Origin of the sequence: Arboricoccus pini (assembly GCF_900187945.1) — a bacterium.
Taxonomy (GTDB): Bacteria; Pseudomonadota; Alphaproteobacteria; order Geminicoccales; family Geminicoccaceae; genus Arboricoccus; species Arboricoccus pini.
Window position 1 is genome coordinate 115343 of the sequence record NZ_FYEH01000004.1, and the last position, 113347, is coordinate 228689.

Sequence of the window (113347 nt, forward strand, 5' to 3'; positions counted from 1 at the left end):
CCCGCAACATCTCCCCCAGTTCGCCAAGGAACTTTCCGAGTTGCACCGTGCCGACATCGTCATGCTCGTAGAGATTGCGATGCACGAGCGCCATCGCCTTGATGCGCAACTGCGCGTCCAGCATCGCTTCGCTGGCAGCCGGCGTCACCTGAGCACGCGCGCGGAGATTGAGAAGACTGGTGACGATCTGGAGATTGTTCTTCACCCGATGGTGGATCTCCTTGAGCAGCGCATCCTTCTGCCGCAGTGAGGTTTCGAGCTCTGTCTCGCGACGCTGCACGCGTTCGGCCATGCGTGCCAGCGTGGCACCCAACTCGCGCAGCTCGGTCGGCGCATGCCGCAGTGAGACCGGCATGTTCAGCTGGCCGCGACTATAGGCGCGCGCGGTGATGGCCAGCGCGCGAATATGTCGATTGATGAGGAGATCGGTCACGACCCAGATCGCAACGATCGCCAGCATGAGCGTCGAGGTTGGCGCAAAGATGCCGATGACGAGGTCGCTCTCCAGCCAAGACCAACGCGGACTGGGCAGACCGACCACGACATACATGCGCCCACCCAACACCGGCTCGGCGACAAAGAGCCGCCTTGGCTGATCCTCCATCTGCAGCGAACTCGGCCGGCCGGGCTCCTTTAGCAGCGTTGCTAGAGCGCCTTGCTGCAACTTGTCGGGATTGGCCGCCGCCAACCCCGACAGCAGATTGCCGCCGGAATCGAGAAGATAGAGCAGCGCGCCATCCGGCAGGTCCAGGGCCGGTAGCGCAGCGTTGAAATGATCGGCGGGCACCGCCCCGAGAACGGCACCTGACCGCCCCTGACGCAGTCCTACCGCCAGCTTGACTGCCTTCCCCCCTGGTAGCAGCGCGTCGTCCTCGAGTTTACCAACGACGAAGGTGGCGCCCTGTTCCAGCGCCCCGAGATAGGCATGGGCACCAGGGTCGCGCGTCAAAAGTTCCGCATTGCTGGAGCAACGCACGCGCCCCGCTCCATCGACGATGACGAGCCAGGAAAAATCCTCAAGACCCGTCAAGCCGTGCGCTATCTGGTCACTGCAGGCCAGCGAATCACCGATGTCCAGGCCAGGAGCTGCCGCAACGCGCTCCAACGTTGCTCGCTGACGGTCGAGAATGGCGGCATCGGCGGTAGCGATTGCCCTGGCACTGCGTTGCAGCGTCGCCTTGATACCGGCCGACTGGTCCAGATAGGCCTGAACGGCCTTGATCACGGCATAGGTCGCGGGTGCGACCAGGACGAGCCCCATGAGCAGCGCCATGCGCGCCTTTAGACTATTGATCCGCTCATAGAAATCGGCCAGTCGTCGCGCCGTGGCCGACACGGATCTATGACTTTCCCTGGAGACTCGCGGTCGTCAGCGCCTGCGCGATCGTCACATTCAGCGTGACGTCATCGAAGGGTTTGGTGATGAGGAAGGCGGGCTCGGGCCTCTCGCCCGTCAGCAACCGCTCGGGATAGGCGGTCACGAAAATGACCGGCAACGTAACCTCACTCAGGATCTCCTGGACCGCTTCCAGTCCAGAGCTGTCATCGGCCAGCTGAATGTCGGCAAGGACCAGGCCCGGATTGCCGCTCCGCGCCATCTCGACCGCCTCCTTGTGGGTCGTGGCGATACCAACGACGGTGTGGCCGCTTTGGCTGACCGTGGAGGAGATATCGAGCGCAATCACGGGCTCGTCCTCGATGATCAAGATACGCGTCGCCGGTTGGCGGCGAAGCGATTCCTTGGCTTCCCCCAGGATCAGGCCCGCATCCTCCAGCGACAGATCGACGATTTGGGCGGCATCCCCGAGGCTGAAGCCCTCCAACGTCGTCAAGAGGAGAAGATGTCGACCCAACGGCAAGAGGCCGCTCAGCCTGGAATCCAGAACCGCGTGTCCCTCGGTCCGGTACGTGGTCTGGCTGTTCGATGGCGCGCAAGCTAATTTGAGCGTCGCATTCAACGCCCGAAACAACGCGACCTTGACGCCCAGGCGTTCGATCGGTTCACGTTCATTCAGCAGCCGTTGCAGCGCCTCCTTGACCTGGTCGTCGGCGATCGCCTGGCTGCCCAGCACGGCACGGGCGAACCGCCTCATGAACGGCACCTCGCTTGCGATCTCCCGTGTCACGTCATGCATCGAGGACATGTTTGCTCCAGCCTGGCCACCCGCGCCAACTCCCGATTTGGAAGCTAGTCTTTTTGCCCGTCCTTCTTCGCCGGCTCGCGCTCGCGAAAACCTTCGATCAGCCTGGCGATCTCGTCCGGCACGGCCTCGTTCAGGACCGGATCATAAAGCCCGTGCAATTGCTTGCCCAACCAGCGTTCAAAAGCGGGGTCGGCCTTCTTATTGCTCTGGCCGCTTGGCTCTGGCACTGGCTTTGGCCCTTTCGCATGTCGGTTCGACGTCATTCGACCAGCAGGTCCATTCTGGATCGAGCAGCTTCCACCAACGAACGGGACATGTGATCAAAGGTTCGATCCGTGCGGCAATTTAAACCGCAGCGTGGCATCACGCTTCGTCCGAGCGACCGGACGCAGCGCCCTTTGAACCTGAGGAACGGTCTCAAGAGCCGGGCTGCCGCAAGCCGCGCGCGGCAGCCTGCGCCACCTCGTCCATGACGCGCGCCACCGCCGGTACGCGCGCCGCCCAATGCAGACAGCCATGCGTCAGCCCGCGCCAACGCCTATAGTCGACATCGCCCCCGGCCTCGATAAGGCGGACAGCCAACGCCACGCTATCGTCGGCTAAGGGGTCGCAAGTGGCGGCACCGACCAAGAGCGGCGGCAGGCCGGTGAAATCCGCATCTCCTTCCAGAGGGGCGAGAAAGGGATCGTCTGAGCCGGTCGAGCCGGCATAAAGGCCCCAAAACCACCGCATAGCCGCAACCGAGAGGCCATAGGCGTCGCTGCCATAGCGTTGATACGAAGCGGTTTCGAAGTGACGACCATAGGCCCCGTAGAGGAGGCCCAGCCAGTCGACATTGCGTTGCCCTTGGGCGCGCAGTCGCAATGACGCGGCAAGCGCCAGGGTGGCGCCAGCGGAATCGCCTGCCACGCCCAGGGCGCCCGGCGCGAATTGCCTTCCCTCACCGCGCAGCCAGTCGATCGTCGTCAACACGTCGTCGAGGGCAGCTGGATAGGGGTGTTCGGGTGCCAGCCGATAGTCGAGGCTGACGAGCCGGAAGCCGCCGGCGGCGGCTAGGCGGCGGCAGATGCCGTCATGCGATTCGATCGACCCCAGGACCCAGCCGCCACCATGCAGATAGAGCAGCGTACCCGTGGCGGCGGCGTCCTTCGCATAGAGGCGCAGCCGGAGCGGCGCTCCGTCGGTCGGCACCAGATGGTCCTCGACCAGCGGCAGTGCGGGGGCAGTGGCGTTCCAAGGTGCGTTGCGCTCCAAGGTCAGCTTTCGCGCCAGCACGGGATCGTCCGAGGCGCCCACCCGCCGTTCGGCCAGAATCGACCGGATCGCCGGATCGACCTCCGCCATGGAATCTTCAAGATCTGGATCGATCATGGGCAACGGGCTCAGTCCCAGGCGCCGGACGCGATCCGTTCGGCGTGATTGATTACGAGCGAAATGTGGGTCTCGTCGGGAAGGACGAGATGACGCGCATCCGGCAAATGCCGGCGCCACCAAGCCCCCTGTCCCGCCCCGACGACATTGTCGGCACCGCCCTCGAGAATCAAGGTCGGCGCGGCAATCTTCGCAAGGTCGAAATCCCAGGCCGTGGTCAAGGTCGCTATGTCGATGACGAGGCCGGCAGTGCCGTTGCGCGTGCCTTCGCGGTAGGAGGCGAACAGCCGTTCGGCAACCTTGTCTGGGTCGGCGGCGCGGATCGGCCCGAGGTCGCGGCGAATGGCCATGCGACCAAGTCGCTGATCGAGGCCGCTCCGGCGTACGCGCCGAAGAAGATGGGGCATGAAAACGCGCAAGAGGCGGAGATGGCGGCGCGCGCGCAAGATCAGCCCTGCCCGGCCGTCGCCGATGGCGCTGGGATCGGCTAGCGCGCAGACCAGCGAGAGATGCGCCACGCGATCACCGAGGACGGCAGCAGCGGCAGCGGCGAAAGGGCCGCCGGCGGAGACGCCCACCAAGCGGCAGGCGGTGATGCCAAGGCGGTCTAGCGCCAAGGCGATGCGCTCGCCAAAATCGGTGAGACTTAAAGGATCGGCCGCCGCCGTGGACCCGCCATAGCCAATACGGTCGAAGGCCACAATATTGCCGAGCGGCCGCATCGCGGCCCGTGGTTCCAGTCTGGAGCCCATAAAGCCGTGCAGGTAGACCGTCGGCAACTGCTCTCTGGTGCCGTACTCCGCCGCCAGCAACTGGCCTTTTGGGCCGAGATCGATCTGGTGCTGGGCGAAGTCGTCGCCCGAACGCATCGTCCGCAGCATTATATCCATGAGCAGGCTCTCCTTGTCACGACGACAAGGACTGGCCTCGATACCTAGCCGAGACGATTGAAGGTTTGAAGATCCGGCGGGTTCTAGAAAGCTGGCAGATTGCCCGCATCGTTGGTGTTCGACGCATCTGCGGTGGTGTCGTCCGAACTCGGCTCGTCGACGCGCTCGATCCGCACACGGGCCACACCCGATCGCGTCATGCCGAGGTCGCGGGCGGCGGCACGCGAGAGATCGATGACCCGGCCGGGAACGAAGGGCCCTCGATCATTGATGAGAACAGTTACCGAGCGACCGTTCTGTAGGTTGGTCACCATCACGGTGGACCCTAGCGGCAACCGCCGATGGGCCGCTGTCAGCGCGTTCTGGTCGAAGGAATCACCACTTGCCGTCTGTCGACCATGGAGCCCGGGGCCATACCAGGAGGCCTTACCTACCTGTGAAAAGCCGTCATTATCCGCGTTTCTGTCACCACTTGCGGTTTCCGCAAAAGAGGGCGTGATCAAGATACCGGACAAGACCGCAACCATACTCATAGTCGCGATCGGGTTCATTGGCGTTCCTCAAATCATTCTTGCTGCCTGCGATAAACACGATCTCAGTCGAATGGGCCACCCCCTTTTTGCAGATCATGTTTTTACCAAGCCCACATGACACGTCTTTTACGAAGCCTGCATGCTGGATTCGCAATGCCTGGAGATAAGAAATTCTACTTGGATATTTACTTCAGTATTCTTGTTTTTATCTTTTCAACCAAGGTCAGCTTAGTCATATGCCGGCGCTGGGCCGAGAGAGCCGGCAAGCTGTGGCGGGCCGCATTTGGGCGAATTTTTAATTCGTGGCGCGCATGGATTTTCACCACATGGTGGATAATATTCACGTTTTATCTCGCCTTGCGCTAGTCGAACCGCTGGCCGGGGGGTCGTCCGGCGGCTCGGCCCCCAGGTCTGGACTAGGCGACTTTGTCGATGTTCCAAAAATGCGGTGCTGTACCCGGCAGCACGCCGCTCAGCCGCTGATGGATCGCCATCGGCAATTTGTACTGGCCGAGATAGGCGTGCGTGCCCAACTCCTGCAGGGCATAGAGTTGGATGGCGCGCGCTTGTTCCTGCTCAGCCGCAAGATCGGGCGCCTCGACGAAACGCCGCTTCATCTCCTCAAGCCGCGGATCATCGAACCAGCCGTCATAGCCGGTCTCGCCCGTGGCATTCAGCGTGGCCGTGCTGATGGGATCGAGGGCGTCGACCGAATTGGCCGTACCGAGGAAGATCGACCATCCTCCGGCGGTGGGTGCTGCCTTGGAATGGCGGCGATCGAGATAGGCCTGCCAGCCGAGGGGGACCATCTGTACCTTGAAGCCGCCGCGCTCGAGGAGTTGCCGTGCCACCGGCGCCAACTGGCTGAGGACGGGTTGGTCCAGGGGGTGGAGCAGGACGATAGGCGCTCCGGCATAGCCGACCTCGCGCAAAAGGCGCTTGCACCGCTCGAAATCCGATTTCAACAGCGACACACCGCCTTCCGGGGTGGCAAGAGGCGTGTCACAGACGAACATGGCCGGGCAGGACTCGTAATAGAGCGGATCGCCGATAGCGCTCTTAAGAAAATCCTCCTGATTGAGGCATGCGATCGCCGCTTGGCGCAGGCGGGGATCGGCAAAGGGCGGCCATAGCGGATTGAAGCGCAGGAAAAGCTGGTTGCCTAAGGCATTTTGCTCGAGCAGCACCGTCTCGGCATCATCCTTGAGAACGTCGAGCTGGTCGATTGGCGGCTGCTCGATCATGTCGAGCTCGCCCGCCAGGAGCGCATTGACGGCCGATTGCGGGTCGGCGGCAAAAACGCACTCCACCCGATCCAGATGGACGACCTTGCCACCCGCCTCCCATGAGGGCGCCTCGGGGCGCGGCGAATAGCCGGCAAAGCGGTCATAGACGGCGATGGTGCCTGGCTTCCAGCGGGCGGCATCGAAGGTGAAGGGGCCGGAACCCACCTGCTCGGCCACGGCCTGGTCGGGCGGCGTTTCCGCCAGCCGCTCGGGCATGATGAAAAGCACGCGCGTCGAGGGACCGCCCAAGGCGTGAAGCACCAGGCCGAAGCGCCGCTCGAGAACGATCTCGAAGCTGACACTGTCCAGGACCGTCATGCGACGGACCGCGCGCAGCAGCATCTGCCCCAGGGTATCGCGAGCAGCCCAGCGCCTGATCGAGGCCACGGCATCGGCGGCGGTGACGGGCCGATCGTCGTGGAACAGCAGCCCCTCGCGCAGGGTGAAGCGATAGACGAGCCCGTCCTCACTGACTTCGTAACGCTCCACCATCTGCGGCTGAATATGGCCGTCGGCATCCATGGCAAAGAGCGTGTCGTAGATCATGTAGGCATGGTTGCGCGTGGCATAGCTGCCGCTCTGCACGGGATCGAGCGAGCGCAACTCGTTCAGCATGGCGGCACGCAGGACTTTGCGCTTGCGGGCCTGTGCCGGACGAAACCCGAAAAGGGCGCCGCCCAGAAGGCTGGCACCGGTCGCTTGCAGGGCCAGGCGGCGCGAAATCATCGACGCTCCATCTGCCGGGCCGCTTGCGGCCCTTGGACTACGTCAGTTCAGGAAACCAAAAGTCGCAGGCGTGGTCCAATGACCCAGAGCCGGCAAATGGTCCAGGGACCATGGGCTGGCAAGATGCCTTCAATATGGTGCGGTCGAGAAGACTCGAACTTCCACGCCCTTGCGGGCGCCAGCCCCTCAAGCTGGTGCGTCTACCAATTCCGCCACGACCGCACGCGACTGAAACCGCGTGGTTCCACGCGAGGGCCGTGAGGTAGCAAAAGCCTTGCTGACTTGCAAGCGGCTGCCAGACGTGATCTTCAAATGCGCATCATGTGCGCTGAACGCTCCTTACCGGCCGACGCGGCCTCGGCCACCAATCTGGCGGATTGGGAGGTGGCCCAAGCACCCGTCCCCTATCCTCAGGCCCTGGCCCGTATGGAGGCGCATGCCGACGCCATTCGCGCCGGCACCGCCTCGGATCTCGTCTGGCTGCTTGAGCACGAGCCGGTCTACACGGCCGGGACGAGTGCTGATCCCAGGGAGTTGATCGGTCGGCCCGACATTCCCGTCTTCGAAGCAGGACGCGGCGGCCGTTACACCTATCACGGGCCCGGCCAGCGGGTTGCCTATCTGATCCTCGACCTCAAACCCTATGGCAGCGACCTTAGGCGGCATGTGTGGCGGCTGGAAGAAATGGTGATCCGCACACTGGCCGAGTTCGATATCAAGGCGGAGCGACGCCAAGGCAGGATCGGCGTGTGGGTCGAGACGCAAGAAGGCGAGATGAAGATTGCCGCCATCGGCGTGCGCGTGCGCCGCTGGGTCGCCTTTCACGGACTCTCCTTGAATGTCGATCCGGCGCTGGCGGACTTCGCCGGCATCGTGCCCTGCGGCATTGCCGAGTTCGGTGTCACCTCCATGGCGGCCCTTGGCAGGCCCGCCCCCATGACCGCCGTCGACGCTGCGCTGCTTCGTCATTTCAAGGCGGTGTTCGGCCAGGATCGGCAAGCTGGCAACGTTGCCGCCCTCTCGCTATGAGCAAAGGCCAGGGTTTGCATGATCGAGGAGGCGCGCCATGGACGAGGAAGACATGCCGAGCAAGACGGCGGTGGGGCCGGGCTTGCCACGCCCGCTGAACGGGCTGTCAGTTGAGGAGCTCGAGAAATACCTGACCACGCTGAAGCAGGAAATCGGCCGCGTCGACGTCGAGATAGCCCGGCGGCGCGATGTGCGCGGCGCCGCCGAGGCGCTCTTCAAGCGACCTGGCTAGCGCGCGCGGCTTGAAGGGTTAGCGAAAAAGCCATGCGCTTTTGCTCCTCCTGCGGCCAGCCCGTGGCCAAGATGATCCCCAAGGGTGACGAACGCGAGCGCTTCGTCTGCCTCGGCTGCGCGACCATCCACTACGTCAATCCCAAGATCGTCGTAGGCGCGCTTTGCGTCCATGAGGACCGTATTCTTCTCTGTCGCCGGGCGATCGAGCCGCGCGTCGGTTTTTGGACCCTGCCAGCCGGCTTCATGGAGTTGGGTGAGACGGCCGAGGAAGGGGCCGTGCGCGAGGCCATGGAAGAGGCCAATGCGAAGATCGCCATCGATGGTCTGCTTGCCATCTACAGTATCAAGCGCATCGATCAGGTGCAGATCTTCTATCACGCCCGCCTGCTCGATCCGGCGGTCAGTCCAGGCGTCGAGAGCCAGGCCGTCATGCTGGTGGGCTTTGATGCCATTCCTTGGGACGAATTGGCCTTTCCCTCGGTCGAATGGGCGCTCAGACGCGCGATCGAGCTACGCCAGCAAGCACGTGCCGGCTGATGCCGGGCAGGCGCTCCCCGCGCCCGCATCCCTTGATGAAGACCGAATGCTGTGAGGAAGGATTGACAAGCCTCGGGTGGGCCCTCATCAAGCCTACACCATGAAGGATGGTGTAGGGATGACGTTGGTGCGGAGCGACATGCGACGACGACGCGGGATGTACCGTCCAGCGCTTCTTCGCTGGCGTCTCGCCGGCTCTTCCTTCGCCTAGCACCGCGATCTTAAACGGGCATGGGCGAGGAAGGCGACGACGCCTCAGGTCTCGCCCCTCCTGGTAGCCCGCCATGTATGACCTCACCCTCGAACGGCCCGAAGACGCACTCGCGATCGAGGACATCCTAGACCGCGCCTTCGGTCCCGACCGGCAAAAAAAGGTCTCCTATCGCTATCGCGTCGGCGTGGCGCCGATTGCTGCCTATTGCATGGTCGCCCGCGACCAGGATCGGATCGTGGCCACCATCCGTTACTGGCCGATCCGTCTCAGCCGCCGCAAGGCATTGCTGCTCGGGCCCGTGGCCGTCGACCCGGCCCTGCAATCGCAGGGCATCGGCCGCGCCCTAATCCACGCGACGCTGGCGCGCGTGCGCGCCGCCGGCCCCTGCCTCGTCTTCCTGGTGGGCGATCCGGCCTATTACGGGCAGTTCGGTTTCAACGTCGTGCCGCCCCGGATCGTCATGCCGGACGAGGATCCCGGCCGACTCCAATGCCTGAGCCTGCGCGGCGCCAGCCTACCCGACCATGGCGCCCGCCTCTACCGCGATGCCCTGCCCCTCAGCGCCACACCCAGCCTCGAGGGCAGCCCGCCGATCGAGCCAGGGCAGGACGAGCGGCAGGACAGCCATGAGATTCTTGTAGCGCAGCATCGATTCGGGCATCTCGCGCAGGCGGGCAGCTAGCGCGGCACAGGCTCCGGTCACCGTCGAGATCTCGTCGAGGCTGCAAACATAAGTATGCACGCCGAAAGCGACGAAGTGGCTCTCCGGCAGGCGGCGCAGGGTCTGCTTTTCGACCCTAAGGTGCAAGGAGGTGCCCAGCGTCGCCGCTTCCAGCTCCATCTCCTTCCTGCGCGTATCGGGCTGAAAGAGCGTAGGATCGTCCGTGAAGGACCAGTTAGCCCGCCAGACGGGTCGCTCGGGCGTCACGCTCGCAAAGAAGCGATCGACCGGGTTGCTCAGCCGTTCGGCATAGCCGGGCACGGGCTGGTGGATCGCGCGCATCGGCTGGAGGAACTTCTCGCGCAGACGCCAACGCATGGGAAAGCAGAGAAAGGCCGACTCCAGCACGTAGCTGCCCTCGGCATTTTTGGAGAGGAGGATGAAATCCTCCTGGACCAGCAGGCCGGCCGTAACGAGCGGCGCCGGCGCGTCCTTGCGCACCTCCTCACCCGTGCGCCGTACGCGCAGGCCGGTCGGGATGGCCTCAAACTGCGCCTCGTGATAGCGGCCTAAATGATCGATGAGGAGGGAGAGGAGTTCCCGCGCGGCCAGGTCGGCCTTGGGGTCATGGACAAAGACGGCCTCGGGCCTCGCTCCCAGCAGGTCGCGCTTGAGCTCGATCTCGTGATCGTAATGCCGGTCGATGTCGATCCATTCGCTAGGCTCCAGCTTGTTCAGGCCCATCGCCAACTGCCAGGGTCGGTCCATGAAGACCAGGGGAAAGCTCGGGCGGGTCATGCGCGGCAAGGTCCTCTTAAGGCATCGACCGACCTCCTACACGCAGAAATCGGGCCAACCAGCAAGCGCACAAGGAGCGCAATCCTGGCGAGGTCGCACGCTTTCGCCCTCCTTCCAGTTGCGCCGTCGCGACAGCTGGCCTAGATGGACCCCGTCCGGGGCGTAGCTCAGCTTGGTAGAGCGCCAGCTTTGGGAGCTGGATGTCGCGAGTTCGAATCCCGCCGCCCCGACCATGCCTACGCTTCGTTCCTTGCCGCGCATCAAGCGCAAGCGTGTCCGCGTTCGAATGTCACAATCGACTGATATATAACCTCAGCGTTTGCCCGTGATCCTACGCAGCCAAGGCATTCTCCGATAGAGAACATGCCATGGTCGTCGTTGACAGGAATGGAGAATCGATGCGGAGAGGACCGAGTGGGATCGATCGGCCGCAGCGATGGCAGACGCTCCGGGGGCGGACCACCCGCACTGCATTGGCGATCGCCATCCCGCTCATGATGAGCCTGAGCGCCCAAGCCCAGGTCTTCATGCCCTCCGCCGGCGATACGAGCCCGGTGAATGGTCGCCTCAGCGATCGACGCAACATGCCGGCACCGCAGCTCCCGACAGGCACCGGACCGATGGTTGAGACCATTCGCGGCGCCCTGGGCGGCAATGTCCAGGACCTGCCTGACGTGCCGCTCAGTGCCCTCAGCATCATGCGGGTACAGCCCTTTCCCGATCGGCCGGTGCCCAAGCTCTTCTGGTATTTCAGCGACGGACTTGAACTCGTCGTCTTCAAGCAGGACAAGCCGGCACCGCTCGTCTTCGTCATCGCCGGTACCGGCTCATCGGGCGAATCGCCGACCGTTCAGATTCTCGGGCGCCTCCTCTACGCGCAGGGCATGAATGTCGTCATCATTCCCTCGCCCAGCCATCCACAATTCGTCGTCACGGCATCGCGAACCTTCGTGCCCGGCGTCATGCAGACGGATGCGGCGGATCTTTTGCGCGTCATGCAGATGGCCAGGGCGCAATTGTCACATGAGATCCAGATTACCAACTACAAATTGGTCGGCTTCAGCCTGGGTGCCATGCATGCGGCATTCGTTGGCGAGCTCGACAGCCGCGAGCACGCCTTCAACTTTAGCAATGTCGTCCTGATCAATCCGCCGGACCGACTCGATCATTCGATCACGCTCATCGATTCCATGCTCCAACGCTACACGGAGCGGGACCCGGCGGCGGTGGATCGGTTCATCCGGACGGTCTTTGCGGGCTTTGCCCAGGTCTATGCCCAATCGCCGACGAGCGACCTCTCGCCCGAGGTTCTCTTCGGCACGTTCGCGCTCTTCCAGAACCGCTTCGATCTCCTCGAGATGCTGATCGGACTCTCCTTTCGTATCTCGGTCGCCAATCTTGCCTTCACCTCGGACGTGATGACTCACAGCGGCGTGTTCATTCCAGCCGATGCGCGGCCGGGCATCGCCAATTCGCTCACAGACGTCTTCAAGGTTGGCCTCGATCACACGCTGCGGGACTATGTGGAAGGGCTGGCACTGCCCTATCTGGCCCGGCATCCGGAACTGGTAGCGCCGGCACCGCCTGGACACACGCTTTTGGAACAAGCCTCTCTCGCGACGATCGGTCCTTATCTGCACCAGACGCCTACCATCGCTGCGATCACGAATCAGGACGATATCATTTTGGCTCCTGGAGACCTCAAGGAGATGAAATCGATCCTCGGCGACCGGCTGACAGTGCTGTCGAGTGGCGGGCACGGCGGCAGTATCGGCCGACCGGACTTCGACGCGGCCTTCAATCGGATGATCGGCCAGTGAGTGCCGCAAGCTTGGGCAAGCGGGCCCTGCCCAAGGGCTGGACCCCACCGGATGCAACCATCGCTCGGCGCGGCCTGCGCTCCTTGGTCCTCCTTCTCGCCCTGGCGATGAGCGCTTGTGCAGCCGTGCCCGCCGAGGATTTGGGCACGCCGCCGCCCAAGGAGGTTTTGGATACGCGCACCAACAGGATCTATCCGATCGAGGTACCCGACCCGCTCGAGGGCTATAATCGCAGCATGTATGCCTTTAATGCGCTGGCGGACAAATACGTGCTCCTGCCAGTGGTGCATGGCTATGAATATATATTGCCCACCTTCGTGCAGGACCGCGTCTCGAATTTCTTCTTGAACCTCGGCGAGATCCGCAACGCCACGAACGGCCTATTGCAGGCCAGACCGGAAATCGCCAGCCTCGCCGTCATACGCTTCGCCGTCAATTCGACCTTTGGCCTCCTGGGCACGTTCGATGTTGCCGGGGCGCTGGGTGCGCAACGCCAGGTGGAGGATTTCGGCCAGACGCTCGGCCGCTGGGGCGTGGCCCCCGGTCCCTTCCTGGTGCTGCCTATTTTTGGTCCCTCGACGGTGCGCGACACGACGGGCCTTGCCACCGACTCGCTCACCACCTTCTATCTGCCGCCCGGGAAGGAAATCACGGACTGGGTCTATTTCAATCCAGGTGTCTACGTGCTGCGTGCGGTCGACGAACGCCATCAAAACTCGTTTCGCTACTATTCCACCGGATCGCCGTTCGAGTATGACCTCGTGCGGTTTCTCTACATGAAGAAGCGGGATCTCGAGATCCAGAAATGAGGATGCGGTCATTCTCACGTCGCCGTGCCATTCAAGGCGTGGCTTCTGGCGGGCTGTTGCTCGGACTCACGGCCTGCGGCAGCCTCTCGCCCACGCGACTTTGGCAACGCGGCTACGCGTTGCAGGCGACACCGGTCTTGCGGGGCAGCATCGCCCCCGTTGGCTGGAATCTTTTGATCATCATGCCGAATGCCATTCCGCCTTTGGATGGCCAGGCGATCCTGAGCGCTGAGGACGGCATGCCGCCCTCAGCGATGGGCGATAGCAAATGGCGCCAGTCACCCACGCTCATGGTGCGCGACGGCCTGCGCGATGCCTTCCTGCAGTCTGGTGCCATCCAGCATGTCGGCATCGAGGGCGACGGCGCGCCCGCCAGCCTTGCCCTGCAGTCCAACATCGCGGCCTTCCAGCTCGAAGAGCCCTCGGGCGAACCGCCGCGCGTCCGCGTGGCTCTGGATCTTGTCCTGATCCGCTCCAGCGATGGCAAAAAGCTGGGCTTCAGCTCCGTCGCCGGTCAGGCAAAGCCTGACGATCTTCGCCCCGCCTCCGTCGTCAAAGCCTTCGACGAAGCCGCGGGCAATGCTTTTCGCGAGGCCGTCAACTGGACCCTTCGCACCGGCGAGCGCCAGCCGGTCGAGTAGGCTCAAGCAGCCCAAAGCGCGGTAGCCGCTGGGAACTCCGGCTCAAGCAGCGCCAAGCACTGCCTGCCAGCCGCCAGCTTTGTCTAGCGGCCCTGGCCTGGGACCGACCCAGGGTCGTGCCTCAGACCACGTCGCTCCATGGACGACTGAGCTGGAGAGCGCATGTGATGAGACCCACATGGCTGTAGGTCTGGGGTAGATTACCCCACATTTCACCGGTCTTGACGTCGATGTGCTCGCTCATCAGGCCAAGACTGTTGGCATGGCCCTGCATGGTCTTGAAGAGCTCACGGGCCTCATCCCGGCGCCCGACCCGATGCAATGCCTCAATGTACCAGAAGGAACAGACGATGAAGGCATGCTCGGGCTCGCCGAAATCGTCGGCCTCGCGATAGCGAAAGACATAGGGACCGTTCACCAAGCGCTGCTCGATCGCCGCGAGGGTGGACAAAAAGCGCGGATCTTTTGCCTGGATGAAGCCGGTGGCAGGCATCAAGAGGAGGGCGGCGTCGAGATCGGTCCCCTCAAAGCTGGAAACAAAGCTTTGCATGGACTCGTTCCACGCACGCCTCAGGATGACCGCCTTGATCGCGGCCGCTGAGTCGGACCAGTAGGTGGCACGCTCCGTCTCGCCGAGTTGGCGGGCAATCCGTGCCAGCCGGTCGCAGGCGGCCCAGCACATCATGCTGGAGTGCGTATGGATGCGCGCATTCTGGCGCAGTTCCCAAAGGCCCGCATCCGGCTTGTCGTACAACTCCCGGGCCATCTCGCCCAGGCGTTCGAGGGCCTGGAAGGCGTCGATGCCAGCCGGTTCGGCCACGCGGTGATCGAAGAATGTCTGGGCGACAGCCAGGATAACCGAGCCGTAGCCATCATGCTGGTGGTGCTCGAAGGCCTGGTTGCCGACGCGAACCGGTTGGTTGCCTCGGTAGCCCCGGAGCGTCTCGACTTCGCGCTCCAAAAGAACGGGCTCGAGGCCGATCCCGTAGACCGGCTGGAGAAAGCCGGTGGCGCTCTCAGCCACGATGTCTCGAAGATAGACCAGATACTGGCCCATGGTCTCGATTGTGCCCAGGCCGTTCAGGGCGCGAACGACGAAGAGCGCGTCCCTGACCCAGCAATAGCGGTAGTCCCAGTTGCGGCCTTCGCCCGGCGCTTCCGGCAGGGAGGTCGTGTGCGCGGCGACGATGGCACCCGTTTCTTCGAAGCTGCAGAGTTTAAGCGTGATCGCCGAGCGGATAACCTCCTCCTGCCAGTCGGCGGGTAGATGGAGATGGCCGATCAGGCGGTGCCAGTAGCCGATCGTCTTTTCGAGGAATTCGTTGGCGATCTCGGCGATCGGCCGGTTCAGCCCCTCGTCCGGGCCAAGGATGAAATGCATCGGCCGATGCAGGCGAAAGAGGCTCTCCGCCATGACGTAGCTGACCGGCGCGCAGGTCGTGAGCCGGGCGGTGAACATGTCGCCCTGGTAGCGGATATGGTGCGTGCCACGGGTCCGTACGGGCTGGATGGCGCCATAGCCGAAGCGGGGACGGAGGCGGACGCGGATGCGCGGGCTGTCCTTGATCGGACGGATTATGCGGATGAGCATGGCCGGCCGGTGCGTGCGACCGAATTGCTCGAAGCGTGGCGCGAAATCGGTGATCTCCAGCCCCCTGCCCGCCGCATCGTAGACTTGCGTGACGAGGACCGCCGTCTTGGCGATATAGTGCCGCTCGCAACGGACGGCGTTTTCCATCTCGATGGCGAAGAAACCGTCCTCGACATCGGCACCGTCGTCGAGCAACCGGTCGAAGATGGGATCGCTATCCAGGCGCGGCATGCAGGACCAGACGATCCTGCCCCAGTCGTCGATGAGCGCGCCTATCTGGCAGTTGCCGATGAGACCGAGATCGAGGTTGGCGGACGGTGCTTCAGGCATGTCCGGCCTCGAGCTCGGCTCGCGCCGCCTCGGCCCAGGCGAGCATACCGGGCAAGGCCATCATCATATCGCGATAGGCTTCAGCTGGGGGACTGAGCACCACGCCATAGGTCGTGAAGCGGGAGACCACAGGCGCCCACATCGCATCGGCGGCCGAGAAGCGTCCAAAGAGAAAGGGACCGTCGCCCGCGTAACGTGCGCGGCAATCCGTCCAGATCGCATCGATGCGCGCAACATTGGGAGCCACCGCCGCCAGCGTCTCTGCATCAGGCTGGATGCGCTCGGCAAACGCCATCGGCATCAGCTTGCGAAGGGTGCCAAAGCCGCTGTGCATCTCGGCCGATATCGAGCGTGCATGGGCCCGCGCCATGCGCGCCTCGGGCCACGCCCTCTGATCGAGCTCGGCTATGAACTCGGCGATGCTGAGCGAATCCCAGACCGGTTGGCCATCGACATGCAAGACCGGGACCCAGCCGGAGGGCGAACGCGGCGCGATCATCGCGGCCGTGTCCGGCCGACGCAGGGGAATGAGCGTTTCCTTGAAGGGAATGTGCAGCTCGCGCAGCAACAGCCAGGGGCGCAGCGACCATGAGGACCAGTTCTTCGAACCGATCACCAATTCCAACTCAGGCATGAAATCCTTCCATAAAACTGGCGTCGCGACCTCTAATCGGCCCAGAGTTCGCGAAATTCATCCAGCACCGCGCCATAGACACCGCGCTTGAAGGGCACGGTCAGCGCGACCAGTTGCTCGGGATCCACCCAGCGATGCGCGGCGAATTCGGGATGCGTGCCAGCGAGGTCGATGTCGGCCTCGCTGCCCTCGAAGCGATAGGCGATCCAAAGTTGGGTCTGGCCCTTGTAGCGGCCCTTCCACATGCGCGCGGCGAGATCGGCCGGCAGGTCGTAGGATCGCCAGACGCGGCTTTTCTTCAAGAGCCGCGCTTTGTTCGTGCCGATTTCCTCGAACATCTCCCGCAGCCCCGCCTGATCTGGCGTCTCGCCAGGATCGATGCCCCCTTGCGGCAGTTGCCAAGCCTCCTGGCGTAGGTCGGCGCGGCGACCGACGAAGACTCGATCGGCCTGATCGAGCAGGAAGATTCCAACGCAGGGCCGGTAGCCGGCCCGCGGCTCGCTGGTCTCGACGCAGCCTGACCTCGCCATGCCCGTCGACTCAGGCGCAGGCGGTCTGGCATTCATTATTGCGCCCGGGCGGCCGCGCTGCCGGTCGCCCGCCCCTCATACATTGAGATACCGCGCAAAATATCGATCGCCCGCGCCAGCTGGTAGTCCTCGCTGTCGAGCGGATTGCCGGCTGTGTCGCCGCTTGGCGATTTTTGCGCATCGGGCGAAGGCTTGTCGGTATTGACGAGGGCGCCCCTGAGATCGGCCTCGTGCCGGCCGCCGGTGTCGTCCTTCAAGGAGACCGACGCCTCGTGTACCTCGATATCGGGCGTGATGCCCTTGCCCTGGATCGAGGTCCCGGCCGGCGTGTAGTAGCGCGCCGTCGTCAACCGGATGGCGCCTTGGCCCGGGATCGGCATGATCGTCTGCACGCTGCCCTTACCGAAGGACTGCGTGCCCATGATGATCGCGCGCCGATGATCCTGAAGCGCGCCGGCGACGATTTCCGAGGCACTGGCCGAGCCGCCATTGATGAGAACCACCATCGGCATTCCGTTCAGAATGTCGCCAGGCTTGGCGCTGAAGCGCTGGATGCTGTCGGGCCGCCGGCCGCGTGTCGAGACGATCTCGCCCTTGTCGATGAAGGTGTCGGCCACCGAGACGGCCTGATCCAAAAGACCGCCCGGATCGTTGCGCAGGTCGAGGACGAGCCCGCGCATGTTGGGCCCGAGCTGCTTTTTCATCTCTTCGATCTTGTCGACCATGTTGGAGGTCGACTGCTCGGTGAACTGGGTGAGCCGGAGATAGGCGACGTCGCCCTCGACCTTGGCGCGCACCGGCGAGACCTTGATGACCGCACGGTTCAAGCTGACATTGATCGGGTCGTCATGGCCCTGACGGACCAGCGTCAATTGGATTTTGCTGTCGATCGGACCACGCATCTTCTCGACGGCATCATTGAGCGTCAGGCCCATCACCGCTTCGTTGTCGATCTGCGTGATGATGTCGCCCGCCTGGATGCCCGCCTTCGAAGCCGGCGTATCGTCGATCGGCGAGACCACCTTGACGAGACCGTTATCCATCGTGACCTCGATGCCGAGGCCGCCGAACTCTCCCTTGGTCTGCACCTGCATGTCGCGATACTGGTCGGCATTCAGGTAGCTCGAATGCGGGTCGAGCGAGGTCAGCATGCCGTTGATCGCTGACTCGATCAGCTTCTGGTCGGAGACGGGCTCGACATATTCCGAGCGCACGCGCTCGAACACGTCCCCAAACAGCTTCAGGTTGCGAAACGTATCCGCCGGCGATGAGGGCTGCTCGGCACCCACGAGCACGTGTGGGGCCAGAGCCATGCCGGCCACCACACCTACCAACGCGACGCCGGAGAGCTTCATCCAGGATCTAGCCATCAACAACCGACCTCGCCCTTAAGATCCAAATCTCTGTCCCGCCCCTCCCAGGAGACGGGTCAGGTCGACGCTATCTGCCAACAGGCGCCGCGCCTAGCCACCAGCCCCGTTTTTCGACAAACGCTGGCCGTATCGGCCGGATTGACCATCGAATTCCTCGCCAACCTAGACGATAGGGCGCCCGGGGCCGGTCGATCAAGTCAGATCATGCATGGCGCAGCAGCGATTGGCCACCCATGGCGGCGGGCTGCGGCTGACCCAAAAGTGCCAGGAGCGTCGGCGCCACGTCGGCCAGCCTGCCATCGCCAAGGCTGCTCCCTTTCGGCCCGCCAAGAAGCATGCAGGGCACCGGATTCAGGGTATGCGCCGTATGCGGCTCACCCGTCTCTGGATCGACCATCATCTCGCAATTGCCATGATCGGCCGTGATGATCGCCGCCCCGCCCATGCTGGCCACGGCCTCCGCCACCCGCCCGAGACAGCCATCGACCGTCTCGACCGCCTCGATCGCGGCCGGGAGGCTGCCCGTGTGACCCACCATGTCGGGATTGGCGAAATTGATCAGGATGAAATCAAACCGGCCACTTCGAACCGCCTCGACGAATTTGTCGCAGAGCGTCGTTGCCGACATGGAGGGCTGCAGGTCGTAGGTCGCCACCTTGGGTGACGGCACCATGATCCGCTCCTCGCGCGCATAGGGCTCCTCGCGACCGCCATTGAAGAAGAAGGTGACGTGGGGATATTTCTCCGTCTCCGCCATGCGAAGCTGCGCCAGACCCGCTTTGGCGATCACCTCGCCCATGAGGTCGTCCATGGATTGCGGCGGAAAGAGGGTGATCAGCAACCTGTCGAGACCCGCCGAATAGCTGGTCATGCCGGCCGCCACGGCGAGCTTGGGGGCGCGGCCGCGATCAAAGCCGTCGAACGCCGGATCGACCAGGGCATCCAGGATTTCCCGGATGCGGTCGGCGCGGAAATTGAGGGAGAGCAGCGCATCCCCCGGCGCCATGCCGCCATAACCCTCGATCACCTGCGGCAGCACGAACTCGTCGCCCTTGTCGTTCGCATAGGCGGCCGAGAGCGCCGCCTCGAAGGAGGCCACACGCGGCCCCGCAGCATGCGCGATCGCCTCGTAGGCCAGGGCGACGCGCTCCCAGCGATGATCGCGGTCCATGGCATAATAGCGCCCTGAAATGGTGGCTGGCACGATACCGGGATCGCCCTTCAGGCCCGCCATGATCGCCGCCACATGGGCTTGGCCCGAACGGGGGGCCGTGTCGCGCCCGTCAGTGAAAATATGGAGGGCCACCTCGAGTCCGGCCTTACGCAGCAAATGCGCCACGCTGACCAGGTGATCTTGATGCCCATGCACGCCACCCGGGGATGCCAGTCCGACAAGATGCACCCGCCCGCTGCCGCTTTGTGCCTTGCCGACGAACTCACGGAAAGGCTGGCTCGCGGCCAAGGAGCCATCTTTCAAGGCAGCGCCGATGCGGGGCAGGTCCTGCATCACGACCCGGCCGGCGCCAAGATTCATATGACCGACCTCGGAATTGCCGAACTGTTCCTCGGGCAGACCGACATTCGGACCGTCGGTGCGCAGAAAGCTGTGCGGCAGGCTGGCCCAGAGGCGATCGAAATTCGGCGTGCGCGCCTGACGAACGGCATTGTTCGCCTCTTCCTCGCGCCAGCCCCAGCCATCCAGGACGCACAGGACCACAGGCCTGCCACTCAAACCCTCACTCATCGCCTATCCTCTTCGATGCGATCGCAGCCGGGATTGCCTCCCGGCGAAATTAAGGCTGCCTAGACTCCGGGCAGCATGCGACGCAGCACGCCGTCCCTCAGCAGATAATGATGCACCAGCGCCGCCAGCGCGTGCACGCCCGCCAGCACGATGATCGTCCAGGCCACATAATTGTGCAGCATGCCGAACGTGCTGCGATAGGCGGATGGATCCGTCAGGATCTGCGGCACGTCGAAAATCTTGAAAAAGGTGAACTCCTCCACCTGCGCCCAACGGAAAGCCCAGCCCAGGACCAACTGCAAGACAAGGAGCACGTAGAAAAGATGATGCAGCCCGCGTGCTGCCCGGTCGATCACCCCCCTGCCGGTCAGCGGCAGCCGGCGGCCGGCCGTGGCCTTCCACAACAACCTGAAGACGAGGACGGCCGTCAGCAGGATGCCGAAGGAAACGTGAAATACCTGGAGCTGATGGCGCAGCCACGTCCCGCGCGGCAGGAAACCCCAGACCTCCGCCATCACGAAAAGTAGGACGACGAGCAGCGCTGTCAGCCAATGCAGGCCGATCGTCACGCCATCGTACCGTTCTACCAGCCGTGTCTCGCCAGCTCCAACCCGCTCTGCCATGCTCAGTATTCCTCCAGCGGCTCACGCGGCAAAGCCGCTGGACAAGGTGAAAGGGACAAGGCCGCCCTGGCGTCAAGCGCTATGCCGCCCTGCCTTCCATGCGCGAGGATCATCGCTCCATGCGCCAGGATCATCACTCCTCGCGCCAGGGTCACCGCCACCCCATGGCCGGGGCCACATGGGTCAAGATCGCCTCGATGACGTGAATATTGTAGTCGACGCCCAATTGGTTCGGCACCGTCAGCAGCAAGGTGTCCGCCTCGGCGATCGCCTCATCCTGCCGCAGCTGCTCGACCAGGCGCTCAGGCTCGGCGGCATAGCTCCGGCCGAAGATCGCCCGCGTCTTCTCGTCGATGAAGCCCACATGGTCGTCATCCGACCCGCTTTGGCCGAAATAAGCGCGGTCTCGATCATCCATCAGGGCGAAGATGCTCCGGCTCACCGAGACACGCGGCACGCGCGCATGCCCGGCCTCCTTCCAGGCCAGGCGATAGGCTCGGATCTGGGCTGCCTGCTGAACATGAAAGGGCTCGCCGGTCTCGTCGTCCTTCAAGGTTGAACTCTGCAGGTTCATGCCGGCCTTGGCCGCCCATACCGCCGTCGCGTTCGAGCCGGCACCCCACCAGATCCGCTCGCGCAACCCTTCTGAATGAGGCTCGACCCGCAAGAGACCCGGTGGGTTGGGGAACATCGGTCGCGGATTCGGCCGGGCAAACCCCTCTCCGCGCAAGACCTCGAGAAACGCTTCCGCATGCCGCCGACCCATCTCGGCGTCGCTTTGCCCCTCCGCCGGCCGATAGCCGAAATAACTCCATCCATCGATCACCTGCTCGGGCGAGCCTCGGCTGATGCCCAGTTGCAAGCGACCGCCCGAAATCAGATCCGCCGCCCCTGCATCCTCAGCCATGTAGAGCGGATTCTCATAGCGCATGTCGATCACGGCGGTGCCGATCTCGATCCGCTTGGTTCGCGCCCCCACCGCCGCCAGCAGCGGAAACGGCGCGGCCAGCTGCCGGGCGAAATGATGCACGCGAAAATAAGCCCCGTCCGCCCCCAGCGCTTCGGCCGCCACGGCGAGCTCGATCGACTGCATAAGCGCATCGCCAGCCGAACGCGTCCGCGACTGCGGCGACGGCGTCCAATGGCCAAATGACAAAAACCCGATCTTTTTCACGCCCATCCTGCCCGTCCCAAAACCAACCGACCGCCCATGGCGACAAGAGACACTACGCGCCCGATGGGAATGGCACAAAGGCAAGGGCGTGAGGAGGAAGCCTTCGGCGACCAGGAGGCACCGCCTCCTGGACCTGGGGGCGATGGGTGGGTCGGACAGCGGGCGGCGCATGAGAGCTATTGTATAAGGACTATATTCCCTGTACAGTGGGCCCCATGGACTGGACCGATCGCCTCGCCCCCAAGCCGCCACGGCGCCGCTACCCCTTCTGGGCCAGGCGCGACCGCAGGCGCACGGCCCAGGCCATGGCGGCCGGACGCAGTGCCGAGGAGATGGCGCTCGTCAATCGCGTGCCCGTCATGGAAGTCGAGAAGCTGCTCCGGGATGAGGAATTCCAGGAGCTGCTTCGGCATTACAGCGCGGTGGCATCGCTCCCTTATGAGGAGCGCATCGCCCGGCTGGCGCCCCTGGCGCTCTCCATCCTGGAGATGGGGCTGGAGACGGGCGACATGCGGGTCGCCATGTTCGTCCTCCATGAGCAGCACCGGGGCCGCGATCCGGCCCGGAGCATGGCCGAGCGCTTCGTCGCCCGGGCCGAGGCCGCCGCGCGGGAGACGCAGCCCAGGCCCGAGCGTCGCCTACCCGTACCGCCGGCCGAGCCGCGCCAGCCGCCGGGCGACTGGAGCCATTGCGCGGCGATACCCGAGCACCAGGAGGAGGCGGAAGCGCTGGCCCTGGCCGATCTGCGCCGGGTGGCGCGGGACAACCGGGCTGAGCTGAACCGGCTGGCGGACAAGCTGGCGTCCGAGGCCGAGCGGATGGGTACAGGTCTCGGGCCGAACGCCTTGCCCTCGCTTCGCCTTGAGGCGGTGGCACGAGGTGTGGCGCGGTACTGGCACGAGCGGCCGGCGGAGAGCATGCAGGCGGCGATACGCTTGCAGGGTGCGAGGAAGATCGGCCGCTACGGGACCGGCCCGCCCTCGTGATGGTGGCCGCCTGAAACCCGGACCTCACCCGCACTGGCAACCCCGCCCCACCCCGGGTCCAGGGGGCGGTGCCCCCTGGCCGCCGGAGGCATCCCTGCTGTCTCGCAGCGAGACGGCGATCATCAGATCGCCGGGGGCAGCCGGAGGCTTTGCATCTCCTCGGGCGAGACGGTCCATCGACTGGCACTGTGGTCATGTCGGTCGCGCATTGGCCGGCATGGATCGGCGTTGCCAAATGGAGCCGAAGGTGCGCCGAGACATCGCCTGGAACGGGCTCTACGTCCACCTCACGTCCGACTAGGGCCGCTATTTCAACGACATCGCACGTCTGCTGCTCTGACGGGGGCGCCGCCCCGCCCCGAGCGCATGGCTAGCCGAACAAAGCCGAGGCGTTGATGACGGTCATGATGACGCCGAAGGCAAGGGGGATGCCGACGACGAGCCAGCGAAGGGCGAGGTTCATGGGTCAGCTCCGGCCAAAGGCGACATTGCTCGGGTTGAGGGGGCGGCCCTCGTCGTCCAGGGGGGCCTGATCGTCGTGATGGTGGTGCGACGCCACTGGCCGGACGAGCAGGTTGCAGACGAAGCCGACGGCGAGCAGGCCCGCCATGATATACATGGTGAAGGTGTAGGCATCGGCCTTGGCCACGCCCGAGGCCAGCTGGTAGTCGCGGATATAGTTGACGAGGACGGGTCCGAGGATGCCCGCGACCGACCAGGCGGTCAAAAGGCGGCCATGGATGGCACCCACGTGCATGGTGCCGAACATGTCTTTCAGATAGGCCGGGATGGTGGAGAAGCCGCCGCCATACATTGAAAGGATGACGGCGTAGCAGCAGACGAAGAGGACGATGTTGCCGGTATGTCCGGTCCAGGGCACCAGGGCGTAGAGGACGATGCCCAGGAGGAAATAGATGGCGTAGGTGGTCTTGCGACCGAGATAGTCCGAGGCCGAGGACCAGAAGAATCGGCCCGCCATGTTGAAGAGGCTGAGGAGGCCGACGAAGCCGGCGGCCGCGGATGCGGTGATGACGCCCGGGAACATTTCCTGGCTCATGGCCGAGGCTTGGCCAAGGACGCCGATGCCGGCTGTGACATTCAGGCAAAGGACACCCCAGAGCAGCCAGAATTGCGGGGTGCGAATGGCCGTGTCGGCGTGGACATGGGCCTTGGTGATCATGGCCGTGGCCTTGACCGGTGGGGTCCAGCCTTCGGGCTTCCAGTCAGTGGCGGGCACGCGGATGGTGACGACGCCAAAGAGCATGAGGGCGAAATAGAGGATGCCCATGACGACGAAAGTCTGTGCGACGCCGACGTCGGTCGGGCTGGCGAAGTAGCGCATCAGCCAGACGGCGAGCGGCGAGCCGATCATGGCACCGCCGCCAAAGCCCATGATGGCCAGGCCTGTCGCCATGCCCGGGCGGTCCGGGAACCATTTCATGAGCGTGGAGACGGGCGAGATATAGCCAAGGCCCAGGCCGATGCCGCCCAGGGCGCCATAGCCCAGATAGACGAGCCAGAGGGAATGAATGGAGATGCCGTAGGCGCCGACGAAGAAGCCGCCGGCAAAGCAGCAGGCGGCCGCCAGCATGGAGCGGCGTGGACCGCCCTCCTCGACCCACCGGCCGAAAATGGCGGCCGAGAGGCCGAGAAAGGCGATGGCGATGGAAAAAATCCAGCCAATGTCGGTAAGCTTCCAGTCGTCGGGTGTCGACTGGGTGATACCCAGGAGCCTGGTCATCGGCAGGTTGAAGACGCTGAACGCGTAGACCTGACCGATGCAGAGGTGAATTGCCAACGCCGCCGGCGGCACGAGCCAGCGATTGTAGCCGGGCGGTGCCACGATGCGCTCGCGCGAGAGGAGTCCTGCCATGGATCGCGTAGCCTCCGGTGTCCTTATTCTCCCCTCTTTTATTGTGGTGGGGAAGGAAAAGGCAACGCGCGATGGCGGCCTTGGCCTAGCGAGCGGCGCGTTCCGCCGGATAGAGGGCGCGAAAGCGCGCGAGGCGCGGCTGGTAGCGCTCGCCGGCCGCAGGGTCGGGCTCGAAGCGCCGGCCGACGGCCGGCCGCTTGCAGACGGTCTCGACGGTCCCCGCGCCGGCCGCCAGCATGGCGAGGCGGGCGGCACCGAAGGCAGCACCCTTTTCCGCCCCTTCCGCCAGATCGAGTGGCAAGGCGAGAATGTCGGCCAGCATCTGCGCCCAAAAAGCGCTTCTGGCGCCCCCGCCCACCAGCATACAGCTGGAAAGGCCGGCCCCGGCATCGTTCAAGACGGAAAGCCCGTCGGCGAAGCCGAAGGCCACGCCCTCGAGCACGGCATAACCGATGGCCGGGGCGCCCTGCCCGGCCCTGAGACCGGCCAGCATGCCGGTGGCCAGCGCGTCGTTGTGCGGCGTGCGCTCGCCCGAGAGGTAGGGCAGGAATATCGGGGCCGTTGCCCTGGCCGCCGGGTCGGCAGCGAAGGCCTCGATATCGGCCAGATAGCCGCCCACGTCCTCCCCGCGACCGACGAGATCGGCTGCCCAGGAGAGCGAGGAGGCGGCCGAGAGCATGACGGCCATGGCGTGCCAGCGCTCGGGCACGGCATGGCAAAAGGCATGGAGGGTGCGCTCGGGCGCTGCCGCCAGCCGGTCGGTGACGGCAAACAGCACGCCGGAGGTACCCAGCGAAAGAAAGCCCTCCCCGGCGTCGACAGCGCCGATGCCGACGGCCGAGGCCGCATTGTCGCCGCCCCCGCCGGCCACGGCCACGCGTCGGCCGGCAAGGCCGAACTCGGCTGCCAGATCGGCCTTGAGCGGCGCCGAATCGGCACTCCCCTCGACCAGATCCGGCATATGCTCGAGCCCGAGGCCGCAGGCTTCGATCAGGACGGGATCCCAGGCGCGCCTGGCCACATCCAGCCAGAGCGTACCGGCGGCATCCGACATGTCGCTGACGAAATGGCCGGTCAGGCGCCAGCGGACATAATCCTTGGGCAGGAGCACCTTGGCAATGGAGCGGAAGATCTCGGGCTCGTGATGGCGCACCCAGAGGAGCTTGGGGGCCGTGAAGCCCGGCATGGCAATGTTAGCGGCGCGGCGCGTGAGGTCCGGCACTGTCGCCATGAGTTCCTGGCACTCAGCAGCCGAGCGGCCATCGTTCCAGAGAATGGCCGGACGCAGCACACGGCCGGACGCGTCGAGGAGCACGGCACCGTGCATCTGGCCCGAGAGGCCGATGCCGCTGAGCTTTGCGAAAGCCTCGGGCGCCTGGCGACGGATCACCTGAAGGACCTGAAGGGTCGCCTGCCACCAGGCCTCGGGGTCCTGCTCGGACCAGCCCGGCTGCGGCCGCTGCAGGGTCAAGGGCACCGTGGCTTCCGCCAGCTCGTCCTGACGTTCGCCCAAAAGAACCGCCTTGATCGAGGAGGTTCCGATGTCGATGCCGATATAACTCATGCGTATTGCCTCCAAGCCGCTGCATGGTTTTGGCCAAGGAAAGGCCGGACGCAAGGCCCCCACCGGATTTGGCGGCCGTATTTGGAGAAGATCTTGCATGGTGCGGCACTCCCGCCGACCATGAGGCGGACGGGTTTTTCGGGAGATCCATCGCATGGTCTATCGTGCCAGCATCGACGGGACGAGCTGGAGCTTCGCCGACCTCAAGGAGCTCATGGCCAAAGCATCGCCCCAGCGCTCGGGCGACGAGCTTGCCGGCATTGCCGCCAACTCGGCAATGGAACGCGTGGCGGCGCAATGTGCCCTGGCTGACCTCCCGCTCGCCCGCTTCCTCGAGGAGGCCCTGATCCCCTACGAGAAAGACGAGGTCACGCGTCTGATCCAGGACAGTCACGACAAGACAGCGTTTGCACCCATCAGCCACCTCACGGTGGGCGGCTTTCGCGAGTGGCTGCTCTCGGCCAAGGCCACGCCAGCAGCGCTCACGGCCCTGGCGCCGGGCCTGACGCCCGAGATGGTGGCTGCCACCTCGAAGATCATGCGGTTGCAGGACCTGATCGCCGTCGGTGCCAAGACCAGGGTGGTTACGGCCTTTCGCGACACGCTGGGCCTTGAGGGCCGGCTGGCCAGCCGGCTGCAGCCCAATCATCCGACCGACGATTCGCGCGGCATCGCCGCCAGTACGATCGACGGACTCCTCATGGGCACCGGCGATGCCGTGATCGGCGTCAATCCGGTGACCGACGCGACCGAGGATTATGTGCGGATTTGCCATCTCCTGGACGATATCCGCACGCGGCTGGACATCCCCACCCAGACCTGCGTGCTGGGCCATGTGACAACGGCGATCCAGGCGATCGAGCGGGGTGCGCCCGTCGATCTCGTCTTCCAGTCGGTCGCAGGATCGGAAAAGGCCAATGAAGGCTTTGGCATCACGCTCGGGCTCCTGGAAGAGGCGCGGGCAGCGGCCCTGGCCCTCAAGCGCGGTACGGTCGGCCAGAACGTCATGTATTTCGAAACCGGCCAGGGCAGTGCCTTGTCCGCCGACGCGCATTGGGGCGTCGACCAGGTGACGATGGAGGCCAGGGCCCACGCGGTGGCCAGGCGCTTTTCACCCCTTATCGTCAACACTGTCGTGGGCTTCATCGGCCCGGAATATCTCTATAACGGCAAGCAGATCATCCGGGCCGGCCTCGAGGATCATTTCTGCGGCAAGCTCCTGGGCGTGCCCATGGGGGTGGATGTCTGCTACACGAACCATGCCGATGCCGACCAGGACGACATGGACGCGCTCCTCACCCTCCTGGTCACGGCGGGCGTCACCTTCGTCATCGCCGTGCCCGGTGCCGACGACATCATGCTGAACTATCAAAGCCTCGCCCATCACGACATGCTCTATATCCGCGAGGTGACCGGCAGGCGCGCGGCCCCCGAGTTCGAGGCCTGGCTCGATCGCGTGGGGCTCACCGACGAGCAGCGCCGCCTGCGCCCGGCGCCGGATCCCGTCCTGTTCGCGCCGGCCCTAGCCTATCTGGGCGAGGCCGCATGAGCGAGAAGAACGAGGTCCCCACGCTGATTCCGCCGCTTGAGGGTCTTGCCCGCCTGAGGCAGTTCACGGCTGCCCGCATCGGTCTCGGCCGGGCGGGCATCGGGTTGCCGACAGCAGCCCATCTGCGCTTTGCCGCCGATCATGCGCGTGCCAAGGATGCCGTTTATTCAAGCCTCGACACGAAACCCCTGGCCGGCGGCCTGAAACGGCTGGGCCTCAAAGTGGGGTTCGTACGCAGTGCCGCCCGCGACCGCGACGAATATCTAAGGCGCCCCGATCTCGGCCGGCGGCTCGACGAGGAAGCAAGCCTGGCCAATCTGCCGCCCTCGGACGTGGTCCTCGTCGTCGCCGACGGGCTCTCGGCAGCGGCGGTCGATGCCAATCTTCTGCCGCTGGCCGATGTGCTGGTGCCCCAGCTTCGCGCGCGCGGCATCGAGATCGAGACGGCCGTCTTCGTCGAGCAGGGCCGCGTCGCCGCCGGCGATCCGATCGGCCAGGCCCTCAAGGCGCGGCTGGTCATCCTCCTGATCGGCGAGCGCCCCGGCCTCTCCTCAGCCGATTCAATGGGCTGCTACATGACCTTCGCGCCCAAGCCCGGCACGCCGGACTCGCGCCGCAACTGCATCTCCAACATCCGCCTAGGCGGCCTCCTGCCGCGCCTGGCCGCCGACCAGATCGCCTGGCTGGCGGCCGAGGCCCTGCGTCGGGAGGTCAGCGGCACGTCGCTCAAGGCGGACCCGACGCGCGCTATCGAGGGTAAGAGCGGATGAGGCGCAGACCGGCGTCACCGGCGAAAGACCCGATCGAAGATGGTGCCCACATGCTTGGTATGGACGCCCATGTCGAAGAGGGCCTCGAGACGCGCCTGATTCAGCTTCGCCGTCACGTCCGGATCGGCCTTCAGGAGCTCGAGCAGCGGCTGACCCTCGTGCCAGGCGCGCATCGCGTTCTTCTGTACGAGCTCATAGGCCTTCTGGCGCGGCATGTCGGCCTCGATCAGGGCCAGGAGCACGCGCTGCGAGAAGACCAGCCCGAAAGTCGCATCCAGATTTTGCCGCATGCGCTCGGGATAGACGACGAGCTTGTCCATCATCGAGGTCAGTCGAAAGAGCGCGAAATCCACGAGGATGCATGCATCGGGCAGCATCACCCGCTCGACCGAGCTGTGCGAGATGTCGCGCTCGTGCCAGAGCGCCACGTTCTCCAGGGCAGGAACGACCGCCGCCCGGATGATGCGGGCCAGGCCTGTCAGGTTCTCCGAGAGGACCGGGTTGCGCTTATGCGGCATGGCCGAGCTGCCCTTCTGGCCCGGCGAGAAATATTCCTCGACCTCGCGCACCTCGGTGCGCTGGAGATGCCGGATCTCGGTCGCCAGCCGCTCGATCGAGCTGGCGATGACGCCAAGCGTGCTCGTGAACATCGCATGCCGGTCGCGCGGGATGACCTGGGTCGAGACCGGCTCGGGTGTCAGGCCGAATCGGGCCGCCACCATCTCCTCGACGCGCGGGTCGATATTGGCGAAGGTGCCGACCGCGCCCGAGACGGCGCAGGTGGCGATCTCGGCCCGGGCAAGCCGCAGCCTTTGCAAGTTGCGGGCGAACTCGGCGTGATAGCCCGCGAGCTTCAGCCCGAACGTGACCGGCTCGGCATGGATGCCGTGGCTGCGGCCGATCGTCAGCGTCTCCTTATGCTCGAGAGCACGGCGCTCAAGGACCGTGAGCAGCTTCTCGAGGTCCGCCAGCATGAGATCCGACGCACGCGCGAGCTGGATCGCCAGCGTCGTGTCCAAAAGGTCCGAGGACGTCATGCCCACATGGAGATGGCGCGCCTCGATGCCGCAGATCTCCTCCACATGGGTAAGGAAGGCGATGACGTCGTGTTTGGTAACGAGCTCGATCTCCTCCACGCGCGCCGGGTTCAAGAGTTTCTCGCGCTCGGCATCAGCACGGCGGCGCAGCGTCGCAACCTCGTCCTTCGGCAGCTGGCCAAGGTCCGCCATCGCCTCGGCGACCGCGAGCTCGACATCGAGGAAGATGCCAAGCTTGCTCCTGCCATCGAAGATCGCCGTCATTTCGGGGCGACTATAGCGGCTGATCATCGGTGGAACTCCTCAAGGACGTGGCATGCCGGCCTTCGCCGCCGGCGGCGCCCTACCTATCGCGGGAGATGCGCGCAGGCCAGCCCGATCGCGCAAAGTGGCAAAAGGCGAACTTCCGCGCCTCTTGCAAGTTGATGAGCAGAGACCCGGTCGTGATCCTCAAATCGCGACCTTTCCATGCTAAGCAGGACGACCATCTCTCAGCCATCGGCACGAGGTAGAGCGCATGCACATGACGCCCACGACCGAGGAAGCCGTCTTGAAGGCCAAGACCGTCGTCGACGATCTCATCGCCGAGCGCGCTCCACGCCTGTCACAAACGCGGCTGGGCCGCCTTCTCCTGACCCGGTTCCTGCACCCTCTTCTCGACTATCCCAAGGCCGTGGAAGCTCTGGCCGCCGTGCAACACAAAGGAGGGCACGCCATCTTCGCCCATGCGGCGGAGATGCTGCGCCAGCGCCTCGTGGTCAGCGGCCTTGAGCATCTCCCGGCCAGCGGCCCCGTCATCATCGTCTCGAATCACCCGACCGGGCTGGCCGACGGCATCGCGCTCCGCAAGGCCCTGGGCGATGTACGGCCGGATCTCTGGTTTCTCGCCAATGCCGACGCACTCAGGCTAAATCCCCGGCTGGATGAGATCATAGTCCCGGTTGAATGGGTGCGTGACAAGCGCAGCCACGCCAAGACGCGCGCCATGCTGGCGGCCACGGCGCAGGTCATCCGACGCGACCAGGCCCTCATCATCTTCCCCTCGGGCCGCCTCAGCTACATGACCTGGCGCGGCCTGACAGAACGACCCTGGCAGCCCACCGTCATTGCCCTGGCCCGCAAGTTCGGCGTCCCGATCGTCCCTGTCCGCATGCTGGCCCGCAATTCCGCGATCTTCTATCTCTTCTCGCAGATCAGCACCGAGTTGCGCGACATCACCCTTTTCCACGAGCTCCTCAACAAGCGCGACCGGCTGTTCCAGATCGAGCTTGCCCCGGCGATCCGCCCGGAGGAGCTGCCGCGCGATCCCCTCCAGGCGGCTCGCCGCCTGCAGCGCTACGTGGAGAGCGGCATGCGCGACCGCTCGATCCTAGAGGCGCGGCCCGCGCCGGGCGAGCGCCTGGGCATGGCCGCGGCGCGGAGCCTGCCGACCTTCTGACGATGCCATTCTCCGGCAAGGCTGCGCTGCAAGGAGGCAGATTGCGGCGGGAGGCCGTGCGGGCCTAAGACGTCCTACGCCTCGCAGCCCTGGACCTCTCAACGTGCCACCATCGAATCGTCCCAGCACGCCGCATTTCAGTTCCGGCCCGACCGCCAAGCTGCCCGGCTGGTCGCTCGACATGCTCAAGCACGCCCTGCTCGGCCGCTCGCATCGCTCGAGCGAGGGCCGGGCAAAGCTGCAGGCGGTGATCGAGCATAGCCGGGAGATCCTGCAGATCCCGGCGGATTATCGCATCGCCATCATGCCGGGCTCCGATACCGGCGCTTTCGAGGCGGCGATGTGGTCGCTGCTCGGCCCCCGCGGCGTCGATGTCCTGGTCCACGATGCCTTCGGCCAGGGCTGGCTCGCCGACATACGCGATCACCTGAAGCTGGCCGATGTCCGGGCTCACGAGGCACCCTGGGGCCGCCTGCCCGATCTTGGCGCCGTCGATCCCGAGCGCGACATCGTCTTTTGCTGGAACGGCACCACCTCGGGCGTGCGCATTCCCGACGGCGATTGGATCGCGCCGGATCGCGCCGGGCTGACATTCTGCGACGCGACCTCGGCGGTCTTCGCCATGCCGCTCCCCTGGGACAGGCTGGATGTGGTGACTTGGTCCTGGCAAAAAGTGCTGGGCGGCGAGGCGCAGCATGGCATGCTGGCTCTCAGCCCCCGTGCGGCCGCCCGCCTCGAGAGCTATACGCCGCCCTGGCCCTTGCCCAAGATTTTCCGCCTGACGGCCAAGGGCAAGCTGAACGAAGCCATTTTCAAGGGCGACACGATCAACACGCCTTCCATGCTGGCGGTGGAAGACGCCCTGGTCGGGCTCGAATGGGCGGCCGGCATGGGTGGTGTTAGCGGCATTGCCGCCCGCGCGGAACTCAATCTCGACACGGTCGAGGAATGGGTGGCAAGGACTCCTTGGGTCGATTTCCTCGCCCACGACCCCGCCTTCCGCTCGCCGACCTCGGTCTGCCTGGAGATTATCGATCCCGCCTTCAGGCAACACGCCCCGGCGACACAGGAAGCCTGTATCGCCATCCTCGTCCGCCTGCTAGCGGAAGCCGAGGTGGCCTTCGATATCAAGAGCTATCGTGGAGCACCCTTGGGCCTGCGTCTCTGGTGTGGGGCAACCATCGACCATGCCGACATCGTGGCCCTCCTGCCCTGGCTGGACTGGGCGTTCGCGGAGGCGATGCGTACGGTGAGCGAGGCCGAGGAGCCCTAGGCGGGCTTGGCCCTGCCCTTGGCGGTGTCACTGGGCCTGCCTTCGCCGCGCGGGTCGCGGCCGGTCTTGCCATAAGACTCCTGGTAGGGCTGCTCACGCGGCTGTTGCTGGTCCTTTTGACCGGTCGCGTGCGTCTTCGGCTCTTTTTCCGGGTCGGTCGGCTGGATGGGACGCTCGGTTGTCATCGCGCTTGTTCCTTTACTCTCGAAAGAATCAAACGCCCCGCCTGGCATCCCGTTCCGCGCTCAGGCCGCCAGCGCCATCCGGCCCTCCTCCACCGCATGGCAGGCGACCAGCCGCCCATCCTGCCGGATCAGTTCGGGACGCTCCTGGCGGCAGCGATCATTGGCCAGAGGGCAGCGCGGGTGGAAGGCGCAGCCGGCGGGCGGATTGAGCGGCGATGGCAATTCGCCGGGAATGCGCAGGCGCGCCCGGCGATGCGCCGGATCGGCCACGGGACTACTGGCCAGCAAGGCCCGGGTATAAGGATGCAAAGGCTGGCGATAGATCGCCTCGCGCGGTCCATGCTCGACGGCGCGGCCGAGATACATGACCAGCACCTCCTCCGCCAGATGCCGGACGACCGAGAGGTTATGCGAGATGAAGAGATAAGCAAGGTTGAACTCGCGCTGCAGCTCGACCAGGAGGTTGAGAACCTGCGCCTGAATCGAGAGATCGAGGGCCGAGACCGGCTCGTCCAGGACGATGATGCGGGGCCGCAGCATCAAGGCGCGGGCGATGGCGATGCGCTGGCGCTGCCCGCCCGAGAACATATGCGGATAGCGCAAGGCATGCTCGGGGCGCAGCCCGACCCGCGCCATCATCGAGAGCGCCGCCGCCCGCCGCTCGGCAGCCGTCATCGCGGTATTGATGACAAGCGGTTCTTCCAGGATCGAGCGGATCTTGGCGCGCGGGTTCAGCGATGCGTAGGGATTTTGGAAGACGATCTGCACTTTCTGGCGCAGCTGCCGCTTCTCGGCCCGGTCGGCAGCGACGGGATCGCTGCCCTCGATGAGCAGTCTGCCGCCGGTCGGGCGCTCGATCATGGTCAGGATGCGGGCGAGCGTGCTCTTGCCGCAGCCGGACTCGCCCACGACCGCCAGCGTGCGTCCGGGCGCCAGGTCAAAGCTGACGCCGCGCAACGCCTGCAGGCCGAACCCGGCGCGCATCAGGCCGCCGCCCACGAGATAGGATTGTGCAAGATCGCGGGCAGAGAGGATCGGGGCATCGCTCATGCCGCCACCTCGTCGGCACGCGGCACGGGCCGCCCCGCATGCAGCGGGAAATGGCAGCGGACCCGCTGGGGTGTCGGGTCGTGCGGGTCGGCCGCGAAAGCCGGCACGACCCTATCGCAGACCGGCTGGCGAAAGCGGCAGCGCGGGGCGAAGAGGCAGCCATCCGGCCGATCGGCCACGCCAGGTACCAGGCCCGGTATGGTCGGCAGGAGATCGCCCCGCGCCCGCTCCGGCAAGGCTTCCAGCAGAGCCGAGGTATAAGGATGGCGCGGATCGGCGAAGAGAGCCTCGACCTCGCGGCCCTCCATCTGCTGGCCGGCATATTGCACGATGACGCGCGAGGCGGTCTCGGCCACGACTCCCATGTCGTGGGTGATGAGCACGAGGCTCATGCCCTGCTCGGCCTGCAAGGCCGCCAGGAGATCGAGGATCTGCGCCTGGATGGTGACATCCAGTGCCGTCGTCGGCTCATCGGCGATGAGGAGCTTCGGCCGGCAGGCGATCGCCATGGCGATCATGACCCTTTGGCTCATACCGCCTGAGAGCTGATGCGGATAGGCGTCAAGGCGCGCCTCGGGCGACGGGATGCCGACATCGCGCAAGAGCTCGATGGCACGGGCGCGAAGAGCGCGGCGCGAGCCGCCCTCATGCACCTTCATGCCCTCGATGAGCTGCCAGCCCACCTTGAAGCAGGGATTGAGCGAGGTCATGGGGTCCTGGAAGATCATGGCCATCTCACGGCCGATCAGCCTCCGGCGACGCCGGCCGGAGAGAAGGCGCAGATCCTGGCCCATAAAGGAGAGCCGATCGGCGGTGATCCTGGCCTGCCACGGCAGAAGCCCCATGAGGGCCAGCATGGCCACACTCTTGCCCGAGCCCGATTCGCCGACGATGCCGACGATCTCGCCCGGCCGCACGGCAAGATCGAAGCCGTCGACGGCGCGAAGGGTGCCGGCTGCCGTCGCGAACTGCACCGAAAGATTGACGATCTCCAAAAGCGGCTCGGTCATCTCAGCTCCGCTTCAGCTTGGGGTCGAGCGCGTCACGCAGGCCATCCCCCAGAAGGTTGAAGGCCAAGACGGTCAGGAGAATGGCAAGGCCGGGAAAGGTCACGACCCACCAGGCGCGCAGCACGAACTCGCGCGAATCGGCCAGCATTGTCCCCCATTCCGAGGCGGGCGGCTGGGCGCCCAGGCCGAGGAAGCCGAGGGCTGCCGTGTTCAAGATGGCATCGGAGAAGCCGAGGCTCGCCTGGACGATCAAGGGGGCGGCACAATTGGGCAGGATGACCATGAACATCAGCCGGAGATGGCCGGCGCCGACCACCTGGCTGGCGACCACATAGTCGCGCCGGATCTCGGCAAGGACGGCTGCCCTGGTCAGCCGCGTGTAGCCGGGCAGGCTGACCAAAGCCACGGCGATCATGGCGTTGATGAGGCCCGGACCCAGGATCGCCACGACGACGATCGCCAAAAGCAGGGCTGGAATGGACATGAGGATATCCATGAGACGCAGGATGATCGTCTCGACGATACCGCCCGCATAGCCGGCCAGCAGGCCGAGCACCACGCCCAGGCAAAGCGAGAGCGAAACCACGATCGAGCCGATCAGCAGCGAGTAGCGGGCACCGAAGACGAGGCGCGAGAGAATATCGCGGCCGACCGCGTCGGTGCCCAGCAAGAAGCTCCCCGAGCCGCCCGCCTGCCAGACCGGTGGGCTCAAGATATGGTCGCGGAATTGCTCGGCCGGATCGTGGGGCGCGACGAACCCCGCCAAAATCGAGCCCAGGAAAAGGAGGGCGATCAGGACGAGGCCGGCCACCGCACCGCCATTGGCGCTGAAATAATGCCAGAACTCGGCAAGCGGCCCGGGGGGGCGGCCCTTGCCGGCCAGGGTATCGTCGGGCAACTCGGCTGCGGCCATGGGTCAGCCTCCGTGGCGGATGCGCGGATTGACCAGGCCGTAGAGGAGGTCGATCGCGAGATTGACGAGCATGACGGTGACGGCGATCAAAAGGAGGCCGCCTTGCACCGCCGGATAATCGCGCCGGCCGATGGCCTCGATCAGCCATTTGCCGATTCCGGGCCAGGCGAAGATAGTCTCCGTCAGGATGGCACCCGAGAAGAGCGTGCCCAGTTGCAGCCCGATCACCGTGATGACGGGAATGAGCGCGTTGCGGAGCGCGTGCAGGCCGACGACGCGCAGCGGCGAGAGGCCCTTGGCGCGCGCCGTCCGGACATAGTCCTCGCTCAGCACCTCGAGCATGGCCGAGCGCGTCTGCCGGGCGATGATTGCCATGGGGATGGTGGCGAGAGCGATGGCCGGCAGGGCCAGATGTGAGAGGGCCGAGAGGAAGGCGTCCACCGGCTCGTCAGAAAGCAGACTGTCGATCAGCATGAAGCCGGTCGGCTGGTCGAAATAATAAAGGAGGTCGATCCGGCCGGAGACGGGCGTCCAGCCGAGCATGCCGGAAAAGACGATGATCAGGAGCAGCGCCCACCAGAAGATCGGCATCGAATAACCCGTGAGCGAGGCCCCCATGACCAGATGGTCGAGGGGTGTTCCCCGCTTGACGGCCGCCAGGATGCCGGCTGGCAGACCGACCAGGATCGCCAGGAGCATGGCCGCGAGCGACAATTCGACGGTGGCCGGAAAGAGCGAGAGGAACTCGGTCAGGACCGGCTGTTTCGTTACCACCGACTGGCCGAGATTGCCGCTCAGCACATGACCGAGAAAGATGCCATATTGCACGACGAGGGGGCGATCGAGCCCATATTGCGTCATGAGCATCGCATGGCGCGCGGGGTCGACGCCGCGCTCGCCCGCCATCATTTCAATGGGATCGCCCGGCACGAGGCGGATCAGGATGAAGGCCACGAAGGTGACGCCAAGGAACGTCGGAACAAGAATGGCAAGGCGCCGGACGATGAAGCTTAGCATGAAAGACCCACTTGAAGCCCTGACCGGCGATCCGCTCATGCGCCGGCCGATCGGCAAGATCAAACTCTTTCCATACTTGATCTGTTCCGCAAGACGAAAGATCGGCACGCTCTGCCTGGCGGCACTCACGCTCGCAGCCTGCGCCGGCAGCCCGGACGTCTTGCTGGGACCGGGGGCCGATGCGCAGGCCGGCGGACGGGCCCTCCTGACGGCCGCCGCCAACGGCCCGGTGCCGATGCTCGTCGACCGCATGCCAGCTACCGACGATGCCGTCCTGACCGAGGACGAACTGGCCGGCTGGGCAGCCGACGGCGTCCGGAACTGGACGCGCGTCACCTTCAAGCCGTCGAGCAATGCCAGCGGCGGGACGCGTCTCGTCCTGCGCTTCACCGAGCTCGAAGCCTTCTCGCCGAACGATGCGTGCCGCGAGCCGGGCGGCGCATCTGTCGGCCATGAGCGCCGGCCACCCAGGCTTTGGGCCTATCTTTGCGAGGGGGACCAAGCCCTTTCCAGCACGACCGGCACCGCTGCCGGCAGCGACGCGCAATCGCTGCATCGCGTCGTGCTTGCCGTCACGCGACGGCTTGTGCCGGGCGACGATTATGGCCGCGGCCCTCCCGGCATCGGCATGTTCGGTGGCGTCGGCTTCGGTGCCGGCAGTGGCGGCTGGAGCGGGAGCGGCGTCGGCATCGGACTGGGTTTTTGAGCTGGATGTGAAGTGGCTCCAGGCAAGGGGGCCGGATTGGCTCTTCTGCGCAGCGGTTGGCGGCAACAGAATGGGTTTTGTCCTCTTTGCCTGGATGAATATCATGAGCGAGACCGCCTTTCCGATCAGCGATCGCAATCGCCTGAAGCGAGCCCATGAGCGCGGCAGCTATGATCACGCCACCGTCTTTGCGATCCTCGATTCACAGATGCTCTGCCACGTCGCCTACGTGATCGACGGCCAGCCCTACTGCACACCCACCCTTTTCTGGCGCGAGGGCCAGACCCTCTACTGGCATGGCTCCTCGGCCAGCCGCATGCTGCGTCATCTAAGGGTCGGCACGCCCACCTGCCTCACCGTGGCGCAATTGGACGGCCTCGTCCTGGCCCGCTCGGGCTTCAACCATTCGGCGAACTACCGCTCGGCGATGTGCTTTGGCACCGCCCGGCTGGTCGAGGACATGGCTTTGAAAGAGCATGCCCTCCTGGCCGTGGTCGACCGCTTCTATCCCAACCGCTCGGCCGCCCTTCGCGCGATGACGGCGCAGGAGATCAAGGCCACCAGCGTTATCGCCATGCCGATCGAGCAGGCCTCGGCCAAGGTCCGCGCCAAGAATGTCGGCGACGACGAGGTCGACGGCCAGCATCCGGTGTGGGCGGGTGTCCTGCCGGTCTCGACCATCGTCGGTGCCGAACAGCCGAGCCCCGCCCTCCTGGCCGGGCTGGAGCGTCCGACCAATCTCGATGCCTACGCGCCGGGACGTCGGCTGGACGAGGTGCTGATCGAGATGCAGGCCGCCTACGAGGACGCGCATTAGCCCGACGGGCGGCCTGACGGTGGGGGGCTTAACCCTCCACCTTTCGCCTCACTCGATGTCGACGCCGTAGAAGAGGTGCTTGCCGAACGGATCGACCTTGTAGTTCTTGACCCGGTTGGAGATCGGATCGTTCGTCACGGCGTTGGCGATCGGAACCCAGGGGGCCTCCTTCTGGAAGACTTGCTGGGCTGCCTTATAAAGCTTCACGCGCTCCGTCTGATCGGTGATCGACTTTGCCTTCTTGATGTCACCGTCGAAATCCTGGTCGCACCAGCGCGACCGATTGGTGGAACCGACGGCGTCGCAGCCAAGCAGCACGCCCAGGAAATTGTCCGGATCGGCGATGTCGGCCGTCCAGCCCATCATGAAGGTCTGCGGCTCGCCCGCCTGCGTGCGCTTGAGATATTCGCCCCACTCATAGGAGACGATCCTGGCATCGACGCCAACGGCCTTCCAGTCGGCCTGAACGAGTTCGGCCATGCGCTTGGCGTTGGGATTATAGGGCCTGGAGACCGGCATGGCCCAGAGATCCGTCTCCAGGTTCGTGACCCCTGCCTCCTTGAGGAGGGCCTTGGCCTTCTCGGGATCGTAGGGATAGCCCTGCAGGCTGTCGTCATAGCCCCAAAGCGTCGGCGGCAGCGGCCCGTTGGCGGCAGCGCCGGCACCTTGGTAGACCGCATCGATGATGGCCTTCTTGTTGATGGCGAGACTGAGTGCCTGGCGCACCCGCACATCGCCGAACGGCTTCTTCTCGGTATTAAAGCCGATATAGCCGATATTGAGGCCCGCCTGGCTCATGAGCGTGACCGACTTGTCCGCCTTGATGGCGTCAAGATCGGCCGGATTGGGATAGCTCATGACCTGGCACTCATTGGCCTTGAGCTTTTGCCAGCGCACCGAGGCATCGGGCGTGATGGCGAAGATCAGATTGTCGAGCGCCGCCTTGCCGCCCCAGTAATCGGGATTGGCGCGATAGCGGATCACCGCATCCTTCTGGTAGGCGACCAGTTGGAACGGCCCGGTACCGACCGGGTCCTGGTCGACCTTGTCGGGCGTGCCGGCCTTTTGCATCTGGTCGGCATATTCCTTGGAGAGAATGGACATGAAGTCCATCGATGTGATCGGCAGGAAGGTCGCATCAGCACTCTTAAGGGTGAAGCGCACGGTCATGTCGTCGACCTTCTCGACCTTGTCCAGGATCGAGGAAAGGCCGCTGCCCTCGTAATATTCGTAAGAGCCGCCGCCCACCATGTGATAGGGGCTGTTCTTGTCCGCCATCCGCTCGACGGAGAAGACGACGTCGTCGGCGTTGAAGCCGCGCGTGGGCTTGAAGGTCTTGGTCGTGTGGAACTTCACGCCCGGGCGAAGATGGAAGGTATAAACCTTGCCATCCGCCGACACATCGACGCCAGTCGCCAGCGAGGGCTCGATCTCGGTCGTGCCGCGAACCGCGTTGAAGAGTCGGTCATAGAGCGGCTGCGAGCTGGCATCGAAGGTCGTGCCCGCTGTGAACATCTGCGGATTGAAGCCCTCGGGGCTGCCTTCGGAGCAATAGACCAGCGTCTTGGCCGCCATGGCTGGGGTGACCAGACCGGCCCCCAGCATCAGGCAGGACGCCATGAGCGCCCTGTTCAGATGATGTCGATATCGCCTCATCGCACGCGCTCCTTTTGATTTCTTCCCGGCCCCCGGGGCCGCCTCCCTGACCATGGGGCTCAAGCAAGAGCCTGCGTCCAGTAAAACCTGCCGCCAAAGGGCCGCCTCAAGGCAGATGCGATTTCGCCATCATCATGTGGCAACCTTTGACCTGGTCGACCGTCTGCGTCACCCGCAGATCGCCCGCCAGCGAGCAGAGCATGTAGGCCTCCTCGGGCGAGAGCTTCGATCGCTTTGTGATCTCCTTGACCATCCGGCGCACGGCATCGGCGGCGGCATCGTCCAGATCCTCGTTCAGGCCGATGCTGATCAGATGCGTCTCGTTCTCAGCAAAGGGTGCATCGAAGCTCAGATCCTTGCGCACGGTGAGCCTGAAGGTGCCCGAGAGCGCCGTCTCCAGAGCGGTGATGCAGACCTCGCCATCGCCCTGCACGCCATGCCCGTCGCCGGCCATGAAGTTAGCGCCCTCGACGAAAACCGGCAGATAGAGGGTCGTGCCGGGCCTCAACTCCTTGTTGTCCATGTTGCCGCCAAAGGCGCGCGGCTGGGTCGTCGCCACCCTGCCCCAGTGCTTGGGTGGCGAGGTGGCAATGATGCCAAAGAAGGGATCGAGCTTCAGCTCCTTGCCCCAGGGCAGCGAGCAAAAGCCGCGCTGCCGGTCGATGTGAGGACGAATCGTCATGGGCGTGTCAAACTCGGGCAGCGTGCCCAGGAGCGGAATGATCGAGGTAAAACCCCAGTCGATGAGGAATTGATGGTCCAGGATGTCGACCTGCAGGACATCGCCCGGCATGGCCCCCTCGACCGCGACCGGCCCGGTCACGAAATGGGCACCCCGCTCGTTCTTGAGCTCGTCCAACGCCCGGCGATGCAAAGGATGAATAAGCGCGGGATCAGAGGGGAGACATTCCTCACCGCCTGCCGGCCAGCTCGACACCGTGACCGTGTCGCCCGACTTCACCTTCAAGACGGGCTCGAGGGTGGCGTCGAAATAGCCCCACACCATCATTTCGGGCTCGGGCGGAACGACGTGATGCGTACTCAATGCAATCTCCAAAAACACGGGGCCGCCTGAAGGCGGCCATATCAGGAATTCGCGAGCAAGCTTCATGCCTCTTGACGCCGGCCGGCCATGACTGCCAGTGGTGAGTGAGCATTCACTCACTCTTGGCGTCGCGTCACCTCTCGCGCTCGGCACCGAAATCCATGGTCTCGATGTCCCGTTCTTCACCCACCCCCATCAAGGACAAAGTCGTCGCGGCGGCCCTCGATCTCTTCGCCGCCCGGGGTGTCGCCGCCGTTTCGGTCAAGGACATCGCTGCCCGCTCGGGGGCGAGCGAAGGCGCCCTCTATCGCCATTGGGGCTCCAAGGAGGCGATGGCGCAAGCGCTCTTCAATGAGGGTTTCACCGGCCTTGCCTCGGGCATGCGGCAGATCATGCACGAGGAAAGACGGCTGCGACCGCGGCTGACCAGGATCGTCACCTATTTCTGCCGACGCTTCGACGAGACCCGGCCGCTCATGGCGTTCCTGCTACTGCGCCACCACGAAGAGATGGCCAAGGCACTCCGTCCCAGCGACGATACGCCGATCCGCGTGCTCGAGGATCTGGTGGCCGATGCCGTTGCCGCGGGCGAACTGCCGCCCATTCTTCCATCGCTCGGGGCGGCCTTGGTACTGGGCCTGACCATCCAGCCGGCTACCTTCATGATCTATGGCCGACGGCTGGATGGCAGTTTCACGGCACTGGCCCCGGCACTAGCCCACGGTGCGCTGGCTGCACTCAAGGCCGCCGCCGGCACAACAAACGACCAAACGGACCGGATCACCGATGACGCCAGAACCTGAACCCCAGGGCTCGCCGTTCCGGCTTCTCACCAAGCGCCGCTTTTGGCCCCTGTTCGGCGCCATGTTCCTGGGCGGCCTGAACGACAACCTCTTTCGCGCGGCGATCGTGCTCTACGTCGTTCAAAGCGTCAGCCCAAACCAGGGTGCCACGATCGGCCTGATCGCCGGCGCGCTCCTCGTCATCCCCTATTTCCTTTTCTCCTCGACGGCCGGCGTCATTACCGACAAGTTCGAGAAAGCGCGCGTGCTGCGCTGGACCAAGGCGGCCGAGGTCGGCATTGCCTGCCTTGGCGCCATTGCCTGTTTCTCCGGCAGCATCACCTTCATGATGATCGTGATGTTCTTCCTGGGCACGCAGATGGCTTTCTTCGCGCCCGCCAAATATGCTTGGCTGCCCGAACGCCTGCGGGAGGACGAGCTCGTTGCCGGCAATACGCTGGTGGAGGCCGGCACCTTCCTTGCGACCCTGATCGGCACCGCCGTGGGCGGGCTCGCGGTGGCCGGCGGCGGCCTGATGCTGGCAGCGGGGCTGGCCGTCATTTGCGCGGCCTTGGGCTTCCTTTGCACATTCGGACTCGAGGAGGGTCGGGCCGCCGACCCCGATCTCAAACTCAGCCCCAATCCGATCCCCGGCACGATCGACCTCTTCCATCACGCGCGCTCGCGCAAGAGCACATGGCGGGCGATCTTGATGCTGAGCTGGTTCTGGGCAGCGGGCGGCATCTGCCTCTCCAACCTGCCGGCCTGGGTCAAGGACGACCTGCATGGCAGCGAGGCGGCGACGACCTTCCTGCTCACGCTCTTTGCAGCCGGCGTCGGCCTCGGCTCCTTCATGGCCAACCGGATCGTCAAGGGCCGGGTCTCGCTCTGGCCCGTCCCGGCGGCCACGATAGGCTTCGCGCTGACGACGATTCTCCTTTATGGTTCGCTGATCTTCCTGGCCGCCGACACGCGGCAGATGGGCGTGGCCGACTTTCTCCAGCACCCCTCCCTCCTGGCGCTTTGCATCGGCTTCCTTCTGGTGGCGATCATGGGCGGCCTCCTGGCGGTGCCGCTCTACGCCTTCATCCAGCACTCGGCTGGCGCCGACGAGCGGGCGCGCATCATCGCCGCCAACAATGTCGTGACCGCCGCGATCATGACGGCGGCAGCCCTCGCCTGCGCCGGCATGACCGGCCTCGGCCTGCCCGTCCGCGAACTCTTCCTCGTCCTGGCGGTGGCAAACACGATCTATGCCATCATCGTCGTCCGCCTTCTGCCCGCCGAGGCGCTGCAAGGCGCGTTGCGCAGCATCTTCAAGACCTGGCTGCGGGTCGAGATCCGCGGCATGGAGCATATCGAGGCGGCAGGCCCCCGCGTGGTCATCGCGCCCAACCATGTGAGCCTCGCCGACGGTGTCCTCCTTGCCGCCTATCTTGAGGGGCGCCCGGCCATCGCCATCGACGTCCAGCAGGCAGCGCTCTGGTATATCCGCCCGTTCGCCAAGCTGGCCAACCTCTATCCGATCGACCATGCGCGGCCGCTGGCGGCCAAGGCGCTGGTCCAACGAATCGCCAGTGGCGAGCGGGCGTTGATCTTCCCCGAGGGAGCGATCAGCCGCACCGGTGCCCTGATGAAGGTCTATCCGGGCACAGCCTGGGTGGTCGACAAGGCGGCGGCCGTGGTCGTCCCAGCCAGGATCGAGGGTCCCGAGCGCTCCTTTCTTTCCTATCTCAAGAACGGCCAGGTGCGCCGCTCCCTCGCACCCAAGACGATCATCACCTTCTTTCCGGCACAGCGACTCGAGATCGACCCGGAGCTCAAGGGCCGCCGCCGGCGGATCGCCTCGTCAACCGCAATGGCCGACCTCATGGCCAGGACACAGTTCGAGCACGAATATCGGCCGCAAACGATCCCGGCCGCGATCGTCGAGAGTGCCCGGCGGGTCGGCTGGCGGCGGCTGGCGATCGAGGACCCGCTCGGCACGCGGCTCACTTACGGGCGGCTGATGGCAGGCCTGCACGCGGTGGGCGCGGAGCTGGCCCTGGAGACACGACCGGGCGAGCGCGTGGGGGTCATGCTGCCGAGTCTCGCACCGACAGCGCTCACCATCCTCGGCCTCATGCTGCATGGCCGCACCCCCGCCATGATCAATTTCTCGGCGGGGACCAAGGCATTGCGCGCGGCGATCGACGCCGCCCAGATCCGCCTCATGGTGACGAGCGACGCCTTCGTCACCCAGGCCAAGCTCGAGCCCCTCGTCGACGCCGCCAGGGAGGCGGGCGTGCGCATCCTTACGCTGGAATCGCTGCGCCCGCGCATCGGCGCCATGGCGAAGCTGAAGGCGATGCTGCGCTCGCGCCGCGTTCCGGCGGGCGACCCCTTTGGCGAGGCGGTCATTCTCTTCACCTCCGGTTCCGAGGGCCTGCCCAAGGGGGTGGCACTCAGCCACATGAACCTCCTGGCCAATGCCGTCCAGGTACGGGCGGTGATGGACCTGGACATGCGCGATTCGGCCCTGAACGCGCTGCCTTTGTTCCACAGCTTCGGCCTGACGGGCGGATTGATTTTACCGCTCACGATCGGCATCCGCACGATCCTTTATCCGAGCCCCCTTCATTATCGTGTCGTCCCGGAGATGGCTTATAATTTCGAGCCCACTTTCATGTTCGGTACCGACACGTTCCTGAACGGCTATGCGCGGATGGCCGACGCTTACGATTTCCGCTCCGTCCGGGCGATCTTCGCCGGGGCCGAACCGCTCAGGGAGACGACGCGCCATATTTATGCCGAGCGGTTCGGCGTGCGCATCCTCGAGGGCTACGGAGCCACCGAGACCGCACCCGTGATCGCGATCAACACGCCAAAGCAGGTCAAACCCGGCACGGTCGGCCGCCTCCTGCCCGGCCTGTCGGCCCGGCTGGAACCGGTCGAGGGCCTGGAGGGCGGCCGCCTGCTGCTCAAGGGTCCCAACGTCATGCTGGGCTATCTGCGGGCCGGCAAAGGCGGCGTCATCGAGCCCACCGAGGAGGGCTGGTTCGACACAGGCGATGTCGTGATCTTCGACGAGAACGGATTTCTTTCGATCAAGGGGCGGGTGAAGCGCTTTGCCAAGATCGGCGGCGAGATGGTCTCGCTCTCGGCAGTCGAAGAGTTGGCGGAGCGCGTCTGGCCGGGTGGCCGGCACGCGGCCGTGGCCCTGCCGGATGCCCGCAAGGGCGAGCGTGTCGTTCTGGCCAGCGAAGGCGCCGCCGGGGGCCGCGACAGTCTCCTCCGCGCGGCGCGCGAGATGGGCGTGCCCGAGATCATGACGCCTGCCGAGGTCGTCGAGTTGAAGGCGCTGCCGCTGCTGGGTTCGGGCAAGATCGACTATGTGGCGCTCAAGGCAGATCTTCTGCAGCAGCGCGAGGCCGCCTGAGGCCGGCATCTCGGGACTGCCGCCGCTGCAAGGAGCATGCTAAGGGACCGAGCCGACTTGGGTCACGTACCCCAACCAGATCCTAGCAGGAGACGCTACGTCCATGTTCACGAGGTTGTTGCCGAGCGCCGCCCTTTGCCTGGCCCTCGCCGTTACGCCTGCCCTGGCAGAGGAGACACCGACCGCCCCGCCGGCACAGAGCGGTGCTGGCGGCAAGGTGACGATCGAGCTCAACAAGCTCGAGCCGGTCGACCAAGCCTGCCGCATCTATCTCCTCTTACGCAACGACACGGACGTCGACTTCACGGCTCTGCAACTGGAACTCGTCAGCTTCGGCGCCGATGGCGTGATCAACCAGCGCGTTGCCGTCGACCTGGCACCGCTCCAGCCGAAGAAAACGCTGGTCAAGCTCTTCGACGTGCAAAGCACCGCCTGCGACAGCGTCACCCGGCTCTTGCTCAACGACACGCTGCGCTGCGAGGGTAGCCAGGGCGGCGCAGCCCCGGCGGAGATCAAAGAGTGCCTAGCCTTCCTGGCCCCCTCCTCCAAGGGCAAGGTTGAATTCTGGAAGTAGGGTGCGACGCGGCGTCAGGGCTTGTCGAGGATGATAGTGGCATCCACCGAGACCTCGACCGTTTCGAGCCCTGCCTCGGCCACGGGCTTGGCGCGGGCGGTATCGGCCGCCATCGCCATGAGCCGCGGCATTGGCCTCGGGCCGCCATTGGCCCCCGATACGGAGATGGCCTCGATATTGACGACGCGACACCCCAGGGCGGCAGCGACCCGCTCGGCCCGCGTCCGCAGCTTCTTGATCGCCTCATCCGTCAGCTCGTCGACCAGCGCATCGCGCGCCTTGTCGCTTAAGACATAGTCGAGCCTACTCAACAGCACGCCATCGCCCTGCAACTCACCCAAAAGCCCTAAAAGGGCCGTGCTGTCGCCGCTCTTGAGGTCCAGATCCTGCTGTGCCACCCAGGCGCGCGGCCGGCCGTCGTTGGTGAAATCCTGCGCCACACGATAGCCGCTGGTCGAGACGGTGACCCCGGCCACGCCCTTGGCCTTGCCGACCAGGCCGTCCATCAGCCGATTGACGGCCATCTGCGCCTTGCCGGCAGCCGAGCCCTCCGAGCGCGCTGTGACTGCCGCCTCGATGGTGTCCTGCTCGACGTCCCGCCTTGCCGTCTCGCGCAGCGCCAGTCTGGTGCGCGGTGATGCATCATCCGCCGACTGGGCGGCGACGCCGCCGGCCGTGACGAACGACAAGACGAACAGCGTTGCCAGTACCGTGCCTAGCTTTGTCTTCATCGATCCAGCTCCGCAAATGGGGGCAAAGGGGTGGCTTTGGTGCGACATCCACCGGCGAATGACAAGGGATGCCCCCCGCCAGCCGCCGCAGCGTCGATGCGGCACATGTACAAACGCTGTGCACATGACGATTTGAAGATGGGCGTCGTGACCGCAAGCTTAATCGGTCCTGCCCTTTTCCATTGCTAAGGAAGAATGACATGGCCGAACCCTCGCCAGAATCAGGTCGCCACCGCATTGTCGTGGTGGGGGGCGGTGCCGGCGGCCTGGAGCTGGTGACTCGTCTGGGCAACACGCTGGGCAAGCGCAAACGCGCGGACATTACCCTGGTCGAGTCCTCGAGATCGCATGTCTGGAAGCCGTTGCTCCACGAAATCGCCGCTGGCACGATGAACATCGACCGTCACGACATCAACTATCTGGCCCAGGCGGCGGCCCACCATTTCCGCTTCCGCTACGGTGCCATGGTAGGCCTCGATCGGAACGCCAGGGAGGTTCTCCTGGGCGAAGTGCGCGACGAAGAAGGCCGCCAGGTTTCCCCCGCCCAGCGCGTTCCCTACGACACGCTGATCATCGCGATCGGCAGCCGTACCAACGATTTCGGCACCAAGGGCGCCGCCGAATACGCCTATGTCTTGGATACGCCGGGCGAAGCCGCGCGCTTCAACCGTCGCCTGATCAATGCCTTCCTCCTGGCGCAGACCCAGGAAGGACCCGTGCGCCGAGGCCAGCTCCATGTAGCCATCATCGGTGCCGGTGCCACCGGCACCGAACTCTCGGCCGAGCTGCATCACACCGCACTGCAACTCGTGGCCTATGGGCTCGACCGCATCAGCGTCGAGCGCGACCTTCAGATCACCCTGATCGAGGCAGCCCCCCGCATTCTGCCGCCCCTGCCAGAGCGCATTGCCGCCGAGACCCACAAACTGTTGACGGAATTGAGTGTCGATGTGCGCACCAACGCCCGCGTCGTCGAGGTCCGAGCCGATGGCGTGATGCTGGCCGATGGCGGCTTTGTGCCGGCCGAGCTCACGGTGTGGGCAGCGGGCGTCAAGGGGCCGGACATCCTGCGTAACCTGGGCGGCCTCGAAGTCAGCCGAAACGGCCAGCTGGTCGCCGGACTGACCCTACAGACGACGCGCGATCCGGACATCTTCGCTATGGGCGATTGCGCCTATGTGCCTTATCCGGGCCATGATGGCCCGGTTCCTCCCCGCGCCCAGGCCGCCCACCAGCAGGCCTCGTTCATGCTCAAGCAGATCAGGCGCCGCCTGGCCGGCCAGCCGCTTCTCGAGTTCCGCTATCGCGATTTCGGCTCTCTGGTCTCGCTGGGCGAATATTCGACGGTCGGCAATCTGATGGGGTTCGTCGCCGGCCGCAGCATGTTCATCGAGGGCATGTTCGCGCGGCTCATGTATCTCTCGCTCTATAAGATGCACGAGATCGCCCTACACGGTTATTGGCGCGTCATCCTGGACTCACTCTCGCGCGCCTTGAGCAAGCGTACCGGCCCGACCGTCAAGCTGCATTGACGGGCAAACCTCTCAGGCCATGTACTGCCCGCCATTGGCCGTGAGCGTGGCGCCGGTGATGAAGCCAGCATCGGCGCTGGCCAGGAAAAGGACGCAGCGCGCGACCTCCTCGGGCTCGCCTAGCCGCCCGACCGGGATCTGCGGGAGAACCTTGTCCCGCAACGTCTCGATGGGAACGGCGCGAACCATCTCGGTCGCGATGTAGCCTGGGCAGATCGTGTTGCAGGTGATCCCCAGCGCCGCTCCCTCGTGGGCGACGGCCTTGGTGAAGCCCAGGGCCGCAGCCTTGGCCGCCGCGTAATTCGCCTGGCCGAACTGGCCCTTTTGGCCATTGATCGAGGAGATGTTGATGATGCGGCCAAAGCGCCGCGCACGCATCCCCTCGATGACGTTGCGCGTCATGTTGAAGAGCGAGTCCAGATTAGTCGCCATCACCTCGCGCCACTGCTCGAGGCTCATCTTGTGCAGCGTCGAATCGCGCGTGATGCCGGCATTGTTGACCAGCACGTCGATCGGCCCAAGCTCGGCCGTGACGTTCTTGATCCCGTCCCGGCAGGCGTCAAAGTCGGCGACATTCCATTGAAACACGCTGATACCCGTGCTCCGGCTGAATTCAGCAGCGGCCGCCTCGTTGCCGGCATAATTGGCGGCCACCTTGTAGCCGGCCGCGGCCAGCGCCTTCGACACGGCCGCACCGATTCCTCGCGTGCCTCCCGTTACCAAAGCCACCTGGCTCATCACTGTCTCTCCCTGCTTATCATTTTTGGCAGGCTTTGCTCGTCACCACCATCAGCGGCGCCGCCCCCCGAGCAAGAACGCGATGCCGTCTAAAGCCCTTCAGCAGTAAGTGCCAAGCCACCAACCGGCAGCCGCTCCGGCCAATCCGATCGGAGCGTGCTCGTCGATACATGAACCCCATGATCCACCGACAAAAAGCAAGCAAAGATGCGGCCTCGTACCGGAAATCATCTTTCAACACGTGGCTTATGTCGTATGGGAAATTAAACGGTTGCACGAGTGCTTTGTTGACAGCAGACGGTATCGCTAAGAACTGCGCCTTATGGGCGAAAAACATGGAGTTCGCCATGCGACGGCGACATTTGGCGGCGGGGCTCGCCTCTGCGAGCGCCTTGGCGGCCCTGCATTTTAAGCAGGCAAGAGCCGAGGTCAGCACGATCTTGAACGTGTCCTACGATGTCGGCCGCGAACTCTTCACCGCGATCGACATCGCCTTCGTCAAGGCATGGAAGACTAAGACCGGGCAGGACATCAAGGTCGACCAGAGTTATGGCGGCACGAGCAAACAGGCGCGCGCCATCCTCGAGGGTCTGCAGGCGGACGTCGTCACCTTCAATCAGGTGACGGACATCCAAATTTTGCACGATCGGGGCCAACTCATCCCGGCCAACTGGCAAAGTCGGCTGCCCTATAATTCCTCGCCCTTCTACTCACTGCCGGCTTTCCTCGTTCGCAAGGGCAACCCCAAGGCCATCAAGGATTGGGACGATCTCACGCGCGACGACGTGCAGCCCGTCTTTCCCAATCCCAAGACGTCGGGCAATGCGCGCTACACCTACCTTGCTGCCTTTGCCTATGGCCTCGAGCATAATGGCGGCGACGAGACCAAGGCCGAGGCGTTCGTTGCCAAGCTGCTGGGCAACGTGCCAGTGTTCGACACAGGTGGCCGCGGCTCGACCACGACCTTCGTCGAGCGAGAGATCGGCGACGTGCTCGTCACCTTCGAGGCCGAAATGCACGGCGTCGCGCGCGAATATGGCGATGCCGGGTTCGAGATCGTCCTTCCATCAATGAGCATAGAGGCCGATTTCCCGGTAACCCTGGTCGACAGGGTCGTCGACGCGCGCGGCTCGCGCGACGTTTCAAGCGCCTATCTCGAATTCCTCTATCAGCCGGAAGCGCAGGAAATCATCGCCGGCTTTGGCAACCGCGTGCGGGACGATGAAGTCGCCAAGGCCCACGCAGGCGATTTCCCGGCCGTGCGCCTCGTTACCGTTGAACAGGTCTTCGGCGGCTGGGGCCGGGCAGAGTCCGAGCACTTCGCCGATGGCGGCCTTTTCGACCGGGCGTTCAGCCCAGGCAGGCAACGATAAGCCCTCGGCCTGAAGATCGATGTCCAACCGTTCCCCCTACCGGGCTTCAGACTCACGCTGGACTGCACGCTTGCTTATCTGGGCCTGATCGTGCTGCTCCCCCTGCTGGCCTTGGCCCTCAAGGCGACCAGCCTCTCCTGGGCCGCCTACTGGACGATCATATCGAGCCCGCGCGCCTTGTCTTCCTATCGCGTGACCCTGACGGGTGCCCTGATCGCCACGGTCTGGAACGCCATATACGGTCTCCTCATGGCCTGGGTCCTGGTCCGCTATGCGTTCTCCGGCCGTCGGCTACTGGACGCGCTCATGGACCTGCCGATGGCACTGCCGACGGCGGTCGCCGGCATTGCGCTGACCACGCTTTTTGCACCCAAAGGTTGGTTCGGACATCTCCTGAGCCCGCTCGGCATCAAGGTTGCCTACACGCAGCTGGGCATCGGCATCGCCATGGCTTTCACGAGCGCTCCCTTCGTCGTCCGCACCGTGCAACCCGTCCTGGAGGAGATCGAACCCGAAATCGAGGAGGCGGCACGCACGCTGGGCGCTGGCTCGCTCACCATTCTTTGGCGCATCCTCTGGCCGGCCATCTTCCCGGCGTTTCTGGCTGGCTGCGCCCTCTCTTTCGCCCGCAGCCTGGGCGAATTCGGCGCCGTCATCTTTATCGCCGGCAACCTGCCCCTCAAGACCGAGATCACGGCGCTGCTCACCCTCATCCGGCTGGAGGAGTTCGATTATCCGGCCGCCACCGCCATCGCTTCCGTTCTTCTGATCGCGGCCTTCCTCATGCTGGCCCTCACCAATGCCGTACAGCTCTATAGTCTGCGGCACGGAGAGCACAGCCGATGAGGCCGGATATGCCCGGCCGGCCGGCCCGGGTCGGCGACGGACCCGTCGCCAGGCGAGTGCTTATCGGGCTTGCCTGCCTGCTCACCCTGGCCTTCCTCGTGGCCCCCATCGCCCTGATCTTCACGCAGGCGCTGGCGGCAGGCCCCGAAGGGTACCTCCGGGCGATCACGGATGGCGACACACTTCATGCGATCGTCCTCACCTTGACCACCGCTGCCATCGTCGTGCTAATCAATATGCTCTTCGGGCTGGCGGCCGCCTGGGCGCTCAGCCGCTTTCGCGGCCCGGCCCTGCTCCTGGTCGTCATCGAATTGCCCTACTCGATCTCGCCCATTGTGGGCGGCGTCATGTATCTCTTGCTCTACGGCAATCAGGGCCTCTTCGGCCCTTGGCTGGCGGCGCACGATATCCGGCTCATGTTCACACCGGCCGCCATCATCCTGGTAACCTTGTTCATCACGAGCCCCTTCGTCGCGCGCGAGCTTTTGCCCTTGATGCAGGCGCAGGGCATCGATGAGGAAGAGGCAGCCCTAAGCCTCGGCGCCGGCTTCTGGCGGACGATGACCGACGTGACACTGCCCAACGTCAAATGGGCGCTCCTCTATGGCGCCATCCTCTGCACCGCGCGCTCGATCGGCGAGTTCGGCGGCGTCTCGGTCGTCTCGGGCAATGTGCGCGGCCAGACCAACACGCTCCCGCTGCAGATCGAGTTGCTCTACAACGATTACAACGCGACGGGTGCCTTCGCCGCCGCAACGACGTTGACCTTGCTGGCGCTCGCGACGATCGGCGCCAAGATGCTCCTGGAGCGCCGCCGCACCGCCTGAACCCGGCACGCGGACGGTCGATGCGCTAGGCGACGGCCCGGATATCAGCCAAGCGCCGCCGCTGGCTGCCATCCGCCGTGACGTTGTCTGGATCGAGCCAAGCCTCGAAGGCGGGCTTGACCGTGCACCAATCCTGATCGGTCATCGCATACCAAGCGGTATCGCGGTTGCGCCCCTTGATGATCATGTGCTGGCGAAACGTGCCCTCATAGATAAAGCCGAGCCGCTCGGCCGCACGACGGGAGGGCGCGTTCAGATCGTTGCACTTCCACTCGAAGCGCCGATAGCCGAGTTGGTCGAAGACGTAAGCTGCGAGGAGAAAGACGGCCTCGGTTCCGGCCGGACGCCGCTGCAGGCTGCGACCATACCAGATATTGCCGATCTCTATGACGCCGTTGGCCGTATCGATGCGCATCAGGCTGAGATACCCCTTGGCCTCGCCTGTCATCTTGTCGATGACGGCGAAAAACTGCGCGTCCTTGGCCGCTGCCTGAAGCGCCACCACCGCCGAAAAGGCCTGGGCCTCGGTGAACGGGCCCGGGCCCAGATAGCTCCAGTCGTCAGGGGCCGCCAGGGCATCGGCCGTCATCGTCGCCGCGTGCTCTGACCGAAGCGGCTCGAGCCGGACGAAGCGGCCCTCCAAGGTCACGGGCTCCGGCCAAGCGCGCGGCGTCCAGCCCTCGACGATCGGCCCGACGGGCGGCGTACTCATGCGAAAAGATCTCCAAACCACGATGAAGACGCGGCCGCCCGCGCGGGCGGCCGCGTCTTTGCCAAGGGACGTCATCCGACAAGGGTGGACGCCCGAGAAAAGGACGTCACCCGAAAAGAAGTGGCACCCGGAAAAAAAGACGCCGCCCGGTAAGGGGCGGCCGTCTGGAAGATGCGTTGCCGCCCTGCGGGCGGCGCAGCTGGCAGCGTTCAGTTCTTGGCCTTGTCGACCAGGGCCGCCTTGCTGATCCAAGGCATCATCGCCCGCAGCTTCTCACCCACTGCCTCGATCGGATGGGCAGCGTTCTTGGCCCGGATGGCCTTGAAGCTGGCCTGGCCCGCTTTGTTCTCCAGCACCCAGTCGCGCGCGAAGCGGCCCTCCTGAATGTCGGCCAACACCCGCTTCATCTCGGCCTTGGTCTCGGCCGTGACGATGCGCGGCCCCGTCATGTAGTCGCCATACTCGGCCGTGTTGCTGATCGAGTAGCGCATATTGGCAAGGCCGCCCTCATAGATGAGGTCGACGATGAGCTTCACTTCGTGCAGGCACTCGAAATAGGCCATCTCGGGCGCGTAGCCCGCCTCGACCAGCGTCTCGAAACCCGCCTCGATAAGAGCCGCGAGGCCACCGCAAAGGACGGTCTGCTCGCCAAAGAGATCCGTCTCGGTCTCTTCCTTGAAGCTGGTCTCGATGATACCGGCCCGGCCGCCGCCGATCGCCGCGCCATAGGAGAGGCCCAGGTCGTGTGCGCTGCCCGAGGCATCCTGGTGGATCGCCAAGAGGCACGGCACGCCGCCGCCCTTCACATACTCACCGCGGACGAGGTGACCCGGCCCCTTGGGGGCGATCATCAAGACGTCGAGATCGGCACGCGGCTCGATGAGCTTGAAATGGATGTTCAGGCCATGCGCGAACATGAGGGCCGCCCCCTCCTTCATGTTCTCGTGCAGCTCGTCCTTGTAGAGATCCGCCTGCAGCTCGTCCGGCGTCAGCACCATGACGACGTCGGCCCATCTGGCCGCCTCGGCGACGGTCATTGCCTTCAGCCCTGCCGCTTCCACCTTGGCGCGCGTCTTCGACTGAGGGCGAAGGGCCACGGCTACCTCGGCAACACCGCTGTCCTTCAGATTATTGGAGTGACCAAAGCCCTGACTGCCATAACCGATCACGGCAACCTTCTTACCCTTGATCAGGTTGAGGTCGGCATCGTTGTCGTAATAGACGCGCATGGAGATAGATCCCTGAAACTTAAGCGGCCGCGCCGCGGCCCGGTGGTCTTAAAGGTGATCGCCGCCTTTCTCAAGTCGCTGCCGAGTGAAGGCCCTGCCCAGTTTTGAACGGACAGGCCAGAGCGATAATCTTCCTGTCTCGGCGGCGGTTTGCCGAAACAGCTCTGCAGCGCGGGCCCATTGATGTCGCCAATTTTTGATACACCTCGGCAAAATATCTCCTTATAGTTGAGTTACATTAACTTATTGGCGATAATCATGCGTGCATTGCTGGCTGAGGATGACCCCGTATCGGCGCGCCTCATCAGAGCCTCGATCGAGCCAAGCAATTTCCTGGTCGAGACCGCCACCTCCGCCGAGGATGCCTTGGACCTTGCCAAGGTCTACGATTTCGACATTGCCATCATCGATCTGAAGCTCCCCGATTCCGACGGCAATGAGCTTGTCCGCCGCATGCGCGCGGCGGGCATCACGGTGCCCGTCCTCATCTGCACGGCGCATGACGACAAGCAGGAAATGGTCCGGGCGCTCATCTGCGGGGCGGATGACTACATCACCAAGCCCTTCGACAAGAACGAGCTGACAGCCCGCCTGCAGGCAATCGTCCGCCGCTCCAAGGGCCACGCCGAATCGGTCATCCGCACCGGGCGCATGACGATCGATCTTTCGGCGCGCACCGTCCATATCGACGGCAAGCTCCTGCCCGTGAGCCCCAAGGAATACAGCATTCTGGAGCTCCTCTCGCTGCGCAAGGGCCGCACGCTGACCAAGGACATGTTCCTTGATCACCTCTATGGCGGCATGGACGAGCCGGAGCAGAAGATCGTCGACGTCTTCATCTGCAAGTTACGCAAAAAGATCATCAAGCTGACGGGCGACGAGAGCGGCATCCAAACCGTCTGGGGCCATGGCTACATGCTGAAGGATTCCGAGCACGGCCTCAACGAGGACGCGGCGGAGCCCTACTTCACGAGCCCCGAGGACGAGTTGGAAGCTGCCCGAACGCCTGAAATGGAACGGCACAATCTAAGCGAACTTGACGCCCTGCTCATCAAGCTCTTGGGCTGACGCCCCCAAGCACCGCCCGAGCGCGGCGGCCAGAACTCAGGCGATGGTGCCGCCTGTGTCCCTGGACGGTGCTACGGCGGTGGCCGGCGGTACGTCATCCTGACCGATATATTCGGAGGTCAGGACCGCAAGGCCACGCGCCATCGCCACGACGCCGGCCCGGCTCACCTCGACCGGGCGGACGAGATCGATGAAGGCATCGACCTCATCCGAGGTGCCGGTCATCTCGAAGATGAACGAGCCCGGCTGGCTGTCGACGAGGCGCGCGCGCATGACATCGGCGATACGCGAGGCCTGGATGAGATGCTCGCGTTCCCCCGCCACCTTGACCAGCGCCAGCTCGCGCTCGACATGCGGTCCCTGGACGGTGAGATCCTGGACCTGATGCACGGGCACGAGCTTGTCGAGCAGCGCCTTGATCTGCTCGATCACCAGCTCCGTGCCGGTCGTGACGATGTTGATGCGCGAGAAACGGCGGCCGGCATCCACCTCCGCCACGGTGAGGCTATCGATATTGTAACCCCGGCCCGAGAACAGGCCGATGACCCGCGCCAGGACTCCGGGTTCATTGTCGACCAATGCGGCGATGGTATGCCGACGGCTGGGCTCGTCGCCGGGCCCGTTACTGAAGAGCGCATTGCCCATGGAGAGAACTCGCAGATTTAAGGATGGAGACAAGGACGCACCTAGGCAGCCTTGAGACCGTCAGCTCTAGCTGCCGGTCTTCGCAGCGTCCGATGGAGACCGCCTGTAGGGCGGCCCCTCCTATGTCATACGAGCGCCATGCCGGCTTCCGAGATCGCCTCGTGATCCTGGCCCTCGTCGGGTGCCAACCGGATCTCGTTATGCGCGGCCCCGCCCGGGATCATCGGGTAGACGTTCTCCGTCCTGTCGACGACGACATCGCAGATGACCGGCTTCTTGATCCGAATCATCTCCTCGATCAGCCCGTCAACTTCATCCGCCTTTTCTGCCCGGAGCCCGACGGCGCCGAACGCCTCGGCCAGCTTCACGAAATCCGGCAGGCTCTCATGGTAGCTCTGCGAATGGCGCTGCCCATGGAAGAAATCCTGCCACTGGCGGACCATGCCCATGTAACTATTGTTCAAGATGAACGACTTCACCGGCAGCCCGAACTGCATGCAGGTCGACATTTCCTGCATGTTCATGACCCAAGACGCATCGCCCGCGATATCGACGACCAGCGCGTCCGGATGGGCCACCTGCACGCCCATGGCGGAAGGAAAGCCGTAGCCCATCGTGCCGAGGCCACCCGAGGTCATCCAGTGATACGGCTCGTCGAAGCCGAAATGCTGCGCAGCCCACATCTGATGCTGGCCGACCTCGGTCGTGATGAACACCTCACGATCGCGCGTCAGTTCAAAAAGGCGACGAATGGCATATTGCGGCTTGATCACCTGGCCGCGCTGGAAGAAGCGCAAGGACTGCTTCTGGCGCCACGCATCGATCTGCTGCCACCAGCTTTCCACCGGCCGCTCGACCGGCTTCTTGGCCGGCGCCCTACGGCGCCATGCGGCAAGCAAGGCCTCCAGGGCCGGCTCCGCGTCCGCCACGATCGGCAGATCGACGGCGATATTCTTGTTGATCGACGATGGATCGACGTCGATGTGGACCTTGCGCGAATTGGGCGAGAACGCGTCCGTGCGGCCGGTCACGCGATCATCAAAGCGCGCGCCGATGGCCACCATGACGTCGGCGCCGTGCATGGCCATGTTGGCCTCGTAGGTCCCGTGCATGCCGAGCATGCCCAGGAACTGCGGGTCGGACGAGGGATAAGCACCCAGCCCCATCAGTGTCAGCGTGATCGGGAAACCCGTCTCGTGCACCAACTCCTTCAGGAGCGCGCAGGCACGGGGACCGGCATTGATGACGCCGCCGCCCACATAGAAGATGGGCCGCCGGGCCTGGGCCAGAAGCTCGGCTGCATGCTCGATGCGCGCCAAGTCGGGTTCGCGCCTCGGGTTGTAGCTGCGGTGCTTGACCTGGTCGCGCGCCGTATAGGGCGCCGGGCGCATCTGAATGTCCTTGGGCAAGTCGATCACGACCGGTCCCGGCCGCCCCGAGCGGGCGACGTGGAACGCCTCGTGCATGACCCGCGCCAGGTCGTTTGGGTCCTTGACCAGGTAGTTGTGCTTCGTGCACGGCCGGGTGATGCCAACCGTATCGGCTTCCTGGAAGGCGTCATTGCCGATCATGTGCGTCACGACCTGGCCGGTCAGGACGACCAGGGGCACGCTGTCCATGAGCGCGTCGGTCAGGCCGGTCACCGTGTTGGTGGCACCGGGGCCCGAAGTGACGAGCACGCACCCGACCTTGCCGGTCGAACGCGCATAGCCCTCGGCCGCGTGGACGGCCGCCTGTTCGTGACGGACGAGGATGTGCTTAATTCGCGGCTCGCGATAAAGCGCATCGTAAATCGGTAGTACCGCCCCCCCCGGGTAGCCGAAAATTACCTCCACACCCTGCTCCACCAGCGCCTTCAGTACGACCTGCGAACCGGTCATCGGCTCGGGGTCATGCGCGTGGGAGACGGACGGGGCGGTCATGATAAGCTCCGATCAGATCGAGCCCTATGGCTCATTAAGGGGCACAAAAACCCCATGCCTGCCTGCAAAACCGGCATGCATGGGGTCGCGCAAGGTAGTTCCAGCGCTGCTTAGGGTCAATCAAACAATAATACAGAGTGGCGGACCCCAAACTGTGTCAGTCAACGGGTCGATAATCACCCTCGATGATGGGTCCATCCATAGCCTCCATGTAGCGGCGCACGATCCGCATGTTGCGTGTCGAGGCCTTGAAGGCGAAATCGAAGAGATCGCCCACTACAGGTACCGCGCCTACCGCAAAATCGAGCCCGACATTGCCCAACATGCGGGCGAGCGCCGTCTTGGGCATGCCGAGATTGTGCGCCTCGACGATGATCCAAAGGGAGAGGATCGAGCCCAGCGCGTCGCCGATGCCGGGCACCAAGCCCAACATACCATCGAGCCCGATCCGAAAGGAGGTGCCCGGTACGCGCACGGCGTTATCCAAGAGGTAGGCGAGCTTCTCCATCCGCCGCCTTGCGGCCTCGCGTCCGGCTGCCCCGCGCTCCCGGCGCCGGCCGGCGCCGGCAAAGCTGGCATTGAAGGAACCACCAAAATCCTGTGCGACCATGTCAGATACATCCACGCTTCGTTGTTGGAATGAAGGGCCTTTAGGGTTCGGTTCAGTGCGAAGCCGTCACGGCTGGCTCGTCCCTGGTCTTGACAAGACTCCAGACGATACCGCCCGCCAGGATCGCCAAGGTGACCGCGAGCGAAATCAAGGGCGGCACATGGCCGACGAAGCCCGTCGCGATGATCTTGCCGCCGATAAAGAGCAGCACCAGCGCCAGGGCCGGCTTCAGGTAGCGGAAACGGTGGATCGCCGCCGCCAGCGCGAAATAGAGCGCGCGCAGGCCCAAGATCGCGAAGATGTTGCTCGTGAAGACGACGAACGGATCCTGTGTGATGGCGAAGATCGCCGGCACCGAATCGACCGCGAAGACAACGTCCGCCAACTCGACCAGCACCAGCGCCACCAAAAGCGGCGTCATGTGCGTGACCATCTTGCCCCGGCGCGGCAGGCGGGTGAGGAAGTGATGCCCGTCCACCTTGTCCGTCACCGGAAAACGCCGCCTGAGGAACTTCAAGATGGGGTTGTTCTCGATGGCGGGCTCGCTGTCCTTCGTTAGCAGCATCTTGCCGCCGGTGAAGATCAAGAAGGCCGCGAACACGTAGAGGATCCAGGCGAAATTCGCGACCAGCGCCGCGCCGGCGAAGATCATGATGCCGCGCATGACGATGGCCCCCAGGATACCCCAGAAGAGCACGCGGTGCTGGTATTCGCGCGGCACCCCGAGATGCGAGAAGATGAGGGCGATCACGAAGACATTATCGAGCGAGAGCGACTTCTCGATGAAATAGCCCGTGAAATAGGCGACCCCCGTCTCACTGCCCAGGCTCCAGAGCACCCAACTGCCATAGAGAAGTGCGATAGCGATGTAGAAGCCGCTCATGATCACGCTCTCGCGGATCTCGATCGGCCGATCCTTGCGGTGGAGGACGCCCAGATCGAGAGCCAGCAAGGCAGCGACGACACCCATGAAGGCAACCCACATCCAAAGCGGCTTGCCCATGGCGTCGAAAAACAGAAACTCAGGTAAATTGATGACGGCAATCGCGTCCACCGGCCCCTCCATGCGGTTATCGGACGTTCATCCAGATGCCGACATCACAAGCAGTTCTGCTTGCCAGAGGGGCCCGGTCACCGGATTGCCTCAGAGATAGGTATCAAGGCAGGGTGTTCAAGGGCGGCTTGCCAGCACCTCTCGGATCATGGCCTCGATGACGGTCCCGACCGATGGATCATCGGCGATGGCTGCCAGCGGCTGGATCCCGGTCAGTTGATGACGCAGGAAGGTCCGCTGGCGCTTGGCATATTGGCGGATCTGCGCCGCGATCGGCTCCAGCACGGAAGGGAGCCTTGCCTGGCCGCGCACCACTGCCAGAAGTTCGCGCGCCCCATGGACCTTGGCGATCGGCAGCCGATCGAAATCGCCAAGGCGCGCTTGGAGCCGGCTGACTTCATCGAGCGCACCGGCCTCGATCATCGCCTCGAGCCTGGTCATGATCCGCTGCGCCAACCGCTCGCCCGGCGGCACAAGGGCCAGACCGACGATGCAGGAGGGCAGCGGCTGACGCGCAATCGGACCTGCCTGCCATTCGGCCAGCGAACGGCCGGTTTCCAGCACGACCTCGAGTGCCCGTAGGATGCGCTGCCGATCGCTTTGCCGCAGCCGTGCCGCCATCACCGGATCGATCGCCGCCAACCGCGCATGCAGCTCCAAGGTAGTAGCGGCAGCCGTCTCCCTCGCCAGCTCCGCGCGTCGCGCCGCGGGTATCGCCGGCATCGCGACGATACCCTCAAAGAGCGCTTTGAGGTAAAGGCCCGTGCCGCCGCAAAGGACGAGCGGACGCTCATCCCTTGCTGCGAGGAACGGAGCCACAAGGTCGAGCCATCGGCCGGCCGAAGGCTGCGATGTCGCCTCGAGCACGCCATAGAGCCGGTGCGGAACCATCGCCTCGTCCGCCGCTGTGGGCCGTGCCGTCAAAATGGGCAGGTCGGCAAAAAGCTGCTGGCTGTCGACATTGACGATGATCCCGTCGATCGCCCTCGCCACCTCCATGGCCAAAGCCGACTTGCCGCTGGCGGTCGTGCCCCCTATCACGACCAGCGCGCGTGGCGCCATGATCCTTCCCATCGCTGAGTTGCCCGATGTCTCATATCCTCTGCCTCATCCAGGCCCGGCCGCAAGGGGCGGTCGCGAATGCCCTCTCCCTTGAACGCATCGCAGCGCTGGAATCGCTTACGGGCAGCCACCCGCGCTGGCTGTCGCCCGGTGAAGCCGTCGAGTTCGCCACGACCCGGGCACCCCAACATGTCTTGGCGGGTGCGCGAGAGCTGTTCACAGGAGCGCCCGTCGACATCGCCATCGTGCCCGCAGCCGAACGCCGCAAACGCCTTTTCCTGTCCGACATGGACAGCACCATGATCACCGTTGAATGCATCGACGAATTGGCCGATCGGCTGAAGATCAAGGGCGAGGTCGCCGCCATAACGCGACGCGCCATGAATGGCGAAATCGAGTTTAGGCGTGCGCTCGAGGAGCGCGTGGCCCTGCTCTCGGGGCTCGCCGAGGCCGTGATCGACGAGGTCTGCCTCAACCGCGTCAGGCCCATGGCCGGTGCTGCGGACTTGCTGGCAACGCTGCGCCGGGACGGTGTACGCACTGTCCTGGTCTCGGGCGGGTTCAAGCCCTTCACCCGCTATGTGGCAGAACTTCTGGGTTTCGACGATGACGACGCCAACGAACTCGAGATCGTCGATGGCCGTTTGACGGGACGGCTGGTGCCACCCATCCGCGATGCCGCGTCCAAGCTGGCGCGGCTGAAAGCAGAGTCGAAGGCGGCGGGTCTGCAGCCCCTGCAAACGATGGCTGTCGGCGATGGCGCCAACGATCTACCCATGGTCGAGGCTGCGGGTCTGGGCGTCATTTTCATGGGCCACTCCCGAGTCCGCGAGGCGGCCCTTGCGGCCGGTCGCGTCGTCATCGATCATGGCGATCTGACGGCCCTTTTGTTCCTCCAGGGCTATTGCCGCGAGGCGTTCGCTTCGCCCGCCTGAGAGAGCCTTCTCCCTGCTTGCGGCGGGCGCACCGCACGTCCAATCTCGACGTGCAACCGGCACCTAAGCTGGACAACAGGGACAGGCAGATGAAAAGAACGTTATTGCTGGCGCTCGCCGCGACGAGTGCCCTGGCCGTGGCGGCGTCCGCGCAGGAATCCACGAGCAGCCGGACCCTCGAGAAACTCGAAGGTTTCAAGTCCGCCGGCACCGCAGAGCCGCCTCCGGTGGCTCAGACAGGCCGGAGAGCCGACGCGATCGCCCGCAATCTGACAAAGATCAAACTGCCCGCAGGCTTCAAGATCTCCCTTTTTGCTATCGTCCCCGACGCCCGGCAGATGGCGATCGGCCCGAGTGCCGGGGTCATCTTCGTCGGCACCCGCAAGACCAAGGTCTATGTCGTCACCGACCGCGACAAGGATCGCGTGGCCGACGAGGTAAAGGAATTCGTACCGGGCATCGCCTTCAAGGTACCAAACGGCGTCTGCTTCTCGAAGGACGGCATTCTTTACATCGCCGAGCAAAACCGCATCTTGGGCTTCCCGGCCGCCGAATTCTTTTACGAGAATCCCGATGTCGCAGCGGCCGTGGTCGTCAAGCAGGGCGACCTGATCCCCGTCGATGAGGAGAGCTTCAACCACACGGCCCGCTATTGTCGGATCGGCCCCGACAACAAGCTCTATGTGACGCTGGGCGAGCCCTTCAACGTGCCAACCAAGGACAAGATCGACCTTTACAACAAAGTTGGCATGGCCGGGATCGTGCGGATGGACCAGACCGGCGCCAATCGCGAGATCTTTGCCAGCGGCGTGCGCAATTCAGTCGGCCTGGACTTCAGCCCTGTCGACCGGACCCTCTGGTTCACCGACAATCAGGTGGACGGCATGGGCGACGACCAACCTCCCGGCGAACTCAATCACGCGATCAGTCCCGGCCAGAATTTCGGCTTCCCCTGGTTCGGCGGCGGCACGGTGCGCACGGTGGAATACAAGGACGAGACGCCGCCGCGAGGCGTGGTCCCGCCCGTTGTCGAACTGCCGCCCCATGCAGCCGACCTCGGCATGACCTTTTATACCGCCCGGATGTTCCCGGCCAAATATCGAGGCGGCATCTTCACAGCCGAGCATGGCTCCTGGAACCGCTCGAGGCCCGTCGGTGCGCGAATCATGTTCATCCCGGTCAGGGCGGACGGCACTGCCGGCCCGGCCGAGCCCTTCGCCGAGGGCTGGCTCAGCCCCGATAATGAATATTTCGGTCGACCTGTCGACGTGGCCGTCATGCAGGATGGCTCGATGCTGGTCTCCGACGATTCGGTCGGGGCCATCTACCGGATCGACTACAGCGACGAGTAAACGCAATCATCTGGCCGTGCCCCCGGGCACGGTCGTGACCTGCCCGCAAGGAGGCAATCGCCTTGATCAAGCAGAAGCATGCTTTGGCGGCGGTTTTACTTCTATCCAGCCTCATTCCCTCGATGACGCATCCAGTTCAGGCCGAAACCGGCGACCGGGCGGCAGGACGACGAAAGGCTACGAGTTGCCAGGGCTGCCACGGCCTGGACGGCAAGAGCCAGGTGCCCGAGGCCCCCAACCTGGCGGGCCAAGTAGAGAATTACCTCGTCAAAGCCCTGAGCGAGTTCCGCGACGGAACCCGCAAGAATGATGCGATGTCCATCGTCGCCCCGTCCTTGAGCGACAAGGACATCGCCGATCTTGCGGCCTATTACAGCTCGATCGAGATCGACATCATCCCGGCTGAGCAATAGGCCATTCAGCCGCAAAAGCACCCTTAGCTGCGAAAGCGCAGAGCGACAAAACGCAGATCACCCTGCCGATCGACCAGGAGAAGAGCAGCATGCTTGCCCTCTTCCTTGGCGGCCTTGACGCGCCGGTCGAGATCGGCGCCATCGGACACTTCTTCCTGACCGACCTCGATGATGAGATCGCCGGGCTTTAGTCCTTCGCCCGCAGCCGGCCCATTATCCACTACCTCGGTAACGACCAGACCATGCGCGCTATCGGCGATCTTGAACTTCGCCTTGAGCGCGTCGGTGAGTTCGCTGACGGTCAATCCGAGATCTTCGATCGCCGACTGGGCCGATGGCGCGTCCGGCGACTGGGGCTGCGAGCCCAGATCGGCCACTTGGTCGTCATCGGGCAACTGGCCCAGCTTCACCTTGACTGTCTGCTGCGCGCCCTTATGCCAGATCAGGACATCGGCATCGCTGCCGACCGCCGTCTCGGCGACGAGGCGAGGCAGGCTACGCATCCGCGTGACGCGCTTGTGGTCGAACTCGAGGACGACGTCGCCCGCCTCTATGCCTGCCTGCTCGGCCGGCCCGCCCGGCGTCACGCTGGCGACGAGAGCGCCGTCGGCCACAGGCAAGCCCATGCCGTCCGCGATTTCCTTGGTGACGGATTGGATGCGTACGCCCAGCCATCCCCTGGCCACCCGTCCTGTTTCCATCAGGCTGGCGATGACCGGCCGGGCCAGGTTGGAGGGAATGGCAAAGCCGATGCCGACACTGCCACCCGAGGGCGAGAAGATGGCGGTGTTCACGCCGAACACCTTACCATCCAGCGTGAAGCTGGGCCCACCAGAATTACCCCGGTTGATCGCCGCGTCGACCTGGATGAAATCATCATAGGCACCAGCCCGGATGTCGCGTCCACGCGCCGAGATGATGCCTGCCGTCGTGCTGGCGCCCAGACCGAAGGGATTGCCGATCGCAATCATCCAGTCGCCGATTCGCACCTGATCGCTATCGGCCCACTCCACTGCCGGAAAGGGCTTGTCGCCCTCGATCTTGAGCAGCGCCAGATCCGTCTTCGTGTCATGTCCGATCAGTTTTGCCGTATATTCGCTGTCGTCGCTGAACGTGACCTTGATCTCATCCGCATCGGCGATGACGTGATTATTGGTGACGATATAGCCGCGCGGATCGATCACGAAGCCCGAGCCCATCGAAGCCATTCGCCGGGGCGCGTCCTGCTGCGGCCGGCGATCGAAGAAATCCTTGAAGAAGTCCTCAAACGGCGACCCGGGCGGGACCTGCGGCATCGGCATGCTCTCTTCCGGACCAGCGCCTTCTGCACCCGAGCGCATGCTCGAAATGGCGACAACCGAGGGGGCGACCTTGGTCACTAGATCGGCGAACCCGGCATTGGGGCCCGTCTGCGCTTGCGCCAGGACCGGGTTGTAGGCAGCGATGCTCGCCATCGTCGCTGGCACGAGCATGGTAGCCAAAGCCAGAGCGCGCAGCCGCCGGCCGTTGGCCCCGACGTACGATGTCGACGAACCGTCCTTCATGTCCTGGCTTCCTCATCCCATCAGCCATCATCTTCCGACGCCAGCAAGGATGCTGCAAGTGACGAGCAAACCGGCACCGCTAGCGGTGCCGCACCAACCAGACAAGGCCTACGCCGGCTACAGCGACTGCCAAGCCGGTTCCTCGGATGATCGGCGTATCCAGGGCGAGGATCGCCCGGCTCGCTCGACGCATGGCGTTCGGAAACAGGGACCAGAGGGCACCCTCGATCACCAGCACGAGCCCCATACCGACCAGGAAATCTCCCAGACCCCCACCGACCATCCTCTGCACATCACATTCCAGCTAGCCATGGACGCCCCGCGGTCGCCCCCGAGCCGAAGCCCGGGTCCTGCTGTCCTTGCCTCATCAAGGCTGCCTCGCCGGGACACCCGCCTGCGCGTTGGCACCAGCCGCGCCCTTGCCCGACGGTAAGGCCGTCGGATCGTCGAAATAACGGAAGAACTGGTTGTCCGGGGTCAGAATTATGTTGGTGGAACCGTCCGACAAGGCGGCACGATAAGCCTGCATCGAGCGATAGAACTCGAAGAAGCCGCTGTCCTTGGCATAGGCGTCGGCAAAGATCCGCACTGCCTCGGCATCACCTTCGCCACGCGTGATTGCAGCCGTTTTCTCCGCTTCCGCAATGATGACGCGCCTTTCACGATCGGCACGGCTCTTGATTCGCTGGCCCAGTTCCGCACCCTGCGCGCGTAGCTCGCGTGCCTCACGCTCACGCTCCGTCTGCATGCGGCTAAAGACGGCCTCGCTGTTCTCCTCGGGCAGATCCGCACGCTTGATGCGAACGTCCACGACCTCGACGCCAAATCGTTCGAGAGCGCGGTTGGCCTCACTCTTGATCCGATTCATGATCGCCGTCCGATCGTTCGAGAGCAACTGCGTCAAAGAGGTCTCGCCCAGCACGCTGCGGAGCGTGGAGAAGGTGATGGGCTCCAGCCGCGTCCGAAAATCGACCTCGTCGCCGGAAGCTTGGCGAAAGAGTAGCGGATTGACGATGCGATAGCGGGCAAAGGCGCTAACGACGATCCGTTTCTGATCGCCGAGCACGAGCTCGATCTGCGGCGCATCGAAATCGAGGACACGCTTGTCGTAATAAGTGACCTGCTGGATGAAGGGCAGCTTCACGTGGAGGCCGGCTTGTCGCACGACACCATTCTCAATCGGCTCGCCAAACTGGAGAACCAGCGCCTGGCGCCGCTCGTCGACCGTGTAGAGCGCTCCCCAGGCCAGGAGTACCAGGATGATGACAAGGCTGACGACGATGACCAAGGCGCGGTTCATGGCGTGTCTCCGGCCGCGCCGGGGTCGTCTAGCGTGGCGGCCCCATTCGAATCGCTGGAGGGAGCTGGGACGCGCGGCTGACCACGCTGATCCAGTCCGGGCAGTGGCAAGTAGGGAACGACGCCTTTGGCGATCTGCTTGTCGTCGAGGATCGTCTTGTTGGCGTGCGAAAGAACGTCTTCCATCGTCTCGAGATAGATCCGCTGCGCCGTGATCGCCGGCGCCTTACTGTATTCGGCCAGCACCGATTCGAAGCGCTGGGCCTCGCCGGTGGCGCGCGCCACCGCCTCCTGCCGGTAGGCCTGCGATTCCTGCAGGACGCGCTCGGCATCGCCTCGCGCGCGCGGGATCACATCGTTGGCATAGGCCTCGGCCTCGTTCTGAGCGCGCTCCCGGTCGGCTTGCGCCCGCTGCACGTCGCGGAAGGCGTCGATGACTTCCTGGGGCGGGTCGGCCTTGAGCAACTGGACCTCGTCAACCGCAATGCCCGCGCCATAATCGTTCATAAGCGACTGGAGCTGCTCGCGCGCGCGCTGCTCGATCGCGCGGCGCCCCTCCGTGGTCGCCTGGACGATCGGCGTCTGGCCGATGATCTCCCGCATCACGCTCTCGGCTGCTGCCTTAACCGTGCTGGCCGGATCACGAATGTTGAAGAGGTAATGGGCAGCATCGGAGATGCGCCAGAGGACGACGAAGTTGATGTCGATGATGTTCTCATCGCCTGTCAGCATCAGCGCCTCATCGCTCAGGTCCTGGCTGGAGCTGCGACCCGCAACCGGCTGCATGCCCTGCCTGAAGCCGATCTCGACGCGATTGACACGCGTGACCTGGGGCGTCTCGACGCTCTCGAAAGGCGCCGGCCAATGATAGTTCAGGCCCGGCGTGGCGATGCGGTTCTCCTTGCCAAAGCGCAGGACGATGCCCTGCTCCTCGGGCTCGACGCGATAGACCCCCGAGAGCAAATAGACGATGACGAGCACGCCGCCCACGAGGAGCAGGCCCCGCTTCGACTTCAGACCGCCACCGCTACCGCTACCGCCGGGCAGGAACTGGCGCATCTTGTCCCGGCTGCGGCGCAGCAATTCTTCCAGGTCGGGCGGCTGGCCGCCTTCATTATTGCCATTCGGTCGGTTGCCCCACGGGCCCTGCCCGCCTTGCCAGCCGCCACCACCTTGACTGTTCCAGGGCATCCCTGCTTCCGTGCTCCTCTGTTTAAATGTCTATTAAATCGTGCTTCGGCCGTCGATTCGGCCGCCGACGCGCGCCTGAACCAACGATTGGACAGAGAGTTCACGCGATTTCCTTGAACGGATTATCGCAGACGCCGTCACCGCCGCATCGACCTATCCAGCCGCCCGTCTTGCGCCTGATCCTCCCTGCAGCCCCCCTTATACTCACCAGCGCGCCCGTTGCAGGTAAGGCCGCCGGACTCGCTCCTTGCCACCGCCCACTCCAATCCTTCGACAACGCCGCACGGTCGGCGAGCGCCCTTGTGCGTAGCACTTAAGGTTATGCACGACTACATTGCGGAAGATTTTCAGGAGCCGCAATTATGTCCGATCCCCTGCACGATGCCGTGTTGTCGGCGCTCAAGAGCGTCCCCCACCCCCGCCTCGGCGACGATGTCGTCTCGCTGGGCCTAATATCCGGCGTCGTCGTGAAAGGCGGGAACGTCGGCTTTGCGATCGAGGTGGACCCGCGCGAGGCACCGGCCCTGGAACCGCTCCGCCGAGCCTGCGAAGCGGCGGTCAAGGCGCTACCGGGCGTCACCTCCTGCACGGCTGTCCTGACCGCCGAGCGCCCGGCCGGCAGCGCACCCGCAGCACAGCACAGCCATGCCGCGCCGAGTCAGCCCTCACCCGGCCAGCCCGCCAGCCCAGGGGCTCCGCTTGGCCTGGATGTGAAGGCGATCATCGCGGTAGCTTCCGGCAAGGGGGGCGTCGGCAAGTCGACGACCGCCATCAACCTGGCGATGGCGCTAGCTGCCGGCGGCAGGCGCGTGGGGCTGCTCGACGCCGATATTTACGGGCCATCCATCCCGCGCATGAGCGGTATGAGCGGCCGCCCCTCGACACCGGACGGCAAGCGCCTGCGTCCGATGCAGGCGCACGGCGTCAACATCATGTCGATGGGTTTCCTCGTCGACGAGGAAACGCCGATGATCTGGCGCGGTCCCATGGTGCAAAGCGCCCTGCAGCAGATGCTGGGCGACGTCGACTGGGGTCCCCTCGACGTCCTCGTCGTCGACCTACCGCCCGGCACAGGCGATGCCCAGCTGACGATGGCGCAGCGCGTCCCCCTGGCCGGAGCGGTCATCGTCTCGACGCCGCAGGACATCGCCCTCCTCGATGCGCGCAAGGCCATCAACATGTTCAGGAAGGTCAATGTACCGATCCTGGGCGTGGTCGAGAACATGAGCTATTTCTGCTGCCCGAATTGCGGCCACCGCACCGAGATCTTCGCCCATGGCGGCGCGCGCGCCTGCGCCAAGCGGTACGAGGTTCCATTCCTGGGCGAGATCCCCCTCGATCCCGTCATCCGCGAGACCTCGGACGGCGGTACGCCCATCGTCGTCAGTCAGCCCGGCAGCCCGCAGGCACTCGCCTATCTCGAGATCGGCCAGCGCGTGATCGAGGGCCTGGCTCTGGCTCCCACGCGCGCCGCTCCCACCATCAGCTACGATTAGCGCTCGATATGGCGGCAAGCCGGTCTCCCGCCGCCAAGCCTTTTGGGCGGCTTCGAGGCTGGAGCTGTGGGGATCGCGGCTCGGCGGCTCAGGAGCGTTGTTCGTAATGGGGCTTCGCTTGTGCAGCGACGTCATCGTCGCAGGCGGGGCTATTCCAAGCGCGCAACATTTTTACCACGCATTTTCGCGCTCGATTCCAACGCAACTATAATCTGTGACACAGCGAAGCGCCGTATGAGACGCTACCTTGCGGACTTGATCCTCGCACGCAGGGAGGTAAGGCATGTACGTTGCGATCGGCGTGACCATGGCCGGCATCTGGCTGCTCACCGTTGCCGCCCTAATCATCATCGACGGATAGGGATGAAGGGGCGTTCCGGCCCCTGGCGTTGGCGTCCTGATCCGATGTGAGACAACATGGAGGCAATGCGGGAATAAACCTTCTGACCGAGCCCATGGCCGCGTTATTGTGCGATGCAGCATCGCCTCAAGGTTGTCGTCATGGCCGCGAAATTCTCATCCTCCCCGCCGGTTCGCAGCTCGGTCGCCATACTGCCCGCCGCCATGGCAATCCGCTTGCTGGGGCCGGCCGACGAAGAAGCCTACGAAGCCCATCTCCGTCGGCTGTCGACGCATGACCGTTCCTTGCGCTTTTGCGGTGGCGACATTCCAGCGACGTCTCCCCTGCGCCGAGATACGGCCTGCCTCCTGATCGGCGCCTTCGTCGAGGAAACGCTGCGAGCAGTGGCAGAACTCCATCTCATTCCGGCCGCTTCCCGGCCCACTGGCGAGGCGGCATTCTCCGTCGAAGGCGGCCTTCAAGGCCGCGGCATCGGCCGGATGCTGTTCACGCGCACCCTCGAGCGGGCACGCGATCTCCGCCTTAGCCGCGTCGTGCTCATTTGCGAGGCTCGCAACGCGCCGATGATTCATCTGGCGCAGGAATTCGGCGCGCGCACATCCTACGAGGATGGCGAGGTTACCGGGACGATCGAGTTGCCAGCTCAGCCCGCTAGTGAGAACATCTTGAGAAACGTGGTGATGTCGATAGCACATCCCCGGCTGGCGCTGGCGGTATAGCCAGCTACTGGCAGGTGCCCGGCATTTCGCCTAGATTGCGGCGCTCACGCCACGAACAGCCAATCCGAGAGTTCTCATGTCGATAGCGCCTGCGGTTCTTGCCGCGAGCAAGGCCTGGCCCGTCACCGAAGCCTTGAAGGTTCAGGCACGGTTCGACAAGCGGCCTACGGCCAAAGGCTATGCGCTCTTCGAGACGGGCTATGGTCCCTCCGGCCTGCCGCATATCGGAACGTTTGGCGAAGTGTTCAGAACCAGCCTCGTTCGCCAAGCGTTCCAGCGCCTGACGGGCATGCCGACGCGACTGATCGCCTTTTCCGATGACATGGACGGCCTACGCAAAGTTCCGGACAACATCCCTAACCAGGCGATGGTCACCGGCTTTCTGGGCAAGCCACTCACGGCCATTCCCGATCCGTTCGGCACGCATGCGAGCTATGGCGCCCACATGAACGCACGGCTGCAGGCCTTCCTTGACGCCTTCGGCTTTGAGTATAGCTTCCAGAGTGGCACGGACGCCTACAAGTCCGGAGAGTTCAACGCCACCCTGCTCAAGGTGCTGGAGCGCCACGACGCCATCCGCGACGTCGTGTTGCCGACGCTCGGGCCGGAGCGCCGTGCGACCTACAGCCCGATCCTGCCCATCTCGCCCAAGACCGGCCGCGTGCTCCAGGTGCCGATCGAGGAGTGCCGCCCCGCCAGCGGCACGGTGGTCTTTCGGGACGAGGACGGCACGCTGACCGAGGTTCCGGTCACCGACGGGCACTGCAAGATGCAGTGGAAGTGCGACTGGGCGATGCGCTGGGCGGCCCTCGATGTCGACTATGAAATGTCGGGCAAGGATCTGATCGATTCGGTCAAGCTGTCATCCAAGATCACCCGCATCCTGGATGGCAATCCGCCCGAGGGTTTCAACTACGAATTATTCCTGGACGAACAGGGACAGAAAATCAGCAAGTCGAAGGGCAATGGGCTAACCATCGACGAATGGCTGCGCTATGGCACACGCGAGAGCCTTTCGCTCTTCATGTACAAGGATCCCAAGGCCGCCAAGCGGCTTTATTTCGACGTCATTCCCCGACACGTCGATGAATATGAGCAGCAGCTAGATGCGCTCACGCGCCAGGACGAGAAGCAGGCGCTCTCCAATCCAGCCTTTTGGATCCATGACGGCAATGTGCCCGACGACCGGCTGCCGACCGGCCTCTCCTTCGCCATGCTCTTGAACCTCGCCAGCGTCGTCAACGCCGATAATGGCGCCATTCTCTGGGGTTTCATCAGCCGATACGCGCCGGGCGTCGATCCCTCGACCAGCCCGAAGCTGGCCAAGCTCGTCGACGGTGCCGTCAATTATTACCAGGACTTCGTCAAGCCGGCGAAGCACTATCGGTCACCCAGCGAGCAGGAGCGCCTGGCCCTGCAGGAATTCGCGTCCTGGCTGGCGAAAGCACCTGGCGATTGCCCGGCGGAAACTCTGCAAAACGAGCTTTACGAGACCGGTAAGCGGCACGGCTTCGACAATCTGCGCGATTGGTTCAAGGCCCTCTACGAGGTGCTTTTGGGCCAAAGCGAGGGACCGCGTTTCGGCTCGTTCATCAGCGTCTATGGCATTCCCGAATCGCGCGCTTTGTTCGAAGCGGCGCTGGCCGGGAGGCTCTTGCCCTGAGCCGGAGCGGCCAAAGCGGACAAGGTCGCGGACTGCAACGCGACGGCTTGGCGCGACGTCGCTCCGGCAGCGGCCTGCCGGTCGACTCCCGGGCGCCCGCCTCCTCGGCACGACAGGTGGCCGCGGACGTGCTGGATCTCGTCCTCGATCAGCAGGCGGCAGCAGACGAGGCGTTCGACGCCCACCCGACGACGGCCAGGCTCGAGCGGCGCGACCGCGCCTTCGCCCGCCTGCTCATCTTGACCGTCTTGCGGCGACTGGGCGAAATCGACGCCGCCTTCCGCCCGCATCTGCGCTTCGCCCCCAAAGAGCGCCAGGCCATCCAGATCCTGCGACTGGGCACGGCACAGCTTTTGTTCCTGAAAACGCCGCCCCACGCGGCCGTCAACGAATCGATTCGCCTCGCCGGCAAGAGGCTTGCGCATCTCGTGCCGATGCTGAATGCCGTCCTTCGCAAGGTGGCAGCCGGCGGTCCGCCCGCCCGGAGCGAGGCGGAGGCCGCCCTCCTCGATACGCCCCCCTGGCTCTTAGAGAGCTGGAACGCCGCCTACGGGCCGGCGACGGCAGAAGCCATCGCTGCGGCTCATCTGCGCGAGGCCCCTTTGGACATCGCCGTCAGGAGCGAACCCGCGCACTGGGCGGAACTTCTCGACGGTACGATCATGCCGGGCGGCGTGATCCGCCGGCCCCACGGGGCGATCGAAGAACTGCCGGGCTTTGCAGACGGCGCCTGGTGGGTCCAGGATCTGGCAGCCAATCTCCCGGCCCGGCTCCTGGGAGACGTCAAAGGCCATGCCGTCCTCGACATTGGTGCGGCACCCGGCGGCAAGACCATGCAGCTTGCGGCCGAAGGGGCCGGTGTTACCGCGCTCGATATCTCGAACGACCGGCTGGCCCGCTTGCAGGCCAACCTCGCGCGCACGAAGCTGGAGGCCGAGATCGTCGCGGGGGACGCGCTCACATGGCGCCCGCCCCATCCCTTTCCCTTCATTCTTTTAGACGCCCCCTGCTCGGCCACCGGCACTATTCGCCGTCACCCGGACGCCATGCGCAACCGGAAACCCGACGACATTAAGCGCCAGGTCGAGAGCCAGCGGCGGATGCTCGATGCGGCGGCGGAGATGCTGGCACCAGGCGGCCGTCTCGTCTTCGCCGTGTGCTCGCTGCAAATCGAAGAGGGCGAAGCGCAGGTCCAGCCCTTTCTGGGTCGCCAAAATGGGCGCATGCGTCTCGACCCAGTTAGCCCTGAGGAGTTGCCGGGGCTCGAGATGGCGGTGAACGCCGATGGCTGCGTGCGCACCTTGCCCTCGCATCTCGATGCGGCCGGCGGGCTCGACGGATTTTTCATCGCCCGCTTTCGTCGCTCATCACATTAATCGTTCAGCTTTAGTTGGAAATGTCGATGTCTCGCAGACCAGTCCGCCGGGCACTGCTTTCAGTCTCCGACAAAGAGGGAATCTTGGCCTTCGCCCAGGCCCTGCACGCTAGAGGAGTAGAGCTCGTCTCGACGGGCGGGACAGCGAAAACGCTGGCCGGCGCCGGACTTCCCGTCCGCGAGGTGGCCGCCCTCACGGGCTTTCCCGAGATGATGGACGGGCGCGTGAAGACGCTGCATCCGATGATCCATGGGGGCCTTCTGGCCAGGCGCGACGATGCCGACCATCAGGCCGCCATGGAGGCGCATGCGATAGCCCCCATCGACCTTTTGGTCGTCAATCTCTACCCCTTCGAGGCGACGGTCGCGCGCGGTGCCGACTTCGAGGAGACGATCGAGAATATCGACATTGGCGGCCCCGCCATGTTGCGCTCGGCAGCGAAGAACCATGAGGGGGTAGCTGTTATCGTCGACCCCGACGATTATGCCCTCGTCCTAGCGGAGATCACCGAGGGCGGCACCACCGCTGAGACGCGCCGCCTACTGGCGGCCAAATGCTTTGCCCGGACAGCAGCCTACGATGCTGCCATCGCCTCCTGGTTCGCCCGCGAGCTGAAGCAGCCCTTTCCGGCACGGATGACGATCGCCGGCACCCGCCGCCAAGCGCTCCGCTACGGCGAGAACCCGCACCAGGCAGCGGCGTTCTATGTCACCGAGCCCGGCCGGCCTGGCCTGCCGACAGCAACCCAATTGCAGGGCAAGGATCTGTCCTACAATAATCTGGCCGATACAGACGCCGCCTTCGAGCTCGTCTGTGATTTCGATGAGCCGGCTGTCGCTATCATCAAGCACGCCAATCCCTGCGGCGTCGCGATCGCCGAAGATCCAGCCATGGCCTGGAAGAAGGCGCTGGCCTCCGACCCGGTCAGCGCTTTTGGCGGCATTGTGGCGATCAACCGCGAAATCAGCGCTGCCTTGGCGCAAGAGCTAACCGCGCTCTTCCTCGAAGTCGTGATCGCCCCCTCGGTCGCGGCGGCGGCGCTCCCTATCCTGGCGACGAAGAAGAATTTGCGAGTGCTGACGACAGGCGGCCTGCTGCCCAAAGACCGCAACACGCTCACCTATCGCTCGCTCGGTGGCGGCTTTCTGGCCCAGGAGGGTGACTTCGGGGAGGTTGCCGAGACCGATCGCAAATGCGTGACGCAGCGTCCGCCCTCGACCGACGAGATGCGCGACCTCGCCTTTGCCTGGAAGGTCGTCAAGCACGTCAAGTCGAATGCGATCGTCCTGGCACGTGACGGTGCCACTGTCGGCATCGGCATGGGGCAGACGAACCGGGTCGATTCGGTCTGGATTGCCGCCAAGCGCATGGCGGAAGGCCCGGGTGCGGGCCCCTGTGTCGTCGCCTCCGACGCTTTTTTCCCCTTTGCCGACGGGCTGAATGCCGCTGTTGCCGCCGGTGCCACCGCCGCCATTCAGCCTGGGGGCTCGGTGCGAGACAGCGAGGTAATCGAGGCGGCCAACGAAAAGGGCGTGGCCATGCTCTTCACCGGCATGCGACACTTCCGGCACTAGGCGGAGGGGCGCAACGACGCCTGCCCGGAGCGGCCTTGCCAGCGATCAGTGAGCAAAGATCCGCTGACGCGAGAGCCGCTCCTCGGCTGTCTGGCGAGCCTGCTCGATGGCGAGTTCGCGGCTACGCCCCGAGGAACGGGCAATGGTGGTCCCGACCCGCTGCGCCTCGATCGCGCACTCCCAATGATCCTGTACTTGGTAGGACGTGATCACGACGGGCCAGAAGGCCAGTTCGGCCTCGGTCCTCCGCCATGTACGACGGTCAATCTGTGTTAGCATCCCTAGGTCCTCCGATTCGTTCTATCGTCGACGATCCAAGTGACCGGCATCACGAGCAACGAATGTCCCCGCGTCGTGAGCGCCCTAAAGCTTAACGCAAAACTCGCCCGGCGCAGCTATTTTTCCTGTGGCGAAGTGTCCACCTTCAATCGTCGGTTCGCGCAACCGGGGGGATCTCCTTGGCATAAAGGCGAAGGTCGAACTCAAGATCGACCGCCTTGTCCGGTGTCAGATCGTGATGACCGGCGAGTAGCTTGCGCCCGGCCATGTGATCACCTGCCTGATTGATCGATTCGATGCCAAGAAGACGGCCATTGCCAAAGCAGAAGACAGAGAATTTGCGTCCCGCCGGATCCCCGCGGACCACGGCGCTGTCGTGACCGCCGGTGAGGCCGACGATCTGCAGCTTAAGGTCGCCCTGGTCGCTCCAGAACCAAGGTATACCCGCGTAGGGTGTCGGCCTGCCCATGAGCCGGGCCGCGACGTTGCGCGCCTGATCGACGGCGTTTTGCACCGATTCCAATCGTGTCGGTCCGGCGGCGAAGAAGCTCGGATAGAGACAGCAATCGCCGATCGCCGAGACATGGGGATCTTCGGTGCGCAGGAATTGGTTGACGACGATGCCATTCTCGCAGGCAAGGCCGGCCTCGGCCGCGAGTTCCTGGTTTGGCAGAACGCCGATGCCGACCAGGACCAGATCGGCTGCCAGTTGCTGGCCATCCTGGGTCACGACATGCGTAACCTGTCCCCCCACGCCGTCGAAATGCGAGATACCCGTACCCAAGACGAACCGCGTGCCCCACGCCTCGTGGGCGTCGACGAAATATTGCGAGGTGATGGGTGACAGAGCGCGGCCGAGTGGACGCGTCGTCGCCTCGACGACCGTGACGTCGATGCCGGCCGCCCGCGCCACTGCGGCGAATTCCAGGCCAATGAAGCCCGCGCCAATCACGACAGCCCGGCTTATGCCGGCCATGCTTCCCTTCAGCGACTGGGCGTCGGCCAGGGTTCGCAGGTAGAAGATGCCGTCCAGATCATGGCCGGGGACGTGGAGGGTCCTGTTGCGCGCACCCGTCGCCAGCACCAGCTCGTCATAGACCAGGGATTGGCCGTCATTGAGGACGACACGGCGGGCGGCGCGGTCAATCGCCGTTGCGCGCCTGCCCTCGATCAGCTCGATTTTCTTGTCGGCATAATAGGCGGGCGGCCGGAGACGCAACGCCTCCTCCACTGTCTTGCCCGTCAGGTAGGCCTTGGACAGCGGCGGCCGCTGGTAGGGAAATCCCGGCTCGTCGCCGATGAGGAGAAGACGGCCGTCAAACCCTTCGTCGCGCAGGGAAGCCGCCATCTGGTAGCCCCCCTGCCCCGAGCCGATGATGATGATCGTTCGCTTATCGACTGCGTCCGCCATGTAGCCGCTTGTGCCCCGGAAAAATTGAATGCCGGCGGTTCTAGATTGTTTTCTGACGCGTCGAAAGCTGCAGCCTGCGGGCGCCTCCCGCGGGCGCGGCGATCACCAGCAGGTATAACCGCCATCGGCGGCGATGATCGAGCCCGTCAGGAGGCTCGAGGCGTCGGACGCCAGGAAGAGGACAGTCGAGGCGATCTCATGCGGCTGACCCATACGGCCCATCGGGGTCATATCGAGCCAAGTCTTAAGCATCTCCTGGTTCTGGGCGCCAAACAGGGTGAGCGGCGTCTCGATATAGGTGGGGGCAACCGAATTCACGCGAACGCCGCGCGCACCCCACTCGCAGGCCAGCGACTTGGTCAGATGATGCACGGCTGCCTTGGAGGCATTGTAGAAGGATTGCGGCTGCGGCTTGTTAACGATGAAGCCGGACATGGAACCGATATTGACGACCGAACCCTTGCCAGCCGCCAGCATCAGCTTGCCGAACTCGCGGCAACAATAGAAGACGCCGTCCACGTTGACGCGAAAATGCTTGGCCCAGTGCTCGTCACTGGTGTCCTCGGCCTTGACGTCGGAAAAGGCGATGCCGGCATTGTTGACGAGGATCGACGCACCGCCATGGTCGGCCGCCACTTTCGCGGCCAGGTCCGCAACGGCTTTCGAGTCAGTGACATCGAGCTCTGCGCCATAGGCGTCGACACCGAGCGCCTTCAATTCGGCGACGGCCTTCTCAACGCGATCGGCCAGCAATTCCGCCACAACGACCTTGGCACCCGCCTCGCCCAGCGCCTGTGCGCAGGCAAAGCCGATCCCCTGGCCACCGCCGGTCACCACGGCAGTCCGGCCCTTCAGGTTGAACATCTCGAGATACATGGACATCGTCCTGCAAGTTGAAGCTCTAAGCTATTTCACCGCGCCAAAGGTCAGGCCACGGACGAGCTGACGCTGTGAGAGCCAGCCGATAATGAGAATGGGCGCGATCGCCATTGTCGAGGCGGCCGACAATTTAGCCCAGAACAGACCCTGCGGCGCAGAGAACGATGCGATAAAGGCCGGCAGCGGTGCTGCGTTGGAGGCCGAAAGATTGAGGCTCCAAAAGGCCTCGTTCCAGGAAAGGATGATGGACAGGAGCCCGGTCGAGGCAATGCCCGGCATGACGAGCGGCAGGAGGACCACGCTGATCACCTGCCAGGTCGAGGCGCCATCGATACGGCTAGCCTCAATGATGTCCTTGGGCACCTCCTTGAAGAAGGTATAGAGCATCCAGACCGCGATCGGCAGGTTCATCAGCGTGTAGAGCACGATCAGGATCGTGCGCGTGTCGAGGAGGCCAATCTGCTTGCCGATCAGATAGATCGGCACGAGGACGCCCACCGGCGGCAGCATCTTGGTCGAGAGCATCCAAAGCAGCGTACCCCGCGTGCGCGGACCGGGATAGAAGGCCATCGCAAAGGCGCAAGGCACGGCCAGCGCCAGGCATAAGATCGTCGAGCCCAGCGAGATGACGACGCTGTTCATGACGAACTTCAGATAGTCCGCTTGCGCATTGACGGCAGCATAGTTCTCGAGAGTCGGCGTGTAGACGAACAGCGGTGGAGTGGCGATCGCATCCACCTCCGTCTTGAAGCTGGCCATCACCATCCAGATGATCGGAAAAAACATCAGCAGGGCGACGATCCAGGCGACGGCCCCGATCGCAAGCTGCTTGCCGATAGGCGTGGCAGGACCTGTTTGAGCGGCCATCAGTCAAGATTCCTTGCAACCGTACGAACGAGGAAGGCAGCCACGATATTCGCCAGGATGATAGCGATGACGCCTGCCGCCGATGCACCCCCGACATTGAAGGCGAGGAGTGCGCGCTGATAGATCAGGAAGGCTAGGTTAGTCGTCGCCAGGCCGGGCCCGCCTGAGGTCGTCACGTAGATCTCGGCGAAGACGCTCAAAAGAAAGATCGTCTCGATCATGATGACGACGCTGGTGGCGCGCTTCAAATGCGGGACGATGATGTAGAAGAAGACGGCAAACGGTCCCGCCCCGTCCAGCTTGGCGGCCTCAAGTTGCTCCTCGTCCAGCGACTGCATGGCGGTAAGCAGGATGAGGAAGGCAAAGGGTAACCACTGCCAACTGACGATGATGATCACAGAGGTCAGCGGCAGGGAGCCGAACCAGTCGATAGCCTGCAGTCCGACGCTGCGCATCAAGAAAGCAAACAGCCCGTTGACCGGATTCATCAACAGATTCTTCCAGATCAACGCCGCCACTGTTGGCATGACGAAGAAGGGCGAGATCACGAGGACGCGGGCAACACCGCGCCCCGGAAATTGGGCATTGAAGAGAACGGCAAACAGCGTGCCCAGAACGACAGTGACGATCAGCACCGACGCGACAAGAGCCACTGTCGTCCAAAGTGCGGTATAGAGGGCCGGATCGCGCAGGAGATAAACGTAATTGCTAAAACCCGCGAAGCCCTTGATCATGGGGTTGAGCAAATTGTAGCGCTGGAAGCTGAACCAGAGCGTCAAGGCCAGCGGCACGACCATCCAGATCAGCAGCAGGCCTACCGAGGGCGCGATCATCGGGAACGTCCAGATGCCGCCGCCGACACCACGATCGGGTGCGGCCGTTCCCCCAGCTTTCTTGTTCATTTTAATCCCATCGCGCGAGAATGACCGTTCGATTGGCCGTTACCTCGGCCCATCGCCGCAGTTGGCGGCAGAAGCGCTGAACGAGAAGCTTCTGCCGCCTCAAACCTCGATTCCGGCCCGACTAGAGGTAGCCGGCCTGCTGCATCGTCGACAGCGCGGTCGCCTGCGACTGCTGTAAGGCAGCGTCGATCGACATCTGTCCTGTCAGAGCTCCCGCCACATTCTGACCGACCTGAGTGCCCAGCGCCTGGAACTCCGGAATCGCCACATACTGGATGCCTGTGTACGGGACAGGATCCTTGGTCGGATGCTTGAGGTCAGCAGAGATGATTGCCTGCTGGACGATCGGCGCGAAGGGGGCCGCCTTCATGTAGTCGGCAATAGCATAGGTGGACTTACGCGTGCCGGGCGGCAGAGTAGGCCAGCCGTCCGTCTTTCCGACGAGCTGGACGTAATCCTTGCTGGTCGCCCAGGCCAGAAACTGCTTGGCCACGGCAGCCTTGGTCGAACTCTTGGGAATTGCAAGGTTCCAGGACCAGAACCAGGCCGTACCCGTATCGACGCTGCCTTTGGGCGCTGCGGCGAACGCCGTCTTATCGGCGACCTTACTGTTGGACGCGTCGAAGATATAGCCGGCACCAGAAGTGGCATCGACCCACATAGCGCACTTGCCGCTGGCAAACAGTGCCTGGTTCTCATTGAACCCGTTAGAGCTGGCGCCGGGCGGCCCATATTTGGTCAGGAGATTGACGTAGAGCGTCAAGGCCTCCTTCCAGGCTGGCTGATCCAGCTGTGGCTGCCAGCTCTCATCGAACCAGCGGCCACCGGAAGCGTTCACCAGCGTGTCAAAGAACGCCATGTTCTCGCCCCAGCCCGGCTTGCCACGCAGGCAGATGCCGTATTGCTCCTTGCTCTTGTCGGTGAGCTTGGCCGCAAAGCTCTCGATGTCCTTGTAGGTCGGTTTCTCGGGCATGGTCAGCCCTGCAGCCTTGAACAGGTCCTTACGGTAGTAGGTGAAGGAGCTCTCCGCATAAAACGGCACGGCGTACATCTTGCCCTCGACGGAGACGGCATCCTTCACCGAAGGAAAGAGGTCGTCATAGTCATAGGCATCACCCAGATCGTCGACTTCCGTGAGCCAGCCCTGCTTGCCCCAGATGGGGGCCTCGTAAGAACCGATCGTCAGCACGTCGAACTGGCCGCCATTCGTCGCGATGTCCGTAGTGACGCGCTGGCGCAGCACGTTCTCTTCGAGGACGACCCAGTTGATTTTGTTGCCGGTGGCCTTTTCCCAGTTGGGCGCGAGACGCTGCATCGCCACCATCTGCGAGTTGTTGACGGTAGCGATGGTGATAGTCTCAGCACTGGCTGCATTGAGATTGGCCGCCGCCGCGATGGCAAGGGCGCCTAGCCCCACAAAGGACGCGAGGCTTCGTCTGCGCATGTGCCAAACTCCCTGTCTTGGTGGCGGCGCCGCACGCCTGCCTGTTATGAGCGTATGCCCTGATGGTGGGCATATGATCGGTAGTGGAAACCTGTGTCAAGATAGCACAGCCTAGCCGGATGTGATTACGCTTCCGTCAAGAGCGCGGCTGCCGTCAATTCATCAGTGATCAGAGCATTGACCAGCCGCCCTCTCAAGGCACCCCTGATAGCTGGCACCTTCTCGATGCCGCCGGCCATTCCCATGATCGTGCGCCCGGGCAGCGGGTCCGGCCCCAGTGCCGTCATACGCTCGCTGACGCCGTTCTCGATCAGGACGCCCTGTGCGTCGAAGGGCCAGCTGGCGAGTTCTCCCACAGCACCGGCAGTCAAAAGCTGGTGCAATTCGGCTTCGACGAGGAATCCGTCCTTGTGGAGAGGCGCGCCCCAACCCACCGTGCCGATGCCCAGGACAAAAAGCCCGGCCGTCTGAGCCAGTTGACGCAAACGCTGAAAAGGCCGCTGATCCTGAAGCAGGATGCGCTCCTCCACCGTGCTGGCCACAACCGGCAAGGGCATGGGAAAGCACTCGCCGCCGGTAAGATCCGCAAAACGCAGGACGACCTCGAAGGGGCTCGCCCGCCCATCGCGCGACATCGTTCCGCAGAGCGAGAAGATCCGGTGCTGGGTCGCCTCAACGGGCGACGTCTCGGCTGCAACAGCCCTCAGGGTTCGGCCGGTGGAAAAGCCAATCGTCGCGCCACGCGGGCGGGCGAACCAACGCTCTAAATAAGTAGCCCCCGCAATGGCGATGCCGCGCACCGGATTGATCCCGGCCGCACTGCAAGGCACCACCTCGCACTCGACGAGCCCATAGCGATCGATCAGCCGTGCTGCCTGCTCGAGGCAACTGGCGATTGGGTGGTCGATGCGAAACTTGATCAGCTTTTCGCTCACCGCCCGCGACACGAGGCGCTGGACGACCTGACGCGAGACGCCGAGCTCGGCCGCGATCTCATCCTGGGTCCGCCCACCGACATAATAAAGCCAGGCCGCCCGCGCCGATTGTTCGAGTCTGAGCGCCTGTTGCCTCTGCCGCCCGGTCTCCGCGTCCAGGCCCAGCGCCATGCTATTATCCCTGATCTGCATATTCGCTCATACAACGGGCATATGCTCGTTCTTTAGCTGGGCAAAATCAAGTCAGTTCTGCAAAAGGCGCCGCAGGACGGCATCCAGCATCGCCCGTCCACTTGCGGTGGCCACCAGCCGATCGCCCGTGAGTCGAACAAACCCACCATCGACAAGCATGCGCAGAGCGGCCGGATCGAGGCGAGGTCCCTCCAGGCCGCGCAGCCTTTCCAGTCGGGTCAACGAAACTCCTTCGCTTAGCCTAAGGCCCATCATCAGACATTCGACCACCTGCTCGCCGTCCGTCACGATCGTGGTCTCCACCAGCGCGTGGCCGTCACGTTCGACGTTACGCAGCCACCGTTCGGGTAGCCGCTCCGTGCGCGTCGCGACCCGCCTGCCATCAGCCAGCGTCAGCCGACCGTGAGCACCTGGACCAATCCCCGCATAGTCGCCATAGCGCCAATAAACGAGATTATGCCGGCTCTCGCCGCCCGGCCGGGCATGGTTCGAAATCTCGTAGGCCGGCATTCCGGCCTCCTCCATGAGGCTCTGCGTCAAGGTGTAGAAGTCGGCCTGGAGCTCGTCGTCCGGCATGACCAGTTCGCCACGAGCAGCAAGGCTGGCAAATCGCGTCCCTTGCTCAATGGTCAACTGGTAGAGCGAGAGATGATCACCGGCCAGGGCCAGCGCCTGCCGAAGCTCGCGCTCCCAAGCATCCAGGCTTTGCCCGGGTCGGCCATAGATCAGGTCGAACGAGAACCGCGGAAAGATCCTGCGCGCCAAATCGAGGGCAGCCAGCGCCTCGCCGGCGCTATGTTCGCGACCGAGAAACCGCAGCGCCTCGCCGTCGAGTGCCTGCACACCCAGCGAGAGGCGGTTGACCCCCGCCTGCCGGTAGCGCTCGAACCGGCCAGCCTCGACCGAGGTTGGATTGGCCTCAAGCGTTATCTCAATGTCGCGCTCGAAGCAAAAGCGACGCGAGGCACGCGCGATGACCGCCTCGACCGTCGCCGGCGACATGAGCGAGGGCGTGCCGCCGCCAAAGAAAATCGAGCGCAAAGGGCGACTGCCCGTCATGGATGCCATGTGATCGAGTTCGACCAAGAGCCCTCGCCTCCAGGTCTCCTGGTCGACCGAGCCCCGGACATGGCTGTTAAAATCGCAATAGGGGCACTTGGCCTTGCAGAATGGCCAATGCACATAAAGCGCAAAGCCCGGGTCCGGCCAGATCGCCCCCACCGCCGGAACGGGGCCGGTCCTCTTCCCCCGAGCGCCTTGCAGCCCCGTGGCACCTGGCTCAATTATCGCCAAAGACGTCCTCATCCCTTATAAGAAGCCGATCCGACTGGGAACACCCGCCCGCCCGGCCCGTTGAAGCAGACGGCTTGAAAAGGCTCCTCAACGTCCAAATCGAGAGACCCGATGCGCCTCCTGATCGCGATCGTCCTGCCCTTCCTGCTGTTCTTCACGATCGGCCGGCCAATCGCCGGCCTGATCTGCCTCATCCTGCAGTTCACGCTGATCGGCTGGATCCCCGCAGCCATCTGGGCGGTCTATGCCCTCTCCGAATGGAGCACCGACCGCAAGATCGCCCGCAGCCGCGGCTATTGAGGCCCGCTGGCCAGACCATGCCTCAGATCACGTTCCGGACCGTCATCAAGCTGCTTATCTGGTCGCTTATCGTGGGTGCCATCCTGTCCTGGCTCAATGTCAGCCCGCTCGGCATCGTCAATGCCTTTATAGCGTCGATCCGTGACGTCGCGCGCGATTTTCAGGTCCATGCCTGGAACTTCGGATCCTATATTCTCCTTGGCGCCGTCATTGTCGTGCCACTTTGGGCGTTAAGTTATATTGTTCGCGCCACCAAGCGCTAGGATCTATTCCAACGCCCGGTCGACCAGCTGATTCAGCCAATTCGCACCTCGGCGCGCCAGATCGAGCGGACCCGTCTTGCTCGCGGGCGCCGTAGCCACGGGTGGCTCGCGGACGCTTGGCGCCGACGCGGGGGCCGGGGTGGCACTCATGATCGAGCGCCAGATCCGGGCCGGCATGCCGCCGCCGGTAACGCCGCGCATAGGCGTATTGTCGTCGTTGCCGACCCAGACCCCCAGCACATAGTCGCCGCTCCAGCCGACGAACCAAGCATCTCGGCTGTTTTGCGTGGTCCCCGTCTTGCCGGCGACGATTCGCCCGGGCATGGCAACCGCACGTCCGGTGCCGTCCTCGACAACGCCTTGCATCATCGACCGCATGGCTTCGGCGGGACCGGGCTCAATCACGCGCCGGGGAGCCGGCTCGTTGCGATAAAGAACCTTTCCCCGGTCATCGGTGACACGCCGGACAGCATAGATCGCATTGGTGATGCCGCCCGTGGCGAAGGGCAGATAGGCGCCAGTCAGCTCAATGAGCGTCGTCTCCGATGTCCCCAGCGCTATGGAAGGCACTGATTGGATCGCCGAGGCGATGCCCAACCTGTGCGCGACCTCCACCACCTTGTCCGGGCCGACCTCACGAATCACGCGCGCGGCCGGCACGTTCAACGACTCGGCAAACGCCTTTGCAAGCGTCACCTCGCCCCGATAATGGTTGTCGTAGTTCTGCGGCGTCCAGTTGCCGATCTTGATCGGGCCGTCGAGCACGATGGTCGACGGAGTGAATCCCGCCTCCATCGCCGCCAGGTAAAGAAACGGTTTGAAGGCGGACCCCGGCTGTCGCCGGGCGGCCACCGCTCTATTGAAGCCGTCGCCACGGGTGCCTTCCCCACCCACCATGGCGACCACCGCGCCATCGTCGCGCAAAAGGACGGCGGCACCCTGGTTGACGTCGAGTTTCGGACCGTCACTGGCAAGGGCCTGGCGCACCGCGCGATCGGCGCTCTTCTGGAGCTTGGGATCGAGAGTCGTGGCAATCTTAATGTCGTGCGTGGGCTTGCCCATATAGGCGATCAGCCCGTCGAGGACCCAGGCAACAAAGGCGCTGCCGAGATCATCGCTGCCTTCGGTCGAAAGCCTGGCCGGCCTGGCCCGCGCCGCCAGCATCTGATCCTCGGTAATGTAACCCACCGCGACCATACGCCCGAGAACGGTATCGGCCCGATCGCGGGCACCTTGCAGGTCATTGGTCGGTGCCAGTGCCGATGGCGCTTTCAGAAGGCCTGCGATCATGGCCGCCTCGGCAAGGTTCAAGGCGCTGGCGGGCTTGGCAAAATAGCGCCTAGACGCCGCCTCGACCCCATAGGCACCAGCGCCGAGGTAAACCTTGTTCAGATAGAGGGCCAGGATGTCCTTTTTGCTGAGCCTCGCCTCCAACCAGATGGCCAGCGTGGCTTCCTCGAGCTTTCGCTTCAAGCTTCGCTCGGGCGTCAGGAACAATATTTTGGCCAGTTGCTGGGTGATGGTGCTGCCACCCTCGCTCACCGAGCCACTCGTCATATTGGTTACGAAGGCGCGGGCGATGCCGATCGGATCGATACCGAAATGCTGCCAGAACCGACTATCCTCCGTCGCGACGACGGCTTTCACGAGCAGTGGCGAGATCTCGTCCAGCGGCACGAAGCGCCGGCCACCGGTGACGCGCTGGGCGATCGGCGTATCATCCGCCGCCAGGATCGTGATAACCGGCTCGTCCCTGACCGCCATGAGCGCGTCGGTGTCGGGCAGCGAAGGGGCGTAGATGGCAAAGGTCACAACCCAGACGATCATGGCCACGACCATGAGCGTCGGCACGGCAGCCATCAACCGCCAGACCAATGAACGTCGGCGGCGTTTGGGGGTATCTGGCCTTGCCGGTGTTCGGGGCGGCACGCGTGGACGCATGAAGAGCGAAACTTTCTCATTGGCCGGGGACGACCTGGAAAACGCGCGTCAACCCGGCCCCGGCGGACACGCCGCAGCAAACAATCTAGCGTCAATGACGAGCGGCGTCATGCGCTCTGCCTCGATGGTACGACTTCAAACTGGGATCGTGGCAGATGCGCGTCGTTGAACCTGCCAGAGATGCGCCACCCGGCATCATCCTGGCAGGAGGCCAGAGCCGGCGTATGGGTGACGGCGACAAATTTCTCAGGTCGCTCAGGGGGCAGCCAATCCTTCGCTGGGTCATCGATGCCGTGAGGCCACAGACCAGTGCGCTCGTCTTGAACGCCAATGGCGACTTGACGAGGCTGACGTCCTTCGGCTTGCCGATCATGGCGGACGACCCGCCAGGCCAACTCGGTCCCCTTGCCGGCATCGCTACGGGCCTGCGGTGGGCGGCGGCGCGGGACGATTATCTGGCCGTCTTCGCGGCCGACACACCTTTCCCGCCGGACGATCTCGTCCACCGGCTCGCCACTGCCCTTCAGGCCGAGGACGCCCAAATCGCGGTCCCCGTCAGTCTGGGGCGCCAGCATGGCGTCTTCGGCCTCTGGCGGACATCGCTTCGCAACGAGCTCGAGCGCGCGGTCATCGAGGATGGATGTCGCAAGGTCGGCCATTTTCTCGCCGCCCATCGCGTCGCCCTCGTCCCGTTCGAGGCAGAGCCCTTCGACCCGTTCTTCAACATCAATCGGCGCGAGGACCTCCTGCACGCCGAAGACCTGGCGGCCCATTTTCAATCCAGTTGATCGAGGACGGCGCAGAGCCGCTCCATGGCCATCGCCATCCGCTCGGTCCGAATGGCGAAGCAAAGACGCAGATGCGCCTGGTTGCCTTCCCCGAACGTATAGCCGGGTGCCAGGCCCACCTTCGCCTCGGCAAGGATGCGGGTCGCCAGGGCCAAACTGTCGGTAACCCCCTCGATGCGTGGAAAGGCGTAGAACGCCCCTTCTGGCCGCAGCAGCTCGACGCGCGGATGCGCGCCCAGCGTCTGGAAGACGAGATCCCGGTTGATTCGGCAGCGGTCGATGAAGGACTGGAGAAACGGTTCACCCTGCTCAAGAGCGGCGATCGCTCCATACTGGACGAAGGCCGGCGCACTGGTCGTATTGACCTCGGCCAGCACAGCGATTGGCTCCGCCAGATGTCGCGGCGCCACCATCCAGCCGATCCGCCAGCCGGTCATCGCCCAGGCCTTGGAGAACCCATTCAGGATGAAGACCGGCTCGTCAGGTTCGGCCAGGGTCAAGAATGAAGGTGCAGCCACGGCACCGCTGAAGACGTTGCGGTGATAGACCTCATCCGAGATCAGCCCAAGCCCGTGCTTGCGGCAGAGGTCGAGCAATGCTCTGCCCTCTTCCTCACTCATGATCCAGCCGGTAGGATTTGAGGGCGTGTTGACGTAGATCGCCCGGGTGCGCGGCGTGATCGCGCGGACCACCCGATCGAGATCGAGCGACCAGCGCTCCGGCCCCTCCTCCAGTCGGACATCGACCGGATGGCCGCCCATAATCTGTACGCAAGTGCGAATGTTCGGCCAGTAGGGCGAAACCAGGATGACCTCGTCGCCCGGCCTGACGAGGCACTGGCAGGTGATCATGACCGAGGTCATCGTGGCCCCAGGTACGCTGATGCGGTCAGGATCGAGCGACAGGCCATAGACCCGGCGATGATAGGCCAGAAGTGCCTCGCGCAAGGGCAACTGCCCACGCGCATAAGAATAGAATGTCTTGCCGCCGTCCATGGCAGCGCTCGCCGCCTGGCGGATGAAGTCTGGCGTGACGATGTCGCTCTCGCCGAACCAGAGCGGAATTACCTCCGGATCCTCGAGCGCCGTCGTCGCAATCTTGTTGATGCCCGAAAAACCTAGCGATTCGATATCGGGACGGATGACGGACGGCACGATGTCTTCACCTCAAGGCGAGCGGGGACCTGGATCAGCGGGCTGGCCGCGCGATCAAGAGGCGTACCCTATCCCCCAACTCTTGGCGTTCCACAAGGGCACAGCCCAGGCGGGGCAGAAGCAGCTCGATGTCGTCAGGCGCTCGTTCATCCGTGACGTCGACCTGCAGGGATGCTCCCGGCCGCAGGCGAACGAGATGCTTGCGGGTCAGGAGGACAGGCATCGGGCAAATCAGGCCGCGCAGGTCCAAGCATGCCTGATCCTGCGTCGATGCACCCTCTTCCAACCGCTTCTCCATGCTGTAGGTTGTTGTGAGCGAGTCCAAACCCTCAACCGCCAAAAAGCAAGTGCATGACAGGCCAGCCACCGGAGCGCGTCTTCGGCATCGTCGGCTTTAAGAACAACGGCAAGACGGTGCTTACCTGTCGCCTCATCGACCATCTGAAAGCTCAAGGCTATCGGATCTCGACCATCAAGCATGCGCACCACGATGCCGATATCGATCAGCCGGGTCGCGATTCCTGGCGTCATCGGGAATCGGGTGCAACCGAAGTGCTGCTCTCGACCAGCCAGCGCTGGATGCATGTGCATGAACTTCGCCAGGAGGCGGAGCCCGCGCTTGCGGACCATCTGGCGCGCATGACACCTGTCGACCTGGTCCTCGTCGAAGGCTTCAAGCGCGATTCGCACGCCAAGATCGAGGTTCACCGGGCGGAACGCGACACGCCCCTTATCGCTCATGAAGATCCTACCGTCGTCGCACTCGCAACTGATCAAGAGGCCATCGCCCTCGATCGCCCGGTCTTTCATCTGGACGATATCGCGGGCATTGCCGCGTTCATGCTTGACCACCTAGGCATAGCCAGGCGAGCTTCTTCTTGAGTACATCCGCCATTACCGAGCCGGACTGCTTTGCCTTCGGCGCAAACGACTTGTCGCTCAAGGTCGCTCTGCAGCAGCTCGAGGCTGGTATCGGGCGCGTCGTTTCAAACGAACGATTGCCGCTCGCGGCCTGTCTGGGCCGCGCTCTGGCTGAACCCTTGACGGCCCATCTCGACATCCCTGGCGTCGATAGTTCGGCGATGGACGGATACGCTTTCGCCTCGGCCAGCCTTGTCCCCGGCGAGCAGACCAGCCTACGCCTTAGAGAGGGCCGCGCCGCGGCTGGGCATCCGTTCTCGGGCACGATCGCGGCCGGGGAAGCGCTCAAGATCCTTACCGGCGCACCGATGCCGACCGGCACCGACACGGTCGTGATGTGGGAACAGGCAACGCTGGTCGAGGGCCGCCTCGTCGTTCCTCCAGGCATCACGCATGGCCAGAATCGTCGTCGGCGCGGTGAGGACATGGGAGCGGGCCAGATCGTTCTCGGGGCCGGCCAATGCCTGGGCCCGCAGCATCTGGGCGTCGCTGCCCGACTGGGCCATGCCGAGCTCAACGTCTATCGCCGACTGCGCGTGGCCCTGGCCTCGTCCGGGGACGAACTCGCGGAACCAGGCGCACGCCTGCCTCCGGGCGGAGTCTTCGATGCCAACCGGGTCATACTGAAGGCGGCCCTGGCATCCCTGCCCGTCAAAACCACCGATCTAGGCATCCTGCCGGACGATCCAGCGATCGTCCGCGATGTCCTAATCGAAGCCGCCGCCCGTCATGACCTGATCGTGACATCCGGCGGTGCTTCACGCGGCGACGAGGACCATCTAGTCCGTACCGTGCGCACGCATGGAATGCTTCATTTCTGGGAAGTCCGCATGAAGCCAGGCCGCCCCCTGGCGATGGGCAGGTTGCGGCAATCGTTGTTCATCGGCCTGCCGGGCAATCCGGTCGCCAGCCTCTCGGCATTCCTCCTCTTCGCGCGGCCGGTCATCCTGGCCCTGGCCGGCGCCACGTGGCCGCCCACGCCCTTCCGCCTTCGGCCAGCCGGCTTCACATTGCAACGGACGCGGCGGGATCGCAGTGAGATCCTGCGCGCCCGTCTGGAACCCGGACCGGCCGGGCGCGCCGTGCTCGTCGAGCGGCAGGCATCGCACATCCTGACGTCCCTGGTCGAAGCTGAAGGGCTGATCCTCCTTGAGGAGGGTAGCGGCGATATTGACGAGGGCCAGGGCGTGCCGTTTGCCAGCCTTCGCGATCTTGGCCTCGCTCAATAGAGAGCTTGGCGATAGCGCTGCAACATCTCACTCTGCGTCTCGACCTGCTCCAGACCCTCGATCTGATCCTTGAGCATCTGTCCCATGCTTGGCAGCATCGAGCGCTGGATGCGCGACTCCCAAAGGTCCGAGCGCATGAGGGCCTTGGCGCAATGCAGAAAGACTTCACGTACGCTGATATGGAGGACGGTTCGTGGCAGCCTGCCTCGGTCACCATAGCGTTCGAGGAGATCCGGGTCCGTTCGGATCTCCGCCCGGCCATTGACCCGCAAGCCTTCATCGACGCCGGGAATCAGGAAGAGAAGCCCAGCCTCGGGATTGGCCAGAATATTTAAGAGGCTGTCCAGGCGATTATTCCCCGGCCAGTCCGGCAGGAGAAGAAGCTGGTCGTCGAGGATTTGCACGAAACCAGGAGGGCCGCCGCGCGGCGTGACATCCACCCTTCCCTCGGCATCGCTCGTTGCTAGCAGGCAGAAAGGCGAAAGCCCGACGAAGTGGCGTGAATGGCGCTCGAATCCGCTCAACTGCTTCTTCAGGGCGCGCGAGCCGGGCTGGCCATAGAGCGCACGCAGCTGGGCCGCATCGGTGATGACAGACACCCGTTCAACTTTCTCTTGGCGCGTCGAGCAGACGGTGGAGATGCACGACCACGTAGCGCACATGTGCCTGATCGACCGTCGCCTGCGCTTTCGCCCGCCAGGCCTTCAAAGCCTCATCATAGTTCGGATAGATCCCGACAATGTCGAGGGCCTTCGTATCGACGAACTCCAGCGTTTCCGGGCTCTTCAGCTCACCGCCAAATACCAGATGCAATAGCTGCTTGCTCATCGATTTCCTCATCAACGCAGATTTGTTTGATAACGCGCGCAGGTTAGAACAATTCGGCCGGAGCGGCGACCATCGGGGAAGCGACCATCGTCAGCACCAGCCGCATGGCAGAAAAGAAAAGGCCGGCACTTTCGTGCCGGCCCTCGCCTTTATGCCAATTTCAAAAAGATCGCGCTCTACTGCACGACCTCGCCGTGGATCGTCGAATCGAGCCCTTCGCGCTCCACCTCTTCGTCGACCCGCAGACCGAAGATCATGCGCACGACCATGAGGATCACGAAGCTCGCCACGGCGCACCAGCCAACCGTCCAGAGCACGCCCTTGACCTGAATGAGAACCTGGCCAGCGTTGCCGTCGATCAGCCCCCGCGCCGCATCGCCGCCTACCGAGCCGACGGCAAAGACGCCGGTCAGAATGGCACCCAGGATGCCCCCGACGCCATGCACGCCGAAGACGTCCAAGCTGTCATCGTAGCCAAGCAGGTTCTTGAGCCAAGTCGCGGAGATGAAGCAGACGATACCGGCGGCGATGCCAATGAAGAGGGCACCGTTCGGCAGGACGAAGCCGGCAGCCGGCGTAATCGCGACAAGGCCGGCCACGGCACCCGAGCAGGCGCCAAGCAGGCTGGGCTTGCCGCGCGTGATCCACTCCGAGAGCATCCAGAAGATAGCGGCGGAGGCGGCGGCGATATGCGTCGTCAGCATGGCCATGCCCGCTCGCGGATCGGCGGCGGCAGCCGAGCCCGCGTTGAAGCCGAACCAGCCGACCCAGAGGAGCGCTGTGCCGATCAACGTGAGGACAAGATTGTGGGGCGGCATATGCTCGGTGCCGTAGCCGCGACGCTTGCCGACGACCAGGCAAAAGATAAGACCAGCAATACCCGCATTGATGTGCACGACCGTGCCGCCGGCATAGTCCAGCACGCCCTCATTATAGAGGAAGCCGCTGGGCGCCCAAACCCAGTGCGCGATCGGCGCGTAGACGATCAACGACCAGAGGATCATGAAGATCAGCATCGGTCCGAACTTCGTCCGATCGACGAAGGCGCCGATAATGAGGGCTGGCGTGATGGCAAAGAACGTGCCCTGGAACATCACGAAGACGCTCTCCGGGATGACCCCGGAAATCTCATGCAGTCCAACGCCCGCCAGCATGACCTTGCTGAGGTCGCCCACATAGGCGCTGCCGGTTGTGAAGGCCAGGCTGTAGCCGGCGATCATCCAGACGATCGACATCAATGCTGTGACGGCAAAGACCTGCATCAGCACGGACAGGACGTTCTTCTTGCGCACCATGCCGGCATAAAACAGCGCCAAGCCGGGGATCGACATCATCAGCACGAGCAGCGAGGAAGTGAGCATCCAGGCCGTGCTGCCCGCATCGATCGCCGGCGGCGGAGCTGCCGCGGTGGCATCTTGTGCGAGCACCGGATCGATCCCTGCAAGCAGCAGCAATCCCCCCAGTGTCCAAAGTCCAATTCTCAACATTGCGGTTCCTTTTCCTCCCGCTCGAAATGCCCTGCACGCAAGACGTCGTTCGTCCAATCGCCATCCTTCCTTTGCCGACGGCTGCAAGATGTTCGACGGCGACGACGCGCCCGGCACCCAGAAAGATGACAGGATGCCTAGGCCGAGCAACGGATCGGTGTCCAAGGATCAAGAATCGTGCCGTGACCGTTGCATTTCTACCCGGCGGCATGGAGGTCTAACGTTAAGGTCTGGACAGCGCCCGTAGACTGTTCGAGCCCTAAACCGAAAGGCAGACGCAGAACGCCTGCACGCGCGCGACCGACCGCCAGACCATGCCATTATGCTCAATCCGAAGACAACATGAGCATTTATTGGGCATATTCAGGAAATTGAGGCCGAGGCCTATATTTCCTATAAAATCACTTATGATTATTATAATGGGGAAAGTATTTGTTGCTTTTATGCAATCATTTTATGTCGACTCTTGCCGCACAGGGATCAGGGTGAAGTCGAGCGAGCAGAAATTCCCAGCTTATGCTATCTAGTTTCGTGTTGGGGCAACCAACGATCGGCCTGACTGGGCAAGAAGCGGCCACCTCGGGTTTATTAGATCGGCCGCTGACGGGAACGCTATCGTGGTCGGGCGCGTGCTTATTTATCTTTGCATCGTATTTGTGGGCCTATTGTTGTTACTCCAACGGCCTGTTCCTATGGCGATAGCACCCAATAAGGGTAACGATATCAGTCGGTATTGATTGCCTTTAATCGGCTAGCTGGCAGGTCATTCCAGGAGTGACGGAGCTTTGGATCCCGCAACTTGGCAAGATCTACCGGCACCCATAAAGGCCGACTGAGGGCAAACTCCAGATCGCCCGCAACGATGCCGACATCAATCAAGATCGCCTCGTTCAGTGCCGCGAGTTCACGCCGATGTCGATGCTCAATCACAAGCCCGCAAAATCGTAGCCAGAGGCGCTGCATTAAGCCGGCCCGCGAGGGAGCCGGCTGGCCAGGGGCCGTCTGTCGAAGATTGATGATCGTTGCCATGACGCTTTCTCCTGGTGTCATAAGCGACGATGGACGCTTGCCATCCATCAATCCAACGAGTAATTTAGATTTGTTTCATCAAATATTGTGATGGGTTATGGCTGAACGCACCCTCGATCCCGACCTACTGCGCAGCTTCGTCGCGATCGCGGAGACAGGGAGCTTTACCGACGCGGCAGCACGCGTGTTGCGCACGCAATCGGCTGTCAGCATGCAGATGAAGCGTCTGGAGGAAACGCTAGGACGAGCCTTTTTCGTGAAGGTCGGGCGCAATGTCGAGCTCTCACTTGATGGGGAAATGCTCCTGCCGCAGGCGCGGCGCCTACTGCAAGCGCATGCCGACCTAGTTGCTCTCTTCGATGCTGACCGTCTCGGCGGCTCGGTAAAGATCGGCGCACCAGACGATTACGTGACAACCTTTCTGCCCGGTATCCTGACACGGTTCGCTCAAACGCACCCTATGGTTGAGGTGGAAATGATTTGCGAATCGAGCGATCGGTTGGTCACCTTGTTTGACAAAGGCGACATCGATCTTGCCTTGACCACAACGCACTCGATCGTTCCCACCGCCCGGGAAGTACATCGCGAGTCTGTGGTCTGGGTTGCGATGCCCGGTCATTCACCTGCCACGGCCCGCCCTTTGCCACTCGCCTTGTTTCACCGTGGCTGCTGTTTTCGCGCTGCCGCCCTGGCAGCCCTGGCCGAGGCGTCGATCACAGCACGAATCGCTTATACGAGCATCAGCCTTGCCGGCGTCGTTGCCGCCATTGAGACGGGGTCGGCGATCGGCGTCATGATGCGCTCAACCGTACCGTCGCGTCTACGCATCCTAACCGAAGCCGACGGGCTGCCGCGCCTGCCGGAGTTTGGCATCGCGCTTTTGAAGCACGAGAGACGCGGTCCGGCCGTCGAGGCGATGGAGCGCCATATCGCCGCCTCCTTCGGCCCTCACCTTCTGCGGCTGGCGAGCTAGCCTTTACCGGCCATCGTGAAGCCGCGGTTCGAGAGCTTAAGTGCGCGCAAATCGAGTTGCTGCGTCTTCTTGAAATCGGCCTGGGTTTGGTCGGAGAACTTCTGCACCGCTGCGTCGTCGCCAGCGCGCCGGATCTGATTAAACGCGCTTATCCGCATGAGGGCGTCGTAGATAATATTCTCGGCCTTGATCTGGCGATCACGCGCGGTGGCCTTCTTGAGCGAAGGGTCCTGCGCCAGGCTGTTGCGGATCTGCCCACGCACAGCCTGTGCCGCTTGCGCCGAAGGAGCGTCGGACTTATTGGCGATCATCCACATCAAGATCATGTGCGCCGTTGCGACGTCGCTCAGATCGTTGATCGAGAAACCATAGGCCTTAAGGTCATCGGCAAAGCGCTCTTCGGCGCTGCGCTGTTGCAGCTGCTGGCGCACCTCTTCGGCACCCTGCGGATTTTGCGCCTTGATCTTCGCCAGGAACTGCTCCTGGATATCCTGGGACAGCTTCTTGTCATAAGTGACGGCGATGCCACCACCACCTTTTACCGGAGCAGGTGCCTTGGCCGTCTTGGCCGGCGCCTTCTTGCTCGGCTGGGGGGCGGGTTGAGATTTTGGGGGCGCCGTATGCGGCACCGTAACGCCTGGGATGCCGCCACCTTGCGCCCCATTCTGGAAGATGTCCGTCTGGATGCTCTTGCTCTGTGCCCAGGCCGGTCCCGCGCCTACGCTCAAGATCGCCGCGAGCGCTATGCCGCAGCCAAGCTTGCTACCCATTCTTCTCTTCATCGTCATCCATCGCCAAGACGGCTCATATATAAGGGAGACCTATAGCACAATCTGTCACGGGTCAGGTCGTCGGCTGATCAAAATGGCGGGCGATGAGGTGCCTGAGGAGTGGTGGTTCGTCGCCTTTGTGATAGTGACGCACCCTAGCCTCGATAGCCTCGTCGGCTGCGGTCGCACGTCGCGCCTGCCGTCGATAATCGAGCCAACTGCGAACATCAAAAGCCTCGATCCAATGCTCAGCGTCGGCAACGTCCTGAAACACCTGCCAATGCCTGGCGCCGTTGCGTTTGCGCAGATGCCCAACCTCCTCCATTGACCTCGCGAAAGCGCGGGCATCCTGGACAGACACCCGATACTCGACGAGGACCAGGACCGGCCCCTCGTCCTGGCGAAAGGCAAAGGCCGTCGCCGGATCCTGCCGTCTCGTCGCAGCGGGTCGCAGGTCGGGTGCCGGGCCGGTCGGCAGATGGAAGACAAAGCCCAGAAAGCCGGTCGCCAGCATGCAGCCGCCCGCGGCTAGCAAAGCGGTCTGCAGGCTCGTCACCACGGCAAGTTCGCCCCAAAGCCACGAACCCAGCGCCATAGCGACGAACTGCGTCATCTGATAAAAAGAAAAAATGCGCGCTTGAACCCAGAAGGCCGAGATCGTCTGGATCGAAATGTTGAGACTGGTGAACGAGCCGAGCCAGCCGATGCCGCCCAGCGCCAGCGCGAAGACCATGACGATCTTATAGGGTACCAGGGCGAGAATCAGCAGTTGCAGGGCGAAAATCACCGCTAGGCAACGTACCAGCAGATCGGCACCTAGCTTCTGGCGCAGGGTATGGATGAAGAAGGCACTGCCCATTGCGCCCGCGCCGAAGCCGCCGAGCAAGAGGCCATACGTGACGGGGCCGCCACCCGCGAGGTCGCGGGCGACAAGCGGCAAAAGCGCTATTGGAGCCGTAGCGGCGAAGGCAAAGGCGGCACTGCGGATGACCGTCGACTGGATCGGTCGGGTTTCCAGTGCATAGCGAAGGCCGGTGATGATGGCACTGGCCACATGCTCGCGCGGCAGATCGTCCTTGAGCTTGGGCCGCCGCCAGAACAGCAACACCGCAATCAGGCCTATATAGGAAACGGCGTTGACGAGGAAAGCGGCCTGCGCCCCTGCGGTCGCAACGAGAATGCCGCCAATGCCCGGTGCAGCCGACCGAGCAAAGTTATAGGCAATGCTGCTTAGCGTCACGGCGGCCGGCAGATCCTCCGGCGGAACCAACTCGCGCATGACGGACTGAGACGCCGGCCCCTGTAAGGCCGCACCAAGACCGAGCGCGAAGGTCAATCCCAACAGAGCCCAAGGCGTTATCAAGCCCATAAACGTCATGAGCGAGAGGAGCGTCGAGACGGCGAACATCCAGAGCTGAGCGATCAGCAGGACGACACGCCGATCCCACAGATCGGCCGCAGCTCCCGCTAAGAGCGAGAGAACCACGATCGGCAATTGTTCGGCGGTTTGCACGAGTGCCACCATGTCGGCGGTGCCGGCAAGTGACGTCATCAACCAAGCCGCTGCAGTCCCCTGGATGAGCCAGCCAAAATTGGACAGCATGGTTGCGCTCCACAGAGCGCGAAACATGCCGATACGCAGGGGGGCGGTTAGCCCACCGGAATTTGGGGGCCGTTGTGGGCGGGTGAGCATTCGTCGGGATTACGACGACGCCCCGCCACCTACAAGGACAACGCCGCGCTTTTAATCGATGAGTGGCGGGAACTCTTCAGCAAACGCTATGATTGCGGGAGCCTAAGCGCTCAACCGACGTCTTAGCGTTTGTCAGCCTCGCCGACGCTGGACCGGAACGGTCGCCAGCACGGAGCGACGCGCTGGCCATTCGCCATATTTACGCTCAAATTCCCTGGTCATCCAGCGAGCATAAGCAAGCCCGATCACTCCCATGGCCAGTACGACCGTCGGCACTCCGTAACCAAACCATGGATCCATGTTCATTCCTCGCTTTCCAGTCGGCCCAGGACCAGCTGTCCCATTATATGTAAGGCGATTGCCGCGAGAAGCCAGAGCATTGTGAAGCGATCGACGTGAATCTCATGCATCTGGCTAAGGGGAACGAACAAGCCCGCCGCAAACATGGCCACCGCCCCATTATTTAGCAGCGCCGAAAGGAGCTTCAAGCGTTCGTTGATACGCCGTGCCGCACGCCGGCGCCGGACTCCCAGCACTACCTCGTCTTCCTCGCGAGAAGCCATTCGTGGCGCAGGCTCGCCCTAGGACCGTTGACCCATTGCCGACGATGCACCAACCGCTGTTAGCTCGATCAGCGTCTCCAGCCGGGCCGTGCGCCGCTCGAGAGCAAGATAGCGTTCCTCGGTTCGCCGCAGGCGTGCCAGCAGCGAATCAAGGCTGGGCCGCGCCTCCCGCTCACCGCCCTCGCGTTGCCCGCCATCTGTCGCCGCGCGCACGATGGCGGAAGCGTCGGTCTGGTCGAGCTTCTCCAGTTGATCTTCGAGCCGAATCACATAGAGAATGGCGCGTCGCAGATAATCCGCAATCGGCACCCCTTCCCGCCGCGCGCTCTCCTCCAGCGATACTTTTTCCTCTCGGCTCAGCAGGATCTCGACCGAAACGAACTCGGATTCAGCCATGGCGATCGCTCCGATGCGAGTGAAAAGCTTGGCCCGGCATCAAGATGCCAATCGATGCAGGTTGATTGGGGGAAGATCCTTGAGCGGCCCTACCGCCGCCACGGTTGTCGAGCTGCCGGAAAACAGACGCTGGCCCACACGCCGGATCGCCGCCTCGTCCACAGCGTCCACGAGGGCGATCAATTCGGCCGCGTCCTTGCGTCGCCCGAAGCTCAGCAACTGGCGGGCCGTATCATCGGTGACGTTGTAAGCACCCTCCAAGGCCATCAGCAGGCTGGCCTTGAGCTGGGCTCGCGCCCGCGCGATCTCCCCGGCACGCGGGTCGGCGATAAACTTGGCAGCTTCCGCTTCGACTACTTGAAACAACTCCGGCACCGCGCCCGGATCCGTGCCCGCATAGACGCCGAAAATTCCAGTATCTTCATAGGCTGCCGCAAATGAGAAAACGGAATAGCAAAGACCGCGATTCTCACGAACTTCCTGAAAGAGACGCGAGGACATGCCGCCGCCCAGGGCTGCTGAGAAGACCTGAAGGGCAAAATAGTCAGGATCGTCGTGGCCGAATGCCTCGACGCCCACAACGACATGCGCCTGCTCGAGATCCTTGCGGGGCTCCAGCTTGATCCCGCCCACGTAAGTAGCGCGCGGCGGGCGCACCGCGGTGGCGGACTTTGCCGGCAGATCGGTGAAGAGCTTCGCACCTAGATCGACGAGAGCTTCATGATCGACCTTGCCACCAGCCGCCAAGATCATGCGGGAGGGGCTATAATGGGCGCGCATATAGCCAAGCACGGTGTCCCGCGTCATGCCACCGACGATTTCCTCCGGGCCCAGGATCGACCGGCCGAGCGGCTGATCGGGATAGGCTGCCTCCTGGAAAACGTCGAAGACCCAGTCATCGGGCGTATCCCGTGCCTGCCCGATCTCCTGCAGGATCACCTCCCGTTCTTTCTCGAGCTCGCCTTCATCCAAGGTCGAGTTCTGCAGAATATCCGAGATCAGGTCAGCGGCGAGTGGCACATCAGAGCCGAGGATACGCGCATAGAAGGCCGTATGCTCACGCGAGGTGTAGGCATTAACCGAGCCCCCCACATCCTCTATCTCCTCGGCCAGACCGCGCGCGCTACGTCTCCGCGTGCCTTTGAAGGCCATGTGTTCGAGGAGATGCGCCACGCCGTTGACGTTGGCTTCCTCGTAACGCGCGCCGACATCGACCCATACGCCCAGGCAGGTCGTCTCAAGGTTGGGCATGGATTCGCTCGCCACGCGCATGCCGTTATCGAGTTCCGTCAGCTTGAACATGCTGCTCATGAAATCGAAAATCTTTCGGTGATGAGCGTCTCGACCTCGCGCAGGTCGTTGCCCGCCGTGACCGTACTCTCGGGAAGATCCATCAAGTGAGCGTATCGCGGCGGTAATGCCGGGTGGATCCCTGATGCCGTGGCGACCGCGTCCGGGAACTTGGCCGGATGGGCTGTCGATAAGCTGATCATCGGCACGCCTTTGGGCGGCATGTGCAGCTCAGCGACGTGGAGTGCGACGGCCGTGTGCGGATCGACGAGCTCGCCTGTGCGCTCATGCGTGTTGGCAATCATAGCCGCCGTAGCCCGCTCGCTGGCGCTGCCGCCCTTCATAAAGGTGGAAACGCGCTCGAGGCTGCCATGGTCGACCTCGAATTCGCCGCTTTGGGCAAAGCTTGCCATGCGTCGCCGCACGCCGCCTGCATCATTCCCTTCGAGGTCAAGCAGCAAGCGTTCGAAGTTGCTGGCCACCTGAATATCCATCGAGGGACTCATCGTTGGCACGACGCCATCCTTCGCATAGACCCCGCCTTCGAAAAAGCGCGCCAGGATGTCGTTGGCGTTCGTTGCAACTGTCAGCTGTTCGATCGGCAGGCCCATCTGCCTCGCGGCCCACCCCGCATAGACATTGCCGAAATTCCCGGTCGGCACGCAAAACGCCGAAGGGCGATCGGGCGCCCCCAATCGCAACGCAGCCCAGAAATAATAGACGCTCTGTGCCGCGATGCGGGCCCAGTTGATCGAATTCACAGCCGACATGTTGATCCGCGTGCGGAACGGCTGATCCGCAAACATCGCCTTCACGAGGTCCTGACAATCGTCGAACGTCCCGGCAAGCGCGATGTTTAGAACATTATCCGCCAGGATCGTCGTCATCTGCCGGCGCTGGACCGGCGAGATTCGCCCCTCCGGATGCAACATCGCCACCCTGACCTGCGATTTGCCGGCAAAGGCCTGGACGGCGGCGGCACCGGTATCACCCGACGTCGCGCCAACGATGGTGATCGTCTCGCCGCGCCGCGTGAGCACCCGATCAAACATTTCCGCCAGCAATTGCATGGCGAAGTCCTTGAAGGCCAGGGTCGGCCCGTGGAACAGTTCAAGCAGCCAGAGATCGGTATCCAGCTGTTTTAACGGCGCCACTGCCGGATGATCGAATCTCCCATAAACAGCCGAGGCCATCTCCAGAAGGTCGGCACGCGTAAAGCAGCCCTCGGTGAAGGGGGCCAGCACCTCGGCCGCCAGTTCGGGATAGGTCATCGCCCGCATCCGCCGAAGGTCGGCGGCTGAAAAGCGTGGCCACGCAGCGGGAACGAACAATCCGCCATCCTCGGCCAGGCCGGCAAGGAGCACGCTCTCGAAATCGCGACCGTCGATCCCGCCGCGCGTGCTCTTGTATCCTGTCATCGAAAAACTCGCGTCAATTCAAGTAGCGTCCGCGGAGGTGCGACAGGAAGGCATCCGCCGTCAAGGGCGCACCTGTCGCCTGCTCGACAAGACAGCCTATTGGTAACCTGGAGCCTTGGCTGTGCACCTTCTCCCGCAACCAGCCGACTAAGGGGCCAAACTCCCCTGCCGACAGCTTGTCGTCCAGGGACGGAATAGCTGCCTGGGCGGTGGTAAAGAGCTGCGCTGCCAAAAGCGCGCCCAGCGTATAACAGGGGAAATAACCGAACGCTCCAGACGGCCAGTGAATGTCCTGGAGGCAGCCGCGCGCATGATCCGGGGGCACAATGCCCAAAAGCTCCTTCATGCCCTCATTCCAGGCGCCAGGCAGATCTGCCACTCGAAGGTCGCCATTCACCATGGCGCGCTCGAGACGATGTCGCAGGACGATATGGAGCGGATAGGTGATCTCGTCGGCATCGACGCGGATATAGCCAGGCTCCACATACCGATAGATCAGCCGCAAATTCTCGGGCGTAAGGGCTGGCTGCTGCCCGAACGCGGCCTCGAGCCTCGGCGCCAGATAGGCGATGAAGCCCGGCGATTTGCAAGCCTGCATCTCGATCAACAAGCTCTGGCTTTCATGTACCGCCATGCCTCGGGCGCTGCCCACCGGCTGAGCCCGGTAGGCGGCCGGCAGATTGCGCTCGTAGAGCGCATGACCTGTCTCATGCAGGATGCCCATGACCGCTGAGACCAGTTCATCCTCGCGGTATCGCGTCGTAATGCGGATATCGTCGGGTGTACCGCCGCAGAAGGGGTGCTGGCTTTCATCCAGGCGGCCATGGGAAAAATCGAAGCCCAAGGTCTCCATAAGTTGCCTGCCCAACGCCTTTTGCGCCGTCGTCGGGAAAGGTCCGACAGGTGTCAGAGGCCGCCCCTGCCGCCCGCGAACCTCCCCAAGGATATCGGGCAGCGCCGCGCGCAACTGGGTGAACAAGGGCTCGATCGCCGCGTCGCGCAGATCGGGCTGAAAACCATCCAGGAGAGCATCGTAGACTGGCAGATCCAGCGCCTGGCCAATCTGCCGGCCCGATTCCGCCGTCAGCTTTACGATCTCCTCGAGCTTGGGCCGAAGGAGCTCGAAATCCGACTTGGCCCTGGCTTCCCGCCATGCCATCTCGGTGATGGTCTCGGCACGCGTCATCGCCTCGACAAGCTTGGGGTCGAGTGCCCGGGCCCGCTCATATCGACGCTTGGCCTCACGAATATTGGCCCTGGCCCAATCATCCAGATCGCCCTCGCCAGCCGCCCCCTCGATCGCCTCGCCGGTAGCCGTGTCAACCAGTATCTCGTGGGCCAGGCCGCTCAGAGCCGCCATTTGCTCGCCGCGTTCATCAACGGCGCCCGATGGCATGATGACCTGCGCATCCCAGGAGAGGATGGCAGCCACGCCCTCTATGTCATGGATGCGCTTAAAGCGTGTTTCGAGCGCCGCGTAGTGCTTCCCCACTCAGGTTCCCCAAGCTGCGAGCTAGATGGTCGACATCAAGATTGTCAGCCGCAAAGACGCTTCGCCATAGCAGCAATGTGACCACCGCGAAAATGATCGTCCCCACGATCTCGTGCAGGAGCGCTATCGCGATCGGATCGAGCAGAAAGATCAGGACGGCGCCGATCAATATCTGCAGGACTGCAAGGCCGAAGGCGAGGCTGCCTAGATGAGTGACAGACGCATCGGCGTTTCGTGTAGCCATGAACAAGACCAGGATGGCGATCGCCGTGATCGCCGCCAGGACACGGTGGGCCATGTGCAGGAATACCAGCCAATCGCTCAGGTCCGGCAACAATCCTTCACCACCGCAAAACGGCCAGCTTGTACAGGCGAGCGATGCACCACTCTTCGCGACCATGGCCGCCGACATCATCGCCACCAGCACAGTGATCCAGCTCAACGCCGCTATCTGGGGGGTATGGATAGCTGCCCCGATAAGATGCGCCGGCTTTCGCGACCGCTCGAAAAGCCAGAAAATGACGGTCAGGAGCAAGAGGGCGTTGCCAAGATGAATGGCGACCGACCAGGGGCTGTTCTGATCAAGCACGGTCACCCCGCCCAGGGCTGCCTGAATGACGAGAAGCAGAATCATCAAGCCCGCTGCGCGGCCGGCATGGGCAATCTTGCGGCGCTGGGTGACGGCAAGAACCGCCACCACCAGCAGCAAAGGCCCAAGGAACGTGCCGGCGATCAGGCGGTGAGTCCATTCCAGCATGACCTGCCAGTAGAAATAGCCCGTCGGCGGTAGTGAGGCAAAATCTCCGGGTGTCAGCACCATATGGCCATAACAGGTTGGCCAGTCGGGGCATGAAAGTCCTGAATTCGTCCTACGAACGACCGCGCCCAGCACGATCAGTGCCATGGTCAGGAGGCCAGCTATTCCCGACGTCCAACGAAGTGCCTTCAACTCAACTGGCTCCTCTCTTGAAGCCCATCATGGTGTAAATCACAACCAATCCCACGGCTAATCCGTACCATGTAAGCGCGTAGCCCAGATGGTTGTTGGGATAATCGATCGACAAGGATCGGGGCTGGGGCCGATTGGCGATACCCATCGGCTTGCCATCGACCGCCAGGGCCGAGCGCTGATCCACATCGACGATCACAGGCAGCAGACTCAATCCCGTGACGTCGCTCATGGCAGGAATATGCCAGTCGAACCAGCGCCGCTTGATCAAATCCGGTGAGGGCGTCAGGTAACCCGGTCGAATATCGCCCACGAATCGGGCGACACCATCGAGCGCTACCTGTCCTGCAGGCACGAAGGGCACGATGCTGGCGGGAGGCAGGTCCGTTTCGGCAAGCCAACCGAGGTCAACGAGAATAACCCGCCCGTCATCCAACAGCATGGGCACGACGAGATCACCGCCGACCAATTCGCCACGCGTGCTGACCTGGAAGCCGAAGGCGTTGCCGACGATAAAGCGGCCCGACACGGAGACGCGGCGGAAATCGAGATCCCGCCAGTTCGGGTCTTCATCGGCCAATGCCGGGAGCGGCACCGGCTGGCCCTCGATCCCCTCCTCCGCACGCGCAATAAGATCTTCTTTCCAGTGCAGACGCTCGACCTGCCAGGTCCCCAGAGCGACCAGGGCACACAGCATCACGGCGGTCACGCAGGTCAGCGGATAGCCCGGCCGAAATCCGAATCCGCGCCCGCCACCCTTACGATCGGGAATCGAATTCATGCCGGCGATATCTGTACTGCAAGGCCAAAAGAAACCCCTTAAACGGGCGAATGAGTCCAATCGAAAGGAAGGCCGCCAGCGGCAGCCAAACCAGCATGTGCAGCCAGATCGGCCAGCTGTACTTCACCTCCACGATCAACGCCGGGATAAGGACGGCGAACCCGGCGATGAGGACAATGAACGCGACCGGTCCATCGCCGCTATCGTGGCCGCCCATGATTTGGCCGCAAGGCTCGCACCGCTCCCGGACGACGATGAAATGCTTGAAGATGTTGCCACAACCGCAAGCCGGGCATCGCCCGAGAAAAGCCGTCGCGGACAGCGGCACTTTCGTGCCGTTGTCGGATGACATCTCGCTCAGGGTCCAGTCACCGACCAGGACACCGAGCCACCCCAGACATAGATGCAAACGAAAAGGAAAAGCCAGACAACGTCGACGAAATGCCAGTACCAAGCCGCGGCCTCAAAGCCGACATGCTTCTGCGGACTGAAGGCCAGCGCGTACGCACGGAACATGCAAACGAGGAGAAACACGGTGCCAACAAAGACATGGAAGCCGTGAAAACCCGTCGCAATATAGAATGTCGAACCGAACGTGCCGGCCTGGGGCGTCAGGCCTTCGTGCAAGGCATGTGAATATTCATAGAGCTGGAAACATGTGAAGATCGCACCGAGCACGCAGGTAATGAGCAGCGCCTTGAAGGCGACCCTGTTATGGCCTTCCTTGACCGCATGATGGGCCCAAGTGACGGTCACGCCGGAGAGCAGCAGGATCAACGTATTGAGGAGCGGGATCTGCCAGGGGCTCAGCGGCTCCACGCCCGCCGGCGGCCAAGCCGCTGTCGCAGCCGTCGGCGGCTCGAGAGCGCTGTGAAAAAAGGCCCAGAAAAAGGCGAAGAAGAGGAGCACCTCGGAAGTGATGAAGAGCGCCATGCCCAGCCGCAGGCCGCGATTGACGACGGGTTTATGATCGCCTGCAGCGCTTTCCCGCAGCACGTCCCGCCACCAGCCAAACATGGTAAAGAGCACGCCTAGAAGGCCGATCACCGCAAGGTAAGGCCCGACCGCACCCTTGTGCATCCACAAGGCGGCCCCTAGCAGCATCGCACCTGCCGACAGGCTACCCACAAACGGCCAGGGACTGGGCTTGAGCAGGTGATAGTCATGATGCGGAACGTCATGCCCCGCATTGGCACCGGTCAGTACTTCAGCGCTCCCTGCCATGATCGTCAGCCTCCTTGGCTCTTTGCCGTCGTCACGCTCGGCGCATGAGCGCCCATCTCGTCGAGCTTCGCCTGCGCCCGCTGCTGCTGCAGCTTTTTCGTCGCCGCGGCGTCAATATAGAAGGTGTAGGACAAGGTGATGTCACGAATGTCGCTAGCATCGGGATCGTCCAGCATCGCCGGGTCGACGAAGAACGACACAGGCATTTGTACATCCTGCCCCGGTTCGAGGGTCTGCTCACTAAAGCAAAAGCATTGAATCTTGGAAAAATAGAGCCCTGCCTTGTCGGGCGCGACATTATAGACCGCCTGCCCAACGATTGGTTGATCGCTCATATTCTTGGCCTCGTAAAAGGCCAGCTTCTCCTCGCCCAGCGCTACCGTCACGCGACGCTGGACCGGTCGGAAGCGCCAAGGCAGATCAGGCTGCACCGATGCATCGAACGAGACCGCAACGGTATGGTTGGCAGCAGCCGAACCCGGGGCGGCCTTCGCTACCTGCGTTGTGCCTCCATATCCCGTCACCCGACAGAACATGCTGTAGAGCGTCGGCGAATAGGCGGTCAGCGCGGTCATGCCGGCGACAATCCCAACCCCGACGAGCGCCACGCGCCGGTTCTTGCGAGCGACCTCGCCCTGCCGCCTAGATGTCTGGCTCAATGTACGTTGCCCGTCAGTTTGACGATCGTAAGCAGGTAGAAGAGTAGGCAGAGGACCGCCAGCCCCAGGCCGACGGCAAGATTCTTATTTCGCCGCCGCCTTTTAAATTCGTCCTGATCGATGCTCATAGCAACGGCCATGAAAGGCCTCCAAGTGCCCGATCGGCCACCATCGCCGCGAACAGTAGGAATAAGTAGAGAATGGAGAAGCGAAACATGCGCATGGCGATAACATCGCTGTCCCGACGCCAGAGACGCCAAGCGTAGCCGACGAAAGTGGCTCCTAGCAGCGTTGCGCAAGCACCATAGATCAAACCAAGATCGCCTGATCCAACCGGCACAAGACTGACGGCAACGACGATCAACGTATAGACCAAGATATGGTTCAGCGTGGTCGGTCGACCGGCTACCACCGGCAGCATCGGCACGCCGACCTTGCCATAATCTCCGGTCCGATAGAGCGCCAGGGCCCAGAAATGAGCTGGCGTCCAGAGGAAGATGATAAGAAACATCAAGATCGGCAGGAGCGAGACGTCACCCGTCACCGCGGCCCAGCCCACCATTGGCGGGAATGCGCCGGCAGCACCGCCAACGACGATATTCTGCGGTGTCCGCCTCTTCAGCCACATCGTGTAGACGAAAACATAAAAGCCGATGGTCAGCGCCAGCAGTCCTGCGGCGATCCAGTTGACGCCGGTACCCATGACCATCACCGAAAGCACCGCCAGGACGACGCCCGTCTGTAGCGCGTTCTCCGGACTGATCCGGCCTTGAGCCGTCGGCCGCTTGGCAGTACGCGCCATCCGGCGGTCAATATCGACGTCGAACCAGTTGTTTATCGCAGCCGAGGCGCCGGCACCGGCGGCGATGCACAAAATGGCCGTGAAGCCGATCAGCGGATGAATATGGCCGGGTGCCAGATACAGCCCCACCCAACTCGTAAAGACGACGAGTTGCATGACATTGGGCTTCAAGAGCGTGAAAAAATCCTGAAGAGACGACGTCGGTTCCAGGATGCCGCCCTGCGGGTTAGGAGCGAAATCGCGCGGCGCCTGATCAGCCGGGATCGTGTGTTGTCCGATGTTGATCAAGATTCCACCATCACACTGCCAAAAAGTCCTATCCCGGCGAAAGGCGGAGGCGGGTACCGCAGGGCCCATCTCCGCCGAAACTCTGTCGACGTCAGTCAGCGCTGCCGTCGCATGGCCGCTATCAGCGTATCTGCGGCAACTCGTTGAAAGTATGGAACGGCGGCGGTGAACTCACCGACCATTCCAGCGTCGTCGCCCCCTCGCCCCAATAATTCGCCGACGCCTTCTCGCCGGTCACAAAGGTCCGGTAGAGCACATAGATAAAGAAGATAGCACTGGCCGCCGAGATGAAGGCGCCAATCGAGCTTATCATATTCCAACCAGCGAACGCGTCGGGATAGTCGGGAATACGCCTCGGCATGCCCGCAAGGCCGAGAAAATGCTGGGGGAAGAAGGTCACGTTGACGCCCACGAAGGTGAGCCAGAAATGGATCTTGCCTAGGCTTTCCGGGTACTGCCTGCCCGTCATCTTACCGACCCAGTAATAAAAGCCGGCAAAGATACCGAACACAGCGCCAAGGGACAGAACGTAGTGGAAATGGGCGACCACGTAATAGGTGTCGTGCATCACCCGGTCGACGCCCGCATTCGCAAGCACCACACCCGTCACGCCGCCGACCGTGAAGAGGAAGATGAAGCCCACAGCCCAGAGCATCGGCACCGTGAAGCGGATTGAGCCACCCCACATCGTTGCTACCCAGCTGAAGATCTTAACGCCGGTCGGCACCGCAATGATCATCGTCGCCGCCGTGAAATAGGCCTTGACGTCCACGCCCATCCCGACCGTGAACATGTGATGGGCCCATACCACAAAGCCAATGGCACCAATCGAGACCATGGCATATGCCATGCCGAGATAACCAAAGACGGGCTTGCGAGAGAAAGTCGACACGATCTGACTGATGATGCCGAAGGCCGGCAGGATCATAATGTAGACTTCGGGATGCCCGAAGAACCAGAAAAGATGCTGGAACAGGATCGGATCACCGCCGCCCGCCGGATCGAAGAAATGCGTGCCGAAATTGCGGTCGAACAAAAGCATCGTTATCGCGCCGGCCAGTACTGGAACGGCCAGGAGCAAAAGAAATGCTGTAACCAGCATCGACCAGACGAATAGCGGCATCTTGTGCATCGTCATGCCAGGCGCGCGCATATTGAAGATCGTCGTGATGAAGTTAATGGCACCCAGCAGCGAACTCGTCCCGGCCAGATGCATGGCGAAGATACCAAGGTCCATCGACATGTCGGGCGTACCAACGATGGAGGACATCGGCGGATACATGGTCCAGCCACCGGCAAAGCCGGGCGTGAGAAAGGCTGAGCCGAGCAGCAAGAGGAACGCCGGCGGGAGCAGCCAGAAGCTGATATTGTTCAGACGGGGGAACGCCATATCCGGCGCCCCGATCATCAACGGCACCATCCAGTTGCCGAAGCCACCGATCAGAGCCGGCATCACGAAGAAGAAGATCATGATGAGGCCGTGGCCCGTGATCAGCACATTGTAGAAATGGTGATCTTGGATGAACTGCGTGCCAGGTTGCATCAACTCCGCACGAAATGCCGTCGACATAAACATGCCGATCAAGCCCGCCACGAAAGAGAAAATCAGGTATAGCGACCCGATATCTTTGTGGTTGGTTGAGAAGAGCCAGCGCTGCACGAAGCTCGCGGGCGCGCCGTGGTCGTGATGGTGGACGTCAGCTGTCGCGTGGGCCATCTTTTTTCGCCTCGATCCTGCGTTGCTCGACGTTAACGTGCGGCTAGTGAAAGTGCCGGCAGACGCTGGGCAGCGGCTGTCTTGGCATCTTCGGGCTGGCTATTGGCCGCAAAGTCCGACTGCGCCTGCTTGACCCACGCGTCGTACTCGTCCGGTGGCACGGCCTTCACCATGATCGGCATGAAGCCATGCATCGTCCCGCAAAGCTCGGAGCACTGCCCGTAATAGGTTCCGGGCTCCTTTACGTTAAACCAAGCCTCGTTGAGGCGCCCGGGAACGGCATCGATCTTCACGCCGAAGGAAGGGACCGCCCAGCTGTGGATGACATCGCCGGCCGTTACCTGCAGTCGCACATTCTTGCCAACCGGCACGACGACGACATTGTCCGTGGTCAGGAGGCGAAGTTGCCCCGGTTGCAGATCCGCGTCGTCCACCAGGTTGGAGACGAAACTGAAGTCACCATTATCGGGATACTCGTACTCCCAATACCATTGGTGGCCAGTTGCCTTGATCGTCAGATCGGGCGGTGGGACGACGTCGGAATAATAGAGCAGCTTGAAGGATGGCACGGCGACGACGACGAGGATGAGGACAGGCACGGCTGTCCAGACGACCTCGAGCAAGGTGTGATGCGATCGACGAGACGGCGCCGGATTAACCGACTCGCGAAAGCGCAGGCATACCAAGCCCAGGAGCACGGCCACAAAGGCGACGATGATCGCGATGATCCAGAGCAGCAGGTGGTGAAAACTCTCCACCCGATCCATGACCGGCGTGGCCGGATCCTGAAACATCATCTCCCACGGACGTGGCTGGTCTGCAAAGGCCATACCTGGGACAATGCTCGCAAAAAGACCGAGCAGTGTCGGACCAAGCCCGACCCATCTACTCCGGAGGAGCGCCGATGGCATCAGAGACGACATCCCAAATCGCATCGCCGGCCGATTCCTTCCCGTCTTTGCTCTCAACACTCTGTTTCACCAGGTGTAGATGGCCACTTTATCACTAGGCTCTCGGCCTACCCATTGACGCTTCCCCGACGCAACGCGGACAATAGAAGTCGTTATAGTTGCGAACCGAGTGACACATTGTCGCAAGAATTGCTGAATTTCTAGACTGTCGTTCAAGCCCTTGTAGCGCCCTCAACCCTAATCGGTCGAGACGCCCAAAATCGCCAAAGCCGCGATTGCTGCCGTTTCGGCCCGTAAAATCCGCGGTCCTAGACTGACCGGCACCACGTTAGGTGCTTCCATGATGGCGGTCCGCTCATCCTCCGTGAACCCGCCCTCAGGGCCTATCAGGAGGTCCGGTCGACCGGAGGATCGTGATTGGCGTAATTCCAAGAGGGATCGGCCTGTCCGACGTTCATCGGCGAACCAGAGCTCACAAGAAGTATCGCGTCCTGCCAGCCAGGCGCCGAGAGGAAGCGTTTCGTGGATCTCCGGCACACTCATCCGCCCGCATTGTTCGGCCGCTTCGATCGCAATGGACGAAATGCGATCGAGCTTTTCGAGCTTGACGACGGTCCGGCTCGAAAGAATTGGCTGAATGGCCCTGACGCCCAACTCTACGGCCTTTTCGATCACCCATTCGAATCGGCTGGGCCGGATCGGCGTCATGACCAAAATTGAGCCTGGTTCCTCAACGGCTGGGCAGGTCTGGGAGAAGATCTCCACGGTCACGCTATGCCGACCGGAATTCCGCACGACGCTCAGCCATTCCCCGTCTCGCTGGTTGAACAGTTGGATGTTGCGGCCCGGCTTCAACCTTAGGACGTGCAGGAGATAGTGGCTGCGGCCACGATCGAGCTCGACCAATTTTCCCTCGTGCAGTCTTTCCCCAAGATAGAGTCGCTGAATTGTCACAAATCTCATCCATTGTCGGCGGCCACCCTCGACTTTAACAGGAAAAATCGGCGCTATAGATATCGATTCATGGCGAGATCGGTGAACTCCATGCTGGCGGAAACAAACGCGGTGCAAGCTGCCCACGTCCCTGATCGGCAGCATCACTGGGTCGACCGACTGCCGCTGCGACTTCGCGCCTTTGCCATCCTCGCGCGACTGGACCGACCGATCGGAACGTGGCTCCTGCTCTTGCCCTGCTGGTGGGGACTAGCACTGGCGGCCGATTATCCCAACCCGGTCCACATGCTGCTCTTCGCCATCGGCGCCATCGTCATGCGCGGGGCTGGCTGCACGATCAACGACATCGTCGATCGTGAATTCGACGCCAAGGTCGAGCGAACGAAATCGCGCCCCATCGCCTCAGGGCTAGTTACCGTCCCGCAGGCTCTCCTCTTCGTAGCTTTGCAAGGCGTCGTAGGACTCATCGTCCTCCTGCAATTGCCAGGCTTTGCGATCGCGATCGGCTTTGCCAGCCTGCCGCTCATCGTCGCCTATCCCTTCATGAAGCGCATTACGTGGTGGCCTCAGGCCTTTCTCGGTCTGGCATTCAACTGGGGAATCCTCGTCGGCTACGCGACCGCGACCCACACGCTCAGCCCAGCCTCCATCATCCTGTACGTAGCGGGCATTTTCTGGACGCTCGGCTACGACACGATCTATGCCCATCAGGACAAGGTCGACGATGCGATCGTCGGCGTAAAATCCACAGCAAGGCTGTTTGGCAAGGCAACCTCTCGTTGGCTTTGGGTGTTCTATGCGGCCACGATGTTGCTCATTGCTGCTGCTGGAGCTCTTGCGGCAAAGGGGCCGCTCTTCTGGGCTGTCCTGATCCTGGCCGGCTGGTCGCTCGTCGATCAGATCAGGTCGCTCAATATGGACGACCCCGACAATTGTATCGCCCAGTTCCGCAAAAATCGCCTCAGTGGGCTTTGGGTCGCCTTGGCTCTGGCGTTGGGCACGATCGCCTTTTGATGCCGCCGCTCTTTTCCTGGGATCTCGGGCTTGGCCGGCTCGTCGGCGGCCTTGCCGACGACATCGCGGAACTGAGCGGTCGCGCGCTCGACAATCATCTCAATCTTGCTGTCACAGGGCTTCGCCGCAGCGGCAAGACTGTGTTCATCACCTCGCTCGTGCATCATCTCATCGACGGACATAACCTGCCCTTCGTCGCGGCTGTCCATGAGGACAGGTACATGGGCGCGCGGGAGATCCCTCTCCACGACACACGCGTCTTTCCCTATCGCCAATTTCACCACGACCTCGATCAGACTGAGCCAAACTGGCCCGCTGCTACCGAGACCCTTTCCCGACTTCGCCTTCTCATCAGAGCACGAAATCCAAACCGACTGACGAGCACCATCCAGCCGATACGTGAGTTGACACTCGACATCATCGACTACCCAGGTGAATGGCTGCTCGACCTTCCTTTGATCGACGAGACATTTCAGAGCTTTTCAGAAGCCGCCTTCTCCCTGGCGCAAACGCCGCCCCGTACTGGCGTCGCGCAGGAATGGCTGGCCATGGCCAGATCGATCGACCAGAGTAGCCCGGTCGATACCGAAGTCGTCGCGCGCCTCAGCGCTGCCTTCACAACGTATTTAAAGACGTGCCAGCGTGAACTCGGGCTCTCGGTCATTCAGCCCGGCCGCTTCACCAATCCGGGCGAGCATGCGGGTTCGGAGCTGCTGCACTTCACGCCGCTGCCGGCGGCGGCGGAAGTTCCGGGCAGCATACGAGCGCTTTTCCGTCGGCGCTTCGACCTCTACCGCGACGAAATCGTCAAACGTTTCTACCAAGACCATTTTCGCCGCTTCGACCGGCAGATCGTGCTTGTCGATCTTCTCTCGAACCTCAATGCGGGGGCCGCCTATTTCGCCGACACGCAACTCGCATTGTCCATGATCCTCAAGAGCTTTCGCTATGGTTCATCGAGTTGGCTCGGTCGCCTGTTCAGACCACGGATCGGTCGGGCCCTCTTTGCCGCCAGCAAGGCCGACCATGTGGCACCGTCGCAGCATGCGGCCCTAAAGCAATTGCTCGAGCTCATGATCCGGCCGGCCGCCCGCTCCGCCCGCCTGGAGGGCGTTCGTCCCGAAGTCATTGCCCTGGCATCGTTGCGTTGCACCGACGTCGTTAAGACCACGCATCAGGGTCAGACGCTTTCCTGCCTGAAGGGACGTCGACTGGGCGATAAGGAAGAAAAGATCTTCTTTCCGGGCGAGATTCCGCCCGAGTTACCGGAAGCCGAGGATTGGACCGAGGATCGCTTCCGCTTCTACCAGTTTGAGCCGCGTCGTCTGCGAACACATGGCGACAACCAGCATATCCGCCTAGATCAGGCGATCGAGTTTCTCATCGGCGACAAACTCTGATGGCAGGTGAGCCTAAAAACAAGCCGAGCTGGATCAAGCCGTTTGAGCTCGATGCGGCGACGGCCAATTTCGAAGTCGAAAGACCGGCGCCGGCTGCTCCCGACGATCACGAACATCAGGCGCTGGCAGCCGAGCTCGTCGTCGAGGGCAAAAGGCGTGGACTCTTCTGGCGACGGCTAGGGAGCCTTGGACTGGCTGCGGCCTTTGCTGCGATCGGCGTCGATACGGTAAGCCGGTTGCAGGATCAGATCGCTACGGATCCCATGATCGGCATTCCCATGGCGATCCTTTTGGGAATCGTCGCTATCAGTGCTCTGGGCCTTCTAGCCCACGAGCTCCTCCAATTGCGACGCCTCTCGCGACGCGCCTGGCTGCGCGCCGAAGGTCTTCGGCTTGTCGGCTCCGACCTCCAGGGTGACAGTCGCCCATTAATCAGCCAAGTTAATGCCGGTCTACCAAGCGCCGCTCCCATCCTTGCCACGCAGAGGACGTTCGAACGGCAGGACAACGACGTCCTGGCCGACGGCGAGCGCCTGCGTCTCTATGAACGCGTCGTCATCGAACCCGTCGATCGTCTTGCCTACAGGCTCGTTCTCGAAAGCTCGCGCGACATTGGCGTCCTGACGGCACTAGCACCCTATGGACTCCTGGACGGCCTCTTCGTCCTCTGGCGTACAACGATCCTCATGCGCCAGATCGCACGCCTTTATGGCGTGGCACCGAGCACGGCGACGACACTGTCCCTGTTGCGCCGATGTCTACGTAATTCGGCCATCGCCGGCCTTGCCGACGTCGCCAGCCATGCTCTCCTTGAACAGGCCGGCGCCTCGCTGGTCACTCTGCTCTCTGCCAAGGCCGGTCAGGGGGCCGGCAACGCGTTGCTCGCGGCAAGGCTCGGCCTGGAGGCGATCAAGGAGTGTCGACCTTTGCCGTTTGTAGCGACAAAGCAGCCCAGCCTGGGGCAGCTACGCAAAGCCATATTAAGCGACGAAAGGGCGGCGAACATACTTCTTCAAGACGATGAAGAGCTTGTCCGCACCAAACGCTGAACCGACACTGCACTGGTCGACCGCCGAAGACGACGCCGCCTGCGGCAGGCTGATCGGCATAACGCTGCGGGCGGCACCTTATCGACGCGCACTCGCGCGGGCCATGCCATTCATCGCCAACGACGCCCCCATGCACATCCCTAGCCAACATCAGCGGATCATCGCCTGCGCCGGCCAGCAGATCATTGGTGCGGCTCAGTTCGCGCCTGAGGCCGGCTACCTGGATTATCTTTTCGTCACCCCTGCTCACCAGGGACAGCGGCTCGGAGCCCGACTGCTGCGAGAGGTGGAGCACCACGCCAAGCAGCCGCTGCGCCTCGTCGTCCTTTCCATCAACAAGCCGGCTCGCCGGTTCTATGAGCGAGCCGGCTATGTCATTGAGCGACGAGAGAGAGAGGATGACTGGTACGGCCAGCGCGTCGTCTGGATCACCATGGCTTACCGTACCCGCCCAGCATCTAGCCTGAATATTCCAATCAGGCGCGAAGCTGATCCGCCTCCGACGCACCCGGCGTAACCGGCACGGGCATTTTGTCGAGCAGCTCCCGAGGAACGACGTGCCAGAACTTCGGCAACTCGAGGTCCCAATCGTGCAGCAGCTTGCTCGCCCTCGCGCTGCCGCTAGCCTCGGCATGCTCGGCGATCACCTTCTTGAGGATCTCGATATAATGTGGAACCTCGAGCCGATGATAGACGACCATGTCCGTGTTGACCAAGCGCCCGAAATTTCCCTGGCTGTCATAAACAAAGGCCTGGCCGCCACTCATGCCGGCACCGAAATTGTCGCCGACCTGTCCTAGTATGACCGCGATGCCGCCGGTCATATACTCACAGCCGTTATCGCCGCAGCCCTCGACGACCGTAACCGCGCCCGAGTTACGGACGGCGAAACGCTCGCCAGCCCTGCCCGCAGCAAAGAGTTTGCCAGCCGTAGCGCCATAGAGGCATGTATTGCCGATAATGACATTGTCGCTCGCGACGAGCGGCGAGCGCACCAGCGGCCGGACGACGATCGTGCCGCCTGAGAGCCCCTTGCCCACATAGTCGTTGGCATCGCCAAAGACCTCGAGCTTCAGCCCCTGAACAGCCCATGCCCCCAGCGACTGACCGGCCGAGCCTCGCAGCCGGACGGTAATATGCCCGGGCACCAGCTTGTCCATGCCATAACGACGCGTGATGTGCGCCGAAAGTCTCGTGCCGACCGCGCGATGCACGTTGCGCACGTTATACTGGAG

112 protein-coding genes, 2 tRNA genes and 1 pseudogene (2 of these 115 cut by a window edge) are annotated in these 113347 nt (G+C 63.4%); 41 read left to right on the forward strand and 74 right to left on the reverse strand.

The window, feature by feature from the left end; genetic code table 11:
- From CFB17_RS06930 to CFB17_RS06965, 8 genes are all read right to left on the reverse strand, one after another.
- Window positions 1-1336, reverse strand: the 5' portion of a protein-coding gene (locus tag CFB17_RS06930; protein WP_088560686.1) for a sensor histidine kinase. Its footprint begins 404 nt before the window's first position; the window shows 1336 of its 1740 coding nt (coding positions 1-1336); its start codon is at window positions 1334-1336; the stop codon falls past the left edge of the window.
- A 4-nt stretch (window positions 1337-1340) separates the two neighbouring features.
- On the reverse strand, window positions 1341-2144 hold the full coding sequence (locus CFB17_RS06935) for a response regulator (RefSeq protein WP_207761964.1): 804 nt from the start codon (window positions 2142-2144) through the stop codon (window positions 1341-1343).
- A 44-nt stretch (window positions 2145-2188) separates the two neighbouring features.
- Entirely contained in the window at window positions 2189-2371 is a 183-nt protein-coding gene (locus CFB17_RS06940; RefSeq protein ID WP_243389779.1) for a hypothetical protein, read from the reverse strand.
- A gap of 190 nt (window positions 2372-2561) precedes the next feature.
- Window positions 2562-3515 (reverse strand): alpha/beta hydrolase, encoded by a 954-nt coding sequence (locus tag CFB17_RS06945; RefSeq protein ID WP_088560688.1) that lies wholly within the window; start codon window positions 3513-3515, stop codon window positions 2562-2564.
- An 11-nt stretch (window positions 3516-3526) separates the two neighbouring features.
- On the reverse strand, window positions 3527-4405 hold the full coding sequence (locus CFB17_RS06950; RefSeq protein ID WP_088560689.1) for an alpha/beta fold hydrolase: 879 nt from the start codon (window positions 4403-4405) through the stop codon (window positions 3527-3529).
- Window positions 4406-4488: 83 nt separating this feature from the next.
- A complete protein-coding gene (locus CFB17_RS06955; RefSeq protein WP_243389780.1) occupies window positions 4489-4938 on the reverse strand; it encodes a septal ring lytic transglycosylase RlpA family protein in 450 nt (149 codons plus the stop codon).
- A 416-nt stretch (window positions 4939-5354) separates the two neighbouring features.
- Entirely contained in the window at window positions 5355-6950 is a 1596-nt protein-coding gene (locus CFB17_RS06960) for an ABC transporter substrate-binding protein (protein ID WP_088560691.1), read from the reverse strand.
- A gap of 135 nt (window positions 6951-7085) precedes the next feature.
- Window positions 7086-7172: transfer RNA gene (locus tag CFB17_RS06965), tRNA-Leu, on the reverse strand.
- A gap of 99 nt (window positions 7173-7271) precedes the next feature.
- Here CFB17_RS06965 and lipB point away from each other — a divergent pair.
- The 4 genes and pseudogenes from lipB to CFB17_RS20125 all read left to right on the forward strand — a co-directional run.
- Window positions 7272-7979 (forward strand): lipoyl(octanoyl) transferase LipB, encoded by a 708-nt coding sequence (gene lipB / locus CFB17_RS06970; RefSeq protein WP_207761977.1) that lies wholly within the window; start codon window positions 7272-7274, stop codon window positions 7977-7979.
- Window positions 7980-8016: 37 nt separating this feature from the next.
- On the forward strand, window positions 8017-8211 hold the full coding sequence (locus tag CFB17_RS06975) for a DUF1192 domain-containing protein (RefSeq protein WP_088560693.1): 195 nt from the start codon (window positions 8017-8019) through the stop codon (window positions 8209-8211).
- A 32-nt stretch (window positions 8212-8243) separates the two neighbouring features.
- Complete coding sequence (locus CFB17_RS06980; protein WP_088560694.1) at window positions 8244-8750, forward strand: NUDIX hydrolase; 507 nt, start codon at window positions 8244-8246, stop codon at window positions 8748-8750.
- Window positions 8751-9034: 284 nt separating this feature from the next.
- Window positions 9035-9394: pseudogene (locus CFB17_RS20125) on the forward strand (GNAT family N-acetyltransferase); the annotation flags it as partial.
- 84 nt (window positions 9395-9478) lie between these two features.
- Here CFB17_RS20125 and CFB17_RS06990 read toward each other — a convergent pair.
- The gene (locus CFB17_RS06990) at window positions 9479-10423 is read right to left on the reverse strand and encodes a heme-dependent oxidative N-demethylase family protein (RefSeq protein WP_088560696.1); all 945 of its coding nucleotides are present in this window, start codon (window positions 10421-10423) and stop codon (window positions 9479-9481) included.
- Between the two features lie 156 nt (window positions 10424-10579).
- Here CFB17_RS06990 and CFB17_RS06995 point away from each other — a divergent pair.
- From CFB17_RS06995 to CFB17_RS07010, 4 genes are all read left to right on the forward strand, one after another.
- A tRNA-Pro gene (locus CFB17_RS06995) sits at window positions 10580-10656 on the forward strand.
- A 165-nt stretch (window positions 10657-10821) separates the two neighbouring features.
- Window positions 10822-12243, forward strand: a complete 1422-nt coding sequence (locus CFB17_RS07000; protein ID WP_133063859.1) for an alpha/beta hydrolase family protein — start codon at window positions 10822-10824, stop codon at window positions 12241-12243.
- Window positions 12240-13052, forward strand: a complete 813-nt coding sequence (locus CFB17_RS07005; RefSeq protein ID WP_207761966.1) for an MlaA family lipoprotein — start codon at window positions 12240-12242, stop codon at window positions 13050-13052. Before CFB17_RS07000 ends, CFB17_RS07005 begins: the two co-directional genes overlap by 4 nt.
- A gap of 56 nt (window positions 13053-13108) precedes the next feature.
- Window positions 13109-13693 carry an ABC-type transport auxiliary lipoprotein family protein gene (locus tag CFB17_RS07010; RefSeq protein ID WP_133063860.1) on the forward strand — a complete coding sequence of 195 codons (585 nt, stop codon included), beginning with the start codon at window positions 13109-13111 and terminating at the stop codon, window positions 13691-13693.
- A gap of 121 nt (window positions 13694-13814) precedes the next feature.
- Here CFB17_RS07010 and CFB17_RS07015 read toward each other — a convergent pair whose 3' ends face one another.
- The 7 genes from CFB17_RS07015 to CFB17_RS07045 form a co-directional block, all read right to left on the reverse strand.
- Window positions 13815-15614, reverse strand: a complete 1800-nt coding sequence (locus CFB17_RS07015) for a glycoside hydrolase family 15 protein (protein ID WP_088560699.1) — start codon at window positions 15612-15614, stop codon at window positions 13815-13817.
- Window positions 15607-16248, reverse strand: coding sequence for a glutathione S-transferase family protein (locus tag CFB17_RS07020; RefSeq protein ID WP_088560700.1), 642 nt, complete (start codon window positions 16246-16248; stop codon window positions 15607-15609). Before CFB17_RS07020 ends, CFB17_RS07015 begins: the two co-directional genes overlap by 8 nt.
- Before the next feature lie 32 nt (window positions 16249-16280).
- Entirely contained in the window at window positions 16281-16778 is a 498-nt protein-coding gene (locus CFB17_RS07025) for an RNA pyrophosphohydrolase (protein WP_088560701.1), read from the reverse strand.
- A gap of 35 nt (window positions 16779-16813) precedes the next feature.
- A complete protein-coding gene (locus CFB17_RS07030; protein WP_088560934.1) occupies window positions 16814-18148 on the reverse strand; it encodes a S41 family peptidase in 1335 nt (444 codons plus the stop codon).
- 205 nt (window positions 18149-18353) lie between these two features.
- Window positions 18354-19895: a 2,3-bisphosphoglycerate-independent phosphoglycerate mutase gene (gene gpmI, locus CFB17_RS07035; RefSeq protein WP_088560702.1), complete on the reverse strand. Its 1542-nt coding sequence runs from the start codon at window positions 19893-19895 to the stop codon at window positions 18354-18356.
- Window positions 19896-19954: 59 nt separating this feature from the next.
- Entirely contained in the window at window positions 19955-20518 is a 564-nt protein-coding gene (locus CFB17_RS07040) for a cytochrome b (RefSeq protein WP_088560703.1), read from the reverse strand.
- Window positions 20519-20669: 151 nt separating this feature from the next.
- A complete protein-coding gene (locus CFB17_RS07045) occupies window positions 20670-21692 on the reverse strand; it encodes an LLM class flavin-dependent oxidoreductase (protein WP_088560936.1) in 1023 nt (340 codons plus the stop codon).
- A gap of 215 nt (window positions 21693-21907) precedes the next feature.
- On the opposite strand from CFB17_RS07045, the gene CFB17_RS07050 reads away from it, so the two are divergent.
- Window positions 21908-22678 (forward strand): hypothetical protein, encoded by a 771-nt coding sequence (locus tag CFB17_RS07050; protein WP_088560704.1) that lies wholly within the window; start codon window positions 21908-21910, stop codon window positions 22676-22678.
- A gap of 370 nt (window positions 22679-23048) precedes the next feature.
- Here CFB17_RS07050 and CFB17_RS20130 read toward each other — a convergent pair whose 3' ends face one another.
- From CFB17_RS20130 to xylB, 3 genes are all read right to left on the reverse strand, one after another.
- The gene (locus tag CFB17_RS20130; RefSeq protein WP_456061939.1) at window positions 23049-23141 is read right to left on the reverse strand and encodes an MFS transporter small subunit; all 93 of its coding nucleotides are present in this window, start codon (window positions 23139-23141) and stop codon (window positions 23049-23051) included.
- Window positions 23142-23144: 3 nt separating this feature from the next.
- Window positions 23145-24551, reverse strand: coding sequence for an L-lactate MFS transporter (locus CFB17_RS07055; RefSeq protein WP_088560705.1), 1407 nt, complete (start codon window positions 24549-24551; stop codon window positions 23145-23147).
- A gap of 85 nt (window positions 24552-24636) precedes the next feature.
- Window positions 24637-26115 (reverse strand): xylulokinase, encoded by a 1479-nt coding sequence (gene xylB / locus CFB17_RS07060; RefSeq protein WP_088560706.1) that lies wholly within the window; start codon window positions 26113-26115, stop codon window positions 24637-24639.
- Window positions 26116-26269: 154 nt separating this feature from the next.
- On the opposite strand from xylB, the gene CFB17_RS07065 reads away from it, so the two are divergent.
- Together CFB17_RS07065 and eutC are read left to right on the forward strand one after the other, a co-directional pair.
- On the forward strand, window positions 26270-27664 hold the full coding sequence (locus tag CFB17_RS07065; protein WP_088560707.1) for an ethanolamine ammonia-lyase subunit EutB: 1395 nt from the start codon (window positions 26270-26272) through the stop codon (window positions 27662-27664).
- Complete coding sequence (gene eutC, locus CFB17_RS07070) at window positions 27661-28434, forward strand: ethanolamine ammonia-lyase subunit EutC (protein ID WP_088560708.1); 774 nt, start codon at window positions 27661-27663, stop codon at window positions 28432-28434. The genes CFB17_RS07065 and eutC overlap by 4 nt, the downstream gene beginning before the upstream one ends.
- A 14-nt stretch (window positions 28435-28448) precedes the next feature.
- Here eutC and purB read toward each other — a convergent pair whose 3' ends face one another.
- Window positions 28449-29762, reverse strand: coding sequence for an adenylosuccinate lyase (gene purB / locus CFB17_RS07075; RefSeq protein WP_088560709.1), 1314 nt, complete (start codon window positions 29760-29762; stop codon window positions 28449-28451).
- 232 nt (window positions 29763-29994) lie between these two features.
- Between purB and CFB17_RS07085 the strand changes: the two genes are divergently transcribed.
- Entirely contained in the window at window positions 29995-30909 is a 915-nt protein-coding gene (locus CFB17_RS07085) for a 1-acyl-sn-glycerol-3-phosphate acyltransferase (RefSeq protein WP_165769473.1), read from the forward strand.
- A 103-nt stretch (window positions 30910-31012) separates the two neighbouring features.
- Entirely contained in the window at window positions 31013-32182 is a 1170-nt protein-coding gene (locus CFB17_RS07090) for a phosphoserine transaminase (protein WP_088560712.1), read from the forward strand.
- Here the strand turns inward: CFB17_RS07090 and CFB17_RS07095 are convergent.
- The 5 genes from CFB17_RS07095 to CFB17_RS07115 are packed head-to-tail and all read right to left on the reverse strand — an operon-like array spanning window position 32179 to window position 36357.
- Complete coding sequence (locus CFB17_RS07095; RefSeq protein ID WP_088560713.1) at window positions 32179-32367, reverse strand: hypothetical protein; 189 nt, start codon at window positions 32365-32367, stop codon at window positions 32179-32181. The genes CFB17_RS07090 and CFB17_RS07095 overlap by 4 nt on opposite strands.
- Window positions 32368-32427: 60 nt before the next feature.
- Entirely contained in the window at window positions 32428-33417 is a 990-nt protein-coding gene (locus CFB17_RS07100) for a dipeptide ABC transporter ATP-binding protein (RefSeq protein WP_088560714.1), read from the reverse strand.
- Window positions 33414-34427, reverse strand: a complete 1014-nt coding sequence (locus CFB17_RS07105; RefSeq protein ID WP_088560715.1) for an ABC transporter ATP-binding protein — start codon at window positions 34425-34427, stop codon at window positions 33414-33416. Before CFB17_RS07105 ends, CFB17_RS07100 begins: the two co-directional genes overlap by 4 nt.
- Before the next feature lies 1 nt (window position 34428).
- The gene (locus CFB17_RS07110) at window positions 34429-35340 is read right to left on the reverse strand and encodes an ABC transporter permease subunit (RefSeq protein WP_088560716.1); all 912 of its coding nucleotides are present in this window, start codon (window positions 35338-35340) and stop codon (window positions 34429-34431) included.
- A gap of 3 nt (window positions 35341-35343) precedes the next feature.
- A complete protein-coding gene (locus tag CFB17_RS07115; protein WP_088560717.1) occupies window positions 35344-36357 on the reverse strand; it encodes an ABC transporter permease in 1014 nt (337 codons plus the stop codon).
- On the opposite strand from CFB17_RS07115, the gene CFB17_RS07120 reads away from it, so the two are divergent.
- Both CFB17_RS07120 and CFB17_RS07125 read left to right on the forward strand, forming a co-directional pair.
- Window positions 36356-37063 carry a hypothetical protein gene (locus tag CFB17_RS07120; protein ID WP_088560718.1) on the forward strand — a complete coding sequence of 236 codons (708 nt, stop codon included), beginning with the start codon at window positions 36356-36358 and terminating at the stop codon, window positions 37061-37063. The two genes, CFB17_RS07115 and CFB17_RS07120, sit on opposite strands and share 2 nt — an antisense overlap.
- 103 nt (window positions 37064-37166) lie before the next feature.
- Window positions 37167-37880, forward strand: coding sequence for a pyridoxamine 5'-phosphate oxidase family protein (locus CFB17_RS07125; RefSeq protein ID WP_088560938.1), 714 nt, complete (start codon window positions 37167-37169; stop codon window positions 37878-37880).
- A 48-nt stretch (window positions 37881-37928) separates the two neighbouring features.
- Here the strand turns inward: CFB17_RS07125 and CFB17_RS07130 are convergent, their stop codons facing one another.
- Complete coding sequence (locus CFB17_RS07130; protein ID WP_407642390.1) at window positions 37929-39536, reverse strand: ABC transporter substrate-binding protein; 1608 nt, start codon at window positions 39534-39536, stop codon at window positions 37929-37931.
- A 106-nt stretch (window positions 39537-39642) separates the two neighbouring features.
- On the reverse strand, window positions 39643-40581 hold the full coding sequence (locus tag CFB17_RS07135; protein ID WP_207761967.1) for an acetamidase/formamidase family protein: 939 nt from the start codon (window positions 40579-40581) through the stop codon (window positions 39643-39645).
- A gap of 170 nt (window positions 40582-40751) precedes the next feature.
- Between CFB17_RS07135 and CFB17_RS07140 the strand changes: the two genes are divergently transcribed.
- The 3 genes from CFB17_RS07140 (at window position 40752) to CFB17_RS07150 (ending at window position 45355) form a co-directional block, all read left to right on the forward strand.
- Window positions 40752-41384: a TetR/AcrR family transcriptional regulator gene (locus CFB17_RS07140; RefSeq protein ID WP_165769474.1), complete on the forward strand. Its 633-nt coding sequence runs from the start codon at window positions 40752-40754 to the stop codon at window positions 41382-41384.
- Window positions 41368-44781 (forward strand): MFS transporter, encoded by a 3414-nt coding sequence (locus CFB17_RS07145; protein ID WP_088560721.1) that lies wholly within the window; start codon window positions 41368-41370, stop codon window positions 44779-44781. Before CFB17_RS07140 ends, CFB17_RS07145 begins: the two co-directional genes overlap by 17 nt.
- Window positions 44782-44884: 103 nt before the next feature.
- A complete protein-coding gene (locus CFB17_RS07150; RefSeq protein ID WP_088560722.1) occupies window positions 44885-45355 on the forward strand; it encodes a hypothetical protein in 471 nt (156 codons plus the stop codon).
- Between the two features lie 14 nt (window positions 45356-45369).
- Here CFB17_RS07150 and CFB17_RS07155 read toward each other — a convergent pair whose 3' ends face one another.
- Entirely contained in the window at window positions 45370-46086 is a 717-nt protein-coding gene (locus CFB17_RS07155; RefSeq protein ID WP_165769475.1) for an SIMPL domain-containing protein, read from the reverse strand.
- Between the two features lie 200 nt (window positions 46087-46286).
- Here CFB17_RS07155 and CFB17_RS07160 point away from each other — a divergent pair, with 200 nt between their 5' ends.
- Window positions 46287-47618 carry an NAD(P)/FAD-dependent oxidoreductase gene (locus CFB17_RS07160; RefSeq protein ID WP_088560724.1) on the forward strand — a complete coding sequence of 444 codons (1332 nt, stop codon included), beginning with the start codon at window positions 46287-46289 and terminating at the stop codon, window positions 47616-47618.
- A gap of 12 nt (window positions 47619-47630) precedes the next feature.
- Here CFB17_RS07160 and phbB read toward each other — a convergent pair whose 3' ends face one another.
- Window positions 47631-48356, reverse strand: coding sequence for an acetoacetyl-CoA reductase (gene phbB, locus CFB17_RS07165; RefSeq protein ID WP_088560725.1), 726 nt, complete (start codon window positions 48354-48356; stop codon window positions 47631-47633).
- 347 nt (window positions 48357-48703) lie between these two features.
- On the opposite strand from phbB, the gene cysP reads away from it, so the two are divergent.
- Genes cysP through cysW form a run of 3 tightly spaced genes read left to right on the forward strand, consistent with a single transcriptional unit; the run spans window position 48704 to window position 51402 of the window.
- Window positions 48704-49729: a thiosulfate ABC transporter substrate-binding protein CysP gene (gene cysP / locus CFB17_RS07175; RefSeq protein WP_088560941.1), complete on the forward strand. Its 1026-nt coding sequence runs from the start codon at window positions 48704-48706 to the stop codon at window positions 49727-49729.
- 15 nt (window positions 49730-49744) lie between these two features.
- Window positions 49745-50575 (forward strand): sulfate ABC transporter permease subunit CysT, encoded by an 831-nt coding sequence (gene cysT / locus CFB17_RS07180; RefSeq protein ID WP_088560727.1) that lies wholly within the window; start codon window positions 49745-49747, stop codon window positions 50573-50575.
- Window positions 50572-51402 (forward strand): sulfate ABC transporter permease subunit CysW, encoded by an 831-nt coding sequence (cysW, locus tag CFB17_RS07185; protein ID WP_088560728.1) that lies wholly within the window; start codon window positions 50572-50574, stop codon window positions 51400-51402. The genes cysT and cysW overlap by 4 nt, the downstream gene beginning before the upstream one ends.
- A 25-nt stretch (window positions 51403-51427) precedes the next feature.
- Here the strand turns inward: cysW and CFB17_RS07190 are convergent, their stop codons facing one another.
- Together CFB17_RS07190 and ilvC are read right to left on the reverse strand one after the other, a co-directional pair.
- Window positions 51428-52114 (reverse strand): GNAT family N-acetyltransferase, encoded by a 687-nt coding sequence (locus tag CFB17_RS07190; RefSeq protein WP_088560729.1) that lies wholly within the window; start codon window positions 52112-52114, stop codon window positions 51428-51430.
- 209 nt (window positions 52115-52323) lie between these two features.
- Window positions 52324-53343: a ketol-acid reductoisomerase gene (ilvC, locus tag CFB17_RS07195; RefSeq protein WP_088560730.1), complete on the reverse strand. Its 1020-nt coding sequence runs from the start codon at window positions 53341-53343 to the stop codon at window positions 52324-52326.
- Window positions 53344-53601: 258 nt separating this feature from the next.
- Between ilvC and CFB17_RS07200 the strand changes: the two genes are divergently transcribed.
- Window positions 53602-54411 carry a response regulator transcription factor gene (locus tag CFB17_RS07200; RefSeq protein ID WP_088560731.1) on the forward strand — a complete coding sequence of 270 codons (810 nt, stop codon included), beginning with the start codon at window positions 53602-53604 and terminating at the stop codon, window positions 54409-54411.
- A 36-nt stretch (window positions 54412-54447) separates the two neighbouring features.
- On the opposite strand, the gene ilvN is transcribed toward CFB17_RS07200, so the two are convergent.
- From ilvN to miaA, 5 genes are all read right to left on the reverse strand, one after another.
- Entirely contained in the window at window positions 54448-55056 is a 609-nt protein-coding gene (ilvN, locus tag CFB17_RS07205) for an acetolactate synthase small subunit (RefSeq protein ID WP_088560732.1), read from the reverse strand.
- 125 nt (window positions 55057-55181) lie between these two features.
- Complete coding sequence (locus CFB17_RS07210) at window positions 55182-56978, reverse strand: acetolactate synthase 3 large subunit (protein ID WP_088560733.1); 1797 nt, start codon at window positions 56976-56978, stop codon at window positions 55182-55184.
- 157 nt (window positions 56979-57135) lie between these two features.
- Window positions 57136-57588, reverse strand: a complete 453-nt coding sequence (locus CFB17_RS07215) for a DUF4112 domain-containing protein (RefSeq protein ID WP_088560734.1) — start codon at window positions 57586-57588, stop codon at window positions 57136-57138.
- A 52-nt stretch (window positions 57589-57640) separates the two neighbouring features.
- Window positions 57641-58591, reverse strand: coding sequence for a TerC family protein (locus CFB17_RS07220; protein ID WP_088560943.1), 951 nt, complete (start codon window positions 58589-58591; stop codon window positions 57641-57643).
- 168 nt (window positions 58592-58759) lie between these two features.
- Window positions 58760-59704, reverse strand: a complete 945-nt coding sequence (miaA, locus tag CFB17_RS07225) for a tRNA (adenosine(37)-N6)-dimethylallyltransferase MiaA (protein ID WP_165769476.1) — start codon at window positions 59702-59704, stop codon at window positions 58760-58762.
- A 26-nt stretch (window positions 59705-59730) separates the two neighbouring features.
- Between miaA and serB the strand changes: the two genes are divergently transcribed.
- From serB to CFB17_RS07240, 3 genes are all read left to right on the forward strand, one after another.
- Window positions 59731-60639 carry a phosphoserine phosphatase SerB gene (serB, locus tag CFB17_RS07230; RefSeq protein ID WP_088560736.1) on the forward strand — a complete coding sequence of 303 codons (909 nt, stop codon included), beginning with the start codon at window positions 59731-59733 and terminating at the stop codon, window positions 60637-60639.
- 89 nt (window positions 60640-60728) lie between these two features.
- Window positions 60729-61991 carry a PQQ-dependent sugar dehydrogenase gene (locus tag CFB17_RS07235; protein ID WP_088560737.1) on the forward strand — a complete coding sequence of 421 codons (1263 nt, stop codon included), beginning with the start codon at window positions 60729-60731 and terminating at the stop codon, window positions 61989-61991.
- Between the two features lie 122 nt (window positions 61992-62113).
- Window positions 62114-62404, forward strand: coding sequence for a c-type cytochrome (locus tag CFB17_RS07240; protein WP_088560945.1), 291 nt, complete (start codon window positions 62114-62116; stop codon window positions 62402-62404).
- A gap of 23 nt (window positions 62405-62427) precedes the next feature.
- Here CFB17_RS07240 and CFB17_RS07245 read toward each other — a convergent pair whose 3' ends face one another.
- The 4 genes from CFB17_RS07245 to hflK all read right to left on the reverse strand — a co-directional run bounded on the left by CFB17_RS07245 (window position 62428) and on the right by hflK (window position 66438).
- On the reverse strand, window positions 62428-63948 hold the full coding sequence (locus tag CFB17_RS07245; RefSeq protein ID WP_088560738.1) for a Do family serine endopeptidase: 1521 nt from the start codon (window positions 63946-63948) through the stop codon (window positions 62428-62430).
- 79 nt (window positions 63949-64027) lie between these two features.
- Window positions 64028-64231, reverse strand: a complete 204-nt coding sequence (locus CFB17_RS07250) for a DUF2065 domain-containing protein (protein WP_088560739.1) — start codon at window positions 64229-64231, stop codon at window positions 64028-64030.
- Window positions 64232-64315: 84 nt separating this feature from the next.
- The gene (gene hflC / locus CFB17_RS07255; RefSeq protein ID WP_088560740.1) at window positions 64316-65248 is read right to left on the reverse strand and encodes a protease modulator HflC; all 933 of its coding nucleotides are present in this window, start codon (window positions 65246-65248) and stop codon (window positions 64316-64318) included.
- Window positions 65245-66438 (reverse strand): FtsH protease activity modulator HflK, encoded by a 1194-nt coding sequence (hflK, locus tag CFB17_RS07260; RefSeq protein WP_088560741.1) that lies wholly within the window; start codon window positions 66436-66438, stop codon window positions 65245-65247. The genes hflC and hflK overlap by 4 nt, the downstream gene beginning before the upstream one ends.
- Window positions 66439-66800: 362 nt before the next feature.
- Here hflK and CFB17_RS07265 point away from each other — a divergent pair, with 362 nt between their 5' ends.
- From CFB17_RS07265 to purH, 5 genes are all read left to right on the forward strand, one after another.
- Window positions 66801-67934, forward strand: coding sequence for an Mrp/NBP35 family ATP-binding protein (locus CFB17_RS07265; RefSeq protein ID WP_088560742.1), 1134 nt, complete (start codon window positions 66801-66803; stop codon window positions 67932-67934).
- A gap of 501 nt (window positions 67935-68435) precedes the next feature.
- The gene (locus CFB17_RS07270; protein ID WP_088560946.1) at window positions 68436-69014 is read left to right on the forward strand and encodes a GNAT family N-acetyltransferase; all 579 of its coding nucleotides are present in this window, start codon (window positions 68436-68438) and stop codon (window positions 69012-69014) included.
- 76 nt (window positions 69015-69090) lie between these two features.
- Window positions 69091-70677, forward strand: coding sequence for a lysine--tRNA ligase (locus tag CFB17_RS07275; RefSeq protein ID WP_088560743.1), 1587 nt, complete (start codon window positions 69091-69093; stop codon window positions 70675-70677).
- Window positions 70678-70724: 47 nt separating this feature from the next.
- Window positions 70725-72053, forward strand: coding sequence for an RsmB/NOP family class I SAM-dependent RNA methyltransferase (locus CFB17_RS07280; RefSeq protein ID WP_243389784.1), 1329 nt, complete (start codon window positions 70725-70727; stop codon window positions 72051-72053).
- Between the two features lie 26 nt (window positions 72054-72079).
- The gene (purH, locus tag CFB17_RS07285; protein ID WP_088560950.1) at window positions 72080-73627 is read left to right on the forward strand and encodes a bifunctional phosphoribosylaminoimidazolecarboxamide formyltransferase/IMP cyclohydrolase; all 1548 of its coding nucleotides are present in this window, start codon (window positions 72080-72082) and stop codon (window positions 73625-73627) included.
- A gap of 45 nt (window positions 73628-73672) precedes the next feature.
- Here the strand turns inward: purH and CFB17_RS07290 are convergent, their stop codons facing one another.
- The 8 genes from CFB17_RS07290 to hemW form a co-directional block, all read right to left on the reverse strand.
- The gene (locus CFB17_RS07290) at window positions 73673-73906 is read right to left on the reverse strand and encodes a hypothetical protein (RefSeq protein WP_088560744.1); all 234 of its coding nucleotides are present in this window, start codon (window positions 73904-73906) and stop codon (window positions 73673-73675) included.
- 145 nt (window positions 73907-74051) lie between these two features.
- On the reverse strand, window positions 74052-75317 hold the full coding sequence (locus CFB17_RS07295) for an NAD(P)/FAD-dependent oxidoreductase (protein ID WP_088560745.1): 1266 nt from the start codon (window positions 75315-75317) through the stop codon (window positions 74052-74054).
- A gap of 102 nt (window positions 75318-75419) precedes the next feature.
- On the reverse strand, window positions 75420-76193 hold the full coding sequence (locus CFB17_RS07300; protein ID WP_088560746.1) for an SDR family NAD(P)-dependent oxidoreductase: 774 nt from the start codon (window positions 76191-76193) through the stop codon (window positions 75420-75422).
- Window positions 76194-76223: 30 nt separating this feature from the next.
- The gene (locus CFB17_RS07305) at window positions 76224-77063 is read right to left on the reverse strand and encodes a carbohydrate ABC transporter permease (protein ID WP_088560747.1); all 840 of its coding nucleotides are present in this window, start codon (window positions 77061-77063) and stop codon (window positions 76224-76226) included.
- Window positions 77063-77965, reverse strand: a complete 903-nt coding sequence (locus CFB17_RS07310) for a carbohydrate ABC transporter permease (RefSeq protein WP_088560748.1) — start codon at window positions 77963-77965, stop codon at window positions 77063-77065. Before CFB17_RS07310 ends, CFB17_RS07305 begins: the two co-directional genes overlap by 1 nt.
- Window positions 77966-78086: 121 nt before the next feature.
- The gene (locus tag CFB17_RS07315; RefSeq protein WP_088560749.1) at window positions 78087-79409 is read right to left on the reverse strand and encodes an ABC transporter substrate-binding protein; all 1323 of its coding nucleotides are present in this window, start codon (window positions 79407-79409) and stop codon (window positions 78087-78089) included.
- A gap of 125 nt (window positions 79410-79534) precedes the next feature.
- The gene (locus tag CFB17_RS07320) at window positions 79535-80515 is read right to left on the reverse strand and encodes a sugar-binding transcriptional regulator (protein WP_165769477.1); all 981 of its coding nucleotides are present in this window, start codon (window positions 80513-80515) and stop codon (window positions 79535-79537) included.
- A 72-nt stretch (window positions 80516-80587) separates the two neighbouring features.
- A complete protein-coding gene (hemW, locus tag CFB17_RS07325; protein WP_322112132.1) occupies window positions 80588-81757 on the reverse strand; it encodes a radical SAM family heme chaperone HemW in 1170 nt (389 codons plus the stop codon).
- A 183-nt stretch (window positions 81758-81940) separates the two neighbouring features.
- Between hemW and CFB17_RS07330 the strand changes: the two genes are divergently transcribed.
- Window positions 81941-82129: a YqaE/Pmp3 family membrane protein gene (locus CFB17_RS07330; RefSeq protein WP_088560752.1), complete on the forward strand. Its 189-nt coding sequence runs from the start codon at window positions 81941-81943 to the stop codon at window positions 82127-82129.
- Between the two features lie 17 nt (window positions 82130-82146).
- Window positions 82147-82392 carry a DUF6460 domain-containing protein gene (locus tag CFB17_RS07335; protein ID WP_088560952.1) on the forward strand — a complete coding sequence of 82 codons (246 nt, stop codon included), beginning with the start codon at window positions 82147-82149 and terminating at the stop codon, window positions 82390-82392.
- A gap of 3 nt (window positions 82393-82395) precedes the next feature.
- Here the strand turns inward: CFB17_RS07335 and CFB17_RS07340 are convergent, their stop codons facing one another.
- Window positions 82396-84252, reverse strand: a complete 1857-nt coding sequence (locus CFB17_RS07340) for a transglycosylase domain-containing protein (RefSeq protein ID WP_165769478.1) — start codon at window positions 84250-84252, stop codon at window positions 82396-82398.
- A gap of 236 nt (window positions 84253-84488) precedes the next feature.
- Here CFB17_RS07340 and mobA point away from each other — a divergent pair, with 236 nt between their 5' ends.
- On the forward strand, window positions 84489-85121 hold the full coding sequence (mobA, locus tag CFB17_RS07345) for a molybdenum cofactor guanylyltransferase MobA (RefSeq protein WP_088560754.1): 633 nt from the start codon (window positions 84489-84491) through the stop codon (window positions 85119-85121).
- On the opposite strand, the gene CFB17_RS07350 is transcribed toward mobA, so the two are convergent.
- Both CFB17_RS07350 and CFB17_RS07355 read right to left on the reverse strand, forming a co-directional pair.
- Window positions 85109-86275 (reverse strand): pyridoxal phosphate-dependent aminotransferase, encoded by a 1167-nt coding sequence (locus tag CFB17_RS07350; RefSeq protein WP_165769479.1) that lies wholly within the window; start codon window positions 86273-86275, stop codon window positions 85109-85111. The two genes, mobA and CFB17_RS07350, sit on opposite strands and share 13 nt — an antisense overlap.
- 34 nt (window positions 86276-86309) lie before the next feature.
- Window positions 86310-86600 carry a sulfurtransferase TusA family protein gene (locus CFB17_RS07355; RefSeq protein ID WP_207761970.1) on the reverse strand — a complete coding sequence of 97 codons (291 nt, stop codon included), beginning with the start codon at window positions 86598-86600 and terminating at the stop codon, window positions 86310-86312.
- A 26-nt stretch (window positions 86601-86626) separates the two neighbouring features.
- Here CFB17_RS07355 and mobB point away from each other — a divergent pair, with 26 nt between their 5' ends.
- Together mobB and CFB17_RS07365 are read left to right on the forward strand one after the other, a co-directional pair.
- Window positions 86627-87157 carry a molybdopterin-guanine dinucleotide biosynthesis protein B gene (gene mobB, locus CFB17_RS07360; protein WP_088560757.1) on the forward strand — a complete coding sequence of 177 codons (531 nt, stop codon included), beginning with the start codon at window positions 86627-86629 and terminating at the stop codon, window positions 87155-87157.
- Window positions 87154-88425, forward strand: coding sequence for a molybdopterin molybdotransferase MoeA (locus CFB17_RS07365; RefSeq protein ID WP_088560758.1), 1272 nt, complete (start codon window positions 87154-87156; stop codon window positions 88423-88425). The genes mobB and CFB17_RS07365 overlap by 4 nt, the downstream gene beginning before the upstream one ends.
- Here the strand turns inward: CFB17_RS07365 and CFB17_RS07370 are convergent.
- From CFB17_RS07370 to CFB17_RS07385, 4 genes are all read right to left on the reverse strand, one after another.
- Window positions 88419-89024 (reverse strand): pyridoxamine 5'-phosphate oxidase family protein, encoded by a 606-nt coding sequence (locus tag CFB17_RS07370; RefSeq protein WP_207761971.1) that lies wholly within the window; start codon window positions 89022-89024, stop codon window positions 88419-88421. The genes CFB17_RS07365 and CFB17_RS07370 overlap by 7 nt on opposite strands.
- Window positions 89025-89028: 4 nt before the next feature.
- On the reverse strand, window positions 89029-89253 hold the full coding sequence (locus tag CFB17_RS07375) for a DUF4170 domain-containing protein (protein WP_088560760.1): 225 nt from the start codon (window positions 89251-89253) through the stop codon (window positions 89029-89031).
- Between the two features lie 176 nt (window positions 89254-89429).
- On the reverse strand, window positions 89430-90740 hold the full coding sequence (locus tag CFB17_RS07380; RefSeq protein WP_088560761.1) for an ammonium transporter: 1311 nt from the start codon (window positions 90738-90740) through the stop codon (window positions 89430-89432).
- Between the two features lie 723 nt (window positions 90741-91463).
- On the reverse strand, window positions 91464-91769 hold the full coding sequence (locus CFB17_RS07385; RefSeq protein ID WP_133063862.1) for a hypothetical protein: 306 nt from the start codon (window positions 91767-91769) through the stop codon (window positions 91464-91466).
- Window positions 91770-91866: 97 nt separating this feature from the next.
- Between CFB17_RS07385 and CFB17_RS07390 the strand changes: the two genes are divergently transcribed.
- A complete protein-coding gene (locus tag CFB17_RS07390; RefSeq protein WP_088560763.1) occupies window positions 91867-92742 on the forward strand; it encodes a LysR substrate-binding domain-containing protein in 876 nt (291 codons plus the stop codon).
- Here CFB17_RS07390 and CFB17_RS07395 read toward each other — a convergent pair.
- The 18 genes from CFB17_RS07395 to CFB17_RS07475 form a co-directional block, all read right to left on the reverse strand.
- Complete coding sequence (locus CFB17_RS07395) at window positions 92739-93512, reverse strand: hypothetical protein (protein ID WP_088560764.1); 774 nt, start codon at window positions 93510-93512, stop codon at window positions 92739-92741. The two genes, CFB17_RS07390 and CFB17_RS07395, sit on opposite strands and share 4 nt — an antisense overlap.
- 73 nt (window positions 93513-93585) lie before the next feature.
- Entirely contained in the window at window positions 93586-95205 is a 1620-nt protein-coding gene (locus CFB17_RS07400; RefSeq protein WP_088560765.1) for an MFS transporter, read from the reverse strand.
- A gap of 132 nt (window positions 95206-95337) precedes the next feature.
- Window positions 95338-95505, reverse strand: a complete 168-nt coding sequence (locus CFB17_RS19135; RefSeq protein WP_165769481.1) for a hypothetical protein — start codon at window positions 95503-95505, stop codon at window positions 95338-95340.
- A 2-nt stretch (window positions 95506-95507) separates the two neighbouring features.
- Complete coding sequence (locus CFB17_RS07405) at window positions 95508-95768, reverse strand: hypothetical protein (RefSeq protein ID WP_088560766.1); 261 nt, start codon at window positions 95766-95768, stop codon at window positions 95508-95510.
- A gap of 18 nt (window positions 95769-95786) precedes the next feature.
- Window positions 95787-96164, reverse strand: a complete 378-nt coding sequence (locus CFB17_RS07410; protein WP_088560767.1) for a hypothetical protein — start codon at window positions 96162-96164, stop codon at window positions 95787-95789.
- 39 nt (window positions 96165-96203) lie between these two features.
- On the reverse strand, window positions 96204-97475 hold the full coding sequence (locus CFB17_RS07415; RefSeq protein ID WP_088560768.1) for a M16 family metallopeptidase: 1272 nt from the start codon (window positions 97473-97475) through the stop codon (window positions 96204-96206).
- On the reverse strand, window positions 97472-98872 hold the full coding sequence (gene thrC / locus CFB17_RS07420; protein WP_088560769.1) for a threonine synthase: 1401 nt from the start codon (window positions 98870-98872) through the stop codon (window positions 97472-97474). The genes CFB17_RS07415 and thrC overlap by 4 nt, the downstream gene beginning before the upstream one ends.
- 13 nt (window positions 98873-98885) lie before the next feature.
- Entirely contained in the window at window positions 98886-100364 is a 1479-nt protein-coding gene (locus CFB17_RS07425) for a carboxypeptidase M32 (RefSeq protein WP_088560770.1), read from the reverse strand.
- A complete protein-coding gene (locus CFB17_RS07430; RefSeq protein WP_088560771.1) occupies window positions 100327-101313 on the reverse strand; it encodes a COX15/CtaA family protein in 987 nt (328 codons plus the stop codon). Before CFB17_RS07430 ends, CFB17_RS07425 begins: the two co-directional genes overlap by 38 nt.
- A gap of 1 nt (window position 101314) precedes the next feature.
- Window positions 101315-102094, reverse strand: a complete 780-nt coding sequence (locus tag CFB17_RS07435; RefSeq protein WP_088560772.1) for an SURF1 family protein — start codon at window positions 102092-102094, stop codon at window positions 101315-101317.
- Window positions 102072-102446: a DUF983 domain-containing protein gene (locus CFB17_RS07440; RefSeq protein WP_088560773.1), complete on the reverse strand. Its 375-nt coding sequence runs from the start codon at window positions 102444-102446 to the stop codon at window positions 102072-102074. The genes CFB17_RS07435 and CFB17_RS07440 overlap by 23 nt, the downstream gene beginning before the upstream one ends.
- A 5-nt stretch (window positions 102447-102451) precedes the next feature.
- On the reverse strand, window positions 102452-103318 hold the full coding sequence (locus CFB17_RS07445) for a cytochrome c oxidase subunit 3 (protein ID WP_088560774.1): 867 nt from the start codon (window positions 103316-103318) through the stop codon (window positions 102452-102454).
- Window positions 103319-103323: 5 nt separating this feature from the next.
- A complete protein-coding gene (locus CFB17_RS07450) occupies window positions 103324-103977 on the reverse strand; it encodes a cytochrome c oxidase assembly protein (protein ID WP_088560775.1) in 654 nt (217 codons plus the stop codon).
- Complete coding sequence (locus tag CFB17_RS19140; RefSeq protein ID WP_165769463.1) at window positions 103974-104117, reverse strand: hypothetical protein; 144 nt, start codon at window positions 104115-104117, stop codon at window positions 103974-103976. Before CFB17_RS19140 ends, CFB17_RS07450 begins: the two co-directional genes overlap by 4 nt.
- A complete protein-coding gene (locus CFB17_RS07460) occupies window positions 104102-105067 on the reverse strand; it encodes a heme o synthase (protein ID WP_407642391.1) in 966 nt (321 codons plus the stop codon). Before CFB17_RS07460 ends, CFB17_RS19140 begins: the two co-directional genes overlap by 16 nt.
- A 121-nt stretch (window positions 105068-105188) precedes the next feature.
- Window positions 105189-106784, reverse strand: a complete 1596-nt coding sequence (ctaD, locus tag CFB17_RS07465) for a cytochrome c oxidase subunit I (protein ID WP_088560778.1) — start codon at window positions 106782-106784, stop codon at window positions 105189-105191.
- A gap of 32 nt (window positions 106785-106816) precedes the next feature.
- A complete protein-coding gene (coxB, locus tag CFB17_RS07470; RefSeq protein ID WP_088560779.1) occupies window positions 106817-107719 on the reverse strand; it encodes a cytochrome c oxidase subunit II in 903 nt (300 codons plus the stop codon).
- Window positions 107720-107932: 213 nt separating this feature from the next.
- Window positions 107933-108649 carry a 16S rRNA (uracil(1498)-N(3))-methyltransferase gene (locus tag CFB17_RS07475; RefSeq protein WP_165769482.1) on the reverse strand — a complete coding sequence of 239 codons (717 nt, stop codon included), beginning with the start codon at window positions 108647-108649 and terminating at the stop codon, window positions 107933-107935.
- A gap of 69 nt (window positions 108650-108718) precedes the next feature.
- On the opposite strand from CFB17_RS07475, the gene ubiA reads away from it, so the two are divergent.
- The 4 genes from ubiA to CFB17_RS07495 are packed head-to-tail and all read left to right on the forward strand — an operon-like array spanning window position 108719 to window position 112629.
- Complete coding sequence (gene ubiA, locus CFB17_RS07480; protein ID WP_243389787.1) at window positions 108719-109663, forward strand: 4-hydroxybenzoate octaprenyltransferase; 945 nt, start codon at window positions 108719-108721, stop codon at window positions 109661-109663.
- Window positions 109663-111063 carry a YcjX family GTP-binding protein gene (locus tag CFB17_RS07485; RefSeq protein ID WP_088560782.1) on the forward strand — a complete coding sequence of 467 codons (1401 nt, stop codon included), beginning with the start codon at window positions 109663-109665 and terminating at the stop codon, window positions 111061-111063. Before ubiA ends, CFB17_RS07485 begins: the two co-directional genes overlap by 1 nt.
- Window positions 111063-112112 (forward strand): TIGR01620 family protein, encoded by a 1050-nt coding sequence (locus CFB17_RS07490; protein ID WP_088560783.1) that lies wholly within the window; start codon window positions 111063-111065, stop codon window positions 112110-112112. Before CFB17_RS07485 ends, CFB17_RS07490 begins: the two co-directional genes overlap by 1 nt.
- On the forward strand, window positions 112093-112629 hold the full coding sequence (locus CFB17_RS07495) for a GNAT family N-acetyltransferase (protein WP_165769483.1): 537 nt from the start codon (window positions 112093-112095) through the stop codon (window positions 112627-112629). Before CFB17_RS07490 ends, CFB17_RS07495 begins: the two co-directional genes overlap by 20 nt.
- On the opposite strand, the gene gltB is transcribed toward CFB17_RS07495, so the two are convergent.
- Window positions 112589-113347, reverse strand: the 3' end of a protein-coding gene (gltB, locus tag CFB17_RS07500) for a glutamate synthase large subunit (RefSeq protein WP_088560954.1). 3786 nt of this gene lie beyond the right edge of the window; only the last 759 of its 4545 coding nucleotides appear in the window; its start codon lies beyond the right edge, outside the window; its stop codon occupies window positions 112589-112591. The genes CFB17_RS07495 and gltB overlap by 41 nt on opposite strands.

Coding starts and splice junctions, on each gene's coding strand:
- CFB17_RS06935 (WP_207761964.1), bottom strand. CDS start 2,144: ATGTCCTCGATGCATGACGTGACACGGGAGATCGCAAGCGAGGTGCCG.
- CFB17_RS06945 (WP_088560688.1), bottom strand. CDS start 3,515: ATGATCGATCCAGATCTTGAAGATTCCATGGCGGAGGTCGATCCGGCG.
- CFB17_RS06950 (WP_088560689.1), bottom strand. CDS start 4,405: ATGGATATAATGCTGCGGACGATGCGTTCGGGCGACGACTTCGCCCAG.
- CFB17_RS06955 (WP_243389780.1), bottom strand. CDS start 4,938: ATGAGTATGGTTGCGGTCTTGTCCGGTATCTTGATCACGCCCTCTTTT.
- CFB17_RS06960 (WP_088560691.1), bottom strand. CDS start 6,950: ATGATTTCGCGCCGCCTGGCCCTGCAAGCGACCGGTGCCAGCCTTCTG.
- lipB (WP_207761977.1), top strand. CDS start 7,272: ATGTGCGCTGAACGCTCCTTACCGGCCGACGCGGCCTCGGCCACCAAT.
- CFB17_RS06975 (WP_088560693.1), top strand. CDS start 8,017: ATGGACGAGGAAGACATGCCGAGCAAGACGGCGGTGGGGCCGGGCTTG.
- CFB17_RS06980 (WP_088560694.1), top strand. CDS start 8,244: ATGCGCTTTTGCTCCTCCTGCGGCCAGCCCGTGGCCAAGATGATCCCC.
- CFB17_RS06990 (WP_088560696.1), bottom strand. CDS start 10,423: ATGACCCGCCCGAGCTTTCCCCTGGTCTTCATGGACCGACCCTGGCAG.
- CFB17_RS07000 (WP_133063859.1), top strand. CDS start 10,822: ATGCGGAGAGGACCGAGTGGGATCGATCGGCCGCAGCGATGGCAGACG.
- CFB17_RS07015 (WP_088560699.1), bottom strand. CDS start 15,614: ATGCCTGAAGCACCGTCCGCCAACCTCGATCTCGGTCTCATCGGCAAC.
- CFB17_RS07020 (WP_088560700.1), bottom strand. CDS start 16,248: ATGCCTGAGTTGGAATTGGTGATCGGTTCGAAGAACTGGTCCTCATGG.
- CFB17_RS07025 (WP_088560701.1), bottom strand. CDS start 16,778: ATGGCGAGGTCAGGCTGCGTCGAGACCAGCGAGCCGCGGGCCGGCTAC.
- CFB17_RS07030 (WP_088560934.1), bottom strand. CDS start 18,148: ATGGCTAGATCCTGGATGAAGCTCTCCGGCGTCGCGTTGGTAGGTGTG.
- gpmI (WP_088560702.1), bottom strand. CDS start 19,895: ATGAGTGAGGGTTTGAGTGGCAGGCCTGTGGTCCTGTGCGTCCTGGAT.
- CFB17_RS07040 (WP_088560703.1), bottom strand. CDS start 20,518: ATGGCAGAGCGGGTTGGAGCTGGCGAGACACGGCTGGTAGAACGGTAC.
- CFB17_RS07050 (WP_088560704.1), top strand. CDS start 21,908: ATGGACTGGACCGATCGCCTCGCCCCCAAGCCGCCACGGCGCCGCTAC.
- CFB17_RS20130 (WP_456061939.1), bottom strand. CDS start 23,141: ATGAACCTCGCCCTTCGCTGGCTCGTCGTCGGCATCCCCCTTGCCTTC.
- CFB17_RS07055 (WP_088560705.1), bottom strand. CDS start 24,551: ATGGCAGGACTCCTCTCGCGCGAGCGCATCGTGGCACCGCCCGGCTAC.
- xylB (WP_088560706.1), bottom strand. CDS start 26,115: ATGAGTTATATCGGCATCGACATCGGAACCTCCTCGATCAAGGCGGTT.
- CFB17_RS07065 (WP_088560707.1), top strand. CDS start 26,270: ATGGTCTATCGTGCCAGCATCGACGGGACGAGCTGGAGCTTCGCCGAC.
- eutC (WP_088560708.1), top strand. CDS start 27,661: ATGAGCGAGAAGAACGAGGTCCCCACGCTGATTCCGCCGCTTGAGGGT.
- purB (WP_088560709.1), bottom strand. CDS start 29,762: ATGATCAGCCGCTATAGTCGCCCCGAAATGACGGCGATCTTCGATGGC.
- CFB17_RS07085 (WP_165769473.1), top strand. CDS start 29,995: ATGACGCCCACGACCGAGGAAGCCGTCTTGAAGGCCAAGACCGTCGTC.
- CFB17_RS07095 (WP_088560713.1), bottom strand. CDS start 32,367: ATGACAACCGAGCGTCCCATCCAGCCGACCGACCCGGAAAAAGAGCCG.
- CFB17_RS07100 (WP_088560714.1), bottom strand. CDS start 33,417: ATGAGCGATGCCCCGATCCTCTCTGCCCGCGATCTTGCACAATCCTAT.
- CFB17_RS07105 (WP_088560715.1), bottom strand. CDS start 34,427: ATGACCGAGCCGCTTTTGGAGATCGTCAATCTTTCGGTGCAGTTCGCG.
- CFB17_RS07110 (WP_088560716.1), bottom strand. CDS start 35,340: ATGGCCGCAGCCGAGTTGCCCGACGATACCCTGGCCGGCAAGGGCCGC.
- CFB17_RS07120 (WP_088560718.1), top strand. CDS start 36,356: ATGAAAGACCCACTTGAAGCCCTGACCGGCGATCCGCTCATGCGCCGG.
- CFB17_RS07115 (WP_088560717.1), bottom strand. CDS start 36,357: ATGCTAAGCTTCATCGTCCGGCGCCTTGCCATTCTTGTTCCGACGTTC.
- CFB17_RS07125 (WP_088560938.1), top strand. CDS start 37,167: ATGAGCGAGACCGCCTTTCCGATCAGCGATCGCAATCGCCTGAAGCGA.
- CFB17_RS07130 (WP_407642390.1), bottom strand. CDS start 39,536: ATGAGGCGATATCGACATCATCTGAACAGGGCGCTCATGGCGTCCTGC.
- CFB17_RS07140 (WP_165769474.1), top strand. CDS start 40,752: ATGTCCCGTTCTTCACCCACCCCCATCAAGGACAAAGTCGTCGCGGCG.
- CFB17_RS07145 (WP_088560721.1), top strand. CDS start 41,368: ATGACGCCAGAACCTGAACCCCAGGGCTCGCCGTTCCGGCTTCTCACC.
- CFB17_RS07150 (WP_088560722.1), top strand. CDS start 44,885: ATGTTCACGAGGTTGTTGCCGAGCGCCGCCCTTTGCCTGGCCCTCGCC.
- CFB17_RS07155 (WP_165769475.1), bottom strand. CDS start 46,086: ATGAAGACAAAGCTAGGCACGGTACTGGCAACGCTGTTCGTCTTGTCG.
- CFB17_RS07160 (WP_088560724.1), top strand. CDS start 46,287: ATGGCCGAACCCTCGCCAGAATCAGGTCGCCACCGCATTGTCGTGGTG.
- phbB (WP_088560725.1), bottom strand. CDS start 48,356: ATGAGCCAGGTGGCTTTGGTAACGGGAGGCACGCGAGGAATCGGTGCG.
- cysP (WP_088560941.1), top strand. CDS start 48,704: ATGCGACGGCGACATTTGGCGGCGGGGCTCGCCTCTGCGAGCGCCTTG.
- cysW (WP_088560728.1), top strand. CDS start 50,572: ATGAGGCCGGATATGCCCGGCCGGCCGGCCCGGGTCGGCGACGGACCC.
- CFB17_RS07190 (WP_088560729.1), bottom strand. CDS start 52,114: ATGAGTACGCCGCCCGTCGGGCCGATCGTCGAGGGCTGGACGCCGCGC.
- ilvC (WP_088560730.1), bottom strand. CDS start 53,343: ATGCGCGTCTATTACGACAACGATGCCGACCTCAACCTGATCAAGGGT.
- CFB17_RS07200 (WP_088560731.1), top strand. CDS start 53,602: ATGCGTGCATTGCTGGCTGAGGATGACCCCGTATCGGCGCGCCTCATC.
- ilvN (WP_088560732.1), bottom strand. CDS start 55,056: ATGGGCAATGCGCTCTTCAGTAACGGGCCCGGCGACGAGCCCAGCCGT.
- CFB17_RS07210 (WP_088560733.1), bottom strand. CDS start 56,978: ATGACCGCCCCGTCCGTCTCCCACGCGCATGACCCCGAGCCGATGACC.
- CFB17_RS07215 (WP_088560734.1), bottom strand. CDS start 57,588: ATGGTCGCACAGGATTTTGGTGGTTCCTTCAATGCCAGCTTTGCCGGC.
- CFB17_RS07220 (WP_088560943.1), bottom strand. CDS start 58,591: ATGGGCAAGCCGCTTTGGATGTGGGTTGCCTTCATGGGTGTCGTCGCT.
- miaA (WP_165769476.1), bottom strand. CDS start 59,704: ATGGCGCCACGCGCGCTGGTCGTGATAGGGGGCACGACCGCCAGCGGC.
- serB (WP_088560736.1), top strand. CDS start 59,731: ATGTCTCATATCCTCTGCCTCATCCAGGCCCGGCCGCAAGGGGCGGTC.
- CFB17_RS07235 (WP_088560737.1), top strand. CDS start 60,729: ATGAAAAGAACGTTATTGCTGGCGCTCGCCGCGACGAGTGCCCTGGCC.
- CFB17_RS07240 (WP_088560945.1), top strand. CDS start 62,114: ATGACGCATCCAGTTCAGGCCGAAACCGGCGACCGGGCGGCAGGACGA.
- CFB17_RS07245 (WP_088560738.1), bottom strand. CDS start 63,948: ATGAAGGACGGTTCGTCGACATCGTACGTCGGGGCCAACGGCCGGCGG.
- CFB17_RS07250 (WP_088560739.1), bottom strand. CDS start 64,231: ATGGTCGGTGGGGGTCTGGGAGATTTCCTGGTCGGTATGGGGCTCGTG.
- hflC (WP_088560740.1), bottom strand. CDS start 65,248: ATGAACCGCGCCTTGGTCATCGTCGTCAGCCTTGTCATCATCCTGGTA.
- hflK (WP_088560741.1), bottom strand. CDS start 66,438: ATGCCCTGGAACAGTCAAGGTGGTGGCGGCTGGCAAGGCGGGCAGGGC.
- CFB17_RS07265 (WP_088560742.1), top strand. CDS start 66,801: ATGTCCGATCCCCTGCACGATGCCGTGTTGTCGGCGCTCAAGAGCGTC.
- CFB17_RS07270 (WP_088560946.1), top strand. CDS start 68,436: ATGGCCGCGAAATTCTCATCCTCCCCGCCGGTTCGCAGCTCGGTCGCC.
- CFB17_RS07275 (WP_088560743.1), top strand. CDS start 69,091: ATGTCGATAGCGCCTGCGGTTCTTGCCGCGAGCAAGGCCTGGCCCGTC.
- purH (WP_088560950.1), top strand. CDS start 72,080: ATGTCTCGCAGACCAGTCCGCCGGGCACTGCTTTCAGTCTCCGACAAA.
- CFB17_RS07290 (WP_088560744.1), bottom strand. CDS start 73,906: ATGCTAACACAGATTGACCGTCGTACATGGCGGAGGACCGAGGCCGAA.
- CFB17_RS07295 (WP_088560745.1), bottom strand. CDS start 75,317: ATGGCGGACGCAGTCGATAAGCGAACGATCATCATCATCGGCTCGGGG.
- CFB17_RS07300 (WP_088560746.1), bottom strand. CDS start 76,193: ATGTATCTCGAGATGTTCAACCTGAAGGGCCGGACTGCCGTGGTGACC.
- CFB17_RS07305 (WP_088560747.1), bottom strand. CDS start 77,063: ATGGCCGCTCAAACAGGTCCTGCCACGCCTATCGGCAAGCAGCTTGCG.
- CFB17_RS07310 (WP_088560748.1), bottom strand. CDS start 77,965: ATGAACAAGAAAGCTGGGGGAACGGCCGCACCCGATCGTGGTGTCGGC.
- CFB17_RS07315 (WP_088560749.1), bottom strand. CDS start 79,409: ATGCGCAGACGAAGCCTCGCGTCCTTTGTGGGGCTAGGCGCCCTTGCC.
- CFB17_RS07320 (WP_165769477.1), bottom strand. CDS start 80,515: ATGGCGCTGGGCCTGGACGCGGAGACCGGGCGGCAGAGGCAACAGGCG.
- CFB17_RS07330 (WP_088560752.1), top strand. CDS start 81,941: ATGCGCCTCCTGATCGCGATCGTCCTGCCCTTCCTGCTGTTCTTCACG.
- CFB17_RS07335 (WP_088560952.1), top strand. CDS start 82,147: ATGCCTCAGATCACGTTCCGGACCGTCATCAAGCTGCTTATCTGGTCG.
- CFB17_RS07340 (WP_165769478.1), bottom strand. CDS start 84,252: ATGGCTGCCGTGCCGACGCTCATGGTCGTGGCCATGATCGTCTGGGTT.
- mobA (WP_088560754.1), top strand. CDS start 84,489: ATGCGCGTCGTTGAACCTGCCAGAGATGCGCCACCCGGCATCATCCTG.
- mobB (WP_088560757.1), top strand. CDS start 86,627: ATGACAGGCCAGCCACCGGAGCGCGTCTTCGGCATCGTCGGCTTTAAG.
- CFB17_RS07375 (WP_088560760.1), bottom strand. CDS start 89,253: ATGAGCAAGCAGCTATTGCATCTGGTATTTGGCGGTGAGCTGAAGAGC.
- CFB17_RS07380 (WP_088560761.1), bottom strand. CDS start 90,740: ATGTTGAGAATTGGACTTTGGACACTGGGGGGATTGCTGCTGCTTGCA.
- CFB17_RS07385 (WP_133063862.1), bottom strand. CDS start 91,769: ATGGCAACGATCATCAATCTTCGACAGACGGCCCCTGGCCAGCCGGCT.
- CFB17_RS07390 (WP_088560763.1), top strand. CDS start 91,867: ATGGCTGAACGCACCCTCGATCCCGACCTACTGCGCAGCTTCGTCGCG.
- CFB17_RS07395 (WP_088560764.1), bottom strand. CDS start 93,512: ATGGGTAGCAAGCTTGGCTGCGGCATAGCGCTCGCGGCGATCTTGAGC.
- CFB17_RS07400 (WP_088560765.1), bottom strand. CDS start 95,205: ATGCTCACCCGCCCACAACGGCCCCCAAATTCCGGTGGGCTAACCGCC.
- CFB17_RS19135 (WP_165769481.1), bottom strand. CDS start 95,505: ATGGATCCATGGTTTGGTTACGGAGTGCCGACGGTCGTACTGGCCATG.
- CFB17_RS07405 (WP_088560766.1), bottom strand. CDS start 95,768: ATGGCTTCTCGCGAGGAAGACGAGGTAGTGCTGGGAGTCCGGCGCCGG.
- CFB17_RS07410 (WP_088560767.1), bottom strand. CDS start 96,164: ATGGCTGAATCCGAGTTCGTTTCGGTCGAGATCCTGCTGAGCCGAGAG.
- CFB17_RS07415 (WP_088560768.1), bottom strand. CDS start 97,475: ATGAGCAGCATGTTCAAGCTGACGGAACTCGATAACGGCATGCGCGTG.
- thrC (WP_088560769.1), bottom strand. CDS start 98,872: ATGACAGGATACAAGAGCACGCGCGGCGGGATCGACGGTCGCGATTTC.
- CFB17_RS07435 (WP_088560772.1), bottom strand. CDS start 102,094: ATGAATTCGATTCCCGATCGTAAGGGTGGCGGGCGCGGATTCGGATTT.
- CFB17_RS07440 (WP_088560773.1), bottom strand. CDS start 102,446: ATGTCATCCGACAACGGCACGAAAGTGCCGCTGTCCGCGACGGCTTTT.
- CFB17_RS07445 (WP_088560774.1), bottom strand. CDS start 103,318: ATGGCAGGGAGCGCTGAAGTACTGACCGGTGCCAATGCGGGGCATGAC.
- CFB17_RS19140 (WP_165769463.1), bottom strand. CDS start 104,117: ATGGCCGTTGCTATGAGCATCGATCAGGACGAATTTAAAAGGCGGCGG.
- ctaD (WP_088560778.1), bottom strand. CDS start 106,784: ATGGCCCACGCGACAGCTGACGTCCACCATCACGACCACGGCGCGCCC.
- coxB (WP_088560779.1), bottom strand. CDS start 107,719: ATGCGATTTGGGATGTCGTCTCTGATGCCATCGGCGCTCCTCCGGAGT.
- ubiA (WP_243389787.1), top strand. CDS start 108,719: ATGGCGAGATCGGTGAACTCCATGCTGGCGGAAACAAACGCGGTGCAA.
- CFB17_RS07485 (WP_088560782.1), top strand. CDS start 109,663: ATGCCGCCGCTCTTTTCCTGGGATCTCGGGCTTGGCCGGCTCGTCGGC.
- CFB17_RS07490 (WP_088560783.1), top strand. CDS start 111,063: ATGGCAGGTGAGCCTAAAAACAAGCCGAGCTGGATCAAGCCGTTTGAG.